Origin of the sequence: Acinetobacter higginsii (assembly GCF_000369845.1) — a bacterium.
Taxonomy (GTDB): Bacteria; Pseudomonadota; Gammaproteobacteria; order Pseudomonadales; family Moraxellaceae; genus Acinetobacter; species Acinetobacter higginsii.
The window spans coordinates 288,358-375,638 of sequence record NZ_KB850222.1 but is presented as its reverse complement, the minus strand read 5'-3'; the positions used below and the strand labels follow the sequence as shown (position 1 = coordinate 375,638).

Genomic DNA, 87,281 nt, shown 5'->3' with positions numbered 1-87,281 from the left:
ATTCAGCCATTCAGCCATTCAGCCATTCAGCCATTCAGCCATTCAGCCATTCAGCCATTCAGCCATTCAGCCATTCAGCCATTCAGCCATTCAGCGCATCATAAATTGACAAGGGCACGCTGACCCACTTTAAAAGGACAACTCATATCTAAAATCAGACAATTTTGAAGAAAAATGAAAGGTACAGACATAAAAAAGCTTTGCCGAAGCAAAGCCTTTAAATCTGATCTTTTTAAGTATTTAGGATCATGAAACAAACTGTAGGAACAACCAATATAGACCACCAGATAAGGTAATCGTTGCTGGTAAAGTAAAGATCCAAGCAGACAGAATTGTTCTAACCGTTGCGAAGTTTAGACCTGACTTATTGGCAACCATAGTACCTGCAACAGCACTGTTTAATACGTGTGTAGTTGATACTGGCATACCAAGACCATCCGCTGCTGCAATAGTACTCATCGCTACAAGCTCAGCAGACATACCCTGACCATAAGTCATATGGTTCTTACCAATACGCTCACCGACAGTCACAACAATACGCTTCCAGCCCACCATGGTACCTAGACCAAGCGCAAGAGCAACCGCAACTTTCACCCAGTTTGGAATGTACTGAAGGAATGAATCCAAGCTACTACGGTATTCTTTCACAACTTTAGCTTGGTCTTTATCCATTTCTGGCAAAGCTTCAGCTTTATCTAAACGCTTAAACGTTGTAGTGCTTAAATACATGTCATTGCGGATTTCGCTAACAGCAGCTTCAGGAATCGCCTTAAGATCGCCATAACCAGCAACACGTGTACCCAAGTGCTCTGTCATACTTGCTAACGCAGGTACAACTTCAGCCGTTTGTTCTTTGGTTTGGATATATTTAGTTAATACTTCACGCGCTTTCTCATCTGTCAGCTCGTTTTGATTAACGTTTAAAACAGTTGCTGTTTTTGAAGAAAGCTGTTCAAAAGACTGTAAATGCTGCGCATCCAAGTTTTTGTTCAATGAATAAGCCAGTGGAACCAAGCCAATTAGGATCAACATGATCAGGCCCATGCCTTTTTGACCATCGTTTGAACCGTGTGCAAAGCTCACACCTGTACAAGTAAAAATAAGAATTGCACGAATCACTGGTGGTGGTGGCTTGTTACCTTCAGGTGGCTGAAACAGCTCCATTTGGCGTTTAAATACTTTCTTCACCAACAAGAATAGAATTGCTGCAAATGCAAAACCAATCAATGGAGAGAATAATAATGCCTTACCAACTTTAATCACCTGATCCATATCAATACCACTACTGGTCGCACCAGCAGACGCATTTAAAATATGGTTCATGATGCCCACACCCAAAATCGAACCGATTAAGGTATGTGAACTTGATGCAGGAATCCCCAAAAACCACGTTCCTAAATTCCATAGGATTGCCGCGATTAATAATGCAAAAACCATCGCAAAGCCAGCGCCGCTGCCGACATTCATGATCATTTCTACAGGGAGTAATGCAATAATACCGTATGCAACCGCACCACTCGCTACCATAACCCCAAGGAAGTTACAGAAACCAGCCCACATCACTGCTGCTGGAGCAGGCAATGCATTGGTATAAATAACCGTCGCTACAGCGTTCGCCGTATCGTGAAAACCATTTACAAATTCAAAGCCTAAAGCAATGAAAAGTGCCGTCGATAAAAGAATAACTGAATATAAACTTAAAGGCGGTACATGTGCCAAGTCAGCACTAAGCTGAAAACCGATATAAATCAGTGTTGCAACAATAATTGTCAAAAACACCGGCATAAAGAATTTCGGTGTTGGTACATGTACATTCGTCGATTTTGCCTGAGAGCTGGCAAGCGGTGAATCCGAAACAGGAGGAAGATTAGAATTCATGTAGACGGTTAGAGGATAATAAAATCCCCTGTATTGTTTAATTAAATTATGACAATTATATGACAAAGGACTGTCACATAAAGCCAAAATTTCATGTTTTCATCACATTTTTTTGTATTTCCCAGTAATAAATCCACCTTATTTTTCATTTTAATTAATAAAAAACAATGCATTATAAAAACAAAAACAGCGATAGAACTGTTTGTCTGATTTTGCAACAAACGCTACGAAATATGACATTAAACTGTCACATTCCGAACTGGATGTTTTCTTTTTAAGCATTATTCAATTCAATTGTGACAACTTCATGAACATTTTATGACATTTTCTAAGTGACCCGATGAATCACTGTTCAAGCTTGCTGAAAATACGCGCTTTGACCTAGCTTCTGTTACAATGCCCCTGCTTTTTATCTTGATCATCAACTGGGGTTTCTGAATGTCCACGCTTACCACCCTACAATCACTTCTTACCCAACGCATCCTGATTATTGATGGTGCAATGGGAACCATGATTCAACGCCATAAACTAGAAGAAGAAGATTATCGTGGTGAACGTTTTGCAGATTGGGCATCAGACCTTAAAGGCAATAATGACTTATTGGTTTTAACCCAACCACAGATTATTCAGGGCATCCATGAAGCTTATTTGGATGCAGGCGCAGATATTATCGAAACCAACAGCTTTAACGGCACCCGTGTTTCAATGTCTGACTACCACATGGAAGACCTTGTTCCAGAGATCAACCGTGAAGCAGCGCGCTTAGCCAAAGCAGCATGTGAAAAATATTCAACCCCAGAGAAACCACGTTTTGTTGCAGGCGTACTTGGCCCAACTTCACGTACCTGTTCGATTTCACCGAATGTGAACGACCCTGCATTCCGTAATATTACATTTGATGAATTAAAAGAAAACTATATTGAAGCTGCCCACGCCTTGATTGAAGGTGGTGCAGACATTCTCTTGATCGAAACTGTGTTTGATACCTTGAACTGTAAAGCTGCAATCTTTGCGGTGAAAGAAGTATTCAAGCAAATTGGTCATGAACTACCGTTGATGATTTCAGGCACCATTACCGATGCATCAGGTCGTACCTTAACAGGCCAAACTGCTGAAGCGTTCTGGAACTCAGTACGACACGGTGATTTACTCTCAATTGGTTTTAACTGTGCCTTGGGTGCAGACGCGATGCGCCCACACGTGAAAACCATTGCGGATGTTGCTGATACTTTTGTCTCTGCCCATCCAAACGCTGGTTTGCCGAATGCCTTCGGTGAATATGATGAAACTCCAGAACAAACCGCAGCATTCATCAAAGAATTTGCTGAAAGCGGTTTGATCAATATTACTGGTGGTTGCTGTGGTACCACACCAGATCATATTCGCGCTATCTATAATGCAGTCAAAGACATTCAGCCACGTCAAATTCCTGAAACCAAACCAGCCTGCCGTTTAAGTGGTTTAGAACCATTTAACATTTATGATGATTCACTGTTCGTCAATGTCGGTGAACGTACCAACGTCACGGGTTCAAAAAAATTCCTGCGTCTTATCCGTGAAGAAAAGTTTGCCGAAGCTTTGGAAGTAGCTCAGCAACAGGTTGAAGCGGGTGCACAGATCATCGATATCAACATGGATGAAGGCATGCTGGATTCGCAAAATGCGATGGTGCATTTCCTGAATCTAGTGGCATCTGAGCCAGATATCTCTCGTGTGCCAATCATGATTGACTCGTCAAAATGGGAAATCATTGAAGCAGGTTTAAAGTGTGTACAAGGTAAACCTGTTGTTAACTCAATTTCATTGAAAGAGGGTTATGACGAGTTTGTTGAAAAAGCTCGCCTATGCCGTCAGTACGGTGCTGCGATTATTGTGATGGCCTTTGATGAAACAGGTCAGGCCGATACTGCTGCACGTAAACGTGAAATCTGTAAACGTTCTTATGATGTTTTAGTCAATGAAGTGGGCTTCCCTGCTGAAGATATTATTTTTGACCCGAACGTATTTGCCGTGGCAACAGGGATCGAAGAACACAACAACTATGGCGTCGACTTTATTGAAGCTACGGGCTGGATCAAACAGAACTTGCCACATGCCATGATTTCAGGCGGTGTCTCTAACGTATCCTTCTCCTTCCGTGGTAATGAGCCTGTCCGTGAAGCGATTCACTCGGTATTTCTTTACCATGCCATCAAACAAGGCATGACTATGGGGATCGTGAACGCTGGTCAAATGGCGATTTACGACGATATTCCAAAAGAACTAAAAGATGCAGTTGAAGATGTTGTTTTAAACCAGAACCAAGGTGAATCAGGTCAAAATGCCACAGAAAAACTGCTTGAAGTGGCAGAGAAGTTCCGTGGTCATAGTGGCGCGCAACGTGAGGCTGAAAACCTTGAATGGCGCAATGAATCGGTTGAAAAACGTCTTGAATATGCGTTGGTAAAAGGTATCACCACCTATATTGATGAAGATACTGAAGAAGCCCGTTTAAAAGCCAAACGCCCTCTTGATGTGATTGAAGGCGCATTGATGGATGGCATGAACGTGGTTGGTGACCTGTTTGGTTCAGGTAAAATGTTCCTGCCACAAGTCGTGAAATCTGCACGTGTGATGAAACAAGCCGTTGCATGGTTGAACCCATACATCGAAGCTGAAAAAACAGGTAGCCAATCCAAAGGTAAAGTGTTGATGGCGACTGTTAAGGGTGACGTACACGATATTGGTAAAAATATCGTGGGCGTGGTCTTGGGCTGTAATGGTTATGACATCGTTGATCTTGGGGTGATGGTCCCAGCGGAAAAAATCCTGCAAACCGCGATTGATGAGAAATGTGACATCATCGGTTTGTCGGGTTTGATCACCCCGTCTTTGGATGAAATGGTGTTTGTTGCCAAAGAAATGCAGCGTAAAGGCTTTAACATTCCATTATTGATTGGTGGTGCAACCACATCGAAAGCACACACTGCGGTGAAGATTGATCCTCAGTATCAAAATGATGCGGTGATCTATGTGGCCGATGCTTCACGTGCAGTGGGTGTTGCAACTACCCTGCTCTCGAAAGAAATGCGTGGCAACTTTATTGCAGAACATCGTGCTGAATATGCCAAGATTCGTGAACGCTTAGCCAATAAGCAACCGAAAGCAGCCAAACTCAGCTATGCCGAATCGATTGAGAACGGTTTCAAGGTGGATGACAACTATGTGCCACCGATTCCAAATAGTTTAGGTACGCAAGTCATTACCAATTATCCATTGGCGACCTTGGTTGAATACTTTGACTGGACACCATTCTTTATCTCTTGGAGCTTGGCGGGTAAATTCCCGAAAATCCTGACAGATGAAGTTGTGGGTGAAGCAGCCACTGATTTATATAACCAAGCGCAAGCGATGCTAAAAGACATTATCGAGAATAATCGTTTTGATGCACGTGCTGTATTTGGTTTATACCCTGCACAGCGTACCGGTGCGGATACCGTGAGTGTGTTTGATGAATCTGGTCAAAAGGTTACGCATACCTTTGAGCATATTCGTCAGCAGTCAGACAAAGTCACAGGCAAACCAAATTTATCTTTAGCAGACTTTATTAGCACCTCTAAAGACAATACTGATTATCTCGGTGGTTTCACGGTATCGATCTTTGGTGCTGAAGAATTGGCAAATGAATATAAAGCCCAAGGTGATGATTACTCAGCAATTCTGGTTCAGTCTTTGGCCGATCGTTTTGCCGAAGCCTTCGCAGAACATTTGCATGAGCGCATTCGTAAAGAATTCTGGGGCTATAAAGCCGATGAGACTTTGGGCAATGAAGAATTAATCAAAGAGAAGTATGTCGGCATTCGTCCTGCACCAGGTTATCCTGCTTGCCCAGAGCATTCTGAAAAAGCAGTGTTATTTGATTGGTTAGGTTCAGAAGCGAAAATTGGTACCAAGTTGACTGAACACTTTGCGATGATGCCGCCTTCTTCTGTCAGTGGTTTCTATTATTCTCATCCTGAAAGTGAATACTTCAACGTAGGCAAGATTTCTCAAGATCAGCTTGAGGATTATGCAAAGCGTAAAGGTTGGACATTGGATGAAGCGAAGCGTTGGTTAGCGCCGAATTTAGATGATTCGATTGCGTAAGTGATCAAAAGAATCCCCTCAATTGAGGGGATTTTTATATGATCCAAAAGCAAAGATTGTTTACCAAAGACATCCGTTTCTACATAGATCTTGCTCGCGAATAAAACTATTTTTTGAAATTAATCCTATCAATGCTTAATTTCTAGATTTCAAAAAGTTGTAGTAAAATTTAATATAAATAGAATTGACCAGCATCAAATTTCAAATGACTATAGGTTTTAGATTAAATGAAAAAAAGAAAAGGAATTTAGCAACAATCATCGCTTTAATCTTTACAGCATTCCTTCTTCTTATATTAGCTTTAAGTGTTTATGAACTTCTCACACCAAAGAAGATAATTAAAGTAACGCCGTATCAGCATCTGGAAACAGATAAAAGCATGAATTATGAATTCAGCATTAAAAAGTTTAATAAGTTAGATACGATATTTATCACTGAAAATCAAAAAAGAATTTATCTTTTTGACTGTTCAAATTATTTGGAAACTATCTGCAGCCATGATCAAGACCAAGTTTTCAACTATCAAATCAAAACGGCAGATATTATAAAAATAAACGATAGGTTTATGATCAAAGATATGACTTGGGTCGACGCTGTAAATAAAAAGCAATTTCAACATACATTGGCAGACCACCAGCTCATGAAATTATATGAAGCTAAAAGCAACGTCTCCTATGTAGCTATAGCTGTCTTCTTATTGTTGAGTTGCGGAGGGCTTTTTATGATCTTTTGGGGCCATATTTATCAATTTATTTTAAAAAAATTTAACTCTCTCTAACTTGCTTTTCCAGCCCCTAAAATACATTTTAAATTGGCTAAACTGCTACATTTCAGCGACTGGTTTATTTTTATACTTACTCTTGTCAAAACTAACAATCATCAAAGAACAATTTATATTTTAAAAGTTTTCCATTTTTAAAGACAAACGCTATTGAATCATTTCCACTTTCGGCAAGCCCACTATAAACAACATTCTTATTTTCAGCATCCATCCACAATTCATATTTTTTAAATTGTTGCATAAAAGTCTTTTGATCTATCCCACCACGAATTTTTTGTCCATGAAACACTAGCGCATTGTTCTGACTTAAATAAACCTCTTTAATGACGCCTGTGTCTAAAAGTTTAAAACTGCCATAATCATATTCATCAGGGAAATAACCACCATTACACTCATCTGCTTTTCCTTTAATGATGCTTTTCGGCTTAGCTAATGAGCGTATTGGTACTTCCCAATTATTGTAAGTTTTACCCTGAATAACAGGCTGCACAAATGGAGCTGCAAACAATGACTGTGAAGCCATAAACATCAATATAAAACCCAATATTTTATTTTTCATTTTAGATATTCTTCAAAAACTAATCGGCTCATTATAAATACAATTTAAATTAAATTCTCCCCCATAAAATAAAATCCATCCGAGTATATTGAGCACAATATATAAACGCTATTCAGAACCTATATCATTTCAATAAAGGTTCTCTTCTCCTATAGCTCTTTATGCTTCTCAATCAGATCCTCAAGATTCTGATAAACATGCAAGATACGATCTTTATGCGTTCGTGCATGATCCAAACGCTGCTCAGGATCAACCAACAATAATGTATGACCATCATCGATCAAACGATCAATCCCCTCCAAAAACATCCGTTTTCCAACATCATGAATCAATGAAATCTGGGTTAAATCAATCACAATAGAGCTTTTATCAACAGGCTCACATTGCAGCGTTCGTAACAACATTTCCGCTTCAGTAAATTTCAATACACCACGCAGTACATAGACACTTAAAGACGCATCTTTTCCAGTGCGATAATGACTCTGCACAATCGTTTGTGCAGAAGGTGTGCCTTCCATCAAATGCAAGCCCATATCACGAGAGAGTCTTTCCATGATATCGATGCCGCGTACACTATTGCCATGTTCATCGAGTCGAGGAGAGAAAGCTGCAATACTCACCTGACCTGGCAACACACCCAAGATTCCACCTGCGACACCACTTTTGGCAGGAATACCAACCGTTGTGAGCCAATCCCCCGCGGCATCGTACATACCACAGCTCATCATCACGCTTAGGACTTGGCGTACCACAGCACGATTCAATAAGCGTTTACCCGTTTTAGGATCAACCCCACCATTGGCAAAAACACTGCCCATCCGTACTAGATCTTTAACCGTCACCAAGATCGCGCATTGACGAATATAGCCATTCACAATATCAACAGGATCAGTTTCCAATATCCCAACCGTACTCAACATATAACCAATTGAGAGATTGCGATAGGCCGTTTTCACCTCGGATTCATAAACAGCATCATCAAATTGCAGTTCACGTCCTGCCAGCTCGCTCATAAATCGACGTAAAATTTCTGCACCTGATAAGTCATCTTTGACAGGAATCAGTGAATGCGTAGTAATTGCACCTGAGTTAATCATCGGATTTTTAGGACGGCGATCTTTACCCAATGAAATTTCATTAAAGGCTTCGCCCGAAGGTTCAACCCCAACTTTCTCTAATACGGCATCAATCCCAAGCTGTTGTAGCACATAGGCATAAGTAAACGGTTTAGACATCGATTGAATCGTGAATTCAATCTCATCATCCCCAACGGAATAGATTTCACCATCAACGGTAGACAAGGCCAGTGCTAATCGGTTGGGATTTGCATTGGCTAACTCAGGAATATAATCGGCGAGATGCCCACTGTTATCGATATCGCAGGCATCAATCACATGTGCCAAATAATCAGGAAGTGGAGTTTTCATGGTCATCTAGCCTTTAAATGTTTCAAGTTTTAATTTAAATCAGATCTTATAGTACAGAGAGCGGATCATATTGAGATTATGCTTTTGTAATGATTTTATGAGCTTACATACACAACTAACTCAAACGTTCTACAAATAAAATGCCATCCAAATGGTCCACTTCATGCTGAACAATCCGTGCAGGAAAACCCTCAAAAGCAGTTTCAATCACTTCACCTTGTAAGGTGTAGTAACGTACTTTAATTGCTTGCGCCCGTTCGACCTGCCCACGCTCATCTGGCACACTTAAACAGCCTTCTTCACCTAAACAAGACTCTTGAGAAAATGCCAAAATCTCAGGATTGACCATCACCACGGCATCCATTTCAGGTGCATCGGGATAACGCGGATTCGGACGTGACGCCACAATAATTAAGCGTTTAGAAATATAAACTTGTGGTGCTGCAATCCCAACCCCATTACGCTCCAACATGGTCGCATGCATGGCAGATGCCAATTGCAATAACCACTCACTATTAAATTCCCCGTTTGCGACAGCTGCCGCTTTAATTTTTAAAACTTCTTCACCACGTTGTGCTACAGGTAGAATTACACTCATCCCACGCCCTTATCGTTGTTTTGACCAAATAGTGAATATTATCGTATTGGATATTTTATCGCGTTACCATAATTTTCATTTAAGAATCTTGTCATAATATATTCGCGAAAAAAATAACGCATGGCAAAGCACATGAATGCAACTCAACTGTTTCTAGGTGTCATCTTTAGCTCAATTGGCTTAGGCTATTTTATGTATGGAAAAAAGCAGAAAATGACCGTGCCTTTAGTTTGTGGTTTGGTCTTGATGCTCTTTACCTATTTTATTGATAGCACTGCCATGATCAGTATCATTGGCGTGGTGCTTTCGATTGTTCCCTATTTCCTACGCTTCTAAAACAAAAAAACTCCCCACATGGAGAGCTTTCTTTTCTGCAAAAATTAAAGGTGTTTCTTTAATTCATCTGCAACGATCTCGATTTCAAGTGTGCTGAATTTACGGATTTCGCCTTCTGCATGCTTTTCTAACATGCCACCAATCAACGGCACTTTAACTTTCACTGTCCACGTTAAAGAGATATTCACTTTTTCACTATCACCCGTGACACTGCGCTCACCCTTCGCTTCCAAAGGCAGGTTTGCGCCCAATTCAACTGTCGAGGTTAAGTTTTTCAAATGGGTAATATCAGCACGTTTTAAGCGGAACGCATTTTTTAATAATTTTTTCGCCACCTCTGGAATATTAACATCCAGATTATATTCACGGCGTAAAGTATAAATATCACCCTGAATATTCGATTCGATAATTTCCAAATTTTCACCTGGAATACGCTTACACACTGCTTCATGCAATGAAGTAACCGCGACCAGTCTTGAAAAGTCCTCAATTGAAACACCATGAATTGTTTCATTAACCGTAAATTGATGTGCCATTTTTAAATGTCCATTTCGTTTTATTAGGATTTCATCATTGCGCAAAAGTATAGCATTCTCATTTGCATCTCTAAATCTGATCAGACAAAAATGGATGACTGCTCGGATTAGTTATTTCTATTGTAATGATGCCGTATGCCTAATTTGACCGTGACACGCTCCATACGACTGATATACAGATAATGATCCCCATATTCAATCACCGCATAAAACTGCTCCGCACCATCATCCAAACCTGTAGCTGACCATCTTGTGCCTTGCGGAAACTCATCTAACCAAGCCGCTTTATAAAAGTCTGAAACCGAATCAAAAGTTAGGTAATGCTCTGGATCGGCCATAATTTTAGCCGCCATTTGATCAAATTTTTGTTGTTTAAACGCCTCTAAACTCAGTAACACAAATATTCCTTATTCATTTAAATGCAGCTCAGATTTTGTGCTTCGATCTAAAGTTAATCTTAAGCTGAATTACAAAAATACAGTGATTTTCTTATCGCTCTATTTTGCTAGGGAATTTGCTGTTTTTCTACATTATTTTCAGCTTTATCATATATTTTGTGCTGCTACTGATTTGCTAGACCCATCTCAATATGTTATCAACTTATTATGCTTTATATTTTTTTACAACGATAAACTATAAGGAGTAAACATGTCTTATCAAAATATTTTAGTCCCTGTTGATGACTCTCCAATTTCTTATGCTGCAGTCGAACATGCGCTTTCTCTAGCAAAATTATCAGGGGCAAAAGTGACTATTCTCAGTGTGGTTGCAGTTGATCCATTTGTTGGTGTGGACTTTTACCAAGTGGCTCCTGCGATCACTGATCATTTTATGCAGGCCGAAGCACATGCCAAAACACAGCTTCAAGATATTGCCCAATCTTTTGTACGTGATGGTATTCAGGTGACAACCAAAATTCATCATGGCGTAGCCAGTGAAGGCATTATCTTTGTTGCCGATGAAGTTGGTGCAGACCTGATTGTGATGGGTTCACATGGCCGCACAGGCGTCAAACGTTTATTGCTAGGTAGTGTGGCGCGTGCCGTTTTAACAGAATCACATATTCCCGTGCTGATTGTGAAGCAATAACAGTTTGCTTTAATTGAAAAAACCTTGTGTCTCGATACAAGGTTTTTTTATTTTCTAGAATACCTCGATCTGACCGATTCGCCCCCCATATTGATCATTTACAACCCTGTTCTGCGATTTAAAAAGATGCTTCACTAGCAGTTGGGCATTTATTTTCAAGTCAAAATAGTGAGTTGAATCAGCTGACTATCGCCAGAAAAAATGACCGTCAATAAAAACAGCACGTTTAAGAATAAGACACGGTTTTACAAGGATGATCAATATGAAACTCAATCCAATGGTGATTGGCCTGTGTGGGATATGTATCAGTACATTGAATCACGCAGCAGCACTGGACCAATCAGGACAATCCATTCTCCCTTTTCTGGAAAATGGTAACTATGTTGAAGTCAATGCCACAGCCGTTGATGCTGACATTTCGGGGAAAATCCGTAATCGTCCAGAACTGGTCAATGATCCACAGAACCTGAACTCAGGCAATATGGGCAATAGCTTTCAATATTATAGTGCCGCGCTCAAGCTACAACTGACGGATCGAATCAGCTTTGGCCTGCTCTATGACCAGCCTTTTGGTGCCGATATTACTTATCCGATGCAATCGAATAATACCTTTTCGGACAATGAGTTTACCCAGCAAGGTACATCGGTCAATGTCGATACCGAAAGCATTAGCATGATTTTGGGTGTCAGTCCTTTTAGCAACTTTCAACTCTATGGCGGTGCTGTCTATCAATCGGTGAAAGGTGATGTCGCGCTGCGTGGTAATTCATACAGTGAAGCCTTTAATGGCTATGATGCCGAATTTAAACAGGATCATGCAGTCGGTTGGCTGGCTGGCCTGAGTTATCAAATCCCAGAGATTGCCTTAAAAGCTGCGCTGACCTATCGCTCCAAAATCGACCACAATATGCAAGTGACTGAGACCATGTTCGGTCAGCCTTTGGAAGTGACTACCCCAAGTAAAACCAAAATTTCCACGCCACAATCGGTGAATGTTGATTTTCAAACGGGTGTGTATAAAGACACACTGCTCTATACCAATCTACGTTGGGTCAACTGGAAAGATTTTCATATTCGACCGACGCAATTTGGCGCAGTGACGGAATATCTTACTGGTGTAATCAGCGAAGGAACCTACACAGGTGGTTTTGATTTAGACAGCTACCAAAAGGATCAATGGACGGTCAATGTCGGGCTTGGACATCAGTTTACTGAAAAATGGAGTGCATCCACTGAAGTCAGTTGGGATTCAGGGACAGGTGACCCTGCATCCACATTGAATCCAACCAAAGGCTCTTGGGGTATTGGTCTAGGTGCTCAGTTTAATCCTGCCCCGAACTACTTCATTGCCGCTGGAGTTAAATACTTCTGGTTAGGTGATGTGGTTGCAGAAGACGGCACCTATTACATTCCTGTAGCAGGAATTAAACCTATTGCTGAACAAGCCGATTTTAAAGATAACAGCGCAATCGCTTATGGTTTGAAAATAGGCTATCACTTTTAATCACGACGTCTCATCAAGCCAAATAGGAACATGATCTACTTCTGGTCTGTCTCCTACTTGGCTATTTTCTAGCATTCAATCAGCGGATTAGCTTAGAATCTCAAAGCATTATTTTAATAATGAATGTCATCTCTAGGAAAAATCCAATGAAAAAAATCACTCTTGTCTTTTCAATATTTATATCTAGCTTCGTTTTTCCTTTTACCGCTTTTGCCTATCCGACTGATCCTAAAGAAAGTATGGATATCTTTATTGGCACCTTAACTATTCAGGATAATAAAGCCATTTTAACTCGATGTGATATTGCGCAGAATGAATATGTGTTGAAAGATGCCGACTGGTCTAAGGAAAAGGCCGTATCTGATTTTCTCTCCAAAGCCACAAAACTAAAACAGCCAATTTATGCAGAAGTAATCGCAGCGTATAAAAGCGAAAAAGATATCAACATTCTATTGGTTGATTCCATTGAAAATCTGACTGAAGCGAAAAGCTGTCATTTAGCAGATTTATTTTAAAGCTTAAAATACACGGCAGACTTTTAGATCAAATATTGGTAATCCTAATACCGTTATTCACTAAACGTTTGCCATGTCTCAAAAGTATGTGTGCGATAAAGTTTTAATTGGGAAAACTGAGGAATAATCGCTTCACTCTGGGTTGGTCTTAAAAACACAAAATCATCGACCTGAATATCACAATCCTTCGGTACGTTGACCAATTCTTGATTGCTGCTGCGCCCATATAAAACATGGGTATGAGCCTGTTCAGGATAGACATAATCAGCCAGCCAATAGCCCCCATAAATAAACAGCGCCTTACATTTATGTGGCAATTTGTCCAATAAGGACATAGATGGCAGTTGAGTAAATGGCAATATTTTTAATACAGGCGCAGCAATCCATAACGCAGGTTGTAAGGCTCTTAAAAAATCACTGTCAAAATCACTTGGTTTTAAGAGCATTGAACCAAAGGACAAATCATTGCAAACACTTTCAGTGGTATGAAAACTAAAGGTTGGGCTGCCGCCACCATTAAAACACAGCGCATCATGCCACAACGTTGGGAACTGTTTTTGAATTAATTGTTTATAACGGGCATAGGTCTGCTGTGAGCTTTGATAAGCCAATTCAGGTTTTTTAATGATGGCTGGGATTTTGGTGACATGTGCATCATAGCCCATTAAACCAGAAAGTTTTAAATACTGCGGATACTGTTGAATCAACTTTAAGATTTCAGTCAGTTGTTGTGTCGACTGTACCCCACCACGATGTAAGCCAACATCAATTTCAATATTCACATCCAAACACAGAGAATAGAGCTGGGCAATCTCGAGATACTGCTGTAAGCGTTGCTTGGTATCAATCAGCCATTGAATTTTGGCATTCGACCATTCCGAATGCTGCTCAAAAAACTGATGCACTGCTTGAGCAGGCATCGGTTTACCCAACAAAATATCGGCTTCGGCAAAATTTTCTAAGATCGAAATAATATGCGGTTGATGAAATACCATAAAGCGTTGCGTATTAAGTTGTTCAGATAACAACTTAAGTAAATCTAGACTTGCTAATGATTTCACGACCAAGCGTGCTTTTAAATGTTTGGCATGAGCAAGACGAATCTGAACATGCTGAATATTTTGTGTTAACGCTGCTTCATCGATAATCAGTTGCGGAATCGCAATCCCCTGCTTTTTTAGGTCGAGATTGAGTTGTTTAAAATAATGATCCAACATGGCTATACCTTTTTTATTTAATTGTGATTCTAAAAAACCATCTTATACGAGGGAATGTCATCTACAACCTGAGCAAGCCAAAGCGACTAAAGCTTTGAGTGCAAGAAGTTTAAATACATCTTACCAAGCTTCAAACGCTTCTCAGGGTGAAACCAAAGTAATTCCAGCTGAAAGCTTAACCCTTAATTGGATGAGAACTCGACATGACTCCGTTAAGCACTTTCAGCTTATAAAATAACTCTATTTAACCTAAAAACAGCTTTTCCAGATAGGGATTTAAAAACTTGGCTTCTGGGTCCAACTGCTGGCGCAACGCCATAAAATCATCCCACTTTGGATATAAAGCCCGAAGCTGTGTGCTGGTCATATGATGCATTTTACCCCAATGCGGACGCCCTCGATATTTCTGCAAAATCGGCTCAACCACATCAAAAATCAACTTCGGGTCTTGCTTATGATATTGATGCACTGAAATCGAAATGGAGTCCTGCTGATAAAACGGACTAAGCCAAATATCATCACCCTTCACAAAGCGAAATTCGAGCGGAAAAAAGGTGGCCACTTTATACTTTCTTAAGGCATGCAATATTTCATCCAAACACTCAATTCCACGATCAACAGGAATCTGATACTCCATTTCATTGAATTTGGTATTACGCGGCGTTGGAAATATCTTGCTCGACCAATCAACATAGGTGGTCGGTTTGACAAAGATGCCTAATAGCTTCTGTAAATAAGGATTCAGCGAAGGAAAGTTTTTGGTCAGTTCTGAACACAAAGTCAGCAAGGTATCATCCGATGGAAAATTTTCCTTCCGCGGCAAAACCGCTTCATCAGTCTCATCCAAAGTTTTTAGCATCAACTGCTTTTCATGGGAAAACACAAAGCACTCAATATGTCGATGCTGCTGCTTCCATTGCTGAATATGCTGCATCATGTCTTCTACCGGACACAGTTGAATATGCTCTTTCAGCTTATAGCGAGGGCGATTCTGCATGGTGATCTGAGTCAGGATACCCAAGCTTCCCAAAGACACCCGTCCTGCGGCAAAGATTTCAGGATATTCTGTGCGGCTACATTTCAGGATTTCACCAGAAGCCGTCAATAACTCAAAAGCTTCAACATAGGCCGAAATACAATGTAAATCTGCTCCTGTCCCATGTGTGCCTGTGGAGACAGCCCCCGCTAGACTTTGCTGATCAATATCGCCCTGATTCATCAAAGCCTGATTGATCGATTGCTGTAGCAGATGTTGATCTAGGTCATATAAACGTGTACCCGCATAAATGCTGCTCTGACATCGTTCAAGATCTGTCGATGCAATGCCTGCAATATGATCCAAAGACAATAAGGTGGCATCAGTACAGACCAAGGGCGTAAATGAATGTCCTGCACCGACTACCCGTATTTTTTGTTGCGCTTTAACAATGGACTGTAGTTCTTGCACATTGGCTGGTTGTAAAACCTGTTGCGGCATAGATTTTTGGAAGCCTGACCAGTTCGTCCAGATGCCTTGTGTTAAATCACTCATACTGCCTCTCCTTGGCTAACGGCAGTTTTTAAATTGCCATGATTGCTGCGTTTTGCGAGTTCCTGTGCTGGAATCGGTTGTGGTCGTGTCATTTCATCGTAATGACGTTTATTTTTCTCTAATAACAATTGTTCAGCTAAACCTTTGAATTTGCTCTGACAGGCAGCTAGCGTCCATTGACCAAATAAGGTATGTCCACCTTCATAGGCTTGCGCTTGATATTCTTCATAGGTGGTGACATAACCCATATAATCATTGCAGTAGGATGCTAACCAAACCCTTTCAACCGAAGCCTGTGCGGCAAGCGTCTGTTTAACCGTATCAATGACACGCTGCCCTGCAATAGTGGTAAATTCTCCTGGACAGCAAATCAAAGCCAATCGACCTAATCGCAGAATCTGTAAGGGAACCACGCTTGGAACTAAAGGACTGTGCTGAATCGCTCCCGCTTTCACTTGTCGGTTCATTTCTGCAATCAACGGATCAAGCATACTCGGTGGAAAACCAATCGGCTGACCTAAAATCTTTTTGGCACCTGCTTCCAGTAAAATCTGTTTCGGCCCTTGAGAGGCATACAACTGCTGATAGTCTGCAAAATCAGCAGCTTTTGGGTGCTTGGTTTTTTGTTTGCGAAATTGATCCGCTAAAAATTGCATCCCCATAATTAAGGGTTTGGGCGCCCCTAAGCCATCGACAGGCGTACCTGCAAAAAATGCGGTACCGTGACAAGGCTGACTGGTCTTGGCATGCTTTTGCCCCGCTGCGAACTCATCTGGAATTTCAATATTACTCAGGTCTACATAGGACAAAACCGCATCGATCTTGCCTTCGACTTTATGTAAATTTTTAGGAATATTTGACTGTAAAGCCGTCAAAGCCAGTTCACTTTGATATCGCCCGTTTTGTTGCGCGTATTGATATTCCTGCTCGCCTTTAATCTTATTGCGAATCTTGAGCTGATCTTTGCCATGAAAATGCGGTGATACATCTCCCGCAGTTGCTTGTGCAAAAATCGTGACTGGATTTTGAATCCCTTGCTCAATTAAAGCCTGCTCAGAGAATGCGGCTGCATAGCCTTTATTATCGCCATCATAGGCGTTTAAGGAATTTCCTAAACAGGTTGCATGTACCCCAAATAAGGAAATAAAGGACTGCAGTTTTTGCTCACGATAGAAACCAATCAACTGCATTTCTCGGTTCAAGGCTAAATGCGTTTCCGCTTCGGTACGTGGCTGAACTTCTGGATTACGATTATAGGCTTTAATTGAACGATTCCATGCGACAGCGGTACGCTCTGGAAAATGTTGAGTCTCCAAGAAAATCTCGGTGTCTTGTTCAGATGCAATCGCATTTTGAATACTCAGTACAATCGCCTCAACAATGGCAGTTAAATGTTCAGGCACAAAACCAGGGGTTGGCATATTGTATAAAGCTTCATAGCCACAACCACCAGGGCCAGAATGGGTATGGGTTGCCATGAGGACCAATTGATTTTCATCAAATGGTGAATCTAGAATTTGTGTGAGTCGCGCTATTGTTTGGCTGCGTATGGCATGGGTAATACAACCTACGTCCAGACAACAGATCAGGAGTCGGTTATGTTGCTGATCGACAATACTCACGCAACGTGCAAATAAAGCTGTGCGCTGTTCATAGGCTCGATGTGACCATTGCCCATAACCAAACATGGCATAGCCTTTCGGTGTAATTTTGATTTGCTGCTTGTCCCAACCCACCTGATACATCACGACTTCCTTTCAATTCTTTTTCTAACTGTATTAAAGCATGTTGAAAGTTAATCAAAATTATGCGATACCCAACAGGGTTAAAGACACTTTTCTTTGGGGGGCAAAACGGACTTATGCCTATACGCAGCAACTGTAAAAATGAACAACAGCAATTTATTCCACCCACCATTCTGGCGAGCCTAATCCATTATGCAGAGCAGCAACAGTGGGATTATGCTGTATGGTTTCAGAATTCAGGTTTAGACATTGCACAAATACAGCAAACCCAAGCTGTGGTTCGTTTTAGCCAACTCTGTGATGTGGTTCGTCAAGCCATGACCACCTATCAACAACCGAACCTAGGCTTAAAGCTTGGCAGTAGCGAAGGTCTGATTTCGATGGGGATTTTGGGCTTTGCCATGCAATCCTGTAAAACGGTTGCAGATGCTTTAGACATTGCGCTGCGCTACCATCGGATTTCGGGCAGTGTCTTAAATATCGACTTTTCCATCCATGCTGATTTTTGTGAATTGGAAGTCACTGAACCCTATCCCTGTAATGAACTGAAAGCCTTTTTCTATGATGAATTATTTAGCAGCATCATCACCTGTTTAAACGCCATGTTGGGCGATCATGATGATGTGGTGAATCTTGAGCTCAGCTATTTAGCAAACGAATATCAACAACAATATAACGAACTCTTTGGCTGCCCAATCCAATTTAACCGTGATAGAAATATCATGCGTTTTAGTAGCAGTCTGTTGCAACGCAGCTTAAAAAATTATAGTCCAGCCAACTATGCAACTGCACTACACATCTGTGAACAAGCCCTAAAAGAAATAGACCAGCTCAACCAAGTGGGTTATGTGCATCTACTCGATCATTTGATTGAACAGCATTTACCTGAACGCTTTGAGATGCAACAAGCTGCTGAACAATTACGGATCAGCGAACGCCATTTAAGACGACAATTGTTATCAGAAGGTCTGAGCTTTCAACAAATTCGGCAAAATGTGTTGGAGCGTAAAGCCAAGCAACTTATTGAACAGAACCTGTCTATGAGTGAGATTAGCCTGCAATTGGGTTTTAGCGAATTACGTGAATTCCGACGCGCCTTTAAACGTTGGACCGGACAAGCGCCTTCGGTCTATAAACAAGAGACTCACCTTACTTAAATGATTATTTCGTAATGCCTACTCATATAAAATGAACATATCTCAGAAATTACTGGTGCTACAGGTCATCCACAACCTGCGTGAGATTAATCAAATGCCATTTCTGCGATTAATTTAAAGAGATGCCGAAAGAAGACAGGTTTTGTGGATGACAATGGTTTTGGTTACTTTTGCCGAAACAAAAGTAACTCCAGCTGAAGGCTTATCTAAAAATAAGATGAGATCTCTATAAGATTCCACCGAAGCAAAAAAATTAAAACTAAATTTTAACTCGCTGCTTGATAAAACGGTACATCACCATTAATCGTGGCACGATGCATAATCCGATGCGCATCACCATAATCAAATAACGCCTTATGCTGTGTACAACGATTATCCCAAATCGCCACATCACCCGCTTGCCACTGCCAACGTAAATGAAACTGTTCATTGGTTGCATGCGCAAATAAATACTGTAGCAATTCAGCACTTTCAGTCTTATCCAGTTCATTAATACGTGTGGTAAATCCTTCACTCACAAACAAAATTGGCTGACCCGTTACCGGATGCGTTCTCACCACAGGATGAACAACAGGTGGATTACGCTTAAAGGTTTCTTCCAGTTTTTTACGCTCAACATCGTTATGCGCAAAACGTTCAATCGGGAAAGACTGACGAATATCATGCGTTGCGGTTAAGCCTTTTAACTTTTGCTGCAAACCTTGATCCAATGCAGCAAATGCAGCTGCGCCACTCGACCAAAGCGTATCACCACCGACAGGTGGAATCTTGATGGCTTGTAATACACAACCCAATGGCGGTTTCTGACTGAAAGTCACATCGGTGTGCCAAAGCTCATTGTCACGTAAGTCTTGTTTCCAGCTATCCAATACAATGATTTCAGGCACATTATCAATAGATGGATAGATCGGATGGATGTGCAAAGAACCAAAACCACGCGCAAGCTCAGCTTGTGCCTGAGGTGCAAGCTGCTGGTTGCGGAAGAAAATCACATGATGATCCAGCAAAGCCTGTTGAATTTGTTGCGTAGTATTTTCATCAGCCGTGTTTAAGTCAACATCGTGAATAATTGCACCGATTGTTGGTTTAATAACTTCAATATTTAAGGTCATCTTCTACTACTCACACTTATAACTGTTGGCCATACCAAGGAGATAATTGCTTCTGTAACCAACGCAAAAACAATTCAAAACTAACGGCGACAATCGCAATCACAATAATGCCCAGAACTACTGTATCGGTGATCAGGAACTGTGCCGCAGACTGCACCATAAAACCGATACCGCGATCTGCTGCGACTAATTCCGAAGCCACTAGAGTCGACCAGCCCACACCTAAACCAATACGAACACCCGTTAAAATATGCGGTAAGGCCGTCGGCAGAATCACATGCCAAAACACTTGTGATTGGCTTGCCCCTAAAGATAAGGCAGCACGTTCACGATTGAGCTGATGGCTCAGCACACCATGGGTACTACTGATAATCACAGGTGCAAGGATCGAAAAGAAAATCAAAAGGACTTTGGTGGTTTCACCGATCCCGAACCAGATCACCAATAGTGGCAAATAAGCCAAAGGTGGAATCGGACGCAATAACTCAACCAATGGATCAAGCACGGCACGAACCCACTTATTCAGCCCCATCCATAAACCTAAAGGTACACCAATCGCAATCGCAGCAACCAAGGCCAATAAGACACGAGAAATACTCGCGGCCAAATGCTGCCACAAGGTGGCTTTCATAAAACCTTGCTGACTGACCTCAAGAAACTTCTGCCATACCGCTTGAGGGCTCGGCAAAAATAGACTTGGGACAATTTTTAATGCCGTGATCAAATACCAAATCACTAATACGCTCAAGACACTGGTAAGACTGAGCGCTAAACTGCGATGACGAATAAAAAAAGCCCCAATTGCACTAAAAACCGAACCTGACTGTGCTTGATTCGTCGATTGCAGTTCCTCGGCCTTGCTCACCTCATAGGCTGTATTTTTTGCTTGCCCCGTCATACAGCCACCTCATGCCCTGCTTGTTTCTGCACACGTAGGCGTTCAAACAATTGCTCACGTAATTGAATAAATTTTGGATCCGATTTAATCGCACGAATCGATTCGCCTTGCTTATAACGCTCTGCAAAATCCAGTTTTAAAGTTTCGACAATCTTACCTGGACGAGCCGTCATCAACACCAATTGATTACTCAGCAATAGTGCTTCTTCAATGTCATGTGTGATCAGGAAGAAGGATTTATTTTGTTCAATCCATAAGTCCAGCACCAACTGCTGCATGGTTTCACGAGTAAAAGCATCAAGCGCAGCAAAAGGCTCATCCAGTAAAATGAATGCAGCATGGCTGATCAAAGCACGAGCAATCCCAACCCGTTGTTTCATGCCACCTGACAATTCCCAAATATTGGCTTTAGCCACATGACTCAAGCCGACAATTTTAAGAATTGCATCGACTTGCTGTTGAATTTCTTGCTCTTTTAAACCTTTGAGCTGCAAAGCAAAACCGATATTTTCAGAGACATTTAACCAAGGTAATAGCGCATGATCCTGAAATACCACCGCACGGCGTGCATCTGGCGCAGTCACCACTTCATGATCCAGTGTAATCTGCCCCGAACTTGGCTTTTGAAAACCCGCCAAAATATTCAGTAATGTTGTTTTACCACAACCAGACTCCCCCAAAACCACAGTCAAAGTGCCCTCTTCAATCTTCAGATTGATATCTTGCAATACAGGCACGGTCTGTTTTGGAAAGGTTAAATGAAGATGCTCGGCAGCTAATACGCTCATTTAGATCTCCTATGGCTGTAAGAATTGGGTGGTGACATTACCTTGATAATCAGGTTTTACTTGATCCACCTTGCCTTGGCTTTTGAGGAAGGTTGCTGTGTCGAAAATATTTTTGGCGAACTCACCCGCTAAAGTCGCGTGTTGTTGCTGACCATTCAGATAAATATTGCCTGACAACAGTAAAGGAATATCTTTCACATCAGAGCCTGTCAGCTGAGCAATTTTCTGGATATTGTCCGCATTTTGTTCAAATGCTTTTGGATCCTGCTGATACGCTTCAACTTGTTTCAAGCTGGTTTTTACGAATGCTTTTAAGAACTCAGGATTTTTTTCAGCGAAATCATTACGAACCACCCATAAATCATAGGTTGGTGCGCCCCACTCGCTGACTTGTTTCGAGTCTGTTAATACATGACCACTGGCTTTGACTTTACTTAATGCTGGTTCCCAAACATAAGTTGCATCGATATCACCACGCTCCCAAGCTGCTGTGATTTCTGGTGGACGTAAGTTAATAATCTTGACTTGATTATCCGCAATATTCCAATGCTTGAGCGCTGACAATAAGCTGTAATGCGTAGTTGAAACAAATGGTACGGCAATGGTTTTGCCAATCAAATCTTGCGGATTTTGAATACCTGATTTATTACTCACCACCAATGCCTCTGAACCACCTAATTTAGCCGTCACCAGAAAGACTTCAATCGGTAAATCACGGCTTGCAGCAGCAGCCAGAGGACTAGAACCAATATTGCCGATCACCACATCACCCGAAGCCAATGCATTAACCACATCTGAACCTGCATCAAATTTGCGCCATTGAATTGCTTGATTACTATCACGTTCATAATCACCATTGGCTTGTGCAACCTTGGTTGGATCCACTCCAGTTTGATAGGCAATCACCACTGCCTTGTTGTTTTTAGACTGAATAGGTGCAGCATCTTTTTGATTTTGATAGACAATAAAAGCAACAATCGCCACAAGGACGATCGCTGTAACAATTAGCGGCTTAGAGTTCTTGATGCCCATAATTAGATGATCTTTCAACAATATAGGTTTATGGTATGCGGCATTCTTTATGATTAAAAATAAGAAAAAGTGAGTTGCTTATTCCTTTATGAGATAAGAATAAGACTTAGGCAATTTTTGCTGCTTTTATATTCAATTGGTTTGTTTTTAGTGTTGTTTCATTTAATTTCCTAATGAAGCCTTTTAAATATTTATCCTTCTGTTTAATTGAAAAGTAAAATATTTAATCCTGATAATTTCATCTTTAAATTAAATAAGCATTTCCATTTTAAAATATAGCTCCAAACTATATTCCGAATAAGTTAATAAAAACCTATTATTTATCAAAAATAGATATATAAATAAATTTTGCTTATTTTCCTGAATATAAAAACAGTCCTAAGATAAAAACATCATCCCGCTGATGTAAGAAAGGTTATAAAAATGAATGCTCAATTTGATTCTACTGATATAGCAGAATCGACATCTACGATTCACGGTTTACCAAACAATCCACAAGATATCTTGGCGCGTGCGCAACATTATGCTGAAGAAAATGAACTCGATTTCACTGGCAGCGTACCCCCACCTGAAGCTTGGTATTTGGTTGAACAAGGTCTTGCGGTATTGGTCGATGTACGTACCAATGAAGAACGAAAATTTGTCGGCTATGTCCCTGAAAGTATCCACGTTGCATGGGCAACGGGCACATCATTTAACCGAAATCCACGCTTTCTAAAAGAACTGGATAGCAAAGTTGGCAAAGACAAAACCATTCTGCTGCTCTGCCGTAGTGGTAAACGCTCTGCTTTAGCAGCTGCAGCAGCATTTAGTGCTGGTTTTGCCCAAGTTTATAACGTGCAAGAAGGCTTTGAAGGTGATTTAAACGAGCAACAACAACGTAATCAAAGCAATGGCTGGCGTACACATCAGTTACCTTGGTTACAAGACTAATGCTGCTTTTTTAAGCAATTATTTTACGATTTATTTAAGATCTCGTTTTGCAAGGAACTCGCGTGAGTCAATGGAAAATACAGCCTGTCGTCGAAGGCCTACAACAAGCACGACATGAATGGAGAGAGCGTCAACATCGCATCAAAGAATTTGGTGGGCGTGAACTCCCATCTAAGGATGCGCTGAAGTCAATTTTAGATGATCTGTGTGGGATCTTATTTCCAATGCGACTTGGGCCGAGCGATCTACGCCAAGAAACTGAGGATTACTATATTGCCTATACCCTTGACCGTGTCTTGAATGAACTGTTTGCACAGGTCAAGTTGGCTTTAAATTACGAAGCCAAAAGTCGAGTCAAACCGATCCCTGTTTCTAGCAATGAACGTCTGCTGTATGAACAGCAAGTCGCTTTGGCCCAAACCATCGTACAGGATTTTGCCAATACCTTGCCTGACATTCGCCGCTTATTGGATGCAGATGTCTGTGCTGCATATGAAGGTGATCCCGCAGCGCATAGCGTCGATGAAGTCCTCCTCTGCTATCCAGGTATTTTAGCGATTATTCATCATCGGGTAGCACATCAGCTCTATCACAGTGTACCGCTGCTCTCACGGATTATTTCTGAATTAGCTCATTCTGCAACGGGTATTGATATTCATCCGGGTGCGCAAATTGGGAAAGGCTTCTTTATCGATCACGGCACAGGTGTGGTGATTGGAGAAACCTCCGTGATTGGTGAATATGTGCGTATCTATCAAGCAGTGACGCTCGGTGCAAAACGGTTCGAACTGAATGAAGACGGTGCACTGAAAAAAGATTATGCCCGTCATCCGATCGTGGAGGACCATGTGGTGATTTATGCAGGTGCAACAATTTTAGGCTGTATCACCATCGGTAAAGGGTCAATTATTGGCGGCAATGTGTGGCTTACCCATAGTGTTGCAGCAGGCAGTCAGATTCTACAGTCACCAAGTGAGTCATTACACAATAGTAAAGTTTAATTTAATGAGGTATTTAACCAAGTAAATAAAAAGGCGTAAGAATAAATAACGTATATTCAATACTTATATTTATTTTTCACAATTATATTCTTATGAGTAATAAGCAGATAATTCACGATTATTTATCTCATAATAATATTTTTAAAAAAACTAAATAGCCTCTAGTCTAACGAAATAAATCATTAAATATTATTGCAATAAAACCAATTTTTATTAACAAAGCCAAAGACAACAGGAAAACTTATTCATGGCAAAAACCACAGATAAAGTCCAACTTGCGCTTGGAGATCATGCAGCTAGACAGCTTGCCAATGCCACCAAGACCGTTCCACAACTTTCGACCATTACCCCACGTTGGCTCACACATTTATTGCAATGGATTCCGGTTGAAGCAGGTATTTATCGCGTTAACCGTGTCAGCAACACCGATGATATTCAAGTGGCCTGTACACAACGTGATGAAGCGACTTTGCCGCAAACCTTTGTTGATTATGATGCGCAACCACGTGAATATTTCTTAAATGGTGTGTCTACCGTCTTAGATATTCATACTCGCGTTGCCGATCTTTACAGCAGCCCACATGATCAAATCAAAGAACAATTACGCTTAACCATTGAAACCATTAAAGAGCGTCAAGAAAGTGAGCTGATCAATAATCCTGAATATGGTTTATTGGCCAGTGTCGCAGATGAACAGCGTATCTCAACTTTAAATGGCCCGCCAACACCAGATGACTTTGATGATTTACTCCGTAAAGTCTGGAAAGAACCCGGTTTCTTCCTGGCACATCCAGATGCCATTGCTGCATTCGGCCGTGAATGTACCCGTCGTGGCGTACCACCACCAACGGTCAGTTTATTCGGTTCACAGTTCATCACATGGCGTGGTGTGCCACTGATTCCATCGAATAAAATTCCCGTGGAAGATGGTAAAACCAAAATCTTGTTACTGCGTGTGGGTGAAAAACGCCAAGGTGTGGTGGGCTTATTCCAACCGGGCTTGGCAGGTGAGCAATCTCCTGGCCTTTCTGTACGCTTCATGGGCATCAACCGCAATGCGATTGCGTCTTATCTGATCTCACTGTACTGCTCATTGGCGGTATTGACAGAGGATGCGTTGGCTGTGCTCGAAGATGTGGAGGTGGACAAATATCATGACTACCCAGTTAACTACAAGTAAGCTATCTTCTACAGGTACTGGGCAAGGTGGTCCAACGGGTTCTGAAGTGGTCGGTGTTAGTCCACCGTCCAACTTCCCAGATGAAGCAACACTTTCAAAACTCGCCTCTGAATTTTTTGCTGCGCTGCCAAGCTCAGGCAGTGGTCACCCTTCTGGTTTGAATTTGGACTTGCCCAATGTCGGTACACCGCCACATCAACCTCAGCCTGCTGAACCTTTAGCAGCGTTAAGTGGACGTGCGCCCAATATTGCCTATGAAAAAAGTTTGAATCCTGAATATCCTGAGCATATTCCAAACTATCCCGATTATCCTGAACGTCGTGCGATTGCTTCTGCGCCAGTGGTTGGTGGAGCGAACTTACCTCGCCCACCAATTGAACCAAATTTTCCACAAGCGATTCATAGCTCACCGAATGTGCCTTTGGTTGAACCTTCTCGCCCATCAGCAAGCGAAGCTTCACCATTTTATTTTTTAAATGATTTTGCAGCACCCAGCACATCAAGTTCTGAATTTGATGCTGCCAGTTTTGCGACTGCACAATCATTTCAATTACCACATGGCGATGCGCTAAAAAGCTTGTTGCAGCAAGATCAGCCAAGCTCAGCCCAACCCAAAAGCCCCGCCTCTACAGGTTTCTATTTTTTAGATTTGCCACAAAGCAACACGGGTTATGGTAATTATCAGCCTTCTCAACCACAGTTTGTAGCCAACGCAGCACAACCTTTGGATATTCAAGCAATCCGTCGTGATTTTCCCATTCTGCAAGAACGCGTCAATGGTCGACCTCTGGTCTGGTTTGATAATGCAGCGACCACGCAAAAACCACAAAGCGTGATTGATCGTATTGCCTATTTTTATCAGCACGAAAATTCCAATATTCATCGTGCCGCACATGAACTGGCAGCACGTGCAACCGATGCGTATGAACATGCGCGTAATGTAGTAGCTCGTTTTATTGGAGCAAAATCATCCAAGGAAATCATTTTTGTACGTGGTACCACTGAAGGTATTAACCTGATTGCCAAGACCTGGGGTGAGCAGAATATTGGTGAAGGCGATGAGATCATCGTGTCTCATCTTGAGCATCACGCCAACATCGTACCGTGGTTCCAGCTCACCAAAAAAGTTGGCGCCAAACTCCGTGTCATTCCTGTGGATGATACGGGTCAAATCATTTTGGAAGAACTGCCAAAACTGATCAATGAACGGACTAAACTGATCTCAATTACCCAAGTATCCAACGCCTTAGGTACGGTAACACCTGTCGCTGAGGTGATCAAAATCGCGCATGCCAAAGGTGTGCGGGTCTTGGTCGATGGTGCTCAATCGGTTTCACATATGCCAACCGATGTCCAAGCGATTGATGCCGACTTCTTTGTATTCTCAGGACATAAAGTCTTTGGGCCAACAGGGATTGGCGCAGTCTATGCCAAGCCTGAAATTCTGGAAACCATGCCTGTGTGGGAAGGCGGCGGTAATATGATTCAGGATGTGAGCTTTGAACAAGTGGTTTACCAACCTGCTCCCAATAAGTTTGAAGCAGGTACGGGTAATATTGCCGATGCCGTGGGTCTTGGTGCTGCATTGGAATATGTGGAACGCCTTGGTATTCATAATATTGCCCGCTATGAACATGACTTACTGGAATATGGCCAGCATGCATTGAGTACGGTTTCAGGTTTAAGACCAATTGGTACGGCAAGAAACAAAGCCAGCGTGATGTCTTTTACACTTGAAGGTTATTCGACTGAGCAAGTAGGTAAAGCACTGAATCAACATGGCATTGCAGTTCGTTCAGGGCATCATTGCGCTCAACCGATCTTGCGTCGTTTTGGTGTAGAACAAACTGTGCGCCCTTCTTTGGCATTTTACAACACCACGGAAGAAATTGATTTGCTGGTGTCGGTATTACATCAACTGACCAGAAACAAACGCAGTGCCTAACCCCTCTCCAATAAAAAAGACTGCCTCAGTGCAGTCTTTTTTATATTCAGGCAAAGGCAACACTCCAAATCAATCGTATTGCAACTACACCGAGAATAACCCCCATTACCCGTTCAAAATATACCCCAAACTCTAAAAAGCGTTTCCGTACAACAGGCTGAGCAAACATAATGCTGACCAAAATAAACCATACAGCATTGACTAGACACATCCAGACGCCATAACCAATTTGAACCTTTAACGGTGTGGTCGGGCTAACAATGGTAGTAAAAATCGCCAAAAAGAAAACGGTTGCTTTGGGGTTCAGTGCATTGGTCAAAAAGCCCATATTAAAGGCTTGAATTAAGCTCGGTTTACCCATCGCCTCACCGGCCAAAATATTCAGATTGGCATTCGGTTGACTACGTAAACATTGCCAGCCCAAATAAATCAAATAAGCCGCGCCTGCAACACGTAATAACGACATTAACCAGACACTTTGCTGGATCAACACGCCAACACCCACCAAGGTATAAAACACATGCACCGAAATGCCGACACCAATGCCGATTGCAGTGATACAGCCAATTAAATAGCCATATCGAACACTCTGCCGTACTGTAATAATAAAATCAGGACCCGGTAACACAACTGCCATAAAATGGATCAATGCCAAGGCCAGAAACTCATGTCCATACAACTGCCACATTTGATTTATCACCATCATGACTACAGGAAAAAGATTGTATTGCGATTTTTAAAGCGCGATAATCCAATCAAAATCCAAATAACTTTTGCTTCATGAGCACAAATCAAAGTCTGGTTCTGTTAAATGAAATGGCAACCTTTGTCAAAGTTGTCGAAACGGAAAGCTTTTCTGAAACAGCGCGGCAGCTCGGCTCAACCCCATCTGCCGTGAGCCGCGCTATTGCCCGTTTAGAACGGGCTTTAGGTACACGCTTACTGCATCGCACCACCCGCAAACTGCGCTTGAGTGAAAGTGGTCAACAGGTCTATGAACGCTGCGTCGACATGGTCAATGCCGCTCATGCGGTAATGGAAAGCTCGGGACAATTTCATATCGAACCTCAAGGTGTGATTCGGATCAGTGTGCCCAAGGCTGTTGGGCATTTTATGCTGCATCCTCACTTGCCAGAGTTCTTGGCACTGTATCCAAAAATTGATATTCAACTGCTATTGGAAGACCGTTATATTGACTTGATTGATGATGGTGTCGATCTGGCCATTCGCATTACCGAACAACCACCAGGTGGCTTGATGGGGCGAAAACTGATTGATATTGATCATTTAATTTGTGCCACACCCGAATATTTACAGCAACATGGCATACCGCAACATCCACATGATTTAAAGCAGCACCAATGTATTTATTTGGGTGAACAACCGAATGACTCGAAATGGAAGTTTCAGCAAGAACAGAAATCCATGACTGTGCCAGTCCGTGGTCGATATGCTGCCAATCACACTGGCGTACGTCTCAGTGCCGCTTTACAACACTTAGGCATTGCCAGTTTGCCTTACTTCGTAGCACGCCATGCCTTAGAACAAGGGAGTTTGGTTCAAGTATTACCTGATTGGCATTTTAAAACCCATTACAGTGGTGGCGCATGGTTGCTCTATCCACCTACCCGTCATGTGCCACCAAAATTGAGTGTCTTCATTCAGTATCTGGCAGAAAAATTAGCCGCAGAACCAATTTTAGTTCAACAGAACACTCCAATAAAAAATAATGATTAACCCATCTAAGTGCAATAATTTCATTATTCTGAATTATTAACTCACTAAAATTTATAAACTCAATGCTCAATTTTATTTATCATCTAGAAATAAAAAGAAAACTCTTTGGAATACATTATGCAATCAGCGGATTCTACAAATCCAACGCCAGCAATTCCTTTCTGGCAGGCTTTTTTATTCTGGCTGAAATTGGGATTTATTAGCTTTGGCGGACCCGCTGGACAAATTGCAGTAATGCATCAGGAGCTAGTTGAAAATAAACGTTGGATCTCTGAAAAACGATTCTTACATGCGCTGAATTACTGCATGTTACTTCCTGGTCCTGAGGCACAACAACTCGCCACCTATATTGGTTGGCTCATGCATCGAACCACGGGCGGCTTAATTGCAGGTATTCTGTTTGTTCTCCCCTCACTGTTTATCCTGATCGCGCTATCATGGATTTATGTGCAGTTTGGTGATGTCCCCATCATTGCAGGCTTATTTTATGGAATTAAACCTGCGGTCACAGCAATTGTCTTTCATGCGACTTATCGTATTGGCAGTCGCTCATTAAAAAATCCGTTTTTATGGGGCATTGCTGCTGCCGCATTTATTGCCATCTTTGTGTTTAATGTCCCTTTCCCCTTGATCGTGTTAGCAGCTGCCATTTCAGGCTATGTGCTAAGTAAGCAAAAGCCCAGTTTATTTACGGCTCAGGCTTCCCATCAAAATAGTCATAAAAGTTATGGGGCCGCCCTGATTGATGATGATACACCAACGCCTGCCCATGCAATTTTTCGTTGGGCCAATCTTGTAAAAATCCTGATCATTGCTGCATTGCTTTGGTTTGTGCCGATGCTGCTTTTGACTTTTGGATTGGGATGGCAACATGCTTATACCCAAATGGCATGGTTCTTTACTAAAGCAGCCTTACTGACCTTCGGTGGTGCTTATGCGGTATTACCCTACGTGTATCAAGGTGCAGTCAATCATTATGCATGGCTGAGTCCAACCCAAATGATTGATGGTCTGGCACTCGGTGAAAGTACTCCTGGTCCATTGATTATGGTGGTGGCATTTGTTGGTTTTTTGGGTGCTTATAACCATGCTGTATTGGGTGCTGATCAGCTATTTTTAGCAGGTGCAATGGGTGCGGTGATCGTGACTTGGTTTACCTTCTTATTTTCCTTTGTATTTATTTTGGCTGGTGCACCAATTATTGAATCCACCCACAATGAATTGAAATTTACTGCGCCACTCACTGCGATTACCGCTGCTGTGGTCGGGGTAATTTTAAATCTGGCCTTATTCTTTAGCTATCATGTGCTCTGGCCAAATGGTTTTGATCATGCTTTTAATTATGAAGCGGCCTTTATTATCATTGCAGCATTGATTGCTTTATTCAAATTTCAGCTCAATGTGTTATATGTGATTTTTGCATCGGCCTTTTGCGGTCTCATTTTATATATTGGTGCATAATTAAATATATCGAGTAGCTCAAAACGCTACTCGATGACGTTCTACCTTAAATATAATGAATTTCGACTGAGGCATGCACAATTTCCTCATGAATCGCCAATTCCGCTTTAACCTGATCAGGATTGAGATCAGTCATGGTGGTTTCCAATCCTAAAATACAAGAGAACTTGCCTTTCCCGACCTTCCATACATGTAGATCAGTAATTTCAACCTGTGCAAACTGGGCAATCACCTCACGTATTTCTTCAACCACAGGATGCCCCATTTCAGCATCCAATAGAGTTTTTCCTGTTTCCTGCATCAGCCCCCAAGACCATTTTGCAACCAATAATGCGCCGACGATCCCAAGCAAAGCATCCAGAAAATTCCAACCAAAATATTTGGCCGCAAATAAGGCAATAATCGCGAGCACCGAAGTGACAGCATCAGCAACCACATGTAAAAAAGCTGCTTTTTGATTTAAATCATGATGATGGTCATGGCCGTGATGATCTGCTTCATCATGAGAGTGACTATGCGAATGATGGTGATGATGCTCATGTCCCCCATCATGTAATAACCATGCACAAATCAGATTGACGATCAGCCCCACAATCGCAATGGGAATCGCTTCATTAAAATGAATGGTGACAGGATTAAATAAACGCTCGAGTGACTGAATCCCCATCAACAGTGCCACCACCATCAGTAAAATCGCACTGCTATACCCTGCTAAGATTTCAATTTTCCATGTACCGAAGCTAAAGCGTTGATCCTGCGAATAATGTCGTGCCATACGATAGGCAAAATAAGCAAGCCCCAAGGCCAGCATGTGTGAACTCATGTGCCAGCCATCGGCAAGTAAAGCCATGGAATTAAAAAACCAGCCGCCCAGAATTTCCAGTACCATCATTACAGCGGTCAAAATGGTGGCAATTAAAATTCTTTTTTGAGCCAAGGGATTTCCTTGATCAAACTGATGAGAATGACGTCGTTCTAGGTTACTATGCTGCATTTATTTTAGTCTTCCAATATACTCCCCCTAGTATATATTTTTTTAGGAAAAAAAGTATGTCTCACCTCCATCAAGATAAGAAAATTTTAAATCGTCTTAAGCGGATTCAAGGACAGTTCGCAGCAGTCGAGAAATCAATCACAAATCCTGACAGTTCTTGCATAGAAGTTCTACAGCAGGTTGCAGCAGTCAAAGGTGCGGTGAATGGTTTAATGAACCAATTGATCGAACAACACCTAAAAGAGCATGTATTAAAAGGTGCTGATCACGTCGATGAGGAAGAAGTCGAAAAGTTTTTCACCTTATTACAACGCTATCTATAAATACCAAATGGCGTCACTCAGTTGTTCTAGCTCGGAATGATCATGACTCACATACAACATTGGGATCTTGATTTCCTGTTTAACGCGTTGAAAAAAAGGAATGATCTCAGCTTTATGCGCGGTATCCAGTGCAGACAGTGGCTCATCTAAAAGAAGTAATTGTGGCGAGTACAGTAAGGCTCGTCCCAAAGCCACTCGCTGTTTTTCTCCCCCAGAGAGCTTAATCGGCATACGTTCCAGCAAATGCGCCAATTTCAGCAACTCTACAATATAGTCCGCTTCGAACTGACGTTGTTGTGGCCTAATATGCTTAAAACCAAACAGTAAATTCTGTTTGACATTTTTATGTGGGAACAATTGCGCATCCTGAAAGACCAAACCGACACGGCGCTGTTGCGTACTGAGATGAATATTCTGACCTTGATCAAACCAAGTCTGATGCTGAATTTTAATCCAGCCCGATTGAGGTCGGATTAAGCCTGCAATGCTGTGTAATATGGTGGTTTTCCCTGAACCCGAAGCCCCAAATAAACCAATCACCGACTGATCAGATTGAAAGCGTTGATCCAGACAAAATTGCCCTTGCTGAAGCTGTATATGACAATCAATCATGTTGAATATCCACGCTTATTTTTCTGATAACGATTGAACCACTGTGCAAACCATAAGGCAAAGAATGCCACCGATAAAGACAGGATAATCAATCGCCATACTGCGGCTTCGGTATCGGGTTGCTGCATCAAACTATACATGGCCAACGGTAAAGTACGGGTTTCGCCAGCAATATTGCCAACAAAGGTAATCGTTGCACCAAACTCACCTAAACTTCGGCAAAAACATAAAATAGCACCGACCAAAATACCACTACTGGCGAGCGGTAATGTCACCTGCATAAACGCCCCAAAGGAAGATGCACCCAAGGTTTTCGCTGCCAGCTCCAAGCGTTGATCGACCAGTTCAATCGCCAGCCGAATCGATTGTACCAATAAAGGAAAGCCCATCACCGCGGATGCCAATACCGCGCCTTTCCAGTTAAAAGCAAACTCTAACCCCAGCGGTGCAAGATATTGCCCCAACAGTCCCCGATTACCAAACAATTGCAGCAATAAGTAGCCGGGCACGACAGGTGGCAAAACCAAAGGTAAGAACACCAAGGTCTCAAATAGTGACTTTCCCCAAAACTCTTTGCGGGCCAATACCCAAGCCACTAAAGTTGCAGGAATTAAGCTAAACACCAGACACGCTGCTGCCACTTTGCAGGACAGCTTGAGAACTTCAATTTCTTCAGGGCTTAAGATCATCATTTAGTTACTGCAACACGCTAAACCCATATTTTTTAAATATCGTTTTTGCCTGTCCGCTTTGTAGAAATTTATAGAATTTGACCGATTCCGCATTCTTCTTGGTTAAACCCACGGGATAAATAATTGGTGGATGCGTATTTTCGGGGAAGATACCTGCCACAACCACATCTTTGCTGATGGCAGCATCCGTCGCATACACAATACCGACCTGACACTCACCACGCGCTACAAAGTTTAAGGCAGCACGTACATCTTCCGTTTCAACCAGTCGTGGTTGAACTTTGTCCCACCACCCTAGTGAGGTCAGCGCCTGTTTAGCATATTTCCCAACTGGTACGCTCTTGGTATCCCCTGTACACAGCTTGCCTTGAATTACTTGAGTTGGATCAAAACTTTTATCCATTTTTAATTTAATCGGACGCTCTTTAGGTGTAATGACAACCAGTCGATTGCCCAGTAAATTAATGCGATCAGTTGGCGCAACCAACTGCTTATTCTGTAAATAGTCCATCCATTGCACATCGGCTGACATAAACACATCAGCAGGTGCCCCCGCCTCAATTTGCTTGGCTAAGGTTGAAGACCCTGCATAAGAGGTTTTGACCTCAATTTTATTTTTTTGCTCATAGATTGCATCGAGTTCATTCACTGCATTGGTTAAGCTTGCCGCTGCGTACACTGTAATTGCGTCCGCGGCTACTGCATGGGTCTGCATCAATAAACTCGCCCCGAAAGCGACAGCACAGAGATAGGTTTTTTTCATCATTGTTGGCATTGTTTTGTCCTCGAATTTCGATATGTTTTTAAAAATATATCGCTTAATAAAGATACACTAAAAATAACAATTCGCCAGTGTTGTTATCCTTAATCCATCATCTGCGTATTTAGAACCTCAATGATCTAATCATAGGTACCATGAACATCATTTGGTGCAAAAAATCAGTGTTTCACCAATTTAGTGCATCTCCATATAAATTCCGACATAAGCAATCAATCAAACATTCACTCAATCGTTATTTACTGAAAAATATAGTGATTAGCCATATTTTGCTTTCCAAAATAAAAAAACGCCTATCCAAACACCAACCAAATGATGCTGAATAGACGCCTTTGTCTATTTCTAAAGATAGCCTAGATCACTATCCAATTTCTGTTTCAGCAAAAGATGTGCCAAATGATTTTAAGCTTTTACGAGATTCGAAGCTTAAATCATGCCTTAACCTCTGACGGCTAAATTCTGTTTCGGCAATAATTTACAGCCGCAAGAAAGTGGGTCATTCACTCTAGCAGCGGCTTTACCCATCACTTGCATATTCGGATCACCAGCGACTATCGTCGCCACAGTTTTATGTTTTGGACAAGTAGCTTTATCCCCAACACAAGCAATCGGAATACCTTCTATGAGAAAGCTGCTATTTCCACTGATGACCTGCCCACCACCTGTGGTTGGGCAACCAACAACAATATACGGTGTTGCCATAATCACATCCCTCACATTTGGATTTATGAATGATTAAAGTACTTCAAATTCAATGCGGCGGTTTTTCTTACGACCGTCTGCAGTTGCATTATCCGCTACTGGCTGACTAGAACCTTTACCTTCGGTACTTAAACGATCCGCAGCAATACTTTTACCCACCAGATAACTTTGTACCGCTGCAGCACGTTGCTGACTTAATACCGTATTCTTATTGGCATCACCAGAACTGTCAGTATGCCCAATAATTTTGACTTTCTTGCCACCAACCTTATTTAACGCCACTGCCATTTCATCCAGAATCTGTTGTCCTGCTGCAGTCAGAATGGCACTCCCTGATTCAAATTCAATGATTCGGTTCTTCAAAGCATCATCAATGATTTTTTGCTCGGCCTGATTTACTGAAAGTTGTGCATTGAATCGATACGGTTGTTGGACCAAAGCCTGAAAATTATTGGTGGTCGGTTGAATCTGATTTGGGTCGGTCATTTTACCAGTTAAATCGACCTGAGTTCCTTTCACTCTTAGTTGCCCTTGTGAAATCTTCTTCAGATCTGGAGTGATGATGCGGGTCACTGAATCACTCCAGCCGCTCGGCGCTGAAACTGGGCGCACCTGAATTTTGTCCACGACTTGATCTGCACCATATACAGACTGCATTTTGACCAAAATTGCCTGCTTGCTCTCCTCATTGGGCACCACGCCCTCTACCACAATCGGCGCAGCGTGGAGCAGATGGCTTTGGCCTATAACACATAAGCCAAACAGTAAACTTGCACAGATAGATTTCGGATTATTTCTCATATTCATTCATCTAAAAAAGTTTGTCTGAACAGCTTCAAACCTTGGTTAAGGCTCAACTGACGCTGACAAAGTGATTGTTCGAGTGTGGCAAGGCCTGCATTCTGCTCCAGATAGGCATCAATCCATTGTGCTTGGATTAAGGATACCCAATGCTCGCTCTGCATGTTTTGAGTAAAAATATCGCTGAGCGCCATGATATCCGCGCCTTGAAAACCAATGAATAAAATTGGTTCCTCACGATGCAAAATGCCAATCAGGATTTCAGTATTATTGATGCCTAAGAAGCGTCCAATCATCCCAACCCAAAATGCTGCGATTTCATAGCAGTACATCGCGTTATTGATCGGTAGGATCAGCACCTTATTTAAACGACTGGTACCATTTTTTAAGATTGGTTGCAGCAAAAGTCCCAATCCAATCATGCTCTGTGCCAGTTCATAGACATTGATTTTCATCAATTGGGCAAAGGAATGCATGGTATGATTTTCATAAAAACCATTGCATTCTTCGGCAGTGAAAATCTGAACCACATTCGGTAGGTTGTTGAGCTTTTCCAGCATAATATTGGTATCACGAATACTACGTAATACCCGATTGCGCTGAAATAAATCGACCAAAACTGACTTATAGTAAAACGGCGCCAATAATAAATTTTGATAAGGCTGCTCAACTTCAAGCAATTGACTCAGTACCATCGGAAATGCGCGCCCAGAGCTGTCTTGGCTGGCAATTAAATTGGCAGCCAAAAACATTGGCTCAGCAGGATTGGCAATAAAAAAATCCAATGAAGGCAAAGACTCATAACGCTGCTTGAACTCAGGGCTACGCATGGCATGTTCAAGTGCTTCTGTAATCCACTGATCAAGTACCTGGATTAATGCGTATTGCCCTTTGGATTTCAGAAAGTCACCACGAGCGGGCGTCTTTCCGTAGTACAAAGCTGTCGTTTTTACTTGTTGCATCCAAGCACCTCCTGCTGTTCCCTGATCATCCCTAACATTACGGCGTTACTCCTGGCTGGGCAGGCGCTGGCGTTTGTGGTTTTGGAGCGACAGCTGCTGCTGCCCCCGCAGGTGTCGCTTGCGCAGAGACCACCCGTACCGCTTTCTCTGTCACCACCTTATCCACCAGTTGCAAGCCTGCATAACCACGGCTAGAGCCAATACTGCCTGAGCTATTACCACTAATGAGTCGGAAATTCACTTTCAGTGTTAAAGATGGTTCAGCTTTGCTGGTCCATGTCATTTCAAAACTACCATTTTGCTCTTTACGCTGCGCAGCATCGATCAAACGGTTAATCCCATATTCACCTGGCTCTTCAAAAATCGTATGGGTTTTGCCTTCCAAATCAACTGCCGTAATGCGTGCGCCTGGGACTGCTCCCTGATTTGGCCAAACAAAGTTCACCCATTGTTGAATTCCATTTTCAAACACCATCCGCTGACCATCAATATCAATGGTATACGATAGGTATTGCGGGTTCGGTAATGGATAGAACTGGAAGTTGGACTGATTGGATACAGGTGCAGCCGCAGGTTGATCGAGGCTGCCTGTTGCCATGCCATTGATCGGTGCCACATATTGCTGGAATGCCACCACAAATTGTGGATTTAGGCTAATGCCTAAGTCTTTCCATGTTTTCGAGGTCAAGACATAACCACGGCGAATCACAAATGGATCTAAAGCTTCTTTTACAAAGCGTGCAATGCTACCCGTCTCACCAAAAATTTGACCAATTTCACTACTGGTGGCCTGTAAAGTCACACCCGAATTAAATGGATATTTCTGGCTCAAATTGGTTTTAAATGGTTGATACGCTTGAATACCCCACAATTTATTCAACTCATCCTGAGTCGGTACAATCAAGCTAGCAAAAGATTGTGTCAGTGGCGTCATCAACAATTTTTGTAATACTTGTTGATCGGTGTCTTTCAGACCCACCATCATCTTTTCATCCACATATTTCTGTGTGGTATTAAAGACTGAAGTTTGATCATTAATAGTCTGTTTCACCAAAGCCATAGCACTTGGACCAATCTCACCTGCTGTTTTCAGATCATTGAACTTACTACGCACTTGGGCAAGATTATTCATGTACTCATCGAATAACGATTTATCTTGTAAATCATCGCGCTTGCGTACCAACTGATAGAACATTTGATATTCTTGCGAAATTGCACCTTGGGCACGATCCATCGCTTGAGCCGCTGCTCTATCATCTGAATTGTTTAGAACTTTACGTTTAAACCAAGCAACAAAGCCTTTTTCAGGAACAGCCAGTTCAGCCTGTACAATTGGATTATCCCAGTTGGTTTCAATTGCAATGCGTTGTAATAAAGTACGAATTGGTGAATTTTGTGGTTCGCCTAAAACATCAATACTCTTCACTTGCTGAGCAAATTGATCGTTTTTGGCATAATAAATGCCGTTCAGGAATTTTTTCCATTCTGCCACATATTCTTGCTTATACAGCGCGACCAATTGTTTGCGGATTTGTTCTGGGCTACCAGAGAAGGTTAAATCATCCGATTGGCGACTATTTAATACCCAATCTTTGCTGTCTGTTGGCTTATTCGCAGCCTCATCAATTGCCTTTTCAACATACTCATCCCAGGCCTTTTGGGTAAACACACCTGGTAATGCATAGCTACCTAAAACAATGGCACGGTTTTGTTCACCCACAATTTGCCCAACCGTGACTGCTGGGAAGCGTACCGCTGCACGCATCTTAATCTCGTTATAGACACGGTCACGTGCTGGCATACCACGAATCACTGACAATAAAACCTGACGGGTTTGATCGACCACTTGGGCATCGGTTTCAAGTACAGGGAAGCCATCTTGATTGGCCAAAGTCATGGCATAAGAGAGAATCTTCTCTGCATCCTGAATCATCTCACCACGCGGCATTTGTCCACGATTGGCATCTAGCCAAGAGCGCCAGAAACGTGATACTTGGTCACTTAAATGACTGGTATCCATATATTCATGGTTGCTCATCATCAAATAGGCTTTTAATGCATTATAAGCATCTTGTGGATTGCTATCCGAAGGCTCTAAATACTGCTGTGTTTTCGCAACTTGTTTGATTTCGACATTGACGTGATTGGCTTTTAAAGTTGCCTCATTGTTTTTAACACGCTGTAAATATTGCGCAATATTTTGCTGTGTCGGGGTCAGAACAATTTGCTTGATCCCTTTCAAATACTCGGCTTTTAAGCTCTCGCGTAACTGATTGCCTTGGTAAAGGCCAAAGCTGAATTTAAGCGGACGATGCTCATCAAACTCATCGAGCTGTTGCAAGCGTTCTTGCAGAATCAATAAGGCTTCGAGTTGAGTGGATAATTGCTGCCCAGAGGTTTTTTCCAAGTGCACCACTTTATCTAAGTCAGCCTGTACATCCGCAATCAATTGCTGGTTATTGCGATATGACCAGACCCATACACCGAGTACCAAAGAAACGCCCACCAAAGCGGCAATAAAGCCAATATAACGTTGACGTTTTTTGGCAGGATTGATGTGCTGTTTCACCAGATCTTTGTCTCGTAAAATCACATTAGAGAATAGACCTTGTAAGAAATAACCATGGTTGGGTGCAAGCGAAGCATTTCCGTTGTCTTGTCCATTGCCCTGAACTTGCTGCAGTTGAAACTCTTGCGCAATGTTCTCCGTCATTGGACTTTCAATCACACCTTCTTGTAAGGCACTGGTAAAATAGAAACCACGGAAAATCGGTTGGAACTGGTATGGGTTATCTTCAAATAACGTGCCGACAAAACTTTTTAGTGCAGGTTTGAGTGTTTTAAATTCCAATGGGAAGGTCATTACACTCGGCGAAATATTCTGCGAATGGCGACGACTTAAATGCGTGGTACTGACACTCTTTAAACCGTCATAAAGAATGCTGTAATGTTTTTCGAATAATTCCACTGCATTCTGAGACGAGTTCTGCTCATAAGGTAAGGTCGCTCCCCACGCCTGATTATATTCTTGTGACTCATAGCAATCAAAAAACTCCGTAAAGCCTGCAATCAAGTCCATTTTAGAAAAGACCAAATAAACAGGAACCACGACCTCAAGTTTTTCCGTTAAGTCTTGAATTCGAGCGCGCAGATTTTTGGCTAATTTTATTGAGTTCTCAGGACTCTGGCTGATCAATTCAGCAATACTGACAATCAGGACCAAACCATTAACAGGCGCTTTGGAACGATTTTTCTTTAAAATATTTAAAAAGCCCAACCATTCAGAATGATCTTCGGAATAAACCGAATAACGCCCTGCGGTATCCAGCAAAATCCCTTCTGTAGAAAAAAACCAATCACAGTTTCGTGTTCCACTTAAACCCGCTGAAACCATTTTCTGATGGGTTTCTTCAAAGGGAAACTTCAAACCAGAATTATAGATCGCAGAACTTTTACCCGCAGCTGGATTACCAATCACCATATACCAAGGCAATTCGTACAATGCGGCATTGCCCTTTTTATCACCCAATTTAGATTTACGAATCAATTGAATTGATTCTTTCATCTGCTGCTGAATTAACTGTAGCTCGGCTTTGTCTTTGTGTTGACCATATTCAGCTTGGCTGTCTTGCTCAATCGCATTGGCCAGTTCTTCACCTTGTTCTGCATGGCGTTTTCTTTGAATCAGCCAATAGATGCCATAGACGATTAAACCCAATGCATAGGTTGCTGCCAATGCCCAAAAAATATGCCGAGGAATAGACGAGTATGAAGAAATCAGTGCCACGAATAAGGATAAAGCAATAATAGCTTTAGGATTCGTGATGTACTGCCACAGATAACCTAAAATGATATACATTGAGTTCTCGAATTCTTAATAAAGTTAATTAATCAGCAATTGCTACACTTTCCTGATCTTGTGTGATCTCAGGAACAGCTTGGATAAATGCTTGTAAATTTTGTCCATAAACAAAGGCGACTTGTGACTCAGAAAAATGTGCCCCCAACATTAATCCAAACAGTTTTGCCACGTTTTGGGTGTGTCCAAAAATAGGTTTACAGTACAAGTAATGGTGTGCCTCGACTGGACTTTGCTTAAAAAACTGTTCCAATTTTTTGGACACCTTGACATCAGCACCATCCTCAACCACCAATACAAAAGGTTCTTCAGCTTGATACTGAGGTAAATCATCAATCCCCAGCTCTTTGAAAATTTGATCGATATTATTTTGATTACTGACCAGCTTAAAGGTCTTCTCGGGTTGTAACTGTTCTAGCTCCACCTCAGGATTCGCCAGACAACTACTGCTCACAAATTCCGCAGGGATATAAGCACTTGCTCCCCAAGATTTTTCATCAATAATTTCTTGATCAATTTCTGAATCTGCCGCAATGATCAATGAAATTTCATGGGCTTGGTTTTGAATCCGATCAAGCAACTCCAGCAGATGTTGCTCAGTCGATGCCGCACTGAGGTAGTGATATTCAATATGGAACTTTTGGGGAATGATGCCAAGATCGTAAAAAATGGCCTGAATACTTTCGTTGCTACTCAAGTCATTCCAGGTATGCACCACATCTTCAGACAATAAAATGTGCAGATTTAATTTATCCAAACGATAGACCTGCTCTACCTGAATGGACTCATGCGCCTCATCACCCGAAAAACTTGGATCAATCCATGCAGGGTGCATCCGGTATTCATGCAGGTTTTGGCTTTCATAAAACAAACTAGACCGCTTTAAGTGGTCTGAAATCGAAGCCAAAAGTTCCGTGTGCTGTTCAATTTGTTGATGGATCAGCGCCATGATGCGTTGCTGTCGAACCGACAAGAACTGCAATTCCTCATCATCCTCGCTTTGGACCTGTTGATCTAAGTCTGCAATGCGATAAGAAAGAATAGGGATGCCATGAAAATTCACCAGATCCTGATCTAACTGGGGACTGGTAAACTGCTTGATTCCCTCCAAAATCGAATCATTTTCACCCAGTGCACTATATGCGCCTGCCGCATAAAGATTCAGTGTTAACCACTTACTCTCCAGTACAATCGGCTGTGACTCGGTTGAGCTCTGCTCTGCATTTTGTTCAGCCTGCAAAGCGTGTTGCTTTTTTTCTTTATAATGTTGATATGCCTTATAGATCAGCCAAGGTGACAGTAACACCAAGGTCATCACGACTGGCAAAATCAGGAAATAATTAATTAAATCGGCAGATTCTGGTTGGTATTGAATATCACGCCAGTAATAAACCACCACCAAGCCGACCAAGATAAAGCAACTGATGAGTGTGGCTAAAATTTTCTTCACCATTATGCGGCTCCTAAAAGTGCATAACGTGTTTCCGTGTTATGTTGTAATTGTTCGGATGGCATTAAAAATGCCCCTTGGCCCAGACCTACCTGATGCCCAGAATTTAAACAGATTGGGGTGATTTCACCTTTATCCAAAATTAAACGTACGTCAATAAACAGTGTTGGGCTGCACCATGTCTGGATCAGGTGTTTTAACTTTTTATTTAAAGGCTGCTCAGGCAGGAAAGCTAAATACTGTTCTCGAGATAATGGCCCAATTTGAATCTCGATTTTGCCATCAATTTGCTGGACCGTATCGCCACAAAAGGTATTCACACCCAGTAGGCTTGGATTGCTACCGCCTAAGCTGGTCTTCTGCTCATCAGCCAGATGAAAGGTTTCTTTGACAAATTCTTGGATCTGAACCTGTTGATTAAACACACATGACAACACTGTTTTTAACGCATGCGCGGTATTGTTTTGCCCCTGCATCAAACCAGAAAATTCGGCAAAATACTCATCTAGATCTTGTTGTTGATGCTGAGAACGAATATAGCCATTTAAGGCATGCAGAATGTCCAGATAATGATTGTCTTGTTCAATCTCATAACGCACTGCCAAGTTATACGCTAAGCTGGCATCAACATATTTGGCTGTCAGCTTATGATTGAACAGACCTAAAAACTCTTTAATCTCGAGTCGCTGCTGTCGGCTACTTTGTTTTAATTTATTGGTATAGGTATAAGGCAGTGCCCCTTGTGTTCCTGTGAGTCCTACTACCAGATTGGTTAAATGGACACGCTGATCTTGATAACTGAGTTCTTCAATTTCAGTTGCAGGGAAACTTAAACTAAATGAGGTGCCAAATTTAAAATCTTCAGACCACCCCTGTGCTTGTAATGCCTGCGGATGATGGCGTAACAAGCGTGTAGATTGAATAAATTCAAATGAACCTGACTTTTTAAAAACTTGGTCGACTACAGAAGAGTCTTGCCACCAACGTTCTGCACGCATTGGTATATCTCCTGCTGGTTAAGACTGTCTTTGACGACCACATCAACAAAACTATTGATTTGAACCTTTAAATTAAAAATATGGCTTAATAACTGGCTGAAAATATAGAGACTATGTCCACGGAAAACGCTCTTATTCACCGAGAGCTCAGCCTTAACCCCACGAATAAACATCGGGAAAGGTTTTGCATTCATCAATTTATTGGTGGTTGAGAAGTTGAGCTGTTTCAATGCATCAATCAACAAAATGTTTTCTTTGGTATGCGGTAAGTTATATAAAGCCAAAAGCTCCTTCACATGACTCAGTGCATCCCCTTTCATCAATGCCAAGGTATTCAACGAAAGATGCGAAATAATGCGCCATTGCTCATTACTGTTTTTATCAAAATGATAAGGCGATGTCGGACGCTTTAAAATCAAGGCTCGTCTTGCCAAACTACTGTCATTTAAATTCAGAATATTATTGCTCTGACTTAATGCTTCATGCGGCAAATCACCATTGGAGCACAGCAAACGCGTACTAATAAAATCGGATTTGATTTCATAAGGTTTCAAATGCTTGGAAACAATCGAATACCCCATTTGCATGATTTTGGTCTGCGAAGGCAGATAATTTAAAGAATAGAAAAATTGAACCTTATCATTGTGATAATGACTCATTGCAAAAAAAGGCAATACAGGAAGATGCGTTTGCTCTTGATTGGTCTTTTCACGCACCATATTCATCTCAAGGATAGAATAGACTTGATACAACTCAGGATGATGCGCATCCGTGACCAATGGATATTGTAATTGGGTATGTGAAATCTTTTGCGGTTCGGCCTGCTTTTCAAACAGATTAATTGCCGGTGTGGTAAATAATTTAAAGTTGGCTATATTGAGCTCGGAATAATTACGGACCACGGCTTGATCATTCAAATTAAGTTTGAGATGGATCAAAATTTCAAAGCTGTTGTGCTGCTGTAATAATCCTTTGAGGACACTCAAATCCAAATTTAAGTAATTAAACTTCTCAGGGAAACAAAAATATTCCATCAATAAACGATAGGCATGATGGGTATGCTGATCAATCGGCAATAAACTTTCTTGTTCACTAAAGCCCATCACCTCAAAAGGATTACTTACCTCAATGACGCGCTGCCCTACCCGAATTGCAAAACCCGTATCTTTACGGAAAATACTATCCAAAACTTGCAGTGGAAAATTTGAAATAGCATCTAAATAGATCGGTAATTTTTCATCCAAAATCCATTGTTGGGCATCATTAAAGATTTCAAATTTCAAACTCAAGGTCGCATTTTGATTCAAATGCATATGCGTGCTAGGCGAAGTTTGAAACTCCAAATGCGTCAATGCGATCGGTAATAATCGAACCTCATTACTAGTGTTAAACTCGCATTGCACGCCTTTAAAACTGCGTGACTTCAACGCTGTTTTTTGTGGAATCAAATGTACTGCAGTTAATTGTTTAAGTTTATTGGTATCTTCAAAACTGACCACAGTACAGGCTGGAAAATGACGCAAATATTGCGGGAACATCACCTCAAATAAAGAATGAGTAAACAGCTCATAGCTATCGGCTAATTTTTTATCAATACGCGCAGCAATCAGGGAAAAGGCCTGAATTAAGCGTTCAATATGCGGGTCATCAATTTGTTCTTGGTTGAGTGATAGACGTTGCGCAATCTTTGGATATTTCTGCGCGAACTCTCGAGATTGTTGACCGAATTCTTGTAGTTGTTTTTCATAATACGGTAAAAGTTGCTCTATCACTGTTCGCTCACACTAAGTTCTGGCAGAAATAACATATTGTTGTGTTGTTGGTTTGAGTAAAGCATCGAAAAAAACAGGTTCATATAAGGGGTGGATATTTAAGTAAGCCTGAATACTCAAACATAGCGATCCCATATTATGCCCATCTAATAGCATCTCAACTTTGATCTGCCGCAATCTTGGCTCATGTGCTGCAATGGACTGCTCAATCGATTGACAAATTTTATCTCGATCCAATGGATTCGCCGTCGACAAGCCTACGAAATCGATAATTCCAAACTGCAAAATTGATTTTTTTGCCAGCGGAAATTCATCCATATCTCGATCAAATTGTGCGATCCGACTATTCAACAAGTCTTCCAAATCACGAGCAACAGACTCTCGTAACTGCTGAATCGACATCCCTCTTAAATAATCTTCTTGCTCTGGTACTAAACGATCAAATAATGTTGATCTGAATCCGTAAGGATATAGATGATCTAAATTCATTTTTATAAGAACAGCATCTTGGAAAAATAGAGGCTAATAGGCACCTATTAACCTCTATCAGAAAATCACGATACTGATTACGCAGCGTATGAAGCTGTGTTATTAGAAAGTGACCATTTCTTAGTAACAGCACCTTTCGCAGTACCGTTAATGTCTTGTTGGTTATAAGTCCACTCAACAGCTGCGTATTTCAAACCAAATGTTTCTGTTGGAACACCTTCTTCGTTTACAGTCGGTGTTACGCTAGAAACAAGAACGTGTTTCAATTTGATTTGTAAGTACTTGATGCGCTTATCACCATTTGCACGGTAGTAATCGATCTGTACTTCATCAAATGTATAACCCGCAGAACAAGCTTCCCAAAGCTTAGGACTAGTTGCATCCAAATCTTTAACGAAGATCATGTCTGAGTGCTCAACACGTTCAGCTGTATGGCCACCTACGCTACTAGAAGTCGCAGATTTAGGTTGACGAATGTTATGAGACCAAGAGTTAACTTCTAGCCAACCTTTGTGTTCAGAATCGCGAGATTCTCCGTCTACCTTGTACTTACCACGAAACTCAACATATATATCTTTCATTTAAAAATTACCTCTATTTTATTTAAAGTTATTATCTAGCTGATCTCATTGTTAATTTGAGGACTGAGGTAGTTCAGTCACGAGTCGTAAAGAAACAGACAACTCATCCAGCTGGAAATGTGGTCTTAAGAAAACCACAGACTTGTAGTGACCCGGTTGAGCTGGATCTTCTACAACTTTTACAGATGCCTCACGAAGCGGATATTGTGCTTTTGCTTCTTGAGATGCACCATCATCTAGCAAGACATATTGCGAGAGCCATTCATTTAAAAATGCTTCGACATTGCCTGCAGATGCAAAACTTCCCACTTTGTCACGCATCATTGCTTTTAAGTAATGTGCAATGCGCGATACCGCCATGATGTATTGGATTTGGCTAGAAAGTGCAGAGTTTGCATTCGCCGTATCACTGTCATATTTCTTTGGTTTTTGAGCAGACTGCGCACCAAAGAAGGCTGCGTAATCTGTGTTCTTGCAGTGAACCAATGGAATAAAGCCAAGGTCGCTGAGTTCTTTTTCACGACGGTCTGTAATGGCAATTTCAGTTGGGCATTTAAACACCACTTCACCATCTGAGGTTTTAAAGGTGTGTACTGGCAAGCCTTCAACTAAACCACCACCCTCAACACCACGAATCGCAGCACACCAACCATGCATATCAAAGGCATTGGTTAAACGTGTACCGAATGCATAAGCCGCATTCATCCATAAATAATCATCATGGTTTTCACCAGAAACATCTTCAACGAAGTTAAACCCTTCAGTTGCAGTACCTTCTTTCGGGTGATATGGCAGGCGACCTAAGACGTGAGGCATGGTCAATGCGACATAACGAGAATCTTCACTGTCACGGAAAGAACGCCATTGCACGTATTCAGCTGTTTCAAAGATTTTTGAAACATCACGTGGACGATCAATATCGGTGAATGATTCAAGACCAAGAATGCTTGGGCTTGCTGCCGAAACAAATGGCGCATGTGCTGCTGCAGCAACATGAGAAATTTGTTCCAATAAATACATATCTGACGGTGTACGATCGAACTCGAAATCACCAATCAACGCTGCATAAGGTGCACCACCAAATGAGCCATATTCTTCTTCATAAATCTTTTTAAACAAGGTGCTTTGATCAAAATCTGTTGCACCTTGGAAGTCTTTCACCAACTCTTTTTTCGTCGTATTCAACATACGAATTTTAATCATTGAGTTAGACGGTGTTTCTTGGCAGAAATAATAAAGACCACGCCATGTCGATTCGATTTTTTGGAATTGCTCATGGTGCATAATTTCACTCAATTGATTTGAAATTAATGCATCAATTTCCGCAATACGCTTATCAATTGACAAGGTCATATTTTCAGAAACAGTAATGGTTCCTGCCATGACTTCTTTTGCCAACTCACCAATTAAGCTTTTTGCACGAACATGCTCATCGTCATTACGGGCAATACGGCTTTGCTCAACAATTGAGTCCAACAAATTTGCTGATTCAGCTTCAACACTCGCTGCAGCGGCTGCTTGTAAATTACTCATTTTCAGCCTCCGCACTGAGTTGGCGAACTTGATCGGTATTTTTTAATACTTCATCCAGCAAATCTTCTAAACGTTCGCTGTTTGAAATCTTATTACGTAAATCGGTCAAACGTTCACGTGCTGCAACCAGCTTACGTAATGGATCTACTTGTTGAACTACTTGCTCTGGGCGGAAGTCTTCCATTGAGTTGAAAGTAAGGTCAACTGACATGCGCCCACCTTCTTCCGTCAAAGTATTTTCAACTTGGAAAGCCGCACGCGGAGCCAAAGATTCCATCACTTCATCAATGTTATCTAAATCAACATTGATAAATTTTTTGTCTTTCAATTTGGTCTTTTCTAGCTCTGATGCAGCGGAGAAATCCCCCATCACACCCACAACAAAAGGGAGTTCTTTTGACTCTTTACCATCACCAACTTCGACATCATATGTCAGCTGTACACGAGGGGGACGTATGCGTTGCAGTTTCTTCTGTACGCTTTCTCTCTTTGCCATAACTTTTCACCCTTGATTATTATTTCAACGAATCGAATGGATTCGAACCTGCCTTTTGAACAGTATTTGGTTGTTTGCTAACTGTTGGTGTTACAGCCGTTTGACGTTTCACCGGTGCAACTGTTTGAGTAACAGTACTACGTGTTGGTTGGGTTGTACGTACTTTTCTGTTCGTTGTACGTCGCGTTGTGTTATTGGTCGACGTATTTCGCATCTCATTTTTGACTGACTCATCGGTGATCGCCTTGCTCGTTGAGGTATCTGGAGCAGGTAAAGCAACACGGATGCTGTCACTGAGCTGTTTTGCTGGTGGATAAGTGAGTTCATTACTCAAATAGCGCATTTCGCTTGAGCGCATATGTTGCAATGCTTCATTGGCAATTTGAACACTGGCTAAAAAAGTAACATCCGTTAAAGTAGCACCGCGTACATTTTGCTCTTGTAACTGCGTTGCCAGTTTTAAAGCATTCATCGGTTGCTTTAATTCATACATACGCATTGCTGCTTGAGCCAATAAATCGTTTACACGCGAAGCATTATCTTTGTCACAAACTTGTTGATAAATATCTAATAAAGCATGATCCGTTTGGTTTACTGCCAACGGATTCTGTTTTAGACATTTACTTTTTAACTTAATTGGTTTTATTTCTTTATCATCAGCAAAAGCCGAATTACCGATTAAACCTGCTGTTATACAAAGAATTGATATTACAATACCTTTTTTCAAAATATGCCTCGTCATTATTTAACTTATAATTGAAGAGCTGACAATTATTGTTAAAAAACCCTCTTACTCGTCAATTTTTGTACATTTACATCATTTCCGCGAATTTAACAAAAAAAACACATACAAAGTCAATACTAGTTACGTTTATTAACATTATTAAATTTTCGTGACAGACATTCCTGTAAAAAAAAATTTAAAACTGGTGCATTTTTTGTTTAAAAGTGACATTTTTTGTTGTAGAATAATCTGTATACTCGAGCAGAGTTATGTTAAGTTTTTGATTTTATTCAAAAAATATTTCTAGCAAAAACAACCATACCAAGTTAGAAGTTAGTAAATAGCGCTTGGTATTTAAAAATTATTGTGAGTAATAAATGAGTAACTTAAAAGTTTTAATTACAAAACTGTCAACTCCTACTCGTACTGCATTAGAAAAGTCTGCAAACTATTGTATTAACCAATTGAATTATGAAATTGAGATTGAACATCTATTCGTTGAATTATTAAATCAAAACATAGTCAATGATTTACACATTTTATTAAAAAAAAATAATATCTCTGCTGATGCCTTAATTACTGATTTAAAAGAAACCATTGCTTCTTTACCTAAAGGTAATACCCGCACGCCCATCTTTGCAAAATCAATCATTCGGTTATTTGAACAAGCATGGTTACTCGCTTCTGCAGAACAAACGCCTTTAATACGTAGTAGTCATTTATTGATAGCATTGTTAACTGCGCCCGATTTACAACAAATCGCATTTAGAGCATCAAGCTTATTTGAACGTTTTCCAATCGACACAATGAAACATAAGTTTCTCGATATTTGTGAAAAAAGTAGCGAACAACCACAAACAGAAAACACCTCGAATAGTACTGAACAAACAACAAACACTGAATCTACTATCACGGCTGCAAAAACACCTGCCCTTGATCAATACACGATTAATCTGACTGAAAAAGCTCAAAATGGTGGTATCGATCCTGTTATTGGTCGAGAGTTTGAAATTCGACTCATGCTGGATATCTTGATGCGTCGTCGTCAAAACAATCCAATTTTGACGGGTGAGCCTGGTGTCGGTAAAACAGCAGTTGTTGAAGGATTGGCTTTAAAAATTGCACAAGGCTTAGTACCTGAAGCGCTCAAAAATGTACAGCTGCATAGTTTAGACATGGGTCTATTACAAGCAGGTGCAAGCGTTAAAGGTGAGTTTGAAAATCGTTTAAAACAAGTGATTCAAGAAGTACAAGCCTCTGCTCACCCAATCATCTTATTTATTGATGAAGCACACACCATGATTGGTGCTGGTGGGCAAGCAGGACAAAATGATGCCGCAAACTTACTCAAACCCGCATTAGCACGTGGTGAATTAAGAACCATTGCAGCAACAACTTGGGCTGAGTACAAACAATACTTTGAAAAAGATGCAGCCCTCAGCCGTCGCTTTCAGGTGGTCAAAGTTGAAGAGCCAACCGAAGAAGTGGCGATCGATATGTTACGTGCCATGATTCCAGTGATGCAAAGTCACTTCAATTTACATATTGAAGATCAAGCCATTATTACTGCAGTTCAAGCCTCTCATCGCTATATCAGCGGTCGCCAACTCCCAGATAAAGCAGTGAGCGTACTCGATACCGCTTCTGCCCGTGTTGCTTTAACCCAGAATGCACAACCTGTAATTCTGGATCAACTCAAAGCACAACAACATAATCTTAAATTAGAACATCAAATTATTACCCACGAACATCAACAGTTCCCGATCCATCATGAACGGTTAGATGATCTTAATCAGCAACTTGCAAACTTAGACAAAGAAATTCAAGACACTGAAACTAAATGGCAGCAAGAACTAGCGCTGGTTAAACAAATCCAGCAATTGAATGCACATACAGAACAGGACAATAAGACACAAATTGCTTCACTAAGAGCGGACTTAGCACAATTACAAGGTCAAACACCTTTAGTATTTGAACGTGTCAATGCACAAATCATCAATGAAATCATTTCAGATTGGACAGGTATTCCAGTTGGGAAAATGGTGAATGATGAAATCAAACAAATTCTAAGCCTTGAGGACAAGCTTGGCGAACGCGTCATGGGTCAAGATTATGCGCTCACTCAATTGGTACAAGGCATTAAAACCTCTAAAGCAAAATTAGAAGATCCTAACAAACCACAAGGTGTGTTCCTATTGATTGGCCCAAGTGGTGTGGGTAAAACTGAAACTGCCCTTGCTCTCGCTAATGAGCTGTATGGCGGCGAAAATCACCTCATCACCATCAATATGTCTGAATATCAGGAAGCGCATACGGTCTCATCGTTAAAGGGTGCCCCTCCTGGCTATGTCGGCTATGGTCAAGGCGGTGTTCTCACCGAAGCCGTTCGTCGCAATCCTTATAGTGTCGTGCTATTAGATGAGATTGAAAAAGCACATAGTGATGTTCAAGAATTATTCTATCAAGTCTTCGACAAGGGAATGCTTGAAGATGGCGAAGGTCGTGTGATTGACTTTAAAAACACCACAATCATTCTGACCTCTAATACAGGCTCAAGTGCAATTATGCAGGCATGCTTAAATCAACCTGTAGAAGAATGGCCACATGCCGAAGACTTAATCGAACATCTAAAACCAAGTTTATATAAGCAGTTTAAACCAGCCTTTATTGGTCGTATGCGCATTGTGCCTTACTTCCCACTGCATGATGAGTTATTGGTTCGGATTATTAAACACAAGCTTGGGAAAATTGTTGATCGTATTGAAAAGCAGTATGCAACCAAGGTTCAGTATTCTGATGATTTAATCGAATTATTGTTAAGCCGTTGTACCGAAGTGGATAGCGGCGCACGAAATGTGGACAACATCCTCAACTCAACCGTCCTTCCTGCATTGGCAACTGAAATTTTAGTGGCTCTCGCGGAACATAAGTTACCAAAACTAATTGTGATTGATACTAAAGATGATGAAATTACCTATCAGTTAGATCCAGTTGAGAAAGTAACCAAGAAACGTTCAACTAAAAAAACCAAAGCTGAAGTGTAAATTTTAAGATTGAGCCAAATTTGTGATGCATATGGATATTTTATCTTTACTAACGCCTATTAATGAGCAGTCACCTTGTGGTGAGGATTACTCATTTTCAAATGAGTTTCATGCAATTAAAAAAGCAAAGACCCAAGATGATGTACTGCTTGATCAAGGTGACTGGGTCACTGAACCTAAACAGGCCGATTGGGACTTTGTTGCAACGACATCTATAGATTTACTCCAATCGAAAAGTAAAGATATCCGTTTACTCACTTGGCTCTCAGAAGCTTGGGCAAACCTTTATGGTTTTGCAGGAATTTCCAAAAGTCTCGAGCTTAGCCATCGCTTATTAGAACAATATTGGTTAACCCTACACCCTGAAGTTGAAGATGAGGATCTAGATCAACGTATTGGCTTATTACAGGGCTTGATTAACCAACTGCCGCTATTGATCAAAAAAGTTTCTTTGATCAATCATGCGCCTTATTACCATTTGCTCGACTACGACAACTTTCTTTATCACGAGAATATCCGTCGTAAACAAAGCGATGATTATGAGGGTTCAAGTGGTTCGACAGAATTAGAGCAATTCGAACAAGCCTTATCAAATACAGATAAAAATTTTCAGCGTCAAAACTATCAACGTTTTAATGAGATCCTACAACAATGGGCAACATTGAAACAGGTTTTAGATGGTCTGCTTGGTTTAGACTCGCCGAGTTTTGCGGCAATCGATTCAAGCTTAGACACCATTCATATCACACTGAAAAAGATTTATAAGACCGATTTGTTTGAGCAACCGACTCAAACTGTCATTACTGAAATCGAAACATCGACAACGCCGATGGTACAACCCGTGACGACACAATCTTCTGCTCCCCAAAACCAGCTGTCTTTCCAGCCACAAGTTCAATCGCATGTCGAAAATCGCGAACAGGCAATGCGGGTATTGCAAGAAATTGCCACTTATTTTCAAAAGAATGAGCCGCATAGTCCTGTCAGCTATATGCTGCAGAAAACCATCAAGTGGAGTCAAATGCCGTTGCATGAATGGCTAACCCAAGTGATTAAGGATGAACATCCTTTACAAATGCTACAGGACACCCTTGGTGTTCAGCCAAAGAATGAATACGAATAATTGTTGGTAAATAAATATGTTTAAAGCAGAAAAGATTCTTTGGGGTGAAGGCTTATTTTTACGTCCTCAGCATTTCCAGATTCAAGACACCTACCATGAGCAACGCTTGAATCATACGATTCGAGCAATGATTCCACATGCCTACGGTGTGCAGAAATTAAAGTTCGATGAAGTTCAACTTTCTACTCATATTCTAGCTTTGCAAGAAGTCGAAATCATTTGGCAAGATGGTGAAATTTATCATGCGCCTGCACAAGACTTATTGCCAGAACCATTGTTATTAGATGACCTTAATCTACAAGGTGAAATGACGGTTTATCTGGCACTACCAATTTTGCAGGCCAATAAGAAAAACATTGCTGATGAAACACGTTCAGTTTCTAGTCGTTATCATAACTATTTGACTGAAACACATGATCTGTTTACTGATGCTAGCCCTGCTGAACTGAATTTGTTACGTCGTCGTGCCGAATTCAAATTGTTAGAACAGCATATTCAACCTAGTCAAAATTTAGATGGCTTCTTATATATTCCAGTCGCCAAGATTAAGCGTCAAAGCTCAGGTCATTTTGAGCTGGATAATAAATTTATTCCACCTATTTTACATATCGCGGCTTCTGAATCTTTAATTAATAATTTAAAGCGTACGCTCAACGTTATTAAGGCAAAAATTAAAACCATTCAAAGCAACAATCGTGAAAATGAACAGAAACTCATTGAATTCCGTTCGGGTGATATCGTTTCGTTCTGGTTAATCAATGCTTTAAATACGGCTTATGCAGGCTTGAATCACCTGTTGCAATATCCATTGATCCATCCTGAGCGTTTATTTTCAGAATTATTGCGTTTAACTGGATCTTTACTGACCTTTTCGACTGCGTATGATGTGGATCATTTGCCACAGTATAAGCATCACCAATTACAAGACAGTTTCCAACAGCTTGATCTGATTCTAAGAGATTTATTAGACACCATTATTTCGAGCCGTTATTTCAGCATTGCTTTAAAAGAAACACGACCATCGTATTGGGTTGGTAGTCTTGAGTCTGACAAAATTACCCGTGACACTCGTCTCTATATTGCGGTTTCAAGCAGCATGATGCAAACCCATGAATTGATCCAGATCGTTCCATTGCGCTTTAAAGTGGGTAGTACAATTGATGTAGAACAACGTGTTATTGCCGCTCTTCCAGCGGTTCCACTCCATCATTTAATGCAGGTGCCAACTGCAATTCCAGTACGTTCTGGTGTCAGCTATTTTGAAATCGAACCACATCACGAATTGTATCAACGTATGCTTGAGTCAGAATCTATCTGTGTCTATGTACCAGCTGGATTCCAAGATATCAGTATTGAACTCATTGCCGTAATGAATAGTTAAGAGAATCACAATGACTCAACCAACAGGCATCCCCTCTTTATTTGATGATGGAAAAATTGGTTCAGGCTTCCCTACGTCTGACCAACCACAAAATAAAGTGCAAGCGACTAACTTGATTGATCTATTACATGATGGGTTCTATCTGGTTTTTTTACTTCGCAATCGCTATATACCTGCAAATCCAACTGATTTTCGTGAAAAAATTGTCGATTTATTGAACCGATTTGAGCAACAAGCCAAACGCTTACAATTTTCTGCTGATGATATTCACGACGCCAAATATGCATTTTGTGCCTTGATTGATGAAACCATTGCGACGCAACAGGATGCTGCCTATTTTAACTTACAGAATTCATGGCTTATCAGCCCATTGCAATTGAGCCTGTTTGGCTCTCAACTGGCGGGTTATCGTTTTTTTGAAATCTTGGAACAACTGCGCAGTCGTGGCAAAGACCGCCTAGCATCACTTGAGGTTTTCCACTACTGTCTCTTACTCGGTTTTCAGGGCAAATACCGTCTGGAATCTGTAGAAAGTCTAAATCACCTCGTGGCTCGTGTTGGTGATGAGATTGATTATCTCAAAGGGAAAAAAGCAGCTTTTTCTCCATTTGCAGCAATTCCAGATCAAATTAAACATATTATTCATCATGAACTCCCTTTTTTCTGGATTCTGATCTTCTTACTCATGTTTGCTGCACTGACCTTTGCTGGCCTTAAGTTCATGTTATCAAAGCAAAACCAGAATACTTTAAACCCATATCAAAATGTGATTTCAGCACCTGCTGAAGAAGCACATATCACCATCCATTTGCCTTAGTTGATAACGTATGACTCAGGAAAGAGCAACTTCTTTACGCATATTACAGACCAATAAGAAAAAAACCTTATCGCCTGTCATTTATTTACTGATTGGATTTCTTTCAGGAGTTATCTTTGCAGCACTGGTTTTCTTTCTCTTATTTGTTACCGACTCGAGTAGAACCAATACAGCTACAACGCAACCAGAGCAAGCTGTAGAAGAAAATAATCCTGCTCAAGCCCATAATACCAAAACGACAACTCAAAGCTCAGAGGAAACGACAGCTAGTCATCATGAAACAGCCGAATCGGTAGAGGATAATAATTTCACTCAACCCGGTAGTAATGATTTAAATAAATTCTTCCAACGCACACCTCCAGCAGCTGCACCAACACCGACTGGACAGCACGTTTCCCCTTTTGCCAATGAGCCAAATGCAAAATCCACACAAGTTGTAGCGCCAACCAAACCTGTTTCAGGGAAGAATGAAGCAGTCCCTGCGGCAACAAATAAAGTGGTTAAAACTGCTCCTCAAACAACAAAGACTACAGCGCCTGCTAAAACACCTGAGGTAGAAGCGGAAGCACCCGAAGCAACTGTACAAATTAAAGTGACACAAAAACCTTTTGCTGTGAATGAACTCAAGTAAACAATGATTTTTATCATCTTCTTCTGCTTTGTCGCTGTCGCGATCGGATTAACCCTGCTCATGTCATATGAGCTGCGTTATAAATGCAAGCAGTTGTTGCAATCATTACTTCCAAGTGGCAAAAAGAAAATTGCCAATGCGATGCAGTTTGCAGAGAATATGCATCAAGCGGCCTCGCCAGAAAAATTACAATCGCATTGGCACTTACAACAATGGTGGATTTTAATTGCAGGTTTCTTTTTATTCGCCAGCATCCTGATTTTTGCGTTTACCCGCCCGATCAATTCCACACGAATTGAAGCTGAGTATTTAAAAGAAACAGATCCGCAGATTTATACGCTACTTAATGGTGAAATGCTGAGCCCACCACCAGAAGTCGATGCCAACTTGATTGAAGATGCGATTGTCGAAGCAACTCGTCTTGAACAGGCCTATCAAGCCCAGCATCCAACAGATCCGAGTATTAATGCATCTCAAATTGAGATTCCACTTACACATTCACATGGTAGTTTTGATGTATCCATGGTTGATCGTAAATGGGACAAAATTAATCCTCGCTATAAGCAACGCCTACTGATGGTATTCAAAATCATGAAAGAACAGCACGGTTATGAGTTGGTGTTACTTGAAGGTTACCGCAGCCCAAGCCGCCAAAATATGCTTGCAGGGAATCCAAATACAACCCGTGCCAAAGGTTATCAAAGCTATCACCAATTTGGTTTAGCTGCCGATGTTGCTTTTAAACGCAACGGTAAAGTCGTTATCTCAGAACGTGACCCTTGGGCAATGCGTGGTTATCAACTCTATGGGCAAGTTGCTGAATCCGTTGGTTTAACTTGGGGTGGTCGTTGGAAATCTATTCAAGATTATGGTCATACCGAATACCGTATGCCAGGCTTAAGAAAAACCAAAGAAATGGCTGAACAACTCACTGCAGAAGGACAATTAACCGCCCGATCAGATGAGTCTTAAAAACAGATATTAAGTACAATTAAAATAAATAAAGCCTATCTTTATAAATGGATAGGCTTTATTTTAATATCAAATTAGAATATTTAAATGAAATAAAATCACACTAAAATTAAAAAAATCTTAATCCACAACAGATATGGGAACTGTTTTTTTAACTTTAAAAATAAACTCCTTAAATATTACATTCATCCCTAATACCAGTATAAAAGCAATCACAAATGATCCAAGTACATCGAAAGGGAAATGAACACCAATATAAATTCTGGACCAACCTACAATTAAAGCCAATAGCAATGCTGCACTACCAATTTTTCGATAACCAGACAGTAGATATGAAAATGCAATCGTTGCTACTGTCAAGGTATGCTGGCTTGGAAATGAAGAAGATGAACCATGCCCTGTCAGGATGTGCCCGATTCCCATGTCAAAAGGACGTGGATGGTAGTAGACCGCATGAATGATCTGAGTCACGAGTAATGAAGCAACGATGGTAATGAGCATCTTGATAAACTGCACTCGATATTTCTTATCCTTAAAAAACAATGAAGCAATTAAAAATACAAATAATACTGCAATTAAATTATGTGATGCGAATAATGCAGCTTTATCTAAAATAGGATTTTGAGTTGCAGCCGAGTTAATCCAATTAAATAAGCTGATATCGATAGTTTCAATTGACATCGTCAATCGTTCCATGATGGTTTGACGATGCAAATATAAAAATATCAGCTTAAAATAAAATTAAATCCCCTTAAAAACCAAACAAAATTACAATTTAGTTTTAAGTCGCTATTAATAAAAAAATCCTAAATTTGATCTACCCTCAAATTGGAGTGAATTATGGATAACAAAAATAGGCTACCCGAAGTATTAAGCAAAGTGCCTGAAGTGACATTGCTGTTCTGGATTATAAAAATTGCAGCAACAACACTCGGTGAAACGGCTGGTGATGCTTTATCAATGTCGCTCAATCTGGGCTATATCTTAAGTACATGTATTTTTTCTATTATTTTTATTGGCTTTGTTTCACTGCAAATGAAAGCCAAAGAGTACAAACCCTTTTTATATTGGGCAACCATTATCTCAACCACAACACTGGGAACCACCATTGCTGATTATGTCGATCGCTCTCTAGGCATAGGCTATCTCGGAGGGAGTATTATTTTACTCATCCTACTGCTTAGCTCGCTTGCGATCTGGTATTGGAGCTGTGGCAATATTGCGGTGAACAGTGTCCAGTCTGCAAAGACCGAAGCCTTTTACTGGGTCACCATTATGTTCTCTCAAACCCTAGGAACAGCGCTTGGTGACTGGACAGCAGATACCCAAGGACTAGGTTATACAGGGGCTGCCCTGATCTTTGGTTCATTATTGCTTATCTTGATTGTCTTGTATTATTGGACCAAGATCTCTAGAACATTTTTATTTTGGTCGGCTTTTGTTTTAACCAGACCTCTCGGTGCGGTCTTAGGTGACTTCTTAGATAAACCCCTTGATCACGGCGGATTGGATTTAAGCCGATTCGGTGCTTCTTTTGTATTATTGGCTTTTATCCTTGTTTGTTTAGTGTTTTTTAAATCCAAACCTGCTTCAACAACACATTAAATCTTTCGCTAATCCTCTTCGTTACACATATAGAAAAGGGATAAGAAAAATTATTTTCTTATCCCTTTTAGTAATCACTTATAAATGATTAGCTATGTTTCCAAGGTACTGCAGGTGAGCCAATCCATGCTGACTTTGCAGGAATATTCTCTCCTTTCATTACCAATGTCAGTGGACCTAATACCGCATGATCAGCCACATTGGCATTGTATAAAATGATACTACGCGAATTCACTACCACATCACTGCCGATATTGACTTGACCAATTTTCATGATGCGGTCTTCAAATAAATGCGTTTGTGGCCCAGAGAAGCTGTTAAATTCTGCACGGTCTCCAATCTTCACACAGTCAAACTCAGTAATATCAGCCGTATCCAGATAGACATCTTTACCAATTTTCACTCCTAATAGGCGTAAAAAGAATGGCAACATCGGTGTCCCTCTTAAATAATTCAAGAAGTTCGGAATCGCAACAGATTCATAGAGACTGGTAATGCCTTCACTGAGCCAAACGAACATGGTCCACATCGGTGCTGAACGTGGTTGATAACGTCCAATTAAAGCCCATTTCAATACGGTCACGATGACAAAACAACCCACGCCGTATAACAATCCAGCCATAGTTAAAGCCAATAGCCCCATCGCAATACTATAGTCATTAATGACATCAATCACTTCTAAAACAATCATATAACCTACACCAATGGCGAGTGCTGTCGGTAATACAATACGTAAACCCTCAATCAAGCCTCGCATAAAACGGCGTTTGATACTTGGTTTAAAGGTAAGATGATCTGGATATTGCGCTGCTGCTTCACGCGCTGGCAACAATAAAGGTGGCGAACCGAACCATGTCTGACCTGAATACATTTCTCGGTTATCTGGCGTTTTTGATTGCACACCAATCAAAACATTATCCGGTAATACCGTACCATCCGCGATATAGGCACTATTCCCAACAAAGCTACGATTGCCAATTTGAGTCAATTTCAACGACATCCAGCCGCCTTTAATTTCTTCATCACCGAGCATCACCGCATCTGCAATAAAACTTTCTTCACCTAGTGTCAGCATTTCAGGAATTACACCTGTGGCAGTCGAAATTTCTGTATTTTTACCTACCTTTGCGCCCAACATACGAAACCATGTCGGAGCATATATGGTGGCGAACAAACCATGTAAAGTCTGTAAACTGGTCTCTAAAATCTGAGCTGCGAACCATTTACGATAATAAGTACCACCATGTATGGCATAAGTGCCTGTCTCTAAACGTGGTAATACAATCTTACGTATAGCCGATGAAATCAATGCGGTAATGACCATCATCATGGCACTGGCAGGAATGGCAAGGATGAAATAATACAGTGCGGTTTGAATATGGTTATTCGGATCAATATTAAACACATTGACATCTAACCAATCCACTAACAAGAAACTTGGGAAAATCGGAATAAAGAACAAACAGGCAATGATTAAAGCACTGACACTGTAATAGCCATATTCAGAAAATTTGCGCACTAAAGATAATTTTGGTCGTGCAGCTAATGATTCCAACTCATCAATATGGCCTATTTTTTTCGCTGGTGTTCCGTCCCAAATTTCACCTGCGGGTACCGTCGTGCCATATTCAATTGAGGTTAAAGCATTGACATGCGCTTGCGGTTCTAACACGGTATTTTCTTCCAATACTGCATAAGAGCCCACATAACTGTCTTTTTTGAGTTGGATTGAACCCAATACGAGATGTCCGTGCTCAACCTTGGCATTTTCCAGATTTACATTGGAACCAATACTGACCCCATCTTCAATCTGTAACAACGATGGCATCCGGATATGCACTGAGCTAATCGTGACATCATGCCCAATTTTTGCCCCAAGTGCTTTGAGATATAAATTCAGTAAGGTTGAACCAGAGAGTAGATATACAGGTGAAATACTGGTGATCCGATCAGCTAACCACCAACGGAAATAGGTCATTCCCCATAATGGATAACGACCTGCGCCCACCCCTAACATCAGTAAACGTTTTACCGTAATTGAAACTGCAAAACTGGCAATAATCACACTGATATAAACCAATAACGACAGCACAATCGCATAAGGAATACTGTCTCGTGTGCCGCCTGTGAAATAGTGATAGGTAAAAAATGGTGCCAACCATTGCAGAATATTGATCGAGATCAATACAGGGATCGTCACCGCCTGTGCAATCCCACACAGCCATTTATAAGCCTGATTACGTGGATTATCTTGTCCAATCTGCCGATCAAATAAGGAGGATTCAGGTTGTTCTAACATTAAAGCTGCAATCGCGCCGACTTTTCTGGCCTGATATAAGCTTTGAATGGTCAGATGGCTATATTGAGGGTGTTCACGTAAATTTGAGATCAATACCGCAGCGAGTAAGGAATGGCCTCCGAGATCATCAAAGAAATCTGAGTCTAACTTCATTGGGATATTCGGAAATAAACGACCTAGAATCTCAAATAAAATCTGTTCAGCTTCATTCTGTGGCTGGTCAGATTCACTTCGGTCAATCACACTGGTTAATGGGCGAGCCTTCAATGCTTTACGATCAATTTTTCCAGATAATAGTCGTGGTACTTCCTCAATAATTTCAAAACGATTAGGCACCATATATGGCGGTAAGCGTTGGCTCAAATGATGTCGAAGCTGTTTAACCTCTATGCTTTGTTTTGCCTCCAACTCAGGTGCAATGAAGGCAATCAGCTGATCAATACCATCTTCCGCCCTTAGGATGACTGCCGCCGTACCAATTCCATCCAGATCGCATAGCGCTGCTTCAATTTCACCGAGTTCAACTCGGAAGCCTCGGATTTTAACCTGATCATCGGCACGACCTAAACAATGCACCTGACCAAATTCATCAATTTTGGCCAAGTCGCCTGTGCGGTACAAGCTGATTTCATCCTCATTATTTGCCCAAGGATTCTCAATAAATTTATCTGCAGTCAGATCAGGGCGTCCAAGATAGCCTGGAGCTACACTGGGGCCAAAGATACACAGTTCCCCTGTTTCACCTTGTGCCAATAATTCTCTTTCCGCATTAATGACCAACATACCATAGTTGGGTAAGGGCTTGCCGATGGTGACCGGTTTGCCACGCTGCAACAGTTCCAGACTGGCAGTGACCGTGGTTTCGGTCGGTCCATAGGTATTAAACATTTGATGGTGTGGTAAGGCCCAACGTTCCACCAATGAATCAGGGCACATCTCCCCGCCCAGATTGATGATGCGCAAATTCGGGACATCTTCAGGAAATAAAGCCAGTAAAGTCGGCACAGCATGTAATACGGTAATCTGTTGCTGTTTCAGCGTTTGACAAAGTCGCTCTGGATCACTGACTAAGGACTTTGGTGCAATCCACAAGCTTGCACCGACGAGGTAAGACAACCAGATTTCTTCAAAGGACATATCAAAAGCAACCGAGAAACCTTGATAGACCTTATCCTGCTCTTGAATCCCTAAAATACTGTTTTCACTACGTAGGAAATGACAGATATTCTTCTGGGTAATTACAATCCCTTTCGGCTTTCCTGTCGAACCCGAGGTATAAATAATATAGGCAGGCTGTTCAGGTGAGGTTTTGGCTAATTCCACAGTCTCATGCAGTGGTCGCTGTAATTCAGTATTGGTCCATTTCGTTTGTGGGACTTCTTGTAAGTGTTCATACCATTCATCACTGGTAATCATCCCCACTGCCGCAGCATCTTCAAGACAGACGGTGATTCGGTCTGCGGGCGTATCCATATCAAACGGTAACCAAGCTGCTCCACTCAGACAAATCGCTAACTGAGATTTTAATAACTCAATACCACGAGGTAGCCATAAACCAACAATATCACCCGCTTTGATTCCTTTCAGCGTCAGATGCTGTGCCATCAATAAAGCTTGTTGATATAACTCGCCATAGCTCAACGTTCGTTCAGCTTCAATCAGGGCGACTTTTTCAGGAAATGTTTGTGCTGTTTCAATAAAAATATCAGCAAGGACTTCATGCTGTAAAAATTCTGGGTGGTGCTTACCACGAATAATATTTTTTGCGCTCATCACACATTGATTCATTTTTATGCTCTCTTTAATGTTTTGATTTAGCCAAAGACGAAATGAGGTGTTCGTATTAGCTGGTAAATTAAAGAGAGCAACTTAAAACAACATTAAACTGTGATGTCTGAATAAACAATAAAACCTGAACAGAACAAAAGTGATCAATCTGACCACTTTTTATTCAAATTATGAACAAATTACCCCATTTATGTTAGGTGAGTTTTTTGCATCTAAGGACACAATTGACAGTGCCATTGCATCAATAACTCGGCTCAATGAACTACTCGCACCACTCACAATGTCTTGTATCTGATTGTTCTTACCTGATACTGGCTGAGTAAACGTCATACGGCAAGCCAACTGCTGATTTTGGGTTGAGTTCTGATCTAAGGTAATATTTGGATCATTACGCTTAATGATCCACGCAACAGAAACTTCAACATTTTTGTTCACGATATCGGATGTATTAATGATATCAAAATGTGAAAAATCAGTTGCGACACGATAAGACACCTTGCCACCCACCATACCGCTGTTATAACGATCAACCGCACCAAGTTTTTGCTGTAGGCCAGCAGACAGGTTATCTCTTAATTCAGCTCCAAGCGTGGACGTCCAACGCTCGTTTTCCATGATTTTAGATTTACCTGCTGCATCCTGTATCACGATAGACGCACGATTGATACGATCTGGTAATCCAACAGGCAATACTTCAATGACCCTGACTTTTGAACTTGGCAATGGAGAAACTTTGCTTGCCAAGGTGTAATAATTCGGTGTGGGTGAACCCGAACAAGCTGTGAGTAACACCGCAGCAGATAAGATGCTCACGCTACTGAGCACTCCTGCTACAGCAGATGAATGTTTAGCGATGATTGTTCTTATCATTTGTTTGCCTCTGCTTTTTTACCCCGAATCAATGATTCAGGATGCTGTTCAATATAATCAGCCATTAATTGTAAAGATGCCGCAGCTCGAGTCATTTGCTGCAATGCTTTACGCACATCCTGCTGCATCGGTGCATCACTGGATAAGATGGATTCACTCGATTGCATGGTTTTACGCACATCATTCAGCGTCGCTTGTAAGCCAGGTGCAACTTTGCCATCTAACTGTTTCACCAGTTTATCAGTCGACTCAATGGTGGTGTTCATATTATTAAGCGTCTTACGAACATCTTGTCCAATTTCTTCGAGTGGGAACTTACTCACTTTATCCGCGATTTGGGACACTTGTGCCTGTAAGCCACTCAACTCTGTTGCCGTGGTTGGTACTTCAACACGTCCATCTGGTCTCGTGATTAAAGACGCGGCTTTGGCTTTTGGAAACTTATCAAAGGCAATATAGTTCTGACCTGTTAATAAATTACCTGTCCGCATCTGCGCACGCCAACCTCTCTCGATAAAGTATTTAAAAATTTCGCCATCTGGATCAAGTTCTTTGCCATGCGCTAAACGCGATGGATAAATCACTGCATCCACGCGCATTCTTAAATGCGTATAAGACTGATCAAATTCGACGTTGATTGCTTTGACATTACCAATCTCAATGCCCATAAAGTCAATTGGTGCACCCGCGGTTAAACCACGAAGTGAATGATCAAAGTACATAATAATTGGACGCGGCTTACCATCAGGCTCCTTCATCGCCTCTTTGCGAGAGTCTGATAAAGTAAAATAACTATTGTCTGGTGCAATTGCTCCAGCAGAATTTTCTGGATAACCAAAGGCAATACCACCCGCAATAATACTGGCCAGTGATTGCGTATCCAGATTAAATCCTGATGCATTTAAGGTCACATCAACCCCACTGGCCTGCCAAAAACGCGCATCTGTGGTTACGAACTTATCGTAAGGAGATTGGATAAAGGTTTGTAGTTCAACACTTTTCCCATCAGCTGCTAATTTATACGCTGTAATCTGCCCGACATTAATTCTGCGATAGTAAATCGGCACGCCAACATCAAGTGACCCCAAGTCCTGTGCTTTTAAGAAAAAGACCTTGCCTGGTATATCCGATGACACTACAGGTGGAACTTCAAGCCCAGTAAAATTCTCTTGCTTCTGTTCAGCCTTCCCACCATCGACTTCAATGTATGCCCCTGAGAGTAAGGTATCAATACCCGAAATACCACCCGTTCCTACTCGCGGTCTCACCACCCAAAAACGCGAATCTTTGGCAGCAAAATTACTGGCATCTTTACGTAATTCGATTTTGGCAATGACATGAGATCGGTCATCCGAAAGATCAATTTGTCGAACCAAACCAATATCAACCTGCTTATAACGTACCGTGGTTTTCCCTGCAACCAAGCCTTCTGCTGTTCGGAAAGACACTTCAATGGTTGGACCTGTATCCAAAACCGCTTTTGCTGCAAGCGAAAGTGCGATTAAAAGCGCAACAAATGGAACCAGCCAAATCAGCGCAGGTCTCCAACGTCCCTTCTTTTTTTCAGGCTCGTCGAAGATTGCATCGTTCTGCGTTACCACCGTAGTGTTTTCTTCAGAATCTTGGCTATTCGGGGTATTTTCTGACATAGTGATCTTTCTTTTATAGGTCAAAAATAAGGCTCATCGTCAATCTTAACTTTTTAATTGATGAATTGCCGTTCCTTTCAAATGATTTGATTGTTGCGCATTCGCGTGACGCGCCTTGAAATAATTGTCCCAAATAATTCTTGGATCAAAACTGAGTGAAGCAAACATGGTCAACACCACTACAGCACCAAAAGCAACTGCGCCAGGCCCTGCCAAAATAGTGGCTAATGATTGAATTTGAATCAATGCAGTCAGCAATGCAACCACAAAGACATCAATCATCGACCACCGCCCAATAAATTCAACAATACGATACATCAGCGCACATTGTTCAGGGGTAAAATGCCATCTCGAAGATGACTGCATGTAGACTGAAATTAATAAAAAAATCAGAATCAATAATTTTAAAATCGGGATAAAAATACTGGCCATAAAAATAACCACAGACACCAGATAATCACTATTTTGCCAAAAATAGATCACACCACTAATAATGGTATCTTGCTGACGCCCCAACAAAGAATCTGTTACCGTCATGGGGAGTACATTGGCTGGTATATATAAAATTGCTGCAGCGACCACCAAAGCAAAAGTACGATTTAAACTTTGTGGTTTGCGTGAGTGCAAGGTACTTTTACATCTTGAACATTGAGTATGATTGTGCTGATCTGCGTGACTCGCTACAGCATTCAGTAATCCACAGCAGTGACATTGAATGAGCCCAACCTGTTTTGCCCTGACATAATTTTTGATCTGTAAATCAACATCGGAAAGGTGTTCTACAATTGAACCAATCTCGGTGTCATGGTCGTGTTTTTGCTTCATCCAAGACTCCGATCAACTTCATCCCAGATATCTTTAATCTTGACCGAAGCGATATAGACCAAAAGCACGCTCAATAATGTAAATGCCCAAAGTGCAACACCAGGAATAACGGTGACCATTCCCACAAGTTTGACCAAAGTTACCAGTACACCAATTAAAAAAACCTCAACCATGCCCCATGTCCGAAACAGAAATAAAGCTCTCAGTGTCAAAGTCAAAAATTGAGGCCTGACCTTCAACACACTAATAAAGAAAAGTACATAGCTCAGTAATAACAGCTCAACCAAAGGCACAATAAAAGTTGTAATCAGAATCAGCACCCCGACCAATGCACGATCAATATGAAACATGGTCCATGCAGCACCGATTAAAGTGGTCTGAGAGGTATTGCCCTGTAGCTCAACAATGACGATGGGAAAACTATTGGCAATCACAAAAACAATCAAAGCGGTAATGACCAAGGCAAGCAAAGATGAAAAAGATCGACTTCGACGATATAACTCCGCACCACAACAGGTGCAATATGCCCGTTCACCTGATGCAAGCTCAACCCTGCGATATATTGCATCGCATTCTTCACAACCCGCCAGTTCAGTGAGTCTGACTTGCTGACCAATCACTACGGATGGATTATTTTTATTCGCCATAAAGTCAAACTCATCACATAGATTCTTTGTTGTTTAAGAAATCGACTTAACCCATTTATACCTTTTATTTTTGCAATCACAACCACGGACTGTATTTCTTACACAATATGTAAACAAATCATCATCTAAAAGCATTCTCAATCCTATTAGTTGATGGCTTATTTCGTCTTTATCAGAAAGAACAAAACTCAGGTACGGGTAGTCTATCACCGAGCGCACAGCAGCCCTATTATCATACATAAAAAAGACGAATAGGTTGCAGATCACACCTACAACCTATTCGCCTATATAATTATTTTAAATGATTTTTTTATTTAAACGGTTTTGTTTTTATAAAAAATATTGTAGCTCGCATAGCAGGCGATAATAAACAGGACACAACAGACAAAACCGACTTGCATCGATGGATCGGTCACCATACTAATACAGGTGATCACGCAGAATACACCACCTAAAATCGGGGTGAGTGGGAATAATGGTGCAGCAAATTTTAGGTCTTTGACTGTTTTACCCGATTTGATCCATTGTCTGCGGAAATTAAATTGGGAAACACATATCGAAATCCATACCACCACCATAGTAAAAGCGGCAACACCCAATAAATTTTTGAAAATCGTTTCAGGTGCAAAATGTTCCGATAATAACCCTGGAATCGCGCCAAACATGGTCACAATAATCGCAATAATTGGCGTCCCTGAACGGGTTAATTTTGAAAACACCTTCGGCAACTGATTCTTTGCAGACAATGACCACATCATCCGCGATGCAGCAAATAAACCTGAGTTTGCAGCAGATAAAAGTGCCGTAATAATCACAAAACGGATAATATCTTCCGCATATGGAATACCAATATAATTAAATACGGTAACGAATGGGCTATTACTGACACTGTTGGCATTTATACCTGCCATTTCAAAAGGCAGTAATGCACAAATCACCACAATGGTACCCACAAAGAAAATCAATAAACGCCAGATCGCGGCATTGATGGCTTTAGGTACTGTTTTCGCAGGTTCTTCTGCTTCACCTGCCGCGACACCAATCAACTCTGTGCCAGAGAATGCAAAGTTCACGATCAACATGGTCGCGAAAATTGGGAAAATACCATTTGGAAACCAACCATGTTCCGTCAACTTACTGAACAGCGGTGCAGACTCATGCCCATGATAAGAAATAAAGCCAAAGATAGCGGCTAAACCCAACCCAATAAAACAGATAATAGTCAGAACTTTAACCAAAGACAGCCAGAACTCTGACTCAGCAAATAGCCGTGTCGAACTGACATTCAAGCTAAACACCAGCCCTGCAAATAATAAGGTCCACGTCCACATGGAAATAGACGGAAACCATTCCTGCATCAGTAGAGCCGCAGCGGTAAATTCAGTCCCCAAAGTTGCAGTCCACGTTAGCCAATACAACCACGTGATCATATAGCCTGTGCCTGGGCCAATATAAGTTCTGGCATATTCACCAAAAGAACCTGAAACTGGCATTTGTACAGCGAGTTCACCTAAACACAACATCACCATGTATGCAATTACACCACCCAATAGGTAAGAGAGAATCGCACCGACTGGACCAGCCTGAGAAATGACATCGCCAGAGCCTAAAAACAGCCCTGTTCCAATTGCACCACCTAAAGAAATCATCACCAAATGACGTTTGGTCATGGCACGTTTCAATGGTTTACCCACTTCAATCTCTGCGCTCGAAGTTTCCGATAAACTGGCAACATCCTGCTGTGGTACATATTGTCCACTCAGGGCTTGGCCTGAGGGAAATGTCTTTTCGTTATTGTTACTCATACACGGTCACTCCAACTGTATTCTTATGACAACCTGTCCTTGCTGTTTCACTTTCATAAAAACGAATATCTAAACGATATTCTTTGACACGCTTTGTTCTATTGAACATCCATATTCAAACTCCATTTCATCTATTCCTTGCCGACAGTTAAACTGTTAAAGCGGCGACTGTTTATTCAATTTCTTTTAAAATCAGTCCAGCCCGAAGCCCTGTTTTTACCTTAGGGTTTGGAAATAAAATCCAGATTTGTTGATCATGTGCGACATAATCCCCAGCCTGCTGTGTTGCAATCAACTCGCCTTTCTGAAAAGTAGAAAAGTTTGGTGCGTCAGCACTCAATTTGAGTTGAAAATCTTCACTTTGTTTTAAAATTGAATCCACCACCTTAAACTGGCGAATGTCGGATTTCTGTCTGATCGGCAATGCTTGATCTGCAAGAACTGCGCGCAGCATCTGGTCAGTACTGGAAAATTGGGCTAAATCATTGGCTCCAAAAGGTTTGGCCTTGCCTAGCTCCAAAGTACTACTCGCTGCTTGAAATTTTTCAGCCGTAAAGTGAGTAAAGGTTTTGCCTGCGGCATTGTGATAGACCAAAGCATCCAAATCAGCAGCCTCTAGACTTTGAATGAGGAACTCATCATAAGGCTTGCTTTGATATGGAAATAGGGCAAAAACAGGCAGCAATGAGGCACGAATTGCCGTATGCAGATCATAATGATAGCGCTGTGCTTGCGGCTGACTTTGTTCAAAAAACTGTGCTGTTACTTGCTCTAAGTGAGCAGCCCGTTCGGTTTCCTGATCTTGGGCTAAGTGCTGATAGGCACCACAAAACATGCGGTTCATATCATTTTCAAGATAGCGCATCCCATGTCGAATCGCTTCAGGATTCCCCAACACAAACAGTACCCGTACTGCAAGCGTTAAACGCTCGGCAAATAGGTCATGAATAATTTGGTCCAATAGCTCGATCGGTGCAGTTTCATTGCCATGAATCCCAGCAGAAAGCAGCATGGTCTTTCCATAGTTTGTCTTCGGTGTACATTGCAATAGCCCTTCACCCAACCACTGCCATGTAAATCCCGTCGTCTCACCTTGCATCTGCACAGGCATTCGTTGCGTTAAAGTCAACGTTAATAGATCAACCATGTACTTTCATCCTTAAAAGCCGTTGTTTACTGTTTATCTTTGGAAGTGATAAACCGAACCTAAAGCTAAAATTTTGGTTAACTCATCTAATGCGGTACGGCTCTCGATCAATAAACTTGGATCGGCCAAATCGTCTTGTGTTAACTCATCACGATAATGCTGATCCACCCACTGATTCAGCGTTTTGAATAATGCATCATTCATAAACAGGTTTGGGTTCACCGCATTCAGTTCCGCTTCATTCACGGCAACACGTAATCTCAAACATGCAGGTCCACCGCCATTACGCATACTTTCACGTAGATCAAACACCTTGATGTCATCAATTGGCGTACCCATTTGAATCATGTCATTCAAGTAGCTCCATACCGCCTTGTTGTGACGTGATTCCTCTGGTACCACAATGCTCATGCCACCATCTGCACGGGTCAAAATCTGGCTGTTGAACAAATAAGTCGAGACTGCATCTTCAACACTGACACGATTGTCAGGGACTTCAATCGAGATAAAATCTTGTTCGATCCCCGCCATCTTGTGACGAATTTCATTCAATGCATCAGCTTGATTTAAAAAGGCTTGCTGATGATGGAACAAGACCTGTTGATTACTCACCGCAATCACATCGTTATGAAATACACCTTGATCAATCACATCTGGATTTTGCTGAATGAACACGGTTCGTTTCGCATCCAGACGATGCAAACGGGCAATCGCTTCACTTGCCTCGCGAGTTTGACGCGCAGGGAATTTCTGCGGTGCAACCGTTCCACCGAGTTGTTGCTGTCCATAAACAAAAACCTGCACACCCGCCTGATCATATCCACCACCAAGGCGATTATGATTGGCTGCGCCTTCATCTCCAAACAAGGCGGCTTCTGGCAGTGCTTCGTGGTGCGCGAAATATACATCATTATTGAACATCGCTTGAAGAATACGCGTGGTCGTATGATGCTCAATTGATCGATGGAACTTATTATTTAAGTTTGCAGCGGTAAAATGCATGCGTTTATCAGCACTATCTGCCGATGGCGACACCGTACATGAGTTGGCCGTCCACATCGAAGAAGCAGAACTCAGCGAAGATAATAAAGCTGGCGCAGTACGCATCGCTTGGGTAATGACATCAATATCACTGCCCGTAAAACCCAAACGGCGTAACGTTGGTACATGCGGACGCTCTTGTGGGGCAAACACACCCTGCTTCAAGCCTAAGTCCGCGAGGGCTTTCATTTTCTTCAAGCCTTGTTTTGCAGCCAACTTAGGATTTGACGCGTTATTACGGTTCTTGGTTGATGCAACATTACCAAATGATAAGCCTGCATAATGATGCGTCGGCCCCACTAAACCATCAAAATTAATTTCATAACCTGACATTTTATTCTCCCTGTGTCCCGATACGAGCCGACTTACAGCACAATGCCCGGTGATAATTTTGAAGGTAAAGTAATGCTGTCACTTTCCAGTGAAGCCATAGGCCATGCACTATAGTCTGCTGCATAGAAGGCACTGGCACGATGATTACCCGACGCCCCAACACCGCCAAATGGTGCGGCACTTGATGCACCTGTTAATGGTTTATTCCAGTTCACAATGCCTGCACGCGCTTCAATCAGTACACGATCAAATAAATTACGCTCTGGTGAAACCAAGCCCACTGCCAAACCAAAGCGCGTGTTATTGGCAATATTCAAGGCTTCATCGAAACTGTTATAGCGATAAATCGTGGTGAGTGGACCAAAGTATTCATCATCAGGAATATCGGTCACCTGAGTAACATCTAAAATACCCGCCGTGAGTAATGAACTATCGGCTTGTGGACGAGTCATTTCTAATAATGGTTTTGCACCCAAAGCAATCAGTTTACTTTGCGCTACCAACATTTGTTCTGCTGCATGAGCAGAAATCACCCCACCCATAAAGGGTTGCGGTTCAGCATTCCAGCTTCCCACGACTAAGTTCTTCGCGACTTCAACAAAACGTTGAATGAAAGCATCACCATTGGCACCCTGCTTGACAATAATACGGCGTGCACAAGTACAACGTTGCCCTGCGGAAACAAAAGCGGATTGAATCGCGAGATTCACTACAGCATCAATATCACTGGCTTCATCAATGATCAGGGCATTATTACCACCCATTTCCAAAGCAAGGATTTTTTCAGGAGCACCTGCCATTTGTTTATGCAAGTGGTAACCAGTGTTGGCACTGCCTGTGAACAACAAACCGTCAATTTGTTCAGCTGCTGCGAGTGCCTCACCCGTGCTGCGTCCACCTTGTACGATATTCAGCACACCGTTTGGTAGACCGGCTTGCTGCCATAATTTTGCAGTTTCTTCAGCCGTCCAAGGCGTGAGTTCACTTGGTTTAAACACCACGGTATTACCCGCAATCAATGCAGGCACAATATGACCGTTTGGCAAATGACCCGGGAAGTTATACGGGCCAAATACGGCGAGAACACCATGTGGACGATGACGTAGTGAAGCAACACCATCTGGCATTTCAGTTTCGCTAAAACCTGTCCGTTGATGATAAGCACGAATCGAAATCGCTACTTTACCAATCATCGATTGTACTTCGGTCAAAGTTTCCCAAAGTGGTTTACTGGTTTCTTGGCTAATCACTTCGGCCAATTGGGTTTTATTTTGTTCTAATAATCCAGCAAAGCGTTCAATTGTCGCGATACGCTGTTCTAGTGGCAAACGTGCCCATGCAGGAAATGCCTGACGCGCTGCATCGCATGCCTGTTCAACATCGGCTGGGCTTGCTTCATGCCCCGCCCAAATTTGCTGATTGCTGACTGGATTGGTTTTTTCAAATGCGGTTCCTTGTCCTTGAACCCAAGCACCATCAATTAATAATGCACCTTGTGACATTAGTTGTTCTCCATTTTTTCTAATGCTAAAACACGGACTTGATCGTGTTCAGCAATATTCAGTGCCTGTGCTTGTGCTGCTGTGATATACAAAGTCTCACTTTCATCAACTTTGTTATTGATCAGCAACACGGCGTAATCTTGGTATTGGTCATTGGCAACCAAAAAATGTGTCTCAGTACTTTCGACTTGCTCGGTCAGTTTGACTTTAAGCAAGCGGCTCTCTTTCACCGCCCGTAACTCAGCCGTATTGGCTTCCAGTGTTGGCCCAGCATCGAAAATATCAACATAACCTTGATATTTAAGCCCTTCTGACATCAACACTTTTGCCGCAGGCAGCGTATGTGGGTGTACTTCTGCAATCACCTCACGCGCCTCTGAGCTCAGCAAATCTACGTAGACTGGAAATCTCGGCATTAACTCTGCAATAAAGGCTTTTTGCCCCACACCACTGAGATAATCTGCGGCAGCAAAATCCATATTGAAGAATAAATAGCCCAAGGAATCCCAAAACGGTGACTGTCCGTTTTGATCCGAGAAACCACGCATTTCAGCAATCAATCTTTCTTCGAAAAAAGAGCGGAATGCGGCAATAAACAGAAAACGAACTTTGGATAAAAATTTGCCGTTTTGGTTTTTGCGATATTCAGGATCAAGGAACAAGGTACAGAGTTCGCTACACCCAGTATGGTCATTACTTAAAAACAAGGTGTCTAAAGTCTTATACACATTTAAAGCTTTAGAGGCATGCACCTGTTTGGCCACACGAAAGTTGTAGAACGGCTCATTCAACCCGACCGCAACTTCAATTGCACTCACACCCACAATTTTGTGAATGCTGGTATCTTCCAATACAAATAGATAACTTGCCTCGCACTTTTCGGATAAGCCGTCTAAAGTGCGAGTGGTACGTGTAATACGTTCAGCCAAGATGTCTTTATTTTGTGGTAAGGAAGTCAGGCCAATGCCAGACTCCCCCGCTCGTTGCGCTAAACGATAAATATCATCTAAGTCCCGATGCGCTGCATGTCGAACAATCATCATGGGCAGATGCTCACAGCAGACTTAGAGACGTGCTAATGCACGAACAAAACGGCTTAGACCTTCATCAATATCGTGTTGAGGAATGATCAATGAAGGAGTAAAGCGTACTACATCTGCACCCGCTACTAAGGCCAATAGCCCTTCTTCACCCGCTAAGGTCACGATATTCTTCGCTTTGCCAGCATGTTCATCTTTCAATACACAACCGATTAACAAACCTTGACCACGGATTTCTTTAAACAATCCATACTCAGCATTGATTTTGTTTAAGGCATCGATGAAATATTGATGACGTTGTTTAACGCCGTCTAACACTTCTGGTGTATTGATAAATTCAAATACCGCGCCAGCAACTGCACAAGCCAATGGATTTCCGCCATAGGTTGTACCGTGATCACCGACTGCATACATGTTGGCATAATGATCTGTCGTAATCATTGCACCAATCGGGAAACCACCACCCAATGCTTTTGCCGTAGTGAGAATGTCTGGTGTTACTCCAGTGTTCATATAGGCATACAATGAACCTGTACGACCGACACCCGTTTGTACTTCATCAAAAATCAGCACGGCACCTTTTTCATCACAGAGCGCACGTAAGCCTTTTAAGAATTCGATATCTGCTGGCAGAACGCCACCTTCACCCTGAATTGGCTCGACAATCACGGCACAAGTATTTTCAGTGATTGCTGCTTTTGCTGCTTCAAGGTCATTAAATGCAGTGTGTTCAATGCCACCCGGTAATGGTGCAAAATCTTGAGAATATTTTGGCTGACCACCCGCCGTTACGGTAAATAAAGTACGACCGTGGAAGGCATTTTTAAATGCAACAATCTGGTTCTTGTTTGGATTACCACTGAGTAAACCGACTTTACGTGCCAGTTTTAATGCTGCTTCGTTCGCTTCTGCACCAGAGTTACAGAAAAATACTTTGTCTGCAAAGGTGCTATCCACCAATTGTTTCGCAAGGCGTAATACAGGCTCGTTGGTATAACCATTCCCAATGTGCCAAAGTTTTTGCGCTTGTTCAGTTAAGGCTTTTACTGCAACAGGATGTGCATGACCCAAGGCATTTACCGCGATACCACCAGCAAAATCAATATATTCTTTATCGTTTTGATCCCAAAGACGTGACCCTTCGCCACGCACTAAAATGAAATTTGCTGGGGCAAAAACGGGAACCATCCAATCATTAAAATTGCTACGTGTAATTGCGACTTCGCTCATTTTATTTACTCACTTCCTGTTTAATCTTCAGGCTTGTTAAATGCTCAACAAGCCCTTCACTATAATTTTATAAATGACTTAACCTGGGAAAATACCGCGTTCTTTACGCGCTTTCAGAATACGTTCACATGCCAAAATATACGCTGCGGTACGTAAGCTACATTCCTTCTGTGCTGCCGTGTTCCAAACATCCGCAATCGCTTGGATCATCAACTTATCAAGACGTTCATTGATTTCATCCTCGGTCCAGAAGTAACTCGCCATATCTTGAACCCATTCAAAATAACTGACAGTTACACCACCCGCGTTACAAATCACGTCAGGGACAACGGTAATGTCGCGACTGACAAATACATCATCTGCTTCTGGATAGGTTGGACCATTCGCACCTTCAAGTACGATTTTCGCTTTCAATTTTTGTGCACGTTCAACCGTAATCTGACCTTCCAATGCCGCAGGAATCAGAATGTCCATATCAACCGTCCAGAATTCTTCATCTGAAATCACGCTTGAGTCAACAAAGCCCATCACGCCACCAGTTTCAACCACATGCTTTTGCAATGCTTTAACATCTAAGCCTTCTGCATTGAAAATGGTACCGGTATGGTCTTGTACAACAACGATTTTTGCGCCTGCATGGCTAAACAAATAAGCGGCTTCATTTCCGACGTTACCGAAGCCTTGCACAGCAACTTTGCTGCCCTCAATCGGTAATTTAATGCGTTCCGCAACCTGCATACCTGTGACAAATACACCACGGCCTGTTGCACGAACACGACCCAGTGAACCACCTAAATGTACAGGTTTGCCTGTGACCACACCTGTTACGGTATGACCTTTGATACTTGAATAGGTATCCATCATCCAGCCCATAATGTTGGCATTGGTGCCGACATCTGGCGCAGGAATATCAATTTGAGGACCAATGATTGGACTGATTTCACTGGTGAAACGACGAGTTAAACGTTCTAATTCACGCGGTGAAAGTTCTTTCGGATTAACACGAATACCACCTTTGGCACCACCGAACGGTAGGTTCAGCACTGCGGTTTTAATGGTCATCCATGCAGACAAAGCCATGACTTCATTCAGTTCAACATCTTGGTGATAGCGGATACCGCCTTTACCCGGACCACGTGATAAATTGTGCTGTACACGGTAACCTTCAAAATGGCGAATTGAACCATCGTCCATCACGATTGGAACATCAACGATAAGCGTACGCTTTGGGGTTTTCAGTGTGTTGACAAAGTTACTGAGGTCCGCATCCAAATAAGGTGCCACTCGATCTACTTGAGTGAGAAAAGTTTGCCAAGCACTGCCATTTTGAGCCGCATATGATAAAGACATCATCTATTCCTTAATTAATCAATTGTCCCTGTTATTCACAGATTCCCTTTGTTTAAGGGCGTCCTACCCCCATCCTCCCTGATGTGCATTCAGCGTCTTTCGTGCCGAAGTGAAAATGCTTGGGGTGTTGTATTGTTATTATTATTAAGAATCAAATTGATTCACAAAATTCGTTATAATGATTAAAATGAATTATTTTTTATCAATTTGCTAATAGAAAGAATCAAAATGAACAATATCGATCATATTATATTAGGCTTACTCAAAGACAATGCACGGATGTCCATTACCGACTTGGCAGCAAAAACACGAGTGTCTCGTGCAACTGTGCAGAAACGAATTGAATATATGGAATCAACGGGGATCATTACGGGCTATACCGTGCGTTTCCGTCCCAATGCTGAAAAAAATATTATTCGGGCATGGATGAATATTATGGTAGAAGGTACACGAGCACAGGCGGTAATTCGAGAGTTACGTTTAGAATCAGCCGTTGAACGACTGCATACCACTAATGGTAAATGGGATATTCTGGTTGAGTTGCAATCTGACAGTTTAGAAAACTTTGATAAAGCGCTGGAACGAATCCGAAATATTTCAGGGATTTACAATAGTGAAACCAGTATTTTACTTTCCACCTATAAGACCTAAAAAAAGGACTCTAGCTAGAGTCCCTTTTTTTATCAATGGATGGCTTAATAACTAACACGGCGGTAGTTACGATATTCTGGTGTCCAAAAATTATCTTCAATCGCTTGTTTCAACACATCATTACTCAACGGTACCGCCAAGCCATCAGCCATAGCAGCTTTTGCCACTTTAAAGGCAATAAACTTAGACACCTGTTGAATATCGTTGATATTTGGTAATAAATCCGCTGCGGCATTTTTCAAACGTGGTGAACAATCTGCCAAAGCTGTACTTGCAGCCATTAACATCGAGTCACTGATATGGGTTGCACCACAAGCAATCACACCTAAGCCAATCCCAGGGAAAATATAGGAGTTATTACACTGTGCAATGCTATACACCTTGCCTTGATAATAGATCGGTGCAAAAGGACTCCCTGTTGCCACAATTGCAGCACCTTGCGTCCACTCAATAATATCTTTAGGTTGTGCTTCAACTTGTGAAGTCGGGTTCGATAATGGCAATACAATCGGATGCTTATAATATTTAGCTAAGGTTTTGATGACTTCTTCACTAAACAAACCTGCCTGCCCAGAAACCCCAATCAAGATACTTGGTTTGGCATTCTTGACCACGTCCAACAAAGCAACATTGTCACCTGTATATTCCCAAGTGCTGATTGCATTGACGGGTGTAGCAAGTTTTTGCTGAAAATCGAGTAAGTTTGGTTGTTGATCGGTCATCAAACCGAAACGATCCACCATAAAGATACGCGAACGTGCTTCATGGTCACTCAGACCTTCATCCATCATCTGCCTAACGATCTGTTCAGCAATACCACAACCTGCTGAGCCTGCGCCAACAAAAGTAACCGTTTGGTCTTTCAGTTGTTTGCCTTGTGCCCTTGAGGCAGCAATGAGGGTCGCAACAGTGACTGCTGCCGTGCCTTGAATATCATCATTAAAACAGCAAATTTTATCGCGGTACTGAGTCAATAAAGGCATGGCATTGGTTTGCGCAAAATCTTCAAATTGAATCAGCACATCTGGCCAACGCTGACGTACTGCCGTAATAATTTGCTCAACAAATTCATAATATTGCTCACCACGGATACGCGGCTGTTTCCACCCCATATAAATTGGATCATCAAGCAATTCTTGGTTATTGGTACCGACATCAATGGTGATCGGCAAAGTATAAGCAGGACTAATCCCACCACATGCGGTATAGAGTGACAATTTGCCAATTGGAATCCCCATGCCACCAATACCCTGATCGCCAAGACCTAAGATACGTTCACCGTCAGTAATTACAATCACTTTAACGTTTTTCTTGTTGACGTTATGGATAATTTGATCGATGTATTGGCGCTCTGGATAAGAGATAAAAATACCACGGTGACGGCGGTAGATATCCGAAAAGCGCTGACAGGCTTCACCAACTGTTGGGGTATAAATGATCGGCAGCATTTCATCTAAATGCTGACTCAATAAGTTATAGAACAGAGTTTCATTGGTGTCTTGAATATTTCGCAAATAAATATGCTTATTCAAGTCACTATCGAAGGAAAGGTACTGCTGATACGAACGCTGAGTCTGCTCTTCAATATTCTCAATATTGTACGGAACTAGACCATGCAAGTTAAAATTCTCTCGTTCTTCTTCCGAAAAAGCAGAGCCTTTATTTAACAAAGGGAGTTCTAAAAGAGCGTTTCCAGCATAGTGAATATATAAAGGTTTTTTGATTTTACTAAGGTTCACAGACATACTTTACTCTTTAGACTCTCTCTCGAATGTACAAAAAATGGATTTGCTGACGTACTTTAAAAAAGTGCTTTGGCATGGGCAATAATTTACACCAATCAGAGCACAAAACCGAATAAACTGGCGGTATGTAAACCAATTCAACATTTATTAAATAAATAGTAAACCCTATTTTGGATCACTTTTTAATCTTCTTGAAACATTTTGAATTATTTTTGCACCAACATCGCTTTAGAATTGTAGTGATATCGTTTTACAAGCTTTGCAATAGACATCTATCTCAAATAAGGAGCGGCTACTGCAAGTTATAACAATCTATCTTAAGCAGTGAAGATTTACTTTTTTAAAATCGCATGACACCCGATCATCTGAGTTTAGTTTTCAAATCTTTTTTCTTCTTATCGTTCACCACACTACGACTAAACCCTTTAAAACCGACAAGATGGGACAATTTTGCCCTATCTCTTGCAAATGATAGCTAGTTTTATAAGATTTAAGTGAAAGCATTGCTCACCATATAACGCTCCTTGTTTGCCAATGAGTAATGCTTTCATTCATCTGGATCTAAGATCTTCGCAATCAACAGAAAACCTAATTATTTTCCTGTTCATATTCTTGAATCGCTTCTTTTGCAATACGGAAACTATCAACCGCAGCTGGCACACCACAGTAAATTGCAACCTGTAACAGTACTTCACGGATTTTTTCTTTTGGCACACCATTCCGTAATGCGCCTTTGACATGAAGTTTAAGTTCATGCGGACGATTGAGCGCTGAAATCATAGCCAAATTGATCATGCTGCGTTCTGGTTTACTTAATTCCTCACGCCCCCAGATAGCTCCCCAACAATATTCTGTGACTAACTCCTGTAAGGGTAAGTTAAAGTCATCCGCATTATTGATTGAATTATTGACATAGCTTTCACCAAGTACCTGTTTACGGATTGCTAAACCTTTTTCAAATTTTTCATTGCTCATGGATTCAATCCTCCAAATAAGGTGTATTTTATTTCAAGATAATCTTCGATACCGTATTTTGATCCTTCACGGCCTAAACCTGAATGTTTAATCCCGCCAAAAGGAGCAACTTCATTGGAAATTAAACCTTTATTGATTCCCACCATGCCATATTCCAGTTGTTCACTCATACGCCATGCCCGCCCCAAATCTTTGGTATAACAATAAGCTGCTAGACCAAATTCAGTCGCATTCGCCATCTCGATGGCATGCTGTTCAGTTTCGAATTTAAAAATAGCGGCTAAAGGTCCAAAGGTTTCCTGGGTGGCAACATCCATTTCAGTGGTTGCATCGGCAATAATGGTCGGTTCATAAAACAGCTCCCCTACCTGATGACGCTTGCCGCCCGTAATTAAGCGCCCGTTTTTTGCCAAAGCATCGGCAACATGAGCTTCAACTTTTTTCACTGCATTGCTATTAATTAAAGGACCAATCTCATTTCCAGCTACGAGTCCATTACCAATGGCAAAAGCATTCACTTTGTCAGTTAATGCCGTAATGAAGCGTTCATAAATACCTTCCTGAACCAGAAACCGATTGACACAAACACAGGTTTGCCCAGCGTTGCGATATTTGGCAATCAATGCACCCTCAATCGCAGCATCTAAATCTGCATCATCAAAGACTATAAACGGTGCATTACCGCCTAACTCGAGAGAGACTTTCTTCAAAGTCTGAGCTGAACGCTGGTAAAGCAATTTCCCTACAGGTGTTGATCCCGTGAAGGTGAATTTGCGTACATCATCACTCTCAAAAATTGCATCACCTATGCTCACGGCATCTCCAGTGATGACACTAAAAATTTCTGCAGGAATGCCTGCTTGAACAGCAAGATCAACCAAAGCTAAAGCCGTAAAAGGAGTTTCTGGTGCAGGTTTGACAATACATGGACATCCTGCTGCCAAAGCGGGTGCAACTTTACGGGTAATCATGGCTGCTGGAAAGTTCCAAGGGGTAATCGCAGCAATGACCCCAATAGGTTGTTTACTGACGATAATCCGTGCATCAGGATAAGGACTTGGAATGGTATCCCCATAAACCCGTTTGGCTTCTTCAGCAAACCACTCCACAAAACTGGCGGCATAGAGAATTTCGCCTCTAGCTTCTGTTAAAGGCTTACCTTGCTCGCTGGTAAAAATAAATGCCAGTTCATCGGCATGTGCAACCATGAGATCAAACCATTTTTTTAAAATAATGGAACGATCTTTAGCTGTTTTATTTTTCCATACTGCCCAATGCTTCACAGCAGCCTGAATGGCACGATCCGCTTCAGCCTTCCCCATATTCGGCACAGTACCGATCATTTCTTGTGTCGCAGGATTATAAATCACTGAAGTTTGCTGATTGTCAGCATCACACCACTGTCCAGCGATAAGCGCTTGTTGGTGGAATAGTTGCATTTGTTGAAGTTGCATACACGTTATCCTGTACTGATGTTGGAATAGTTCAACAGCTAATTAAAAGTCTGAAAAACCACCCATCTTGTATTATGGCATACCAAATAAATCATGAAAAAAATTTTCGGTCACCCGAATGTACTTAATGATCCTAAAAGTAATAGAACAATGTTAGGTTTAATAATTTGTTCCACTTCCCATCATCACCCATCGCCAGTGAGTCTTGAGTTCCACCAATAAAGGGATCATTTTTACTCATGATATATTCAGCAACCAAAGAAAGCTGTTTATGGTCGATTGCGACACCCAGAATATTACGGGTCGAATCCTGTGCGCCAGCCTGATCTTTGTTGTAGCGGCTATGCATAAGATAAGGCGTAATATTGCCAATCTGTTTAACATCTTTAAAAGCATAGCCAATATCAGCCGTATAATAAGTTGCTTTATTGGCAACGTAATATTCGCTGTCATATGAACCCATGAGTGAAGCTCTTGAGTCAATCGAGTCTTTGTTCGTGACATCATTTTTCCCACTCGTTAATGTCAGTCCCAGATTGCCATAATTAAATTTGCTAAATAGTGCCCAGGCATGACGTCTTCCTGTTTGAGACATGGTTTTATTTTCAATTTCCGAAGTCCAGTAAGAGCCACCCACTTGGGTGCTTAAGCCAGTTATTCCTAAAAAGATATCTTGTGTTATACGCCCCACCCACATATTTTTTTCTTGTAGCTCACTTTTAGTCCTGTCATTTGAGCCCACATAATTGGCAGTATAGCGTCCAGAATCTCGCGTACTACCTTGGTAATGACCGGCATCTGTCGCAAAATAACCGACATCGAATTGAGTCGCGCTCGGTAATTCAAAATGATAATTTAAACCAAGGTTATGCACATCTTCTAAACCAGCTGTAGTATTGATACTGCCATTTAAACTGTTACCCCAGAATCGTGCAGGTCCAAAAGGAATAGCTTGCATTCCCACCACCAGTTGGTCAGTCTGATTCAGATGATAACCAACATAAGCATCGATCAGACTCGAAAAATCACATAAGCTATCGTATTGATAGCAACGATATTCAGCATGTCCAAATAACTGCCCACGTTCATAGTCCAGTTTGAGCTGTGCAGCATCAAAACTGATTTTATGTTCAGAGGCTGCTTCACCAAAATCCTTATCTTGATAATTGGCACGTACATAACCCGATATCGTCAACTTGCCAGCATTGGTAGTTGCATCTCCAAAACTGATCCCCGCATAACTTGATGAGATCATACTCAGCAAAACGGTAGTTAGGGCGAACTGCAAATCAATTTTTTTCATATTCTAGATTCCTTTATCATCCTGTTCCGCTTATGCATTTGCATTAAATGCAGGGCGATTACACTTAATCTTTCCGAGATTAAAGGCGTAATACACCACGAAACTCACCACTAAACCAATGACCCATGAAATATCGACATCAGGAACGATATTGGCGAATGGCCCCGTAAAGAAAGCATTGGTAAGGAACGGAATCTGAATCACGATACCGAAGAAATACGCGGTTAAAGCTTTGACATTGAATTTACCGTAGATACCTCCATCCTGAGCGAAAATAGAAGGAATATCATAAGATTTCTTATTGATGACATAGAAATCCAGCAAGTTAATCGATACCCAAGGAACCAGAATAAACAACAAGGCAAAAATGACATTGAGGAAGAAACTGATAAAGTTGCTCGAAGCCCACAGTGCAGTACAGGTCGCCAGAATTAAAACAATAATGGACAGACTGATCCGCACTTTTTTACTTGGTATCCACTGCCCAGCAAAAGTTTGAATCGAGGTGATACAAGACAGCACTGCACCATATAAATTCATGGCATTATGTCCGATAATATTGCACAGGAATAAAATCATCAACACATAGCCAAACAGTCCTGTTCCAGATTTAACGGCTTCCATGGCATCTGTAGTTGAGCCAATACTCACCGCAACCGTCCCAAAGCTCATCGCAAAGATCGTACCAAGCGCGGCGCCTAAATAGGTATAGATAAAGGGCTTATAAATCCCGATACTTTTAGGTAAATATCTTGAATAATCTGAGGTATAAGGAGAGAAACTGATTTGCCAGACTGCACATAAACCAAACATGGCAAACCAGCCTTTCAGATTAAACGAGCCTTTTGCCAACACCTCTGCATTGATATGCGGAATCATGATCATGAGGCCGATTAACAATGAACCGCCCATAAACCAAGTGCCAATCTTGTTGAACTTATGAATCAGATGATAGCCCACAATCCCGATTGTGGTTGCAGCAATCGCACCCATCACCGTCGCAGTTGGAACAGGAATAGCGGGCACAACGGTATGCAATGTTTTCCCAGAAAGAATAATATTGGAAATAAAAAAACCGAGATAAATTAACGTGGTAAACAATACAACCAGTAAGGCACCATAACGTCCAAACTGTGCACGGCTCTGAATCATTTGTGGAATACCCACCTGTGGTCCCTGAGCTGAAGTGAGTGCCAGAATAGCAGCACCAAAAAAATGACCGCAACAAATTGCGAGCAAGGCACTAATTAGGCTTAATTTAAAGGTTAGCATGGACATTGCACCGGTAATCACAGCCAAGGGTGCAATATTGGTACAAAACCATAAGGTAAATAAATCCCGAACTTTTCCGTGACGCTCGGAAGGATCAACATAATCAATTGAATGACTCTCTATCGCGAAAGCATTTTTCTCATTTTGGCTCATATCCTTAATCTCTCTTTGAGGAACTCATTTCCTCAATATCAATTCGTGAGAGTAAACGTAGGTTTCACAACCTGCCTTGCCAGTGCCATATCCAGACGGCCTGACATTTATTTCTATTGTTTGCAGCCCTTGGTTGAGCGATATGCATGAAAGCCAGGAAAAAAAGATAAAACAGGTACAGTCGATGCATAATAGATGCTCAACAAAATCTAACTTTTCTCACCCAGCCTGAGATTTATGTAATTTCAGCGTTCTGCATTTTCATGTTTTCATCCTTGAAATAGAAATCCTGAACTCGACCTTTTGCAGCGTTAACGCATTACAAAAGGATCATCAATCGGTTGATCCGAGGTACGTAACCAAACCGTTTTTGTGGTGGTGTAATCCAGCACAGCATCTGAACCACCTTCACGACCATGACCCGATAAACCATGACCACCAAACGGCGCCAATGGAGAAACAGCACGATAAGTATTCAACCAGACAATGCCTGAACGAATAGCTTTGGTCATACGATGCGCGCGGTTTAAGTTGTTGGTAAACACTCCTGCTGCCAGTCCATAAGGGGTATTGTTGGCGTTTTGAATCGCTTCTGCCTCAGTACCAAAACTCACCACAGATAAAACCGGACCAAATAACTCAGTCATGACGCAATCTGCTTGTGGGACATCACTACAATCCAGAATCGTTGGAGGATAGTAATATCCCTCTCTTGCCAATGATTTTCCGCCAGTTAATAATTTCGCACCTTGCTGAATTGAGCTGGCCACCACCTGCTCAATCTTTTCACGTTGACGTAATGTGCATAACGGCCCGTATTCGGTTGCCATGTCTTCAGGTAAACCAATTTTAATGGTCTGCACTCGCTCAACTAGACGCTGTAAAAAATCATCTTTTATACTGTCTTCAACCAATAATCGTGAACCAGCAACACAACTCTGTCCTGTTGCTGCAAAAATTGCCGCAACTTGAGCATTGACCGCACTTTGCAGATCCGCATCAGCGAATACAATAAACGGGGATTTGCCACCTAACTCAAGTGATACTTTCGCCAGATTCTCAGCCGAATTACGCACAATATGCCGTGCTGTTTCAGGGCCTCCCGTAAATGCCACATGTGCAATATCTGGATGACTGCTTAACACCGCCCCACATTCAGGACCAAAACCTGTAATGACGTTGACCACACCCGCAGGAAAACCTGCTTCATGTACTAAGCGTGCAAAAGCCAATAACGGTGCTGGACCCTCTTCTGATGCTTTCAGTACAACAGTACATCCAGCGGCCAAAGCGGGCCCCAACTTGACTGCCGAGAGAAATAACTGACTATTCCACGGTACAATCGCTGCAATCACACCGACAGGTTCGCGGATTGTCCATGCCTGCATATCCTGCTTATCAATCGGTAAATAACTACCTTCAAGCTTGTCGGCAATCCCTGCGTAATAACGATAATATTCCGCTACATAGGTAATTTGGCTCGACGTTTCACGGATGATCTTGCCCGTATCACTAGTTTCATACTGAGCCAGTTGCGGTGCATTTTTTTCGATTAAATCAGCAAGTTTATACAACAGTTTTCCACGCTGTGAGGCGGTTAAACCAGCCCAAGCTGCATCTTGCAGAGCCTGAGATGCCGCAACAACTGCGCGATTGACTTCATCTGTACGTGCTTCAGGCATTTTTGCCCAAACTTGTCCTGTTGCAGGATTAATACTGTCGAATTGAGCAGCACCATCCTCAAACTGACCATTGATGTACAACTGAAATTGAGAAGTCATCGTCTTCTCTCCTATGCAAATGCGGGCATCACTTCGTTGATCATACGTTGTAACGATGCTTTTTTACGTTCAAAGCTCATTCCTGTATCAATCCAGAATGAATACTCGTTATAACCCATTGCTTCATAAGCTTTTAAGCGATCAATCACTTCTTGTGCTTGACCAATCACATTATTTTTACGCATCGCTTCTGCTGAATAGAATGGGTGTTCAGCCATTTCTTGTTTGCTAATCGGAGCGATTAGACCTTGGGTAATTTCACGCTCATTTTTAAACCATGCGCCAAAATAGTTATAGAATGCATTAATTTCATCTGCTGCAACTTGTGCATCTTCTTCACTATCGGCGACATAAGTATGGCGCAATAACATAATTTCAGGACGTGGTACATTTGCAAACTTTTCACAAGCTGCATTAAAATGTCCCATCAATTTTTCGACTTCATCATCCCCAAAGTGCAATGGAGTCACTTGAACGTTACAGCCATTTTCAACTGCAAACTCATGGCTATTCGGATCACGCGCCGCAACCCAAATTGGTGGATGGGGTTGTTGCAATGGTTGAGGCGCAGACGTGGTTTTTGGGAACTGCCAAAACTCACCATTATGCTCATAATCGCCTTTCCATAGGTTCTTCACTGCAGGAATCATTTCACGCATACGCTGACCTGCACCCCATGCATCCATACCTGGCACCATTCGTTCATATTCAAATGAATAAGCCCCACGTGCGATACCGATATCCAAACGACCATTACTAATAATGTCCGTCATAGCTGCTTCACCTGCAAGTTTAATCGGATGCCAGAATGGTGCTACGACGGTTCCTGTACCCAAACGAACATTCTTGGTTTTATTCGCAATATCAGCAAGGTTAATAAAGGGATTCGGTGCAATGGTAAAATTCATCGCATGATGCTCACCCGTCCAAATTGCATGCATCCCACCTTGGTCAGCAATCTGGCAAAGTTCGATCATTTCATCATAGAGCTGCTTCTGCGTTTGTTGATCAGAAACACGTTCCATGTGTACAAATAATGAAAAACGCATAGTTAAACTTCCTCTTTAACAATTTGACGAACCGTACCGCTGGTTTGATTACCGTAATAAACCCCATAGGTTTTGAGATGATTTTCTTTACGGTAGCGCATCAACATACTTTGCAAAGCACTATCTACAAAACTAAGTTGATCTAAATCATTCAAATCAACAAACTGACCTTTGGTCGCATTGGCGATGGGGGTATTACATAAAAATGATATGTACTGTTGCTGATTCTCTATATTTTCATAAACTGAATAGATAAAGCTGGCAGAAGCATCTGGTTGATAAGCAGCAAAGATTTTTTCAAGTGCTTTATCTGCACCATCCTTCTCAACCAAGAGATGAGGAATCGTCCATTTTTGATCGGCCGTTTGTTCCAATAAAATTTTATTTTCATGTCCAATAATGGAACTAATTACAACTTTTGGCCCTGAAATAACTTCTGCCGAAAGTTTTGCTGGTGTGAAATAACCACCACGGTAATACCCCAAACCTGCAAAACCTGCCGAAGCAAAGTTTTCCACTTTACCAATTAGAATTGCATGATCACCAGCATCAACGATTTGATAGGTGGTGCAATCAAACCAAGCGCTGACATGATCAATCAAAGGGTTTTGGAAAGCACTTTTGCTCCATGCCAAATTAGCAAAACGGTCATCACTTGGACGAGCAAATGTATTTGAAACATCCTTTTGCTCTTCTGCCAAAATATTGATCGCGAAGTGTGAAGCATCTGCAAAGTTATGATAATTGCTCGATGTCTTGGCAATGCTAACGAGCAGCAAAGCTGGGTCCAAAGACACCGAAGCAAAAGAGTTTGCTGTAAAGCCCAACGGGGTTCCATCTGCTTTACAAGTGGTGACTACTGTTACGCCTGTCATAAATGACCCAAAGGCATCACGTAGTTCACGTATTTTATTTATCGTATCCATTTCACTCATTGCCCTATTCCTT

Annotated in this window: 74 protein-coding genes; 23 read left to right on the top strand and 51 right to left on the bottom strand. The window is 41.6% G+C overall.

The features are described 5' to 3' along the window. Nucleotides 1-246: 246 nt before the first annotated feature. Nucleotides 247-1,878: an inorganic phosphate transporter gene (locus F885_RS03755; protein WP_005190284.1), complete on the bottom strand. Its 1,632-nt coding sequence runs from the start codon at nucleotides 1,876-1,878 to the stop codon at nucleotides 247-249. A gap of 438 nt (nucleotides 1,879-2,316) precedes the next feature. Here F885_RS03755 and metH point away from each other — a divergent pair, with 438 nt between their 5' ends. Beyond that, nucleotides 2,317-6,003, top strand: coding sequence for a methionine synthase (gene metH, locus F885_RS03760; protein WP_005321934.1), 3,687 nt, complete (start codon nucleotides 2,317-2,319; stop codon nucleotides 6,001-6,003). A gap of 205 nt (nucleotides 6,004-6,208) precedes the next feature. After that, the gene (locus F885_RS03765) at nucleotides 6,209-6,781 is read left to right on the top strand and encodes a hypothetical protein (protein ID WP_005321932.1); all 573 of its coding nucleotides are present in this window, start codon (nucleotides 6,209-6,211) and stop codon (nucleotides 6,779-6,781) included. Between the two features lie 91 nt (nucleotides 6,782-6,872). Here F885_RS03765 and F885_RS03770 read toward each other — a convergent pair whose 3' ends face one another. The 3 genes from F885_RS03770 to def form a co-directional block, all read right to left on the bottom strand. After that, nucleotides 6,873-7,343: a hypothetical protein gene (locus F885_RS03770; protein ID WP_032859725.1), complete on the bottom strand. Its 471-nt coding sequence runs from the start codon at nucleotides 7,341-7,343 to the stop codon at nucleotides 6,873-6,875. A gap of 149 nt (nucleotides 7,344-7,492) precedes the next feature. After that, on the bottom strand, nucleotides 7,493-8,770 hold the full coding sequence (locus tag F885_RS03775) for a glutaminase (RefSeq protein ID WP_005321927.1): 1,278 nt from the start codon (nucleotides 8,768-8,770) through the stop codon (nucleotides 7,493-7,495). A 115-nt stretch (nucleotides 8,771-8,885) separates the two neighbouring features. Beyond that, a complete protein-coding gene (def, locus tag F885_RS03780; protein ID WP_004805557.1) occupies nucleotides 8,886-9,368 on the bottom strand; it encodes a peptide deformylase in 483 nt (160 codons plus the stop codon). A 132-nt stretch (nucleotides 9,369-9,500) separates the two neighbouring features. Between def and F885_RS03785 the strand changes: the two genes are divergently transcribed. Continuing rightward, the gene (locus tag F885_RS03785) at nucleotides 9,501-9,704 is read left to right on the top strand and encodes a hypothetical protein (RefSeq protein WP_032859723.1); all 204 of its coding nucleotides are present in this window, start codon (nucleotides 9,501-9,503) and stop codon (nucleotides 9,702-9,704) included. A gap of 44 nt (nucleotides 9,705-9,748) precedes the next feature. On the opposite strand, the gene F885_RS03790 is transcribed toward F885_RS03785, so the two are convergent. Both F885_RS03790 and F885_RS03795 read right to left on the bottom strand, forming a co-directional pair. Further along, nucleotides 9,749-10,240 (bottom strand): DUF2505 family protein, encoded by a 492-nt coding sequence (locus F885_RS03790; protein WP_005321923.1) that lies wholly within the window; start codon nucleotides 10,238-10,240, stop codon nucleotides 9,749-9,751. 107 nt (nucleotides 10,241-10,347) lie between these two features. Continuing rightward, nucleotides 10,348-10,638, bottom strand: coding sequence for a hypothetical protein (locus F885_RS03795; RefSeq protein WP_005321921.1), 291 nt, complete (start codon nucleotides 10,636-10,638; stop codon nucleotides 10,348-10,350). A 250-nt stretch (nucleotides 10,639-10,888) separates the two neighbouring features. Here F885_RS03795 and F885_RS03800 point away from each other — a divergent pair, with 250 nt between their 5' ends. From F885_RS03800 to F885_RS03810, 3 genes are all read left to right on the top strand, one after another. Beyond that, nucleotides 10,889-11,329: a universal stress protein gene (locus F885_RS03800; protein ID WP_004805552.1), complete on the top strand. Its 441-nt coding sequence runs from the start codon at nucleotides 10,889-10,891 to the stop codon at nucleotides 11,327-11,329. A 262-nt stretch (nucleotides 11,330-11,591) separates the two neighbouring features. After that, nucleotides 11,592-12,833, top strand: a complete 1,242-nt coding sequence (locus F885_RS03805) for an OmpP1/FadL family transporter (RefSeq protein ID WP_005321920.1) — start codon at nucleotides 11,592-11,594, stop codon at nucleotides 12,831-12,833. 146 nt (nucleotides 12,834-12,979) lie between these two features. Next, nucleotides 12,980-13,348, top strand: coding sequence for a hypothetical protein (locus tag F885_RS03810; protein WP_005321918.1), 369 nt, complete (start codon nucleotides 12,980-12,982; stop codon nucleotides 13,346-13,348). 53 nt (nucleotides 13,349-13,401) lie between these two features. Here the strand turns inward: F885_RS03810 and F885_RS03815 are convergent, their stop codons facing one another. Beyond that, the gene (locus F885_RS03815) at nucleotides 13,402-14,565 is read right to left on the bottom strand and encodes an alanine racemase (RefSeq protein WP_005321916.1); all 1,164 of its coding nucleotides are present in this window, start codon (nucleotides 14,563-14,565) and stop codon (nucleotides 13,402-13,404) included. Between F885_RS03815 and F885_RS0120255 the strand changes: the two genes are divergently transcribed. Continuing rightward, nucleotides 14,564-14,803 carry a hypothetical protein gene (locus F885_RS0120255; protein ID WP_032859721.1) on the top strand — a complete coding sequence of 80 codons (240 nt, stop codon included), beginning with the start codon at nucleotides 14,564-14,566 and terminating at the stop codon, nucleotides 14,801-14,803. The two genes, F885_RS03815 and F885_RS0120255, sit on opposite strands and share 2 nt — an antisense overlap. Nucleotides 14,804-14,809: 6 nt before the next feature. On the opposite strand, the gene F885_RS03820 is transcribed toward F885_RS0120255, so the two are convergent. After that, nucleotides 14,810-16,096, bottom strand: coding sequence for a D-arabinono-1,4-lactone oxidase (locus tag F885_RS03820; RefSeq protein ID WP_005321905.1), 1,287 nt, complete (start codon nucleotides 16,094-16,096; stop codon nucleotides 14,810-14,812). After that, a complete protein-coding gene (locus tag F885_RS03825; RefSeq protein WP_005321902.1) occupies nucleotides 16,093-17,841 on the bottom strand; it encodes a neutral/alkaline non-lysosomal ceramidase N-terminal domain-containing protein in 1,749 nt (582 codons plus the stop codon). Before F885_RS03825 ends, F885_RS03820 begins: the two co-directional genes overlap by 4 nt. Before the next feature lie 62 nt (nucleotides 17,842-17,903). Between F885_RS03825 and F885_RS03830 the strand changes: the two genes are divergently transcribed. After that, the gene (locus F885_RS03830; protein ID WP_005321900.1) at nucleotides 17,904-18,998 is read left to right on the top strand and encodes an AraC family transcriptional regulator; all 1,095 of its coding nucleotides are present in this window, start codon (nucleotides 17,904-17,906) and stop codon (nucleotides 18,996-18,998) included. A gap of 266 nt (nucleotides 18,999-19,264) precedes the next feature. Here the strand turns inward: F885_RS03830 and tauD are convergent, their stop codons facing one another. From tauD to tauA, 4 genes are read right to left on the bottom strand one after another with little or no spacing between them, the layout of a single operon-like run. After that, nucleotides 19,265-20,110, bottom strand: a complete 846-nt coding sequence (gene tauD, locus F885_RS03835; protein WP_005321898.1) for a taurine dioxygenase — start codon at nucleotides 20,108-20,110, stop codon at nucleotides 19,265-19,267. 16 nt (nucleotides 20,111-20,126) lie between these two features. Next, nucleotides 20,127-21,008: a taurine ABC transporter permease TauC gene (tauC, locus tag F885_RS03840; RefSeq protein WP_005321897.1), complete on the bottom strand. Its 882-nt coding sequence runs from the start codon at nucleotides 21,006-21,008 to the stop codon at nucleotides 20,127-20,129. After that, nucleotides 21,005-21,796 carry a taurine ABC transporter ATP-binding protein gene (locus F885_RS03845; RefSeq protein WP_005321895.1) on the bottom strand — a complete coding sequence of 264 codons (792 nt, stop codon included), beginning with the start codon at nucleotides 21,794-21,796 and terminating at the stop codon, nucleotides 21,005-21,007. Before F885_RS03845 ends, tauC begins: the two co-directional genes overlap by 4 nt. Nucleotides 21,797-21,805: 9 nt before the next feature. Continuing rightward, a complete protein-coding gene (gene tauA / locus F885_RS03850) occupies nucleotides 21,806-22,846 on the bottom strand; it encodes a taurine ABC transporter substrate-binding protein (protein ID WP_171068230.1) in 1,041 nt (346 codons plus the stop codon). A 405-nt stretch (nucleotides 22,847-23,251) separates the two neighbouring features. Here tauA and F885_RS03855 point away from each other — a divergent pair, with 405 nt between their 5' ends. From F885_RS03855 to F885_RS03870, 4 genes are all read left to right on the top strand, one after another. Next, a complete protein-coding gene (locus F885_RS03855; RefSeq protein WP_005321889.1) occupies nucleotides 23,252-23,761 on the top strand; it encodes a rhodanese-like domain-containing protein in 510 nt (169 codons plus the stop codon). Between the two features lie 62 nt (nucleotides 23,762-23,823). Further along, nucleotides 23,824-24,762, top strand: coding sequence for a serine O-acetyltransferase EpsC (epsC, locus tag F885_RS03860; protein ID WP_004805539.1), 939 nt, complete (start codon nucleotides 23,824-23,826; stop codon nucleotides 24,760-24,762). A 247-nt stretch (nucleotides 24,763-25,009) separates the two neighbouring features. Further along, nucleotides 25,010-25,942 (top strand): family 2A encapsulin nanocompartment shell protein, encoded by a 933-nt coding sequence (locus F885_RS03865; protein WP_004654714.1) that lies wholly within the window; start codon nucleotides 25,010-25,012, stop codon nucleotides 25,940-25,942. After that, on the top strand, nucleotides 25,917-27,887 hold the full coding sequence (locus tag F885_RS03870; protein ID WP_005321885.1) for a family 2A encapsulin nanocompartment cargo protein cysteine desulfurase: 1,971 nt from the start codon (nucleotides 25,917-25,919) through the stop codon (nucleotides 27,885-27,887). The genes F885_RS03865 and F885_RS03870 overlap by 26 nt, the downstream gene beginning before the upstream one ends. Nucleotides 27,888-27,933: 46 nt before the next feature. Here the strand turns inward: F885_RS03870 and F885_RS03875 are convergent, their stop codons facing one another. Then, nucleotides 27,934-28,575 (bottom strand): LysE family translocator, encoded by a 642-nt coding sequence (locus tag F885_RS03875; protein WP_032859719.1) that lies wholly within the window; start codon nucleotides 28,573-28,575, stop codon nucleotides 27,934-27,936. Nucleotides 28,576-28,667: 92 nt separating this feature from the next. Here F885_RS03875 and F885_RS03880 point away from each other — a divergent pair, with 92 nt between their 5' ends. Together F885_RS03880 and chrA are read left to right on the top strand one after the other, a co-directional pair. Continuing rightward, the gene (locus tag F885_RS03880) at nucleotides 28,668-29,624 is read left to right on the top strand and encodes a LysR family transcriptional regulator (RefSeq protein ID WP_005321871.1); all 957 of its coding nucleotides are present in this window, start codon (nucleotides 28,668-28,670) and stop codon (nucleotides 29,622-29,624) included. 117 nt (nucleotides 29,625-29,741) lie between these two features. Further along, entirely contained in the window at nucleotides 29,742-31,085 is a 1,344-nt protein-coding gene (gene chrA / locus F885_RS03885; RefSeq protein WP_005321869.1) for a chromate efflux transporter, read from the top strand. A 46-nt stretch (nucleotides 31,086-31,131) separates the two neighbouring features. Here the strand turns inward: chrA and dmeF are convergent, their stop codons facing one another. Beyond that, a complete protein-coding gene (dmeF, locus tag F885_RS03890; protein ID WP_005321867.1) occupies nucleotides 31,132-32,079 on the bottom strand; it encodes a CDF family Co(II)/Ni(II) efflux transporter DmeF in 948 nt (315 codons plus the stop codon). Nucleotides 32,080-32,135: 56 nt separating this feature from the next. Between dmeF and F885_RS03895 the strand changes: the two genes are divergently transcribed. Continuing rightward, the gene (locus F885_RS03895; RefSeq protein ID WP_004805533.1) at nucleotides 32,136-32,402 is read left to right on the top strand and encodes a metal/formaldehyde-sensitive transcriptional repressor; all 267 of its coding nucleotides are present in this window, start codon (nucleotides 32,136-32,138) and stop codon (nucleotides 32,400-32,402) included. Here the strand turns inward: F885_RS03895 and F885_RS03900 are convergent. From F885_RS03900 to F885_RS03970, 15 genes are all read right to left on the bottom strand, one after another. Beyond that, nucleotides 32,397-33,014: an ATP-binding cassette domain-containing protein gene (locus tag F885_RS03900; RefSeq protein ID WP_005321864.1), complete on the bottom strand. Its 618-nt coding sequence runs from the start codon at nucleotides 33,012-33,014 to the stop codon at nucleotides 32,397-32,399. The two genes, F885_RS03895 and F885_RS03900, sit on opposite strands and share 6 nt — an antisense overlap. After that, complete coding sequence (gene modB / locus F885_RS03905) at nucleotides 33,011-33,706, bottom strand: molybdate ABC transporter permease subunit (RefSeq protein WP_004654738.1); 696 nt, start codon at nucleotides 33,704-33,706, stop codon at nucleotides 33,011-33,013. Before modB ends, F885_RS03900 begins: the two co-directional genes overlap by 4 nt. A 4-nt stretch (nucleotides 33,707-33,710) precedes the next feature. Beyond that, nucleotides 33,711-34,481 (bottom strand): molybdate ABC transporter substrate-binding protein, encoded by a 771-nt coding sequence (gene modA, locus F885_RS03910; protein ID WP_005321861.1) that lies wholly within the window; start codon nucleotides 34,479-34,481, stop codon nucleotides 33,711-33,713. A gap of 441 nt (nucleotides 34,482-34,922) precedes the next feature. Further along, nucleotides 34,923-35,186 (bottom strand): PAAR domain-containing protein, encoded by a 264-nt coding sequence (locus F885_RS03915; RefSeq protein WP_004654745.1) that lies wholly within the window; start codon nucleotides 35,184-35,186, stop codon nucleotides 34,923-34,925. Nucleotides 35,187-35,219: 33 nt separating this feature from the next. Further along, complete coding sequence (locus F885_RS03920) at nucleotides 35,220-35,993, bottom strand: OmpA family protein (protein ID WP_005321858.1); 774 nt, start codon at nucleotides 35,991-35,993, stop codon at nucleotides 35,220-35,222. Then, the gene (gene tagF / locus F885_RS03925) at nucleotides 35,990-36,949 is read right to left on the bottom strand and encodes a type VI secretion system-associated protein TagF (protein ID WP_005205103.1); all 960 of its coding nucleotides are present in this window, start codon (nucleotides 36,947-36,949) and stop codon (nucleotides 35,990-35,992) included. The genes F885_RS03920 and tagF overlap by 4 nt, the downstream gene beginning before the upstream one ends. A gap of 37 nt (nucleotides 36,950-36,986) precedes the next feature. After that, entirely contained in the window at nucleotides 36,987-40,808 is a 3,822-nt protein-coding gene (gene tssM, locus F885_RS03930; protein WP_005321854.1) for a type VI secretion system membrane subunit TssM, read from the bottom strand. Nucleotides 40,809-40,836: 28 nt separating this feature from the next. Continuing rightward, nucleotides 40,837-42,261 (bottom strand): hypothetical protein, encoded by a 1,425-nt coding sequence (locus F885_RS03935; protein ID WP_005321852.1) that lies wholly within the window; start codon nucleotides 42,259-42,261, stop codon nucleotides 40,837-40,839. Next, the gene (gene tssG / locus F885_RS03940) at nucleotides 42,261-43,256 is read right to left on the bottom strand and encodes a type VI secretion system baseplate subunit TssG (RefSeq protein WP_005321850.1); all 996 of its coding nucleotides are present in this window, start codon (nucleotides 43,254-43,256) and stop codon (nucleotides 42,261-42,263) included. Before tssG ends, F885_RS03935 begins: the two co-directional genes overlap by 1 nt. Next, nucleotides 43,220-45,028 (bottom strand): type VI secretion system baseplate subunit TssF, encoded by a 1,809-nt coding sequence (tssF, locus tag F885_RS03945; RefSeq protein ID WP_005321848.1) that lies wholly within the window; start codon nucleotides 45,026-45,028, stop codon nucleotides 43,220-43,222. The genes tssG and tssF overlap by 37 nt, the downstream gene beginning before the upstream one ends. A 12-nt stretch (nucleotides 45,029-45,040) precedes the next feature. After that, nucleotides 45,041-45,517, bottom strand: coding sequence for a type VI secretion system baseplate subunit TssE (tssE, locus tag F885_RS03950; protein WP_004654759.1), 477 nt, complete (start codon nucleotides 45,515-45,517; stop codon nucleotides 45,041-45,043). A 77-nt stretch (nucleotides 45,518-45,594) separates the two neighbouring features. After that, entirely contained in the window at nucleotides 45,595-46,098 is a 504-nt protein-coding gene (locus tag F885_RS03955) for an Hcp family type VI secretion system effector (protein WP_004654761.1), read from the bottom strand. A 51-nt stretch (nucleotides 46,099-46,149) separates the two neighbouring features. Then, nucleotides 46,150-47,631 carry a type VI secretion system contractile sheath large subunit gene (tssC, locus tag F885_RS03960; RefSeq protein WP_005190398.1) on the bottom strand — a complete coding sequence of 494 codons (1,482 nt, stop codon included), beginning with the start codon at nucleotides 47,629-47,631 and terminating at the stop codon, nucleotides 46,150-46,152. Beyond that, nucleotides 47,624-48,127: a type VI secretion system contractile sheath small subunit gene (tssB, locus tag F885_RS03965; RefSeq protein ID WP_004805522.1), complete on the bottom strand. Its 504-nt coding sequence runs from the start codon at nucleotides 48,125-48,127 to the stop codon at nucleotides 47,624-47,626. The genes tssC and tssB overlap by 8 nt, the downstream gene beginning before the upstream one ends. 19 nt (nucleotides 48,128-48,146) lie before the next feature. Continuing rightward, the gene (locus F885_RS03970; RefSeq protein WP_032859715.1) at nucleotides 48,147-48,854 is read right to left on the bottom strand and encodes a hypothetical protein; all 708 of its coding nucleotides are present in this window, start codon (nucleotides 48,852-48,854) and stop codon (nucleotides 48,147-48,149) included. Between the two features lie 374 nt (nucleotides 48,855-49,228). Here F885_RS03970 and tssH point away from each other — a divergent pair, with 374 nt between their 5' ends. Genes tssH through F885_RS04000 form a run of 6 tightly spaced genes read left to right on the top strand, consistent with a single transcriptional unit; the run spans nucleotide 49,229 to nucleotide 56,819 of the window. Further along, a complete protein-coding gene (tssH, locus tag F885_RS03975; protein WP_005321845.1) occupies nucleotides 49,229-51,895 on the top strand; it encodes a type VI secretion system ATPase TssH in 2,667 nt (888 codons plus the stop codon). Nucleotides 51,896-51,920: 25 nt separating this feature from the next. Continuing rightward, a complete protein-coding gene (tssA, locus tag F885_RS03980) occupies nucleotides 51,921-53,018 on the top strand; it encodes a type VI secretion system protein TssA (RefSeq protein WP_005321843.1) in 1,098 nt (365 codons plus the stop codon). A 16-nt stretch (nucleotides 53,019-53,034) separates the two neighbouring features. Continuing rightward, complete coding sequence (tssK, locus tag F885_RS03985; RefSeq protein WP_005205118.1) at nucleotides 53,035-54,399, top strand: type VI secretion system baseplate subunit TssK; 1,365 nt, start codon at nucleotides 53,035-53,037, stop codon at nucleotides 54,397-54,399. Nucleotides 54,400-54,409: 10 nt separating this feature from the next. Further along, nucleotides 54,410-55,216, top strand: a complete 807-nt coding sequence (gene icmH, locus F885_RS03990) for a type IVB secretion system protein IcmH/DotU (RefSeq protein WP_005321841.1) — start codon at nucleotides 54,410-54,412, stop codon at nucleotides 55,214-55,216. A 10-nt stretch (nucleotides 55,217-55,226) separates the two neighbouring features. After that, a complete protein-coding gene (locus F885_RS03995; RefSeq protein WP_005321840.1) occupies nucleotides 55,227-55,847 on the top strand; it encodes a hypothetical protein in 621 nt (206 codons plus the stop codon). A gap of 3 nt (nucleotides 55,848-55,850) precedes the next feature. After that, nucleotides 55,851-56,819: a M15 family metallopeptidase gene (locus F885_RS04000; protein WP_005205122.1), complete on the top strand. Its 969-nt coding sequence runs from the start codon at nucleotides 55,851-55,853 to the stop codon at nucleotides 56,817-56,819. A gap of 120 nt (nucleotides 56,820-56,939) precedes the next feature. Here the strand turns inward: F885_RS04000 and F885_RS04005 are convergent, their stop codons facing one another. After that, nucleotides 56,940-57,500, bottom strand: a complete 561-nt coding sequence (locus tag F885_RS04005; protein WP_004805509.1) for an undecaprenyl-diphosphatase — start codon at nucleotides 57,498-57,500, stop codon at nucleotides 56,940-56,942. A 159-nt stretch (nucleotides 57,501-57,659) separates the two neighbouring features. Between F885_RS04005 and F885_RS04010 the strand changes: the two genes are divergently transcribed. Beyond that, nucleotides 57,660-58,424, top strand: a complete 765-nt coding sequence (locus tag F885_RS04010; protein ID WP_005321837.1) for a COG4705 family protein — start codon at nucleotides 57,660-57,662, stop codon at nucleotides 58,422-58,424. Nucleotides 58,425-58,512: 88 nt separating this feature from the next. Here the strand turns inward: F885_RS04010 and posA are convergent, their stop codons facing one another. The 12 genes from posA to F885_RS04070 form a co-directional block, all read right to left on the bottom strand. Continuing rightward, nucleotides 58,513-62,511, bottom strand: coding sequence for a delta-poly-L-ornithine synthetase PosA (gene posA / locus F885_RS04015; RefSeq protein ID WP_005321835.1), 3,999 nt, complete (start codon nucleotides 62,509-62,511; stop codon nucleotides 58,513-58,515). Nucleotides 62,512-62,679: 168 nt separating this feature from the next. Beyond that, complete coding sequence (locus tag F885_RS04020; RefSeq protein ID WP_005321833.1) at nucleotides 62,680-63,381, bottom strand: PqiC family protein; 702 nt, start codon at nucleotides 63,379-63,381, stop codon at nucleotides 62,680-62,682. Next, nucleotides 63,378-65,036 carry a PqiB family protein gene (locus tag F885_RS04025; RefSeq protein ID WP_164467921.1) on the bottom strand — a complete coding sequence of 553 codons (1,659 nt, stop codon included), beginning with the start codon at nucleotides 65,034-65,036 and terminating at the stop codon, nucleotides 63,378-63,380. Before F885_RS04025 ends, F885_RS04020 begins: the two co-directional genes overlap by 4 nt. Nucleotides 65,037-65,075: 39 nt before the next feature. Continuing rightward, nucleotides 65,076-65,855 (bottom strand): paraquat-inducible protein A, encoded by a 780-nt coding sequence (locus F885_RS04030; protein ID WP_005321827.1) that lies wholly within the window; start codon nucleotides 65,853-65,855, stop codon nucleotides 65,076-65,078. Then, entirely contained in the window at nucleotides 65,852-66,502 is a 651-nt protein-coding gene (locus F885_RS04035) for a paraquat-inducible protein A (protein ID WP_005321826.1), read from the bottom strand. The genes F885_RS04030 and F885_RS04035 overlap by 4 nt, the downstream gene beginning before the upstream one ends. Nucleotides 66,503-66,816: 314 nt before the next feature. Continuing rightward, nucleotides 66,817-68,307 (bottom strand): amino acid permease, encoded by a 1,491-nt coding sequence (locus F885_RS04040; RefSeq protein WP_005321825.1) that lies wholly within the window; start codon nucleotides 68,305-68,307, stop codon nucleotides 66,817-66,819. Between the two features lie 172 nt (nucleotides 68,308-68,479). Further along, on the bottom strand, nucleotides 68,480-69,454 hold the full coding sequence (gene astE, locus F885_RS04045; RefSeq protein ID WP_005205137.1) for a succinylglutamate desuccinylase: 975 nt from the start codon (nucleotides 69,452-69,454) through the stop codon (nucleotides 68,480-68,482). A 33-nt stretch (nucleotides 69,455-69,487) separates the two neighbouring features. Continuing rightward, nucleotides 69,488-70,828 (bottom strand): N-succinylarginine dihydrolase, encoded by a 1,341-nt coding sequence (astB, locus tag F885_RS04050; RefSeq protein ID WP_004805489.1) that lies wholly within the window; start codon nucleotides 70,826-70,828, stop codon nucleotides 69,488-69,490. Nucleotides 70,829-70,860: 32 nt separating this feature from the next. Continuing rightward, nucleotides 70,861-72,330: a succinylglutamate-semialdehyde dehydrogenase gene (astD, locus tag F885_RS04055; RefSeq protein ID WP_005321824.1), complete on the bottom strand. Its 1,470-nt coding sequence runs from the start codon at nucleotides 72,328-72,330 to the stop codon at nucleotides 70,861-70,863. After that, the gene (astA, locus tag F885_RS04060) at nucleotides 72,330-73,373 is read right to left on the bottom strand and encodes an arginine N-succinyltransferase (protein ID WP_005321823.1); all 1,044 of its coding nucleotides are present in this window, start codon (nucleotides 73,371-73,373) and stop codon (nucleotides 72,330-72,332) included. Before astA ends, astD begins: the two co-directional genes overlap by 1 nt. Nucleotides 73,374-73,394: 21 nt before the next feature. Beyond that, nucleotides 73,395-74,600 (bottom strand): aspartate aminotransferase family protein, encoded by a 1,206-nt coding sequence (locus F885_RS04065; protein ID WP_005321815.1) that lies wholly within the window; start codon nucleotides 74,598-74,600, stop codon nucleotides 73,395-73,397. A gap of 78 nt (nucleotides 74,601-74,678) precedes the next feature. Beyond that, entirely contained in the window at nucleotides 74,679-75,953 is a 1,275-nt protein-coding gene (locus F885_RS04070; protein WP_171068222.1) for a Glu/Leu/Phe/Val family dehydrogenase, read from the bottom strand. 225 nt (nucleotides 75,954-76,178) lie between these two features. Here F885_RS04070 and F885_RS04075 point away from each other — a divergent pair, with 225 nt between their 5' ends. Continuing rightward, on the top strand, nucleotides 76,179-76,601 hold the full coding sequence (locus F885_RS04075) for an Lrp/AsnC family transcriptional regulator (RefSeq protein WP_004654809.1): 423 nt from the start codon (nucleotides 76,179-76,181) through the stop codon (nucleotides 76,599-76,601). 44 nt (nucleotides 76,602-76,645) lie between these two features. On the opposite strand, the gene F885_RS04080 is transcribed toward F885_RS04075, so the two are convergent. The 8 genes from F885_RS04080 to tgnA all read right to left on the bottom strand — a co-directional run bounded on the left by F885_RS04080 (nucleotide 76,646) and on the right by tgnA (nucleotide 87,268). Beyond that, nucleotides 76,646-78,346: an NAD-dependent malic enzyme gene (locus F885_RS04080; RefSeq protein ID WP_005321811.1), complete on the bottom strand. Its 1,701-nt coding sequence runs from the start codon at nucleotides 78,344-78,346 to the stop codon at nucleotides 76,646-76,648. 588 nt (nucleotides 78,347-78,934) lie between these two features. Continuing rightward, on the bottom strand, nucleotides 78,935-79,321 hold the full coding sequence (locus F885_RS04085) for a carboxymuconolactone decarboxylase family protein (RefSeq protein WP_005321809.1): 387 nt from the start codon (nucleotides 79,319-79,321) through the stop codon (nucleotides 78,935-78,937). Further along, on the bottom strand, nucleotides 79,318-80,775 hold the full coding sequence (locus F885_RS04090) for an NAD-dependent succinate-semialdehyde dehydrogenase (RefSeq protein ID WP_005321807.1): 1,458 nt from the start codon (nucleotides 80,773-80,775) through the stop codon (nucleotides 79,318-79,320). The genes F885_RS04085 and F885_RS04090 overlap by 4 nt, the downstream gene beginning before the upstream one ends. A 133-nt stretch (nucleotides 80,776-80,908) precedes the next feature. Continuing rightward, nucleotides 80,909-82,078 carry a hypothetical protein gene (locus tag F885_RS04095; protein WP_005321805.1) on the bottom strand — a complete coding sequence of 390 codons (1,170 nt, stop codon included), beginning with the start codon at nucleotides 82,076-82,078 and terminating at the stop codon, nucleotides 80,909-80,911. A gap of 30 nt (nucleotides 82,079-82,108) precedes the next feature. Next, nucleotides 82,109-83,503, bottom strand: a complete 1,395-nt coding sequence (locus F885_RS04100) for a purine-cytosine permease family protein (protein ID WP_005321802.1) — start codon at nucleotides 83,501-83,503, stop codon at nucleotides 82,109-82,111. Nucleotides 83,504-83,814: 311 nt separating this feature from the next. Further along, nucleotides 83,815-85,284, bottom strand: a complete 1,470-nt coding sequence (tgnC, locus tag F885_RS04105) for a (Z)-2-((N-methylformamido)methylene)-5-hydroxybutyrolactone dehydrogenase (RefSeq protein ID WP_005321799.1) — start codon at nucleotides 85,282-85,284, stop codon at nucleotides 83,815-83,817. Nucleotides 85,285-85,295: 11 nt separating this feature from the next. After that, nucleotides 85,296-86,333, bottom strand: a complete 1,038-nt coding sequence (gene tgnB / locus F885_RS04110) for a flavin-dependent trigonelline monooxygenase oxygenase component (RefSeq protein WP_005321796.1) — start codon at nucleotides 86,331-86,333, stop codon at nucleotides 85,296-85,298. A gap of 2 nt (nucleotides 86,334-86,335) precedes the next feature. Beyond that, complete coding sequence (tgnA, locus tag F885_RS04115) at nucleotides 86,336-87,268, bottom strand: flavin-dependent trigonelline monooxygenase reductase component (RefSeq protein WP_005321794.1); 933 nt, start codon at nucleotides 87,266-87,268, stop codon at nucleotides 86,336-86,338. Nucleotides 87,269-87,281: the final 13 nt, after the last annotated feature.

Coding starts and splice junctions, on each gene's coding strand:
- F885_RS03755 (WP_005190284.1), bottom strand. CDS start 1,878: ATGAATTCTAATCTTCCTCCTGTTTCGGATTCACCGCTTGCCAGCTCT.
- metH (WP_005321934.1), top strand. CDS start 2,317: ATGTCCACGCTTACCACCCTACAATCACTTCTTACCCAACGCATCCTG.
- F885_RS03765 (WP_005321932.1), top strand. CDS start 6,209: ATGACTATAGGTTTTAGATTAAATGAAAAAAAGAAAAGGAATTTAGCA.
- F885_RS03770 (WP_032859725.1), bottom strand. CDS start 7,343: ATGAAAAATAAAATATTGGGTTTTATATTGATGTTTATGGCTTCACAG.
- F885_RS03775 (WP_005321927.1), bottom strand. CDS start 8,770: ATGAAAACTCCACTTCCTGATTATTTGGCACATGTGATTGATGCCTGC.
- def (WP_004805557.1), bottom strand. CDS start 9,368: ATGAGTGTAATTCTACCTGTAGCACAACGTGGTGAAGAAGTTTTAAAA.
- F885_RS03785 (WP_032859723.1), top strand. CDS start 9,501: ATGAATGCAACTCAACTGTTTCTAGGTGTCATCTTTAGCTCAATTGGC.
- F885_RS03790 (WP_005321923.1), bottom strand. CDS start 10,240: ATGGCACATCAATTTACGGTTAATGAAACAATTCATGGTGTTTCAATT.
- F885_RS03800 (WP_004805552.1), top strand. CDS start 10,889: ATGTCTTATCAAAATATTTTAGTCCCTGTTGATGACTCTCCAATTTCT.
- F885_RS03805 (WP_005321920.1), top strand. CDS start 11,592: ATGAAACTCAATCCAATGGTGATTGGCCTGTGTGGGATATGTATCAGT.
- F885_RS03810 (WP_005321918.1), top strand. CDS start 12,980: ATGAAAAAAATCACTCTTGTCTTTTCAATATTTATATCTAGCTTCGTT.
- F885_RS0120255 (WP_032859721.1), top strand. CDS start 14,564: ATGGCTATACCTTTTTTATTTAATTGTGATTCTAAAAAACCATCTTAT.
- F885_RS03815 (WP_005321916.1), bottom strand. CDS start 14,565: ATGTTGGATCATTATTTTAAACAACTCAATCTCGACCTAAAAAAGCAG.
- F885_RS03820 (WP_005321905.1), bottom strand. CDS start 16,096: ATGAGTGATTTAACACAAGGCATCTGGACGAACTGGTCAGGCTTCCAA.
- F885_RS03825 (WP_005321902.1), bottom strand. CDS start 17,841: ATGTATCAGGTGGGTTGGGACAAGCAGCAAATCAAAATTACACCGAAA.
- F885_RS03830 (WP_005321900.1), top strand. CDS start 17,904: ATGCGATACCCAACAGGGTTAAAGACACTTTTCTTTGGGGGGCAAAAC.
- tauD (WP_005321898.1), bottom strand. CDS start 20,110: ATGACCTTAAATATTGAAGTTATTAAACCAACAATCGGTGCAATTATT.
- tauC (WP_005321897.1), bottom strand. CDS start 21,008: ATGACGGGGCAAGCAAAAAATACAGCCTATGAGGTGAGCAAGGCCGAG.
- F885_RS03845 (WP_005321895.1), bottom strand. CDS start 21,796: ATGAGCGTATTAGCTGCCGAGCATCTTCATTTAACCTTTCCAAAACAG.
- F885_RS03855 (WP_005321889.1), top strand. CDS start 23,252: ATGAATGCTCAATTTGATTCTACTGATATAGCAGAATCGACATCTACG.
- F885_RS03865 (WP_004654714.1), top strand. CDS start 25,010: ATGGCAAAAACCACAGATAAAGTCCAACTTGCGCTTGGAGATCATGCA.
- F885_RS03870 (WP_005321885.1), top strand. CDS start 25,917: ATGACTACCCAGTTAACTACAAGTAAGCTATCTTCTACAGGTACTGGG.
- F885_RS03875 (WP_032859719.1), bottom strand. CDS start 28,575: ATGTGGCAGTTGTATGGACATGAGTTTCTGGCCTTGGCATTGATCCAT.
- F885_RS03880 (WP_005321871.1), top strand. CDS start 28,668: ATGAGCACAAATCAAAGTCTGGTTCTGTTAAATGAAATGGCAACCTTT.
- chrA (WP_005321869.1), top strand. CDS start 29,742: ATGCAATCAGCGGATTCTACAAATCCAACGCCAGCAATTCCTTTCTGG.
- dmeF (WP_005321867.1), bottom strand. CDS start 32,079: ATGCAGCATAGTAACCTAGAACGACGTCATTCTCATCAGTTTGATCAA.
- F885_RS03895 (WP_004805533.1), top strand. CDS start 32,136: ATGTCTCACCTCCATCAAGATAAGAAAATTTTAAATCGTCTTAAGCGG.
- F885_RS03900 (WP_005321864.1), bottom strand. CDS start 33,014: ATGATTGATTGTCATATACAGCTTCAGCAAGGGCAATTTTGTCTGGAT.
- modB (WP_004654738.1), bottom strand. CDS start 33,706: ATGATGATCTTAAGCCCTGAAGAAATTGAAGTTCTCAAGCTGTCCTGC.
- modA (WP_005321861.1), bottom strand. CDS start 34,481: ATGCCAACAATGATGAAAAAAACCTATCTCTGTGCTGTCGCTTTCGGG.
- F885_RS03915 (WP_004654745.1), bottom strand. CDS start 35,186: ATGGCAACACCGTATATTGTTGTTGGTTGCCCAACCACAGGTGGTGGG.
- F885_RS03920 (WP_005321858.1), bottom strand. CDS start 35,993: ATGAATATGAGAAATAATCCGAAATCTATCTGTGCAAGTTTACTGTTT.
- tagF (WP_005205103.1), bottom strand. CDS start 36,949: ATGCAACAAGTAAAAACGACAGCTTTGTACTACGGAAAGACGCCCGCT.
- tssM (WP_005321854.1), bottom strand. CDS start 40,808: ATGTATATCATTTTAGGTTATCTGTGGCAGTACATCACGAATCCTAAA.
- F885_RS03935 (WP_005321852.1), bottom strand. CDS start 42,261: ATGGTGAAGAAAATTTTAGCCACACTCATCAGTTGCTTTATCTTGGTC.
- tssG (WP_005321850.1), bottom strand. CDS start 43,256: ATGCGTGCAGAACGTTGGTGGCAAGACTCTTCTGTAGTCGACCAAGTT.
- tssE (WP_004654759.1), bottom strand. CDS start 45,517: ATGAATTTAGATCATCTATATCCTTACGGATTCAGATCAACATTATTT.
- F885_RS03955 (WP_004654761.1), bottom strand. CDS start 46,098: ATGAAAGATATATATGTTGAGTTTCGTGGTAAGTACAAGGTAGACGGA.
- tssC (WP_005190398.1), bottom strand. CDS start 47,631: ATGAGTAATTTACAAGCAGCCGCTGCAGCGAGTGTTGAAGCTGAATCA.
- tssB (WP_004805522.1), bottom strand. CDS start 48,127: ATGGCAAAGAGAGAAAGCGTACAGAAGAAACTGCAACGCATACGTCCC.
- tssH (WP_005321845.1), top strand. CDS start 49,229: ATGAGTAACTTAAAAGTTTTAATTACAAAACTGTCAACTCCTACTCGT.
- tssA (WP_005321843.1), top strand. CDS start 51,921: ATGCATATGGATATTTTATCTTTACTAACGCCTATTAATGAGCAGTCA.
- tssK (WP_005205118.1), top strand. CDS start 53,035: ATGTTTAAAGCAGAAAAGATTCTTTGGGGTGAAGGCTTATTTTTACGT.
- icmH (WP_005321841.1), top strand. CDS start 54,410: ATGACTCAACCAACAGGCATCCCCTCTTTATTTGATGATGGAAAAATT.
- F885_RS03995 (WP_005321840.1), top strand. CDS start 55,227: ATGACTCAGGAAAGAGCAACTTCTTTACGCATATTACAGACCAATAAG.
- F885_RS04000 (WP_005205122.1), top strand. CDS start 55,851: ATGATTTTTATCATCTTCTTCTGCTTTGTCGCTGTCGCGATCGGATTA.
- F885_RS04005 (WP_004805509.1), bottom strand. CDS start 57,500: ATGTCAATTGAAACTATCGATATCAGCTTATTTAATTGGATTAACTCG.
- F885_RS04010 (WP_005321837.1), top strand. CDS start 57,660: ATGGATAACAAAAATAGGCTACCCGAAGTATTAAGCAAAGTGCCTGAA.
- posA (WP_005321835.1), bottom strand. CDS start 62,511: ATGAATCAATGTGTGATGAGCGCAAAAAATATTATTCGTGGTAAGCAC.
- F885_RS04020 (WP_005321833.1), bottom strand. CDS start 63,381: ATGATAAGAACAATCATCGCTAAACATTCATCTGCTGTAGCAGGAGTG.
- F885_RS04030 (WP_005321827.1), bottom strand. CDS start 65,855: ATGAAGCAAAAACACGACCATGACACCGAGATTGGTTCAATTGTAGAA.
- F885_RS04035 (WP_005321826.1), bottom strand. CDS start 66,502: ATGGCGAATAAAAATAATCCATCCGTAGTGATTGGTCAGCAAGTCAGA.
- F885_RS04040 (WP_005321825.1), bottom strand. CDS start 68,307: ATGAGTAACAATAACGAAAAGACATTTCCCTCAGGCCAAGCCCTGAGT.
- astE (WP_005205137.1), bottom strand. CDS start 69,454: ATGGTTGATCTATTAACGTTGACTTTAACGCAACGAATGCCTGTGCAG.
- astB (WP_004805489.1), bottom strand. CDS start 70,828: ATGTCAGGTTATGAAATTAATTTTGATGGTTTAGTGGGGCCGACGCAT.
- astD (WP_005321824.1), bottom strand. CDS start 72,330: ATGTCACAAGGTGCATTATTAATTGATGGTGCTTGGGTTCAAGGACAA.
- astA (WP_005321823.1), bottom strand. CDS start 73,373: ATGATGATTGTTCGACATGCAGCGCATCGGGACTTAGATGATATTTAT.
- F885_RS04065 (WP_005321815.1), bottom strand. CDS start 74,600: ATGAGCGAAGTCGCAATTACACGTAGCAATTTTAATGATTGGATGGTT.
- F885_RS04070 (WP_171068222.1), bottom strand. CDS start 75,953: ATGATGTCTTTATCATATGCGGCTCAAAATGGCAGTGCTTGGCAAACT.
- F885_RS04075 (WP_004654809.1), top strand. CDS start 76,179: ATGAACAATATCGATCATATTATATTAGGCTTACTCAAAGACAATGCA.
- F885_RS04080 (WP_005321811.1), bottom strand. CDS start 78,346: ATGTCTGTGAACCTTAGTAAAATCAAAAAACCTTTATATATTCACTAT.
- F885_RS04085 (WP_005321809.1), bottom strand. CDS start 79,321: ATGAGCAATGAAAAATTTGAAAAAGGTTTAGCAATCCGTAAACAGGTA.
- F885_RS04090 (WP_005321807.1), bottom strand. CDS start 80,775: ATGCAACTTCAACAAATGCAACTATTCCACCAACAAGCGCTTATCGCT.
- F885_RS04095 (WP_005321805.1), bottom strand. CDS start 82,078: ATGAAAAAAATTGATTTGCAGTTCGCCCTAACTACCGTTTTGCTGAGT.
- F885_RS04100 (WP_005321802.1), bottom strand. CDS start 83,503: ATGAGCCAAAATGAGAAAAATGCTTTCGCGATAGAGAGTCATTCAATT.
- tgnC (WP_005321799.1), bottom strand. CDS start 85,284: ATGACTTCTCAATTTCAGTTGTACATCAATGGTCAGTTTGAGGATGGT.
- tgnB (WP_005321796.1), bottom strand. CDS start 86,333: ATGCGTTTTTCATTATTTGTACACATGGAACGTGTTTCTGATCAACAA.
- tgnA (WP_005321794.1), bottom strand. CDS start 87,268: ATGAGTGAAATGGATACGATAAATAAAATACGTGAACTACGTGATGCC.